Genomic DNA, 114,658 nt, shown 5'->3' with positions numbered 1-114,658 from the left:
AAGCCTGGCTTGATCGGGGGCGTACGCCGACCCGGCTGTACCGCGACCAGACCTTTCGTATCGCCGCCAGTTCACGGTTCAAGATGCAGTTGGAATGCTCGATTGTCATGGGCAACACCTGTGGCTTGCGCAACGGCAACGGTGATGAGGTGCCGGTGCAGGTTGCCGTGACGCTGCCAGGTGGCATCGACGGGCAAGGCGACCAGGCGGTGCGCAAACGCCCCCTGCGGCTGGATGGCACGGGCACCGAGCTGTTCCAGCCGCTGTTTTACGTGAATGACCGCCCCGGCATCCTGCACTTTGAAGTGCTCAGTGATGACATGCGCGAGATGCTCAGCCGGCCAGGCAGTACCTATTCGGGCGTGGTGACCGCGGTCTGGGACTCTGAGGTCTAAACATGAAGCCTGCAGTTTTTGCTTTTTTGTAGGAGCGAGCTTGCTCGCGAAAAACGTCAACGATTAGGCGTGCTGCCTGAATGTACACGCTGTCCTTGAGTGTTTCGCGAGCAAGCTCGCTCCTACAGGAGGTCTCGTCCGCTTAACTGATCGGCATTGGCTCTTTTGAGTGTTACATATGCCTCCGGGCGGGTGTTACAGGCCTGCGTTTTTCAGTGCCTGGCGTGTCAATTGCCGGCCCAGCTCATTGTAATCATGCTGAATATCGTCGTAGAGCTTACGCACGGTAGCGTCCGATAACGGCTGTTCGGTGAGCACCACGATGTGCGGGATAACCAGCTCATTGGCCAGTGTGATGAGTTGTTCGCGCAGTTCAGCTTTACGCTCAGGTGTCACTTGCGGGCTAGCCCATTCCTTTTGAGCGTCCAGCAAGTCCTCCAGTTGACTGCCTGCGTTGTTGCGTTTCTCACGTTGGGTGTTGAACTCTTCCAGGTGCGCGTCTTGCAGGTAGTCGCTCCAGAACGGTTGTTCAAGCAGGCCGTTCACCAGGCCATCGCCTTGCTCTTGCTCGGCGATACTGGCCGCCGCTTGGTCGAGATGCGCTTGCGTCACATTGGCTGTGTTGCGGTAGACCATGTGCTCGGATAGCCACGGCAGGTCGAGGCGCGTCTTGAGTCCGGTCTGGTAGGCGAGGTACACCTGCACGTCGTCGACGGTGTTTTCACCGAGGCCGAATGTCTGCCCCAGCCCACCCTCACTCTCTGGGGCTACACGATGCTGGATTTCTTGGTGGGCGAGTTGGTTGACCCGTTCCAGGCGCCAGGATTGCCTGGCTAGCGTTACCAGTTTCTTTTCGCGGGTCGATAGGCCTTGCGGGGAGTCATCTTTGCGGATGTTTTCCAGCAGGGTTTCGACGCCCATGCGGTTGAAAATATGAGCGCCGGCGTCTGCACAGTTGGCGGGGGCACCGGCCAGACTGAACATCCGGTCGCGAAATTGTGGGTTTTCATCTACAGCAAACAGTAGTTGCCAGACGCGAACAGAGAGGTTACCCCGGCCTCGTTGAAACAACAGCTCATCGATATCCGTCTGGAACGCCTCAGGCGGTTGCAACAGTTTGAGGACATCGAAGAAACCCTGGGAGCCGTGCTCCTTTTCGACATCATCCCAAACCGTTGCAAAGAAGAGGTTATCGGCTTCTGTCGGGCCAAGCAGCCAGTATTCTCTGTCGGCGCTGCCCCCTCGTGGTGCGGTGCGGTAAGGGTCGATACCGAAGGCGCGGCGATAGCTGACAAACAGGTCTTCATCCAGGCGCCCAAGCTTTGTGCGATCCACCCAACTGTTGGCCACTATTTGAGCGCCTATAGAGCCCTGGGCGAACGCGGGAACGGTCTTGACCTGGGTGTTGCTCAGGTCCAGCGTCGGGATGGAGCGTCTTGGGCTGTCCAGTCCGACCGGCCATTGGGTAATGTTGGTTCTGCGCAGTACCAGTAGCCGCAGATCCAGCATCTGGTTGATGTTCGGCGGGACTTCCAGGAGGCGGTTACCTTCCAGGTTCAATGAGCGCAGATATGAACATTGTTCAAGGGTCTGATAGTCGGAGGGTAACCATACGATTGAGTTTTCGCTCAGGTTCAGAGCGGTCAGGCTTTTCATGTTCTGCAGTCGTGACGGTACCTCCCCCAGGCCATTGTCTGACAGGTCCAGGGCGCGCAGGTTGGGGAAATTGTCGAGAAAGCCCGTATCCCCATCACTTAACCGCGTACCGCCCAGGTTCAGTCGTGTGACATGGCTGAAGTTTGCCCTCAGCGGCGCCAGGCGACGTATGTAGCGACCCAGGACCAGCTCGCTCAAGTCCAGCAACGTACCGCGTGGTCTGGGTTCAGGGGGGAGCATGCGCTGGTAGGCGCCTTCTGCCCAGCAGGTTTTCAGTTCATTGATGATCAGGTCTCGCATGAGTTTTTCATTCAGCGTTATCGTGGCGCTTGCCCTGATGAGTGCTGGTTTTTCTCTGCGAAATATGTCCATGTCTTCGTCCAGCGTCGCTCGGTCGGTTATCAGCGTTTTCAGCAACTGTTCCCCCTCCGGCGTGCTCAGGTAGGGCATCACTTTCTGTATCTGTTCCTCGCTCAAACGGGGGCACAGTTGGGTCAGTGTTTCTTTGAGCGTGGGTGGCTGCCTCGGTGGATTTCTCCGAAGTAAGCGGCGGAAGGCCCCGAGCATGGGTTTTTGCAGTAAGCGTTGTGTCGTGCGGTCATCGGCCTGGCGGCGAGTGGGTTCCTCCAGCACCTTGCGGCGTTCGGCCAAGGGTTCAAGTTGCTCGATGAGCCATGCCTTGAATATGCCTCCCTGGCCCGGCAGGTAGTCGAGTGTGTTCGCGGGGGTAGCACGCAACAGCGCCTCGTAGAAGCTGTATTGCGCCTGGGAGGCAGAGGGTTCGGCATCGTAGATCTGGTAGCGCCCGGGGCTCTTGTACACGAGTATTTTTTTCGTGCCGGCGTCTGCAGGTCCCACCTGGCAACGCAAGGCGCCGTTGGGGGATTGCTCATGAATGGCAATGTTCAAGTCACCCAGGGCATCGGTGTGCAAACGCACGATATTGAGCGCCATGCGCTCGGTATCCGCTGTCAGCAAATCGTCGTTGTAGAACCCTTCAGCCGCGTGGCTGGCGCGGACTTCGTTGGCCAGTTCCCGGGCCAGGTTTTTCAGGCGCAGAGGGATTCGTTGTTCGCTGCTCATTATTGTCAGTTCTTGCGGCGAAATGCGTAGCAGCAGTGTCGCCACCAGGTCTTTGGGCAATTGCGGGAACTGCTGTTGAATCAACCGGCCATGAGGCGTGTCGATAACCTCTCGGGTGCTGTAAAGGTGGCTGAATACGGCAGTTTTTTCCTGCATCAGGGCATCGGCCAGCAGATCGCGCAGGGCCTTGATTCGTCCGGCCGGGGTTTCAGGTACGGGGGTGGACAGCAGGGTAGCGAGCTCTGTTTCACTCAAAAAGGCGACGAGTTGCTCGGGCAATTTGCCCGCTTCCACGTCCCGGTGACTGATCTTGAGGGTGTTGGCCTCCGTGGCGTCCTGGGCCCCGTAAGGCATGGCGTTACCCACCAAGTCGTCACTTATAAACACCTTGATGGCTTTGTTCGACGGCCAACCCGCACGTTCACTGGTGGTTTGCGCCGACCAGTTGGTTGGCAGCTCAGTCGTGGCCCCGGTGCGGATTTTTTCTGGCATGCGTTCGAGTTCCCCGCGTAGCTTCATGCGCTTGAGACTATCGGCCAGCAGGGGCGGTGGGGTATCGCGGTTGGCGTACATCATGCGCAAGGCGCCGTCATGGGTGCCGCTGGTTTCACAGGCTTGTTCGAGTTGAGCGGGGGAGAGACCCTTGACCACGGGCCCGAGGCGGCGGCGTAAGGTTTCGCTGTCCCAGGTGTTCGGGTTCTCCCCCTCATGGGCCCAGGCGCCACTGCCGTTATGGTCGAGCGTGGGTGAATAGGCCTCGGGACGGGTGGGGTGTTTGATCCGGTAAGTATTAGAGATTTCTTCGTGTTCGACGACGTAGTGCTGGTCATCCAAGGGCAGGATTTTTTGCTCCTGGTGTGAATGCAGGCCCAGCTCATCGGGACGCGAGTCGCTCGGCAACTGCAGGTCTTTCTTGGCATAAGGTGCAAGGTCAGGGTTCCACAAGCGTTGTTGATCCCCCACCTTGACTGCCCGCAGGCCATCGACGAAGGAGGAGCGTTTGAAGACGCTCACAACTTCTCCACCCTCGGCGAAGATTGCCAGTTGGATCAAATCGGTCGCCACGCCGATGAAGTGCTCAGCGCCTTCTATGACCTGCCCCTCCGCCAGGTCGACAATCCCTTCGAGCACGTCGTTGGCCAGTTGGAGGGCGGTGTAGACCAGCATCAACTCGCCCAGGCCCGGCACGAACGGGGTGATGACCATCAGGGCCGCGTTAAAAATATCCGAGAGGATTTTTGTAAAGTTATCCCACCAGGCCCAACGTTGTGCGCTGTCGGTATCGGCCGTGGAGATGGCGATGCTTCGTCCATCGTTAAGGATCTTGTTGAAGGATTGCTGGTAGAGGTATTCCCACAGGTCACCCTCGATTCTGCGTGAGGAGGACCGCAGCTTGGGATCGTCCTGTGGGACTTTCTGGCCCCCCTGGAGCGTGCACAGCCGTTGATCCAGCCCGGCAAAGAAATGCCCGCGTTGGGCATGATCGACAAACTGACTGAAGAACTGCTGGTAAGTCTGTTGCTGACGAGAAGGGATGGGCGCGTTGGCTTGCAGTTTGCGGGTCAGGTCGCGCATGAACGCAGGGATCGAGTTGTACTCCTTGACGGGGCTCTCTGGGTCATGGGGTATGTAGGCGATCACTTTCGACTCGCTGGTGGCCTGATCCGGGTCTGCTGCAATCAGCAGAATACCGCTCAGCGCCGTCTCCAGAATGCTCAGTTGGTAGAACTGCATGACGCCTCGTTCACCGCGTAACGCGCGCATCAACACATGGTAGGTGGCCATCCCCAGGTCCGGCACCTGTTGCGCATCGGTTTTCAGGCAGGCCAGTTGCACTGCGGCCATGAGCGTGGCTTTCTGGCTGGCGGTGACCTGCTTCTTCAATTTCGCGCGGGCAGTGAGGTTCGTCGGCAGCAGATGGGTGTTCAAGTGTTGTTGGTACCGGGCGCCGAGGTCCAGTTCACGACACAGCGCTTTGAACTGGTCGATGGACATCGCGTCGGTTAACGGTTTGATGGTGAAGTGACCGCGATAGTCAGGCTGGCTGATGTAACAGGAGTTGTCTTCAAACGTTTCGCTATCGGCAAAGTTATGCAACGCGGCGTCCAGCAGGGACACTTTTCGCGAAGTCACCCCCTGGGCGATATTGAAGGCGTACCTGGGCAGCATTTTGGGGATGTACAGGTTCAGGAAGGTTGTCTTGACGTCCAGGTCGAGTTGGTACTTGTCCTGAATGGCCTTTTTCAACAGCGGTTCGGCAAAGGCATACGCATCCTGCACGTTGCTCAGTTGCTGGTCTACGGCGTTTTGCGCACGCCAGCCCTCGACATTGGCAGTCTTGAGGGCTTGATGCTGGTCGGGCGTGGCGCTGGTATGCCAGGCCGGTCGAGAAAGGACCGCATTGTTTAACTGACTGACTCTCGCCAGGGAAGTTGTGGATAGCCAGTCCGGGATTTTTTGTTTGATCAGATCATAATGCGGGCCTTTATAGGGCGTTGCAGGCGTACTGGATGGGATTGAAGGTTTTGGCATTAAGTTAAACTCGTAGAGGGTTTTAATTATTAGCGTATCCTTTGTGGTGGAGAATAAAAGTTCAAAATTCTGAGCAATTTTTAAGTGTTAAGTGTGTTGGGGTTTCGTTATTCAGATGTGAAATATATATAACTAATGCCTGAGGTCTGCGTTAACTAACGAGTCCCTGTCGGAGCCTCCTGATAAATGTGTAACTCCCAATAATGCCGTAGGAGCGAGCGGGCTCGCGAAAAACTCAAGAACGCCGCGTTTATCCAGCCAATACGCGTTATCGTTCACGACCTTCGCGAGCAAGCTCGCTCCTACACACCTGGTATTAAGACATGCCTCGGCGTCTTATTCGTCGATCCGTCCCAGCGACAGGCGGGTCTGTTCCCGCAACCATTCCTGGCGTCGTCGGCCCAGGTCATTGAGCAATTGGTTGTAGAGCTCATCGGACATCGGCTCGTCAGGCACTACTCGGTCTTCGATTTGTAATTGCTCGACCATGAGTTTCAGTTGTTCGCGTTTTTCAACTTTCTGCGCCTCGGTCAGGTCCGGGGATTGGGTCAACGCTTGCTGTTCGCTTTGCAGTTCATCGAGGAGGGCAAATTGTTCATCAATGCTGCTCTCGTTGGCCTCGTAGTCTGTCGCATAGTGCTCCTTGAGGAAGTTTTCCCAGTAAGGCTCAAGCAGTATTTGATCCACCAGCCCGTCACCTTCACTCAAGGCCAGTACTGCCGTGTGCGCTCGTGTGATGGATAGCTCACTGACCCTGGCGGTCTCCCGGTACAGCATGTGTTCGCTGACCCAGGGCAAACCGAGCCTGCGGGCCAGGCGCGTCTGGTAGGCCAGGTGAACTTCTACTTCATCAACGGTTCCGGGCTCGCCGTTGATCACGTCTGAGGTCAGTCGCAGGCCGAGCCCGCCTTGTTCGACAGGTTTGAGGCGCTGAGCGATGTCGGCGCGCGCCACGTGGTTCAACAGCTTGAGGTTGGCCGCCCCCTTGGCCAGTTTGATCAGTCGCTCTTCACGTTCAGCGGGTGTTTTGCTGAAGCGCCTGGCCTGGCTCACCTCAACTTCGATACCCATACCGTTGAATATTTGCATACCCGCATCGGGGCACAACCCGGGGAAACTGGACATCCGAAACAGTATTTGCCGCAAGTCGCGGTCGTCGTGCATGGACGACAGCATGCGCTGCACTTGTGATCTCATCATTGCGCTGTTCTGTTCATAGAGGGCCTCGTCGCTCGGGTCTTCGAAGAACTCTGGGGGCTCCAGGGATTTGATCACTTCGAAAAAACCTTGGGAGCCGTGTTCATGCTCCAGGTCTTTCCAGATTGCTCTATAAATAAAGCGGTTTTCATCGTCCAGATCGTCGAGCCAGTAACGGCTGTCGCCTTGGGGCTCATAGGTCCGATAAGGGTCAAGCCCAACGGCGGTTCTATAGGCCTCATAGCGCTCCTGGGCCTCAACGGTCAGTCTTGCACGGTCCAGGCGGGTCTGGGCGACAACGATGGCCGATTCGGAGTTGCTGGCAACCACGGGGACGGTGGTAATGGGGTTACCGCGCAGTTCCAGGATGAAAGCCTCGTTGCGTGGTTGTGCAAACAAGCCGGTAGGCCATTCACTGATACCGGTATCGCTTAACAGGAGTAGATCTAACTCGGGCATCTTGCTGACATCCGGCACGATGCCCAACGGGTTGTTGGCCAGGTTTAGAGCGCGTAGGCGCGACAGGTTACTCAACTGCTCGGAGGTCGAGGCGTCCAGGACAATGTTGTTTTCGGCCAGGTTCAGCTCTCTGAGATGGGGCATGCGCTGAATGGCGGGAGGCAGCGTTGTTAGAGCGTTGCCTGTCAGATCAAGGATCCTCAGGTTTGGAAAGTGCTGTAGGAAGTTGGCGCTGTCCGAAGAGAGCTCGCGGTCGATCATGTACAAGCGAGTGACCTGTCGCATTTCGGTGGGCAGCATGGGCAGTTTGTCCGGCCATGGCGTTTCAGATAAATCCAGCTTGACGCCACCGCGCTGAGTGTTGAACTCGTCATGCAGTCGCGTATAGCCCTCACGCCAAGCCTGCATCAGGCTGTCAGCAAACAGGGCTCTAGTACGACGAGTCACGGCCTCCAGGCGATGGCCCGCAGGAAACTTTGTTGCGGATCTGACGTAGTCGTTTAGCGTGTTTTCAAAGGCTTGGCCTTCGGTTTCCAGGCGCTCCAGTTTTTGTAGGCCTTCCGCTGTTTCCGCCACTTGAGAAAAGCGTCTTACACCTTGCTCTGACATTTCGGGGAGCCATTTTTTGATGCGTTGTTGCAAGGTGACGGTAGAGCTGTCTTCGGCCAGTGCCCCCCGCAAAGTGCTGGTATTGCCGCCCCCCAGCAAGGTGAGGGTTTCACGTTCGGCCTGTACGCGGATCGGTGGTTCAGCCATTATCAGGCGCCGCTCTACGGGGGCCGTATTTTTTGCGATAAGCCATGACCTGAGGCGCTCACCGTCGATGAAGCGTGCGTCGGTGGTCAGGGTATGGAAGACCGCGCTATAGAAGTCTGTCGTCCCATGCAGCAGTGTGCCTTGAGCATTAAAGACCCGGTATTGGGCCTTTTTGTTGCGCACCAGGATGCGCAGGTTTGCAGCGTCCTGTTCACCGACCTGAATCCGCAAGTCGCCAGTCGGGGTTCTTTCACGGATTTCGATACGCAAGTTCGCCAGCGCGTCGGTGTAGATTCTCAAGGTATTGAGCGCCAGGCGTTCGGCCTCTTCCGACAGGGGATGGTCTTGAAGGATCTGCTCGAAGACCCGTGTGCTGGTGACCTCGAACTCCAGTTCCCGGACCTGGTTCTTGACGTCCAGTGGCAGGCGTTGGTCCTCGGTCATCACCTTTAGGTGGCGGTTTCGGGTATGACGGACCAACCGTTGGGCGATGCTCAGGGGGAGGTCAGGGTACTGGGTGCGCAGTAATTGGACATGCGGGTCGTCAGTGGCTTCTTGTTCGAGGTAAAGGTGCCGGGTGAGCGATTGACTCTGTTGTTCGACATGCTCGGCCAACCGATCACGCAGTGCCTGTACCTGTTCCGGTGCGGGCAGGGTTTCGCCCAGTAAGCGGGTGAGCTGTTGTGGGTCGAGAAACGCCACGACTTTTTCCGGCAGTTGGCCGGACATGACGTCGGCGATGCTGAGCGTCAGCACGTCATCTCCCTGGGCAGTCGAACTGCCATAGAAACGGGAGTCGCCGGACAGGCCGGAGTGTTGATAGACCCGCAGCGCTTTGTCCTGCGGCCAGCCTTCAAGCTCGGTGACCATTTGCTCAAACCAACTGGACGCAGAGTCAAGCGGTTGTGCCATGCGAATTTTTTCGATACTGGCCTTGATCTGATGGTCATTTTTGAAGCGTTTCAACGTGTCGGCGAGCAACGGCGGAGTCGGTTCATTCTTGACGTACATCTGGCGCAACGCGCCGTATTCTACCCCGCTGATGACGCGTACTTGCTCAAGTTCTGTGTTGCTCAAGCCATCCGTCTGTGGCCCCAGCCGGCGCAGTAATCGGGCATTGCTCCATGTGCGCGGCTGTTCGCCTTCCAGTACGCAGGCGCCGCTGCCGTTGAGTGTTACGGGTGGGCGATAGGCGTCGGAGCGTTGGGGGTGGGCGAGTTGGAATGCCTGGGTTTCGGGATTCTGCCGGACTTCATAATGACGGTTATTCACACGCACGATCTGCTTGCCCTGGTGGGAGTGCAGGCCATTTTCTTGCGGTTCTGGCAGATCCTGCACCCTGTGTTGATAAGGCCGCAAGTCAGGGTTCCACAAACGGGTATCGCCGGAAGGCATCTGTACGGGTTTAAGCCTGTCGACAAAGGGAGACAACTTCAGGCGGGCGACTGCTGCGAGCTGCCCTCCGGCGTGGAATGTCCCCAGTTGAATAACGTTTTCGGCAACCGCCAAGATATGCAGCCACCCCTCAATTTGCCGGCCTGCGCTCCAATCGATGATGCCTTCGAGCATGTCGTCGAGCAGTTGGTAGGCGGTATAGGCCAACATCAGCAGACCCAGGAAGGGTACGAATGGGGTGATGACCATGAGGGCGACGTTGAAAATGTCCGTGAGCATCTTTTCCAGATTGTCCCACCATACCCAGCGGGCCATACGGTCGGCATAGCTTGTGGAAATGGCGACTTCCAGAGCATCGTTGATGATTTTGTTCAGTTTGTCCTGGTACAGATAACGCCACAGATCCTCGCTGGTATAGCTAGTAACGTCATCGCGTACAAAATGAGTGCGAAACTGCAGGTTGGGTGCCTGTACAGGGGTTTCTCGCCAGTTCGGGCTGCTGTCACCCGGCTCCCTCGGGTTCCAGCGCACGGGCGAGAGCAGGTTGTTGAGTTGGTTAAAGAGGCGCCCGCGCTGTTGATGGGGAACGAACTGACTGAAGAATTGCTGATAGCTGAGGTGAGGCGAACCCGGTGTTGGCGTCTTGTCACGTAACTGGCGGGTCAGTTCTATGACGAAGTCCAGTGACGAAGCGTATTCCTTGAGGGGGTGTTCCGGGTCATGGGGGACATAGACCAACATCCGCCCGCCCCTCCAGTCAGCCATTTGCGAGGTGATGATCAGGATGCTGGCCAGGCGGGTATCCAACAGTTCCAGGGTGTAGAACTCGATTGGCTTGGCGTCGAGCATCAGCAGCCCGGGGGTGCCTGTGACCATGAGCTGGATCAGCTCATAGGCGTCCTCGGCAATGTGCTTTTTTGCCAGGGCCATATGGGCCGCGCTGTCCAGGGCTGCCCGCAGGTTGTCGATGACTTCGTGTCGTAGCGCGTCGGCGACCGACGGATTATCGAACCCCAACGAGGCCCGAAGTTGCTGTTGATAGCGCGCGCCAATGTCGAGGTTGCGACAGAGCGTCTTGAACGTGTCGGCGGTCAGCACCTGGCCGCTCACGTTATGGGTGAACGTCAATAGCTGGCGCTGGCCTCGGGCATCTTCATCGGACAGGAAGGCGTAGTCGGCGAAGGTTTCCGAGGCCGAGAAATTGTGCAGTGCGGCATCGAGCAACGTGACGGTTCGGCTGCTAACGCCAGGGTACAGATCTATTATCGACCACCAGGGCCGGCTGACGGGGGAATAGAGGCGAATGAAGGTGTGCGACACATCAATGTCACCGTAGGCGCGCAGCGCCTCTTTGAGTAGCGGCTTGGCAAAGGCCTGGACGTCATTCAGATGGGCAAATTTTTTGTCGAGGGTGTTCTGGGTGGACCAATGCTTGTCCAGAGCCTGTTTCATGGCCGTGTGTAACGGTGGCGTGAGTGCGTTTGTGTGGGGCCCGGAGATGTCTGGCTTGAGTGTTTTTAGTGTTGTCAGTCGCTGGGGCCCGGTATCGAGTAGCCAGCGAGGCAGTTGTTGTTTGATGAAGTCGTAATGAACCGGTTTTTTTTCTGCGATCGAAAGTGGTTGTTCTATGACAGTGGTAGGCATGGTTGGATGACCTTTTGATAATGCTTGGGTCATCCGATTGTGTGCGGGAACACGCCATTCAAACCTCGAAAATGTTGCTCGGAACAGGGGGTGTTGAATGAACAATTCGGGACTGAAAAGTAGACAAGTAACGCCCAGCTGCGAATGCCTTGACGGGCAGGGTATTGGCTCGGGAGCATGCGGAAAAACTTAGTTGCGATTAACCGCCGGCTGTCGGTGGCCGGCACAAGCTCCGGGTGCCGGGTTGTAGGTAAGGCGTCAAAATCGGGGCCATGCCCTTGAGTACTTGTACTGGCAAGGCCGAGGTGAACGTGAAGCCTTGGGCCGAGGCGCCAGGTACGAAGGCGGTCAGGGTGCCGAAGTGATGTTCACCGATGTAGAAGACAAACGTGGCAGTGCGGTTGATCGACTTGGAGCTGAGAATGCGTCCGCCGGCACCGATGGTTTCAATGCGGTTATCCCCGGTACCGGTTTTACCGCCCATGGCCAGCGGCATGCCGTCTGTGAGTTTGAAACTGCCGGAAACCCTTTTCGCCGTTCCCGCATCCACCACTTGCGACAACGCCTCGCGCAAGGCATTGGCGACTTCGCTGGGCATCACGCGTTTGCCGCGATTCGGGTCATTGATCAAGCGGGTTTCATAAGGCGTGGCGGCAGCAAAGTGCAGGCTGTCAATGCGCAGTGTCGGTTGGCGCACGCCGTCATTGAGGATCGTTCCTACCAATTCCGCAAGGGCTGCGGGCTTGTCGCCCGAGCTGCCGATGGCGGTAGCCAGGGACGGCACCAGATGGTCGAAGGGGTAGCCGACGGCCTGCCAGCGTTGATGAATATCCAGGAACGCCTCGATCTCCAGCATGGTGCGGATACGGCTGTCGCGGGCGCTCTTGTGGCGGCTTTTGAAGAGCCAACCATAGACTTCCTGACGCTCGTGCTCGCTGGCGGCGACGGCTTGGGTGAAGGTGGCGTCGGGCTTGTTCAACAGGTAGCCGAGCAGCCACAAGTCCAGGGGGTGGACCTTGGCGATGTAGCCTTGGTCCGGCAGGTCATAGGCGCCGGGGCCGTAGTTTTGATAGAGCTTTTCCAGACGTTCATCGGTGAGCTTTTCCGGGGCCTTGGTGTGGATCAAGTGGGCCCGTACGAAGCTGTTGAAACTCTGTTGACTGGCCTGGGGCAACAGGTAGCGGTGCACGGCGGCCAGCCGGATGGCGGTGGGGTGCATGCTGTCGAGGAAGGTGTCGAGTCGGGCCTGGGTGTCCTTGTTGCGGTACTTTTTCCAGAAGCGCAGTAGAAAGGTAGTGCCCTCGCGGTCGGCGAATTGGGCCAGGTATTCCTGGCGGCGCGGGTCGTTGTCGTCCTTGAGCAACTCGGCACTGTTGTTGGCACCGTGGTAGGTGCTGTAGCGCACCAGGTCGCGCATCAGGCGAATGAACGGCAGGTTGATCGATTCGCGCAGGGCGTCGCGCAAGGTCGGGTTGCGGCCGTTGTCTTCGTTGCGAAAGTTGTGGAAGTGATGCAAACCGCCGCCGGTGAAAAAGCTTTCGCCGGGGCTGGCCGAGTACTGCCGGTTGAGGGCCGCATCGAGCATTTTCGGCAGGCTTTGGTCGCTGTTTTGCGTGAGGTAATCCACGGCCCAGCGGGACAGGCGATCCTGGTCATCGACGTTGACTTTCTTCAGTGCGGCGGGCGCTTGCCCGGCGTAGCGGTCATGCAGTTCGCTGATGATCTGCAGGTAGGTGGTCAGCACCCGCAGTTTGGCGGTGGAGCCCAGTTCCAGCTTGCTGCCTTCATTGATGTCGAAGGGTTGATCGGTGTTGTCGGTCTGTACCCGTACGCGGGCGCCATCGGGTGTCATCTCGTAGAGGTTGAAGCTGTAACGCACCTGGGCCGTGTTGGCTGGGGTCAGCAGGCGCGGCCCGAGCAGGCCGAGTTGTCCGGCGAAGGCGGGGTCGGCCAGGTGTTTGAGGTAGGCGGTGGCCTGGGTTTGCAGGTCGTTTTGCAAGGTGCTGGTGGCGGACAGGTCGAGGCGGTCCAGGTCATACAGCGGGCGTTTGAGCAGGGTCGCGAGGCGGCTGCGGGCGACACTGATGCCTTTGTTGGTTTCGATGGGTTGGATCGTGGGTTGTTGCTGCCAGTCTCGGTAGCTGACCTGGCTGTCGAGCGCGGCTCTGGACAGCGCTGGGTCGATCACACCGTTTTGCGTCAGCAGCCGGATATGACTGTCGGTCAGGTTCGCCAAGTCTGCGTGGCCTTTGGTGAGGTAGTAGGACGGTCGGCGCTGGGCAATCATCAGCGACAACACCTCACGCAGGGCCAGGCCTTTTTGCCCGAGACTGTGCGGATCGTTACCGGCGAGCAGGGCATTGGTCTGCTTGAAATCGGCGCCATACCAGACCCGCAAGCCCTCGGCCATGCCATGCACTTCACCGTGGCCGGGCACGGCAGACAGCGGCACGCTGTTGAGGTAGTCGCGCACAATGTCCTGGCGCGCCTGCAGGTTGTCTGGCCCGTCCTGATAGGCGCGTACGCTGGCAGAAATCATCTGGCGGATTTTCTCGCCACCGCTCAGGGTCAGCCCGTCGGGTGAGTGGCGATACTTCTCCAGTTGTGTGGCCAGGGTGCTGCCGCCGGCGGTCTGCCCCGGCAAATGCAGCAGGCGGGCAATTTGCGACCAGGCCGCCTTGGCAAAACGCGGCCAATCCACCGCCGGGTTGGCCTGGGGCTGGGCGGGGTCGAGCAGGTCGCGGTTCTCGATGAACAGCAGGCTGTTGACGATCACGGGCGGGATATCGGTGAAGTGCTGGTACGCCTGCTGTGGGTAAGTGAAGCGGTACAGCGGTGCGCCCCGGCAATCGGTGATCGACAGGCCGGCCTGGATCTTCTCGGGGTAGGGGATGAACAGGCCGTATTGGCTGTAATCGAGCAGTGCGCTGGAAAAGCGCGCCTGCTGCTGGATCAGGTAGTCACGCTTGATCAGGCGCGGCAGGAACTCACCCAGGGCGCTGTAGCCCAGGCGCTTGTCAAACGGGCCATCACCCGGATAAACGATGGCATCGCTGGCGCCCGGTTGTACCTGGTAGTTCAAGGTCTTGGCGAGTCGACTCAACTCCCGGGCTTGCCAGTAAGAGGTGCGCATTTCCCGATTGGCGGCAAAACCTGCAGCGATCAGCCCGATCACCAGCAGTAGCCAGATCATTCGCCACCCATACCGCCGCTTGCGGGGCCCTTGTGGCAATGGCTGTTCATCCAGGTTGTCGGCGGGGCCCGCAGCCTTGGTCGAATCGGTTTGCCATAAAGCGCCCATAGTCGATTGATCCATTCACGCAGATTGATCGGACTTGAGTGAAGCGTAGACGCTGTTTGAGGTGGACAGGGAATTTGTCGCAATCCCATGGCGGTCACTCTGCGCACAGTGGATGTGTGGTGGTTGAGCGCTACTGACCCACGGACTAGAGCGCTTCGGCTGGGTAAATACGACCAGGGTAGGGGCATGACGATGCACCAATGCTGTGCAATACTCGCCGCCGTTTACGTAAGACGATGCCTACATCGTTCAGGTGATGCCCCTCCGCAGAAGCGGCACTTGCCGAGAAAACTCGCTGAATATTGTTGTTTATAGAGTGAAAAGCCCTGCTTCTGGCTTTTTATACTGCATGCCCCCTGAGCTGGCCGATTTGCGCGGCCAGACGGGTTTACCCACAAGGTGAGCCCGGCAGGACGGTGTCATGGCGACCGGCCGTGCCACTGAACGCTCGGTGGTTCAATCCAATAACAAAATGAGGTTGTATCCCTATGCCAGCTGGCAACCACCTGCCCCATGGCGAGACCGCTTCCGGCGGCCCGCTCAAACGTGAACTGGGTGAACGGCATATTCGCTTGATGGCGCTCGGCGCCTGCATCGGTGTCGGTCTGTTCCTCGGCTCGGCCAAGGCCATTGAAATGGCCGGCCCGGCAATCATGCTTTCCTACATCATTGGCGGCCTGGCGATCCTGGTGATCATGCGTGCCCTCGGTGAAATGGCGGTGCATAACCCCGTCGCCGGCTCGTTCAGCCGTTACGCCCAGGATTACCTCGGCCCGTTGGCGGGCTTTCTCACCGGCTGGAACTACTGGTTCCTGTGGCTGGTGACCTGCGTCGCGGAAATCACCGCCGTGGCGGTGTACATGGGCGTCTGGTTTCCCGATACGCCACGCTGGATCTGGGCCCTGGCGGCGCTGGTCAGCATGGGCACCATCAACCTGATCGCGGTCAAGGCGTTCGGTGAGTTCGAGTTCTGGTTTGCCCTGATCAAGATCGTCACCATCATTGCGATGGTCATCGGCGGCGTCGGCATCATTGCCTTCGGCTTTGGCAATGACGGTGTAGCGCTGGGGATTTCCAACCTGTGGGCCCATGGCGGCTTCCTGCCCAACGGTGTGCAGGGTGTGTTGATGTCCCTGCAAATGGTGATGTTTGCCTACCTGGGCGTGGAAATGATCGGCCTGACCGCCGGTGAGGCGAAGAACCCACAGAAGACCATTCCCAACGCGATCGGCTCGGTGTTCTGGCGGATTCTGCTGTTCTATGTCGGTGCGTTGTTCGTGATTCTGTCGATCTACCCGTGGAATGAAATCGGTACCCAGGGCAGCCCCTTCGTGATGACCTTCGAGCGCCTCGGCATCAAGACCGCGGCTGGCATCATCAACTTCGTGGTGATCACCGCCGCGCTGTCATCGTGCAACGGCGGGATCTTCAGCACCGGGCGCATGCTCTACAGCCTGGCGCAGAACGGCCAGGCCCCGGCAACCTTCGGCACCACCTCCAGCAACGGCGTGCCGCGCAAGGCGCTGCTGCTGTCGATCTTCGCCTTGCTGTTGGGCGTATTGCTCAACTATCTGGTGCCGGACAAGGTGTTTGTCTGGGTCACGTCCATCGCTACCTTCGGTGCGATCTGGACCTGGGTGATGATCCTGCTGGCCCAGCTCAAGTTCCGCAAAAGCCTGAGCCCGGCCGAGCAGAAAGCCCTGAAGTACCGTATGTGGCTATACCCGGTCAGTTCCTACCTGGCCCTGGCCTTCCTGGTATTGGTGGTGGGCCTGATGGCGTACTTCCCGGACACTCGCATCGCGCTGTATGTCGGCCCGGTGTTCCTGCTGTTCCTGACGGTGCTGTTCTACGTGTTCAAGCTGCAGCCGACCCAGGCCAGCCAGGGTTCGCCGCATTCGGCATGATTTGACACACGGCCTGCCCCTTGCGGCAGGCTGGTCGTGTTTCGGCGTCCAGGCCATCCAGGGCCTGGAGGGACTCGATTGCAGATTGCCGGACAGGCCGCCGAGTCATTGTTGAGTGGCATGCGCTCTACCTTTCACGATAAGTGGAGGGTAGATGGACGCATCGCGCATGCAGGCCCGGGGGCTAACTATTTAATCGCGATGGATCGCTGTGCGGCCGACAGGTTCAAGTGCTTGTTGAACTCCAGCCACACCGCTAGCCCGGCCATCAATACCAGCCCCAGCAGGGCGCTGAATATCTGCATCGGCCAGGCATCATCGACCTGGGCGTTGAGCATGTCTGCCAGCGGCGCCAGCAATACCCCCAGGCAGAACACCTCCAGGGAGTAACGGCCCATACGACAGCTTTGTCGGGCCAGCCAGTTCTGGGTCCAGCCGCGACCGGGCAACAGTTTAGCGGTGACGTAGGCCAGGGCGAGGAAGTGCAGCAGGCGCACGGGCGACAGGTCTGTCTTGCTGATGGGGTACAACAGATTGCTCAGGGCTGCTGGCATCACAGCATCGTGGATTTCAGGCCAGCGCCAGGAGAGGGTGATGATACCGGCCAGCAGCACATACGCCGCTGCCGCAAGAAACAATGGCTGCTGGTGCAAGGGCCGGGTTTCAGGCGCCCGTGGCTGGCTGGCGTGAATGGCGGCGGCACCACCGAGTATGAACAGCAATTGCCAGGTCACCGGGTTGAAGTACCACACACCGTCGGCAATCGCCGCCAGGTTCCAGCCCAGCCTGGGGGCCAGTAGATACACAGTCAACGACACCGCGACCACTGCCAGGGGCTTGCGCACCAGCACCGGCAGGGCCAGGGGCAAGCCCAGCAGCAACACAATGTACAACGGCAGCGGGTCCATCAGGTTGGGCTTGAAGCGCAGCAGCAGCTCGTCGGTCAAGGCTTGTTGTGGGTTGGTAATGAAGTGGGTCAGGCCCATTTCCTGGACCAGATCGCGGGTTTCCACCTTGCTGTTGGCGAAGAACACGATGCCCATCAGCATCGCCAGCAAGAAGATATGCACCACATACAACACCCAAGCGCGGCGCATGATTTTCAGGCAGGCCATCCAGTAGCCTTCGCGTTGCAACACCTTGCTGTAGGCCAGCACGGACGCGTAACCGGCGAGAAATACGAAGACCTCGGCGGCATCGCTGAAACCGAAGTTGCGCAGAGTGATCTGGCCGAGAGGGTTGTGGGGCACGTGATCCCAGAAAATGAAGATCAACGCCAGGCCCCGAAAGAAATCGATGCGCGGGTCGCGTCCGTTAAGCATGGCTGCGGGCTCTTGAACAATGGTTTAAATAGCGACGCGCAGGGTCCTGCCGTGCGTCGGGCGGGCGCAGGTTGGCGGTATTTGTAAGCAATTGCAAAGGTTGGGTATTACTGAATGTCTCATGCCTGTCCGCTAGACATCGATGATCAGCAGCGTGCCATGGCTGCCGGCCAGTACCCCATGGGCAATGCCGGCTTCGACCAGATACATCTGCCCGGCGCTCACCTCGACAGTCTGTTTGCCGATGGACAAGCGCAGGCAGCCGCTGATGACCAGCAACCCTTCGTTGTAGTCGTGGGTTTCTTCTGCGTAGGCCTGCTCGTCCATGCGCAGGACCTTGAGCTGCGCAGGGCCGACGTGGCCGACCGGTGATGATTTCCAAGGGGTGGGCAGTTGCCCGGCAAGTGCGGCAAAGTCCAGAAACGGCATGGTGAATCTCCTGGGTTCAACGATGCCGTCGGTGGTCCGGTTCAGCACAGGGCGATAGTCAGAACGCATCCATCAACAACACCCGGCACGGCTTGGCCTGGTACGCGTTGATCTGTGGCACCAACCGGGTGAAGTGCTCGCTCTGGCAGTGAGCATCCAGTGCGGCCTGGTCGGGCCATTGCTCGACAAAGATAAAGTGCCCCGGGTCTTTCTGGTCGACAAACAGATCGTAGGCGATGCACAGCGGTTCCTGGCGGGTTTTTTCCACCAGTTCGGCATACCAGGGCCGCACCGTGTCCAGGTGTTCGGGTTTGATAAAGTCTTCAGCGATTACTTTCAACATCTGATCGGTCCTTCAAGCAGCTATTTCTTCATGGGGCTCGAAACTGTCGGCCCGTGCCATTTGCCACATGCGCGAATAGAACTCGCCGTTCACCTCGCCGGTCAACAGCTCCCCTGGCTTGAGGAACACATGCAACTGTGAGAACAGCTTGATCTCGGTGGCAGACATGCGGCGCACCAAATGCTTGGCCGACAATTGCGATGGATGATCCAGGCCCGCCGCCGCAAGCATTTCCGCCAGGGCCTTGAGGGTGTTGCGGTGGAAGTTGAACACGCGCTGGGCCTTGTCCGGCACCACCAGTGCGCGTTGGCGCAAGGGGTCCTGGGTGGCCACGCCGGTCGGGCATTTGTTGGTGTGACAGCTTTGTGACTGGATACAGCCGATGGCGAACATAAAGCCCCGGGCCGAGTTGGCCCAGTCGGCTCCGATGGCCAGGACACTGGCGATATCGAAGGCACTGACGATCTTGCCGCTGGCGCCGAGCTTGATCTTGTCGCGCAAGTTCAGGCCCACCAGGGTGTTGTGTACGAACAGCAGGCCTTCGCGCAGGGGCACGCCGATATGGTCGGTGAACTCCACGGGCGCGGCACCGGTGCCGCCTTCCTTGCCGTCGACCACGATAAAGTCCGGCAGAATCCCGGTTTCCAGCATGGCCTTGGCAATCCCCATGAACTCCCACGGGTGGCCCAGGCAGAACTTGAAGCCCACCGGCTTGCCGCCGGACAGTTCACGCAACTGGGCGATGAACTGCATCAGCTCGATTGGCGTGGAGAAGGCACTGTGGCGTGACGGCGAGATGCAGTCCTCGCCCATCAGGATGCCGCGGGTCTCGGCGATTTCCTTGGTCACCTTGTGCTTGGGCAGGATCCCGCCATGGCCGGGCTTGGCGCCCTGGCTCATCTTGATTTCGATCATCCGCACTTGCGGGTTTTGCGCCTGCACGGCAAAACGTTCCGGGTCAAAGCGGCCGTCGCTGGTGCGGCAGCCGAAGTAGCCGCTGCCCAGTTCCCAGGTCAGGTCGCCGCCGTTTTCGCGGTGATAGGCGCTGATGCTGCCTTCGCCGGTGTCGTGGGCGAAGTTGCCGAGTTTGGCGCCCTGGTTGAGCGCGCGGATGGCGTTGGCGCTCAGCGAGCCGAAACTCATCGCCGAGATATTGAACACCGACGCCGAGTACGGCTGCGTGCACTGCGGGCCGCCGACCATCACGCGGAACGCGCTGGGGTCGCTCAATGGGGCCGGGCGCATGGAGTGGCCGATGAACTCGAAGCCCGACTGGTACACGTCGATCAGGGTGCCGAAGGGTTTGTCGGCGCTTTCGTTCTTGGCCCGTGAGTACACCAGCGAGCGCTGGGCCCGGGAGAAGGGCAGGGCGTCACTGTCGGATTCCAGCAGGTATTGGCGGATTTCCGGACGGATGCCCTCTACCAGGTAACGGATATTGCCCAGGATCGGGTAATTGCGGCGCACCGCGTGGGGGCTTTGCAGCAGGTCGAACACGCCGATCAGGCTGAGCACGCCGGTCACCAGGGTAATCGGCCAGAGCCATTCGTGTTGGATAAAAGGGAGGCTGGCGAGGGTGAAAATGACACACACGGCAAAAAATGCATAACGGCTAAGCAAGGACAGGCTCATACGGTTTCCTTGGGTTCGGACTCTTTATGACCTGTAGAGGCCGGCTTGCTGGCGATGGCGTTTTTGGTGGCGCTATCGCTGGCAAGCCAGCTCCTACAAGGATCTCCAGGCTATGGATGCCTGTGCTCTCTCACGGAGTCCCAGCTTACGGGGGAGTTCCTTGCCGGGGCAACCGCAGAGAACCGCTGTCTATTTCGGTATTGCAATCCGTTCTCGTTTGGATGCACTATTGCGTTACTGTATAACGTATTAAATCTACCCAGACGCCCTCGGAGGCCCCATGAAAGCTGGTATCCATCCTGACTACCGCAAAGTGCTGTTCCACGATACTGCCGCCGATGTGTTCTTCCTGATCGGCTCCACGGTCGACACGGACCGTACCCACCAACACACCGACGGCAACACTTACCCCTACATGGCCCTCGACGTGTCCAGCGCTTCCCACCCGATCTACACCGGCCAGCAGCGCAAGACCCAGGTTGAAGGGCGGATTGCCGGGTTCAACAAGCGATTTGCTTCGTTTGGTTCGAGTCCGAAGAAAGCCCAGGCCTGACCGATGGCAGGCGCGGCGGGTGTCACGCCGCAGTCTGCCGGATCGGCAGCACCACCCGGAATGTGGTGCCCGTGCCGACTTCACTTCTCACTGAAATCTCCCCATGGTGTTTTTTGACGATGCCGTAGGACAGAGAAAGCCCCAGGCCCGTCCCTTCACCCACCGGCTTGGTGGTGAAAAACGGGTCGAAGATTTTCTGCAGGCTGTGAGGGGCAATCCCGCAGCCGTTATCTGCCACTTCCAGCCAGACCTGATCGCCCTCCACGCCATTGCTGAGGGTGATTGTGCCGCGCTCCGACCCCATGGCCTGGGCTGCGTTGATCACCAGGTTCATCACCACCTGGTTGATTTGTGAAGCCAGGCATTCGATGTCAGGCAGTGGCTGATAGTGTTTGATCACATCCGCCTTGTGTTTGAGTTCACTGGCCACGATATTCAGGGTCGAGTCGATCCCGTGCTGCAGGTTCGCCCATTGCCAATTCTCGTCATTATCGACCCGGGAGAAGTTCTTCAGGTCCTTGACGATCTGCGTCACACGAGCGATCCCGTCCTTGGACTCCCGGATCAGGATCGGAATGTCTTCCTTGAGAAAGTCCAAGTCCAGATCTTTGCGCAGGGCGTTCAATTGCTCAATACATGCTCCAGGCGGTAATGCTTCTTGGGCCTGTTGATAGGCATCAAGCATCCGTTGCAACTGCTTGAAGTAACCGTCCAGTGTGCCGAGGTTGGAGCTGACAAAACCCACGGGGTTATTGATTTCGTGGGCTACCCCGGCAGCCATCTGCCCCAGGGAGGCCAGTTTCTCCGACTGGATCAACTGGCTTTGCAGTTGCTTGCGCTCATCGATTTCCAGCTGCAATGCCTGGTTGCGCTGTTCCACCAACTGCTCCAGATGAATGGTTTTCAGGTTGGCGCGGCGGGCCATATCCCATTTGGTAGCCAGGGTATTGGCCATCTGTTGGACTTCGATGTTGTCGAAGGGTTTTTTCAGGATCAGTAGCCGGTCGTGGGCCTTGAGGCGTGACAGCAACTCCTCCCAGGAATAATCCGAGTAAGCCGTGCACACCACCACCTGCAGGTCCGGGTCGACTTTCCAAAGTTCCTCGATGGTCTGGGCGCCATCCCAACCTTGGGGCATGCGCATGTCGACAAACGCCAGGGCGTAGGGACGGTCGTGTTGCATAGCGCTACACAGCTGTTGCAGGCCTTCCTGGCCGCCATAGGCCGAGTCGAGTTCAAAGGGTTGGGCGAGGGGGGCGGCGGTTGCGCCGAACAGCGTGCTTTCCAGTTCGTCCAGCGCTGGGTTCTGTTTGACGGGCGGCATGAGGATCTTGCGAAAATCTTCGTGGATCGACGGCGTGTCATCAATCAGCAGAATGCGCCGGTTGTGGAGAGAGGGCATGGTCAGTTCTCGGCACGTTCAAGAGGAATATATAAGGTAAACAGGGCGCCCTGGCCGGGGCCGTCGCTGTGTGCGGTCAGGCGGCCATTCATTTCGATGGCGGCCAGGGCGCAGCTGTGCAGACCAAAACCGTGACCTTCCTTGCGGGTGGTGAAACCGTGGGTAAAGATCCGCGTCATGTTTTCTGCGGGGATGCCTTCACCTTCGTCCTTGACGCTGATCTGCAACGTGTCGTCATCCCGGGCGCGGACCGTGAGGGTTATCTGGCGTGGCCGGTCGCTGAGGTTGGACATGGCGTACTTGGCGTTGCTGATCAGGTTCACCAGAATCAACAGCAACCGATGTTTGTCGGCCATGACCTCGGGCACCGGGTGATAGTCCTTGACCACCGTGACATGGTGGCGACTCAAGGCGCCGGAATTCATGCGCAGCGCGTCTTCGACCATGGCGCTGATATGCACGGGCTCCAGCAGTTTGGAGGCGCCAGCATAGGACTGTTGGGTGGAGACGATATCCTTGATGTGGTCGACACTCTTGGTCAATTGCGCCAATTCTTCAGCCATGCCCTGCTGCTCGACAGCGATGGCGTCCACCAATTGGTTCAAATACCCCGGCAGCAATTTGCCCTTTTCGTCCTCCATGAGGAAGGCGCCCAGGTCATGGGGGTGTTCGTTGATCATCTGCATGGCCTTGCCCAACCCAAGGGCCTTGCTGGCCCGTAGTTTACGGGTCACCAGGTCGGCAGACACATTCACGCTGTTGAGCACGTTCCCGACGTTGTGCAACACATTGGTGGCAATTTCTGCCATGCCGGCCTGGCGGGCGCTGTCGAGTAACTCGCTTTGAGCGTCCCTGAGTTCCCGGGTGCGTTCCTCGACCCGTTGTTCGAGGCCTTCGTTGGCAGTCTGCAAGGCCCGGTTGACCCGGTTGATCTCGGCAAAGCTGCGCAACAGGCGAATGGCCAGGTACACCAGCACCAGCATCAGTAACGTCGAAAACACCAGCAGGTAGCGGTGGTATTTCTGATCGCTCAGGTCGGCGACCCGTTGATCCTGATTGAGTTGGTTGGTCAGATCATCCAACTGCTCGGGCAGCGGTATCGCCGCGATGCGCTCCAGCACGCCGTTGACCAAGGGTTGCTCACGCAGGATCAGGGCGATGTGCTTGCTGAGGATCTCCACCGGAGCCTGGAAGTCCTCGGGCAGAAGTTCCTTGTTGATCGTCAGTTTGTTCAGCCCGACGAGTATCTCGGCGGCCTTGTCGTCACTGGTGACCAGAGCGAACTCAAGACTGCTGAGCAATAAGTCATAGGTGTCGGTGGCAATGTTTTGCAATTGCAGTCGTTTGTTGGCGTCCAGCAGGCCGAATTGCGCCTGGATATCGTCCTCGGCGGTCGGCAGGAAAGCCAGGGAGTTGCGCAACAACGCGTTATGGGATTTGAACTGGTCTACCAGTCGCGCTTTTTCCTGGACCGCCTCCCGATAGTTGTTTTGCACAGCTTGCCAGTTGCCTGGATCGGTATGTTGGTGCAAGGACTCGCGCGCTTCCAGCTCGGCCCAAAGGCTGTTCATCTCGTTGAGCGGCGCGACCAGGGGGTCGTAATTGTGGGTCAGGGCTATCCGGGCCTTGAGTACCTCGCTGTCCCATTGTGCGTTCAATTGTTTGATATGGCGGATCAAGTCGCGGGACTGTGTGTAGGTGGTGCTCTGCTCAGACGAGGATTTGACGTATAAAAATACCAGTATCGAGGCCAGCACCAGGGTGATGGCGCCGAGCAGGGACAGGCTGGAGCGGCGACTGAGCTTCATAGCGGTTTGCCTTCCCATTCACCCGTCAGTGTCTTGAGGAACAGGGTAATCCGAGTCTTGTCGTCTGCCGAAGGTGTACGCCCCAACTGGTACTCGAACATCACGTCGACCGCTTCTTCCAGGGTCTTGGCCGAGCTGTCGTGAAAGTAGGGGGCGGTGACGGCGACGTTACGCAGGCTCGGCACTTTGAACACATGGCGATCGTCCTCATCCAGGGTCACCAGGTAGCGCCCCAGGTCGGCTTCAATCGGATTGCCTCGGGCTTCGAAGTAGTCCTTTATCACACCGAACTTCTGGTACATGTTGCCCCCGATATTGACCCCTTGATGACAGGCAATACAACCGTACTCCTTGAATCGCAGGTAACCCTGTTTTTCGTCGTAGCTGAGGACATCGGTGTTGCCCAGCAGGTACTGATCGAAACGTGAATTGGGCGTGATCAGGGTGCGCTCGTAAGTGGCCAGGGCATTCTGCACGTTGGCGGCAGTGACGCCGTCGGGGTAGGCCAGGCTGAATGCGCGTTGATATTCAGGTGCTGCGGCTAGCGTAGCGACTACGGTTTTCCAGTCGTTGCCCATTTCTGCAGGGCTGGTCACCACTTGTTGGATCTGTGCCTCCAGAGTGTCCACCCGGGCGTTCCAGAACTGTTTGAAGTTCAGGCTGGCGTTGAACACGGTGGGGGTGTTGAGCGCCACTGGCTTGCCGTCGAAGCCAAGGGAGAAGGGTTTGTCATCGGCGCCGCCTTTGTCCAGGTGATGGCAACTGGCGCAAGACAGGGTGTTATTGATCGACAGGCGTGTTTCATTGAACAGCCGACGCCCCAGTTCAACGCGGGATGCATCCAGCACCGGTGTTGCAGGCAGGGGTTTGAGTGGCTCATCGAGCGGCGCGGCGAATACCGCGCAACTGCCCAGCCATACACCGGATACAAGGCTTATGACCGGTGCCGACGGGTAACGCAGTGGTGTATTGCTCAACTTCAATTCCTTGTGAGCTGAGGATCATTGACCGGGCATCAGATGATGTGGGCCTGTTTCCAGTAGCAGGGCAAAATCCTCGGCCGCCACGGCTTTGCTGAACAGATAACCCTGGCCTTCCTCACAGTTGCGGGCCTTGAGGAACTCCAGTTGTTCGACTGTCTCCACGCCCTCGGCAATGATATTGAGGTCCAGGCTTTTGCCCAGGCTGATAATGGCACTGATCAGTTGCATGTCCTGGGTGCTTTCGCCCATGCCGCGAATAAACGACTGGTCGATTTTTAGCACATCCACGGGAAAGCGCCGCAGGTAACTGAGGCTGGAGTAACCGGTGCCGAAGTCATCGATGGCCAGCCTTACCCCCATCTTCTTGATTTCGCGCAGGGTGGCAACGGTGTCCTCGACGTTTTGCATCAGCACGCTTTCGGTAATCTCCAACTCCAGCAGTGCGGGCGCCAGGCCCGTTTGCTCAAGTGTGGCGGCAAGGTTGGGGACAAAGTCGCGCTGACGGAAGTCGATGGCCGAGATGTTCACCGAGACGCAAATGGGCGCCAACCCCTGCGCCTGCCAACGCTGTGCCTGTGTGCAGGCCTGGTGTAATACCCATTGGCTCAAGGGCACGATCAGGCCACTGTCTTCGGCCACCGGGATGAAGGCGGACGGGTAAACCCAGCCATGCTCGGGACGATACCAGCGAATCAACGCTTCAGCGCCGACCACTCGCCCGCTTTTCAAGTCCAGTTTCGGTTGGTAGTGCAAGACAAACTCGTCGTGCTCCAGGGCCCATCGAATCGCGGTCTCCAGGGTTTGTTGCCGGCGCGCTATCAGGTTCATGTCTTCGATAAAGAAGCTGAAGTTGCCAGGCCCGTGCTCCTTGACGTTATGCATGGCGGTTTCCGCGTTCTTTATCAACTCAACGGCGTTGAAACTGTCATTGGGGTAAATACTGATGCCAAGGCTGGCGGTGACGCGCAGGTCATGGCCTGCGACATGGCGGGTACGCCCGAGGGCCTTGAGGATCTTCTCGGCAATGCTCATGGTTTGTTGAGGGTGATGAATGTCGTTGAGGATCATCACGAATTCATCGGAGCCATAGCGGAACACCGAGTCGGATTCACGCACCGTTGCCAGCAGATCCTCGCTGATCTGTTGCAACACCTGGTCACCCACCGGGTAGCCCAGTGCATTGTTGACGCGCTTGAAACGGTCCAGGCCAATAAACATCACCGCCAGTTGCGTATCGTGGCGCCGGCCCAGGGCAATGGCCTGGGTCAGCCGGTCGCCGAGCAGCGTGCTGTTGGGCAGGCCTGTGAGAGCATCGTAGTGCAACAAGTGCGAAACCTTGAGTAACTCCTGGACCCGCTCTTCGATCATGCGCTCAAGGCCCAACACTTTGAGTAACGCGTCCTGTGCCAACTGCCATTTCCAGGTCAGGGCACTGGCCATCTGGCGGATCTCCATGTGATCGAACGGCTTTTTCAGGATCAGCAACTGATCATTGAACTTCAAGCGGGCTTCAATCGCTTCGAAGGAGTAGTCGGAATAGGCCGTACACAGGGCGATTTGCAGGTTGGGGTCGATGTTCCATAGCTGTTCGATGGTTTCCAGGCCATCCCATCCCGGCGGCATGCGCATGTCGATAAATGCCAGGGCATACGGTGCGTCGTCAGCCAGTGCCCGAGTGACCAAATCGAGGGCTTCCTGGCCCTGGTACGCAGAGTCCAGGGTATAACGCTGGCGGGTGGTTGGCGCAGTGCCGAACAGGCTTTGCTCTATGCTCTCCAGCGTCTGGTCGGCAATGGCCTCGGCACAGAGGATCTTGCGAAAATCCTGATGGATCGACGCCGTGTCGTCGACGATCAGAATGCGTCGGTTCGTCCCTTCGGGCCGAAGCGTCATGACGTGTACCCATTGGCACGCAACAAAGTGGATGGGCGCATAAGGCTTCCTTTCCTCAATGGCTGGGTTGGGTGAGTCAATCACGGACCTCACCTTCAAGCGTAGTTGGCTCCCTTGAATTCGTCGGCCAGTTGGCGTCAAATCAGCGGCAGTTCACCCTTTGATAGCGTGCGCTGTCTGCCTGGGCCAGCACTGCGTACAGTCGACTGCGGGTGTCAGGGTTCAATTTAGTTCAAGTGTTAGCAGGTGTCGCCATGGATGAGCAGCTCGCTACAGTTTCCCCCTACAAGCCCACTGTTCTACTGGTCGATGATGAAGAATCGATCCTCAACAGCCTGCGCCGCCTACTGCGTGGCCAGCCTTATGAAGTATTGCTGGCTGCAAGTGCTGCCCAGGCCCTGGAGATCATGGCCACCCAGCCCGTGGACCTGATCATGAGCGACGCGCGGATGCCAGTCATGGATGGGGCGACGTTGCTGGCCGAGACCCACCGTCTGTATCCGGCGACGTCGCGCATCCTGCTGACGGGCTACGCTGACCTGACGATGATCATCAAGGCCATCAACGAAGGACAGATCCACCGCTACATCAGCAAGCCCTGGAACGATGAGGAGATGCTCCTGGTGTTGCGCCAGTCCCTGGAGCACCAGCATTCCGACCGCGAGCGGCTGCGCCTGGAGCAACTGACCCGGCAACAGAATGATCAGCTCAAGGCCCTCAACGCCACCCTGGAAAAACGCGTGCTCGCGCGCACCAGCGAGCTGCAGCAGACCGCCGACATGCTTGACCTGGCCTACGATGAACTCAAGCGCAGCTACGTGACCGGCACCGAAGTGTTTTCCCTGCTGGCCAACCTGCGGCTGCCCAAGGAAAAGCAGACCAACCGCCCGTTGATCGAATTGATCCGGGTCTACTGCAGATCCCAGGCGATGGATGAGTCCAGTGTGCGCGACCTGACCATGGCTGCGGCGCTCTACAACGTCGGTAAGTTGAGCTGGACCGACAGAATGATGATCGCCCCCGCTGACCTGCTGCACAGCACCGACCGCGAGCTTTATCGGTCTTACCCGACCCAGAGCGAATCGCTGCTGATGACCCTGGAACCGATGAAGGATGCAGCGCGCATCATCCGCCATCACCAGGAACGCTGGGATGGCAGCGGCTTCCCCGATCACCTCAAGGGCGAGGCGATCCCTGTTGGTTCGCGTCTGTTGAAGCTGGCAGTGGACTTTATCGAGTTGCAACGCGGCTTGATTCTTGAACGGCAGATGAACAGCGACGAGGCGCTGCTGTATATCCGCAAATACGCAGGCCGCCTGTATGACCCGGACATGGTGGAAGACTTCGTCCAGGCCTGTGCGGCGTTTCTCAGTGACGTGACCCTGGGGGACCCGACGGTCAAAGTGCTGGGCACTCGTGAGTTGACCGAGGGCATGGTCCTGGCGCGCAACCTCAATGCCGACAACGGCATGTTGTTGCTCAACGCGGGCAAGGTCTTGAACCTGCCGCTGGTGGACAAGTTGATCGCTTTCGAAGCCATGGAAGGCGCCAAATACAGCGTATTCATCAAGGAACCCGAGGAGCCACAGACCTTGTAGGAGCGAGCTTGCTCGCGAAAAACGTCAACGATAACGCGTGCTTACTGAACGAATGCGGCGCCTGTAAGTTTTTCGTCGGAACGCCGCCCGGAGACAAGCTCGCTCCTACATCGATTGCGAGGAGCAGGGGAGTCATGTGATCCTTTGCGGCCTCTACTCCAAGGCGTTTATTTCATGTCCAAGACCATCCGCATCGCCGCCGCCCTGTTGATCGGCAGCAACGGCCAGACCCTGCTGGTGCGCAAGCGCGGCACCCAGGCCTTTATGCAGCCGGGCGGCAAGATCGATGCGGGCGAGCAACCGGCGCAGGCCCTGGCGCGTGAGCTGCACGAAGAACTGGGGCTGCGTATCGATCCGGCACAAGCGCACTACCTTGGCCACTTCTCGGCTCCGGCGGCCAATGAGCCGGGGTTTACCGTGGAGGCCGAGCTGTTTGAGGTGCGTATCGACGTACCGGTAACCCCCGCTGCCGAGATCGAGGAAGTGCGCTGGATCGACCCGGCGGGCGACGGCGGCCTGCAGTTGGCACCCTTGACACGTGACCTGATCCTGCCGTTCTATCGTGCATCGCTGACCACCACTGCCTGAGCTGTCGGGCGCAAAGGACTGACCCGTGATCCCTCTCAATGACTTGCTGATTTTTGCCGCCGCCTCGCTGCTGTTGGTCCTGACGCCGGGGCCGAACATGATCTACCTGATTTCCCGTTCGATCTGCCAGGGCCGCAAGGCCGGGGTGACGTCGTTGCTGGGGGTGGTCGCAGGGTTCTTTGTGCATTTGTTCGCCGCGGCCGCAGGTTTGACCGCCGTCTTTCTCACGGTGCCAATGGCCTATGAAGTCCTGAAATGGGCCGGTGCGCTGTACCTGTTGTGGCTGGCCTGGCAAGCCGTGAAGCCGGGCGCCCGCTCGCCATTCGAAGCCCAGCAACTGCCTGCTGACTCGCCACGCAAGTTGGTGACCATGGGCTTTTTGACCAGTGCGTTGAACCCGAAAATCGCGGTGTTCTATCTGTCGGTATTCCCGCAGTTCATCACCCCGGAGCACGGTTCGGTCTTTACCCAAAGCCTGATGCTGGGCTTTACCCAGATCAGCGTCAGCTTTGTGGTCAACCTGCTGATCTCTCTGTGCGCCGCCAGCATCGCCGCCTGGTTTATCCACAACCCCACGTGGCTGGCGGTGCAACGCTACTTCATGGGGTTTGTGCTGGCGGCCCTGGCGGTGCGCCTGATGCTGGAGCAACGGCGCAGCGCATAAACAATCAACGCACCGCGCTGACCCCATCCAGGGTCGAAAACGAGGTGTCCTTGGCGGTCAGCAAAAAGTCGCGCATGTACGGCGCATCCAGCATATCGGCACGGATCCCGGCGTACAGCGTGGCGAACAGCCCTTTCTCCCCCAGCCGCTTGGCCTTCACATAGCCTCGCGAGCTGTACTCATGCAGCGCCCAGTGGGGCATGCCACATACGCCGCGGCCGCTGGCCACCAACTGCATCATCATCACCGTCAGCTCTGAAGTGCGGACCTGGGCCGGCTCGACATCGGCCGGTTCCAGGAAACGGGTGAAGATATCCAGGCGGTCGCGCTCCACGGGGTAGGTGATCAAGGTTTCGCTGAGCAGATCCTCGGGCACGATATACGGCTTGTTCGCCAGCGCGTGCTGGTTGGCCACGGCGAGCATCGCTTCGTAGGTGAACAGCGGCACATAGGTGATGCCCGCCAGTTCCAGTGGGTCGGAGGTCACCACCAGGTCCAGGTCACCACGGGCCAGGGCCGGCAGCGGGGCGAAGGCAAAACCGGAGGCCAGGTCCAGTTCTACTTCCGGCCAGGCATCGCGGAACTGATCGATGGTCGGCATCAGCCACTGGAAGCAGCTGTGGCATTCAATCGCCATGTGCAGGCGTCCGGCAGTGCCTCCGGCCAGGCGGGCGATATCCCGTTCGGCACCGCGCAGCAGCGGTAGCGTGGCATCCGCCAGTTGCAGCAGGCGCAAGCCGGCGCTGGTGAAGCGCACGGGCTTGGTCTTGCGCACAAACAGCGGCATGCCCATGCGCTCTTCCAGCTCTTTGAACTGGTGCGAAAGTGCCGACTGGGTCAGGTGCAGTCGCTCGGCGGCTTCCACCAGGCTGTCGGCTTCGCGCAAGGCGTGCAGGGTCTTGAGATGACGGATTTCGAGCACGGGCTCTCCATGAAGACAATTTGTGACAAGTTCGGATAGCGTGAGTTTGTCTCATGTTGCCAACGCTGTCGACCATGACCGCTGGGCGCTCTTCATCAAACTGTCACGTAACTGTGGCAGCGCGCTTGAACAAACTTCATCAGACTCGCGCTCTACTGGGGTTCTGCGTTTCGGTGTTTTTCATGCGCGTGTTGCTTTTACTGGCCGCCTTATTGTTCGGCCTGCCGTCGTTTGCGGCTTCTCGATGTGATGTCAATGTCCCGACTGAACGGGTCGACCTGGACCAGGTGAGCCTGGCGTACCAGAGCATTGGTCGTGCTTCCGATCCGGCCTTGTTGCTGGTGATGGGCCTGGGCGGGCAGTTGATCCACTGGCCCGACGAGGTGGTGGTCGCCCTGTGTCAGCAAGGTTTTCGGGTGATCCGCTATGACAACCGTGACGTCGGCCTGTCCACCTGGCGCCAGGCGCCTGCCAGCGCCAACCTGACCTTTGAAGTGCTGCGCTACAAACTGGGCCTGCCGGTGGCCGCGCCCTACACCTTGACCGACATGGCCGACGACGCCCTGGGGTTGATGGATGCGTTGCAGGTCCGCCAGTTCCATGTGCTGGGGGCCAGCATGGGCGGGATGATCGCCCAGCACCTGGCGGCCATGGCGCCGCAGCGCGTGGAAAGCCTGACCCTGATCATGACCAGTTCCGGCGCCGAAGGCCTGCCGGCACCCAATGCTGCACTGGTGCAATTGCTGTCACGGCGCAGCGCGCCCAACCGCGAAGTGGCCCTGGAGCAACAGGCCGACTTGCTGGCGGCCCTGGGCAGCCCCGAGGTCAAGGATGATCGCCAGGCACTACTGCATCAGGCGGCGCAGTCCTACGACCGGGCGTTCAACCCAGAGGGTGTGAAACGTCAGATCATGGCGATTCTTGCCGAGCCGAGCCGGGTACCCTTGCTCAACCAGTTGCGGGTGCCGACCCTGGTGGTCCACGGCACGGCCGACCCGCTGCTGCCGGTGATGCACGGCGTGCATCTGGCGGCGCATATCCAGGGCAGCCAGTTGCGCTTGATTCCGGGCCTGGCCCATCGTTTCCAGGAGGCGTTCAAGGCACCCTTGCTGGCGGCGGTGTTGCCGTACCTGCAAGCCCACCGCGAGGATGCGACGCATTGGGCGCAGGTTGAGCCCAGGCTACCTTCCAAGGTTTTATGAGAGCGGCCTAGGGGTGTATGGTGCGAACTTTGTGGCGTGTAATGCCTGCGAGGTTGCGTAAATGAGTACTTCCCTGAAAATCGATTTCGTCAGCGACGTGTCCTGCCCCTGGTGCATCATCGGCCTGCGCGGCCTGACCGAAGCCCTGGACCAGTTGGGCACCGAAGTGCAGGCCGAGATCCACTTCCAGCCCTTCGAACTGAACCCGAACATGCCCGCCGAAGGGCAGAACATCGTTGAGCACATCACCGAGAAATACGGCTCCACTGCCGAAGAATCCCAGGCCAACCGCGCCCGCATCCGCGACATGGGCGCCGCGCTGGGCTTTGCCTTTCGTACCGATGGCCAGAGCCGCATCTACAACACCTTCGACGCCCATCGCCTGCTGCATTGGGCCGGGCTTGAGGGCTTGCAGTACAACCTCAAGGAAGCGTTGTTCAAGGCTTACTTCAGCGATGGCCAGGACCCTTCCGATCACCCCACTTTGGCGATCATTGCCGAAAGCGTCGGGCTGGATCTCAAGCGTGCAGCCGAGATCTTGGCTTCGGACGAGTACACCGCCGAAGTCCGCGAGCAGGAACAACTGTGGGTCTCCCGTGGCGTGACCTCGGTGCCGACCATTGTGTTCAACGACCAGTACGCAGTCAGCGGCGGCCAGCCGGCTGAAGCGTTCGTCGGCGCAATCCGCCAGATCATCAACGAAGCCAAAAGCTAACAAACACCACCGACCAAATGTGGGAGCGGGCTTGCTCGCGAAGGCGGTATATCAGCTAAGTATTTTTTAACTGACCCACCGCCTTCGCGAGCAAGCCCGCTCCCACACAAGCCCGCTCCCACATTGGATCATTGTTGCCCCCCCCCCTGGCCCATCCCTTGCATTACCCCCTTAAAGCCCGGCCGGCGTGCGGTTGGGCGCTGCCAAGGGGTTAAACATTACCTTGAATATCCTCGATCTCGACCACAGCCTCACAGCCCAGGCGCCGATTGCCCTGCGCCTGGCCAACGGTCAGGCCACGCGTCTGGACCTGCTCGACCTGGGCCCGAAACTGCGCCTGTGGTCCACCGAAAAAACCTGGAAACACTTCGCCCAGCGCCTGGCCCAGCGGCCCCGGCCAAGTACGCTGCGCCCGGAAATCTTCTTCGTCGGCTCCGGCGACTATCACCACCTGACCCCGGCTTTTCTCGCCGAAGTGCAGGAACCGATCAGCCTGATCCACTTCGACAACCACCCCGACTGGGTGCGCCTGGCACCGCGCCGGCATTGCGGCTCGTGGGTCAACCAGGCGCTGAAGATGCCGGCGATCAAACGTATCGTCACCCTCGGCCCGTGCAGTGACGACCTGCACAACCCGCAACTGCGCGGTGGCAACCTGGGCGCCCTCAAGCGCGGGCATTTGCAGTTGTTTCCCTGGCAGCACCCACCGTCGAAAGTCTGGGGTCGGGTAGGGGATGGTGCCGGCCATGCGCAACAGGAAAACCACCTGCACTGGCGCAACCTGGCTGAGCTCGACTGGGCTGCATTCCTTGAGCAAATGATTGCCAGCCTGCCCACCGAGGCGGTGTGGATCACCATTGACAAGGACGTGCTGGCCAGCGAAGACGCCGCCACCAACTGGGACCAGGGCGGCATGCGCCTGACGCATCTGTTGCAAGCCCTGCGTGCGTTGGCGGCGAGCAAGCGGATCATCGGTATCGATGTGTGTGGCGAGTTTGCCCAGCCTGCGTTCAGCAACGCGTTCAAACGCTGGGAAGCCAAGTCCGACCAACCGCCGGCCGAGCGCTGGAGCGCGGACGATTTGCTGCGCAACGCGGCGACCAATGAGGCGTTGATCAACCTGTTCGAGGAGCTGTATCCGTGACCCTGACCGTAGTGGTGTTATTGGTCTTTTCCATCGTGCTCGATGTAATTGGCCAGTTGTGTTTCAAGCTGGGCGTGGACCGCTTGCCCGAGATCAATGGTGGTTTTCGCCTGAGTGCATTTTGGGGCCAGGTGCTCAATGCGCCGTTGCTCTGGGCGGGCATCGGCGCCTATGTGATTGAATTTTTCGTGTGGCTGGAGGCCTTGTCCCGTGCGCCGCTGAGCCTGTTGTTTCCGCTGGCGGCGCTGGCGTATTGCCTGGTGGTACTGGTGGGCAAAGTCGTACTGGGGGAAACCGTCAGCCGCCGTCGCTGGCTGGGCACCCTGGTGATTACGGCCGGCGTGATGCTGGTCGCTGTTGCGGGGACTCAAGCATGAACTCGGAAAATATCGCTATCCGTCCGGTGGGCTGGCTGCATGGTCGCCTGGGGACGCTGGTGTTGTGGGCGTTGTTGATCTTGACCGAAAGCGGCGGCCAGTTGTTTACCAAGGTGGCCGGCGATCAGTTGGGGCAGATGGATTTCAACTGGCAATGGCTGGCGGCGGTGGCGGTCAACCCGGGGATCCTCGCGGCCATCGCCTGTTATATCGGCGCGTTTTTTGTGTGGATGCTGATCCTGCGGCGCAGCAGCCTGTCCCTGGCCTTCCCCCTGAGTTCGCTGGTGTTTGTGGTGGTGCTGCTCGGCTCATGGCTGGGCCTGGGCGAGCACATCAGCTTTCTGCACTGGGTGGGCGTGGTGGTGATCATTGGCGGGATCGCGCTGCTGGCAGAGGGCGAAGAAAACTGAGCGCAGACTGGAATGCTGGACAAATGTGGGAGCTGGCTTGTGTGGGAGCTGGCTTGCCTGCGATAGCATCACCGCGGTTTAACTGATGCACCGAGGCGCCTGCATCGCAGGCAAGCCAGCTCCCACACAAGCCAGCTTGCACATTTTGATGGGTATTGGGCTTTGGACAATCAATCGAAGGTATAGCTGATCGCCGTCTGCACCTGTCCCTGGTTCACCTCGCCGGTCTGGCGCACGATGCTGCTATCGGCCGCCGAGCCTGTCAGGTGTACCCAACTGGCACTGGCCAGCAGCGACCACTTGGGCGCCAGCGGGATCTGCAGGCTCTGGGTCAATGTCAGGTTCTGGAACCCGCCGCTGGCGTTGTACGGACGAATCCCCGAGGCCTGCGCCTCATGCTCATCGACCCCGAAAAACGTCTGGGTCTGGCTCTCGTCGGCAAAGTGCGCCACCAGCCCCGTGCTGCCAATGACCCCGCCGCCCAGCGGATAACCCAGTTCGCCGCCGAGCTTGCCGAGTACGCCGCTCTGTTCGTGAGCGCCGCCAACACTGCGCCCCAGTTGCGCATAGACCCGCCAGAAGTCGGCCGGTGCGTACTGGATAAACCCGCCGATCTCGGCCATGTCCGACACGTCCCGCAAGCCCCGTAGCGGACCATTGGCCGTACGTCCCGCCAGGTAGTTGAGGTAGGGGCCAGCGCTGAAACCATTGTGGTTGAGCGCACTCCAGGTCAGACCGTCGTCGGTATCCAGGCTGACATTGCCCCAGTCCAGGTCGAAGTAGGGCACCGGTACCGTGTGATAGCGGCTGCCAGTGGGTTCCCGGGCTTGGTAGCTGGCGCCAAGGCCGACCTCACCGCTAATGCCTTCAGCCAGCGCCGAGCCCGCCCAGAGGCCAAGCACACCGGCGAACAGCGCCGAACTCATCCTGCACATCATGTTATTGCCCTCTCGAAAACATACGCGCATGAACGCGTAGGCGCGGGGCGTGTGCAAGCACTCATGTTGTTTGTAGCGACCTACAAAAATTGTAGCTTCGGTGCTGCGTTTATTTCCCATACATGCCCGCGAGCCCCAGCCCCGCTGGGTTTTGTCCACTTGGCACAGTCCCTGCTCTATCCCTGTCAACGGCGCATCAGCGCGCTAGCATCCAAGGTAAACGCAGATGAATGACTGGCATATCGTGTGTGACTTCGATGGGACCATCACACCCACCGATGTCATCGACAACGTTCTCCAACGCTTCGCAGGCCCCGAATGGGAAACCATCGAGCAGCAATGGCTGGACGGCCATATCGGTTCGCGTGAATGCCTGAGCCGCCAGTTGGCGCTGATCAAGGCGACGCCGGCCGAACTGCTGGCGTACTTCGACACGGTCGAGATCGACCCGGACTTCCCGGACTTCGTCGACCATGTGCTCGGCCTCGGTGCTTCCCTGGAAGTGGTCAGCGACGGCATCGAACAAGGCATCGCGCGGATCCTTTCGCGCAACTACGTGACCCTGCTACCGATCATCGCCAACCGCTTGCGCCAGGTTGATCAGAACAGCTGGCGCATCGACTTCCCGCACACCAGCGACGCCTGTCGCGCGGCCTCGGGCAACTGCAAATGCAAGTCCACCCCGCGCAACAAGCGGGTGCTGGTGATCGGCGACGGCAAGTCCGACATGTGTGTGTCGGCCACCGCCGACTTCGTCTTCGCCAAAGGCAGCCTGGCGCAGTACTGCCAGGCCCACGACATCCCTCATATGCGCTTCGACAGCTTTGCCGAACTGCCTGCATTACTGGCCCAACTGCCCCAGGGCATGGCCGCCAACGCCACTCACTTTACGTCTGACACTCAGGAACTCTTTCATCATGTCTGATATCCGCATCGCTACCGCCGAAGACCAGGTTCTGCTGGATAAAGAAGCCAAATACTGCTCCTACGGCGACACCGTCCACTACATCGACCCACCGCGCATCTTCAGCCGTTGCGAAGGCTCCTACGTCTGGGACACCGAAGACCAGGCCTACCTCGACCTGCAAATGTGGTACTCGGCGGTCAACTTTGGCTACGCCAACCCGCGCCTGAACAATGCGCTGAAACAGCAGATCGACACCCTGCCGCAAATCGCCAGCCAGTACCTGCACAAGGGCAAGATCGAGCTGTCGGAAATGATCGCGGTGGACGCCAAGAAGAAATTCGGCCTCGATGGCCGTGTGCACTTCAACGTCGGCGGTTCGCAGTCCATCGAGGACTCGCTGAAAGTGGTGCGTAACGCCTGCAACGGCAAGAGCCTGATGTTCGCCTTTGAAGGCGGCTACCACGGGCGCACCCTTGGCGCGTCGTCGATTACCTCCAGCTACCGCTACCGTCGTCGCTATGGCCACTTTGGCGAGCGTGCCAACTTCATCCCGTTCCCGTACCACTTCCGTGGGCCAAAGGGCATGACCAAGGAAGAATACGGCAGCCACTGCGTGCAGCAATTCGCGCGCTTGTTCGAGACCGAATACAACGGTGTGTGGGACCCGAAGGTCGGCCAGAGCGAATACGCAGCCTTCTACGTCGAGCCGATCCAGGGCACCGGCGGCTACGTGATCCCGCCGATGAACTTCTATAGCGAACTCAAGCAAGTACTCGACCAGCACGGCATCCTGATGGTGGTCGATGAAATCCAGATGGGCTTCTGGCGCACCGGCAAGTTGTGGTCGATCGAGCACTTCGATGTGCAACCGGACGTGATCGTGTTCGGTAAAGCCCTGACCAACGGCCTCAACCCATTGGGCGGCATCTGGGCCAAGGAAGAGCTGATCAACCCGAAACTGTTCCCGCCGGGTTCCACTCACTCCACCTTCGCCTCCAACCCGTTGGGCACCGCGGTGGGCCTGGAAATGTTCAAGATGACCAGCGAAGTCGACTACGGCGCGATGGTCATGGCCAAGGGCAAATACTTTCTCGAAGGCCTGCAGGACCTGCAAAAGCGCTTCCCGATCATCGGCGATGTGGATGGCCTGGGCCTGGCCCTGCGCTGCGAAATCTGCGGGCCGGACGGTTTCACCCCAGACAAGGCAGCCCTGGACTACATGGTTGAGGAAGGCATGAAAGGCGACATGCTGGTGGACGGTCAGAAACTGGGCCTGATCCTCGACGTGGGCGGCTACTACAAGAACGTGATCACCCTGGCGCCGTCCCTGGAAATCAGCTACCCGGAAATCGACCTGGGCTTGAAGCTGCTGGAGCAACTGCTGACCCGAGCGATGAAGCGGTGAACCTGGCCGATATCGATCTCGGCGAAGGCAACGCCGGCTTCGTTCTCGGCAACGGTCCGGTCGGGGTCCTGTTGATCCACGGCCTGACCGGCACCCCGACCGAGTTGCGTCGGGTGGCCCAGGGCCTGGTCAAGGCGGGCAATTGCACGGTGTACGTGCCGACCCTGGCCGGGCACTGCGGGGGCAACGACGACCTGCAGGCCACCGGCTGGCGCGATTGGTACGAGGGCGTGCGCAAGACTTTTGTCGGGGTGCAGCAGCGCCATGCGCAGGTGTTCGTCGGTGGCTTGTCCATGGGCGCGGTGATGTCGATGTACCTGGCTTCGGAATTTCCGGGCCAGATCGCCGGGTTGCTGATGTACTCCACGACCCTCAAGTACGACGGCTGGAGCATCAACAAAATGGCGTTCATCACGCCGTTGCTGATCCGCATCCCGTTCGGCGTGCGCCTGTTCCGCTTTACCGAGAAGCCGCCCTACGGCATCAAGAACGAACGCCTGCGGGCCATCGTCGAGCGGCAGATGAAAGAAGGCGAGAGCAGCGAGGCCGGGCTGTTGACCATGGAAGGCGTCACCGTGCGCGAGTTGCACTGGATGAACGCCGTGGTGAAAAAACGCATGCCGTCGATCAAGACCCCGGCGTTGGTGCTGCACTCCATCGAGGACGACATCACCAGCCGCTGGAATGCCGACTACGTGGAGCGCCACCTCGGCGGCCCGGTGACCAAGATCCTGTTGGACAACTGCTATCACATGATCACCGTCGACCTGCAATACCGCCGGGTGATCGAGTTGAGTGCCGACTTCATCGAGCAGCACACCACCCCTGTGGACGAATACCGCCGGGCTTGACCCCGCCCCCTGTAGGAGCGGGCTTGCCCGCGAAAAACCTGAGAGCGACGCTGGGTGTCAGGTTTTTCGCGTTATCGTTAACGTTTTTCGCGAGCAAGCTCGCTCCTACAGCGCACCCTCTGTAGGCGTCGGTTTGCCGGCGATGGACGCATGTGGCCCGGTTTACGCGGTGTTTTTAGATTAAGGAAACGCTGTGATCAGCACTAAAGCCTATTCAACCATCCAAGCCATCGACCGCAGTGCCTGGAACGACTGCTTTCCCCTGGCATTGGAAGATTGGGACTACTACGTCGCCGTGGAAAACGCCGCCATCGACGATTTCCAATGGCGCTATCTGGCCCTCTACGAAAACGGGCAACTGCTGGCCGTCGCGCCGGCGTTCATCACCCATTACCGCCTCGACACCACCGTCTCGGGCATTGGCAAACGCTTCACCCAACGCCTGGAACGCTGGTGGCCCGGTGCATTGCGCCTGGGCCTGTACGCCATCGGTTCGCCAGTGGCCGAGCAATGCCATGCCGGTGTCGCCAGCCATGTGCCGGCTGCACGACGTGCTGCCCTGCTGGCGCAACTGCTGGCCGCTGCGCGCCGGGATGCCGATGCATTCGGCATCGGCCTGCTGGCGGTCAAGGATGCTCCGACCCGGGATCAGGACTGGGCCGATAGTTGCAAGGCCGCCGGCCTGCACAGCATGCCGAGCTTGCCTACTGGGCTACTGCCGCTGCCCTACGGCTCGGTGGATGCCTACCTGGGTTCCCTGGGAAAATCCACGCGCAAGGATTTGCGGCGCAAGCTGCGCGCGTCGGGCCCGCGGGTGGAGTGGCGGCGCAATGTCGATGACGTATTGCCCCAGATCATGCGTCTCTACGAAGCGACCCTGGCCCGTGCCGACCTGCAGTTCGAACGTTTGCCCGCCGGTTATTTCAGCCAGGTGCTCGCCCAGCTTGATCAACGGGCGCTGTGTGTACTTTACTGGGTGGACGAGCAACTGGTGGCGTTCAACCTGGTCCTGCTCGACCAGCACCGGCTGATCGACAAGTTCTTTGCCCACGACCTGGCCCACAGCCGCGAACACAACCTGTACTTTCGCAGTTGGCTGACCAACGTCGACTACTGCATCGAGCACAAAATTGCGTTGTATGAGTGCGGGCAGGCCGGTTATGCCAGTAAGCTGCGCCTGGGTTGTGAGTTCGCCGGCAATACGCTGTTCTTCCAGCACCGCAACCGCCTGCTCGACACCCTGCTCAAAGTGGTAAAAGTGTTTATTCGCCCGGATCGATCCGACCCTGCCATGGCTGCTGCAATAAGCGAAACCCGATGATTGCCAAAACCCGCCAGAAAGCCCGCCCGTTTGCCATTTCCCGCTGGAGCCTGCAGCGCAAGCTGGTGTTGGCGTTCTGGCTGGTGACGGTGATCCCGACGATGATTGCCGCTGAACTGGCGGCCACCACCTTGTCGCAGATTTTCGACAGTAACGTGCGCATCTGGCTGCAAGAATCGACCCGTATCGTCAAGGACGAAGTCAGCGACATCCTGCACGACAACGCCCGCGTGGCGCAGATCTTCCTGCGTTATGTGCGTCCGCCTTCCACCCATGAAGCGATGCGTCATGACCGTTTGATCGCAGACATTGCCAGCGCCACAGATATTGACGTGGTCACGCTGATTCGCAGCAGTGACAGCAAAGTGATGTTCAGCACTGTGGGCGATGATGTGGTGAAACAAATCAGCCTCGCACCCAATGCTGTATTGCAAACCGTGCAGGTCGGCGGCGTGGCCACCGGGGCCGTGATTTCCTCGTTCGAGACCAGTCAGGATGGCGTCGATTATGAACTGCTGGTGGGCACGTACCTGGACAGCAGCTTCCTCACCAGTGTCGCCGAGGTGCACTCCCTGGACTTGCGCCTGTACCTGGCCAATACCGACGGTTTCTCGGAGATTTTCTCGACCCAGCGCTTTGAAGACCACCCGACCCGCGTGCCCAAATCCGTCGAAACCCTGCTGCGCAGCACCAAGCAGCCTAGCGAGCAATTCACCAGCAACTACAGTGGCCTGTACTGGCCGATCTTCAATGACACCGGCGAGTTGCAGGGTGTGATCTTCAGCGGCCTGCTGCGCCACACCAGCCTGGTGGGGCTGGTGAACCAGAGCAATCTGTTCGTGCTGATCTTCCTGCTCAGTTCCGCCTTGTCCCTGGGGGCCGGCGTGCTGGTCTCCCGGCACCTGACCCGGCCGCTGCGTGAGTTGTCCCAGGGCGTGAGTGCGGTGATCAGCGGCAACTACCAACACCGCGTGGCCGTCACCGGCGGCGACGAGCTGGCGCAACTGAGCAGCACCTTCAACCATATGACCGAGCGCCTGGGCGAGTTGCATCACCTCGAAGCCCAACTGCGTCGGCGCGACCGCCTGCATGCCCTGGGCGAAGTGGCGATGGGCCTGGCCCATGAAATCCGCAACCCACTGGGCATTATCAAGACCGCGACGCAACTGCTGCACCGCCGCACGGACCTGCCGGAGACTGACAAGCGCCACCTGGAATACGTGGTCAGCGAAGTCAGCCGGATCAATGACCTGATCACTGACTTTCTCGACTTCGCCAAACCCAGCGAGCCACTGCGCAGCCAGCAACTGGCGCGGCCGCTGGTGGAAGAGATCCTGGGGTTCTGCGCGCCGGAGCTGGCGAGCCACGCCATCGACGCGCACCTCGACGACCAGGCGCCTGGCGCGACTCTCTATGTGGACGCCAAGCAATTCAAGCAGGCGTGCCTGAATCTGATTCTCAACGCCATCGACGCCATGCCCCAGGGCGGGCGCCTGACGTTAAGCATCAGCCGCGTCGATCAATCCACGGTGATCAGTGTCAGCGACAGCGGGCAGGGCATTCCGGCAGAGATGATCGAGCGGATCTTTACCCCCTTCGTCACCACCAAGGCCTCGGGCACGGGCCTTGGCCTGGCGAAAGTCTATTCGATCATGGAAAGTCACGACGGCCGCATCGAATGCACCAGTGAGAAGGATGCCGGCGCGACCTTCAGCCTGTACATTCCGGCCAACGGTGAAGATGACGGCGACGACGAGGACAGTCATGACGCATAACATATTGGTGGTCGACGACGAGCCCAAACTCTGCGATTTGCTGGCGTCGGCCCTGAGCCAGAACGATATCCAGGTGTTTATCGCCGGCAATGGCCTGCATGCCCTCAAGGTGTTGGAGCAGGAAGATATCGACCTGGTGATCAGCGACTGGCGCATGCCCGGCATGGACGGCCCGCAGCTCCTGGCTGAGATCAAGGTGCGTTACCCGCAGTTGCCAGTGATCGTGATGACGGCCTACAGCACAGTGAAGAATGCCGTACAGTCGATGCGCAACGGTGCCTACGACTACATTGCCAAGCCCTTCGACATCGACGAGCTGGACATCACCGTGGCCAAGGCCTTGCAGTTTCGCGACATCATGCGCGACAACGCACGGTTGCGTGCCGAGCTCGACGAGCATGCGCAATTCGACAGTCTGGTGGGCGACAGTCCGGCGTTCCGGCGAGTGCTGCAGGCGGTGGATTCGGTACGCGAAAGCAACGCGACCATTCTACTGACCGGTGAAAGCGGCACCGGCAAGGAAATGGTCGCCCGCGCCATTCACAAACATGGCAACCGTGCCGACAAACCCTTTGTGGCGGTCAACTGCGCCGCGATCCCCGAAGGTTTGCTGGAAAGCGAGATGTTTGGCCATCGCAAGGGCGCCTTTACCGGCGCCGTGGCCGACCGGGTAGGGCGTTTCATGCAGGCCGACAAGGGCACGCTGTTTCTCGATGAAGTGGGCGATATGCCCCTGGCGTTGCAGGCCAAGATCCTGCGCGCCTTGCAGGAGCGGGTGATCGAGCCGGTGGGCGATCCCCGCGAGCGTAAAGTCGATGTGCGAGTGATCGCCGCGACCAATAAGAACCTGCTGGACGCGGTGGCGAACAAGGAGTTTCGCGAAGACCTTTACTATCGCCTCAACGTCTTCCCGATCCCGTTGCCGGCGTTGCGCGAGCGCGTCGAAGACATCGCCCCGCTGGCCCGGCACTTTGCCCGCAGCCTGAGCGCCAATGCCGGTAAACGCATCACGGGCTTCAGCGCCGACGCCTTGCAGGCCATGGCCGCCTACAACTGGCCGGGCAATATCCGCGAGCTGCAAAACTGTGTGGAGCGCGCGACCATCGTGGCAGCCAGCCCGGTGATTGAAGATATCGACTTGCCAGCCTATCTGTTCGCGTCCCAACCGACGGCGGGCGATGTGACGACGATCCTCAGTGAAGGCCCGGGCGTGCCCCAGGACCTGGATGCGGCGTTGGCAGAGGTGGAGAAGGCGTACATTCTGGCGGCGTTGCAAGAGAGCAATGGCGTGCAGGCGGCAGCGGCGACGAGGATCGGGATCTCCGAGCGCAGCTTCTGGTATCGCCTGAAAAAGCTCGGGATCCAGATCGACAAGATCGTGCGCTGAAACACTGATCAAAATGTGGGAGCGGGCTTGCCCGCTCCCACATTTGATTGAGGTGAATCAGGCGTGGATGCGTACCCAGACGCTGACCAGCACCGTCGCCGCCATCAGCCAGGCTACTGCGGCGACTGCCAGCGAGGCCTCCAGGCGCATGCGGTCGACCATCACATACAACGTCGCCAGGTACACAAAGTACGGAATGATCGACCACATGCCGAACACAATGGTGGTCTTCAGGTCGTCCACCGAGCGGCCCTTGCCGACGATGTAGTGGGCAATCAGCGCGAAGGTTGGAAACAGTGGCACCAGCCCGGCAATGTAGTAATTCTTGGTCTTGGCCAGCATCGCCAGGATCAACACCACGGCTGCACCCAGGGCAGCCTTGAAGACTAAGTCCATGTGCGACTCCTTAGTGGCTCAGGCCGTATTTCTTGACCTTGTCGAACAAGGTGGTCTTGGCCATGCCCAGTTCCAGGCTGGCCTGGGTCAGGTTGCCGCCGCTGCGTTGCAGGGCGTCGCTGAGCAGGTTACGTTCAAAGGCTTCCACTGCCTCGGTAAAGGCCAGGCCATGGTTGCCGGCACTGGTGCCGCTTTTCTTGAAGGCCGGCAGGCCCAGGGCAAACCGTTCGGCGACGTTGCGTAGTTCACGCACGTTGCCGGGCCAGTCGTGGCTCATCAGGCTGGACAGGGTCTGGTTGTCCAGCTCTGGCGCGATGCGGTCGAAACGCAGGGACGATTGCTGCAGGAAGTGTTCGAACAGTTGCAGGATGTCTTCACGGCGCTCGCGCAGCGGCGGCAGCTCCAGGGTCACCACGTTCAGGCGGTAGTACAAGTCGCTGCGGAACTGGCTGGCACGGCTCAACTCGTCGAGGTCGGACTTGGTGGCGGCGATCACCCGGCAATCCACCGCCACGCTCTGGTTCGAGCCCAGGCGCTCCAGGGTGCGCTCCTGCAGGACCCGCAGCAGTTTGATCTGCAGGTTCATCGGCATGCTTTCCACTTCGTCGAGGAACAGCGTGCCTTCATGGGCATGTTCGATCTTGCCGATACGCCGTTTGCCGGCACCGGTGAAGGCGTTGGCTTCGTGACCGAAAATCTCGCTTTCAAACAGGTTTTCCGGCAGGCCGCCGCAGTTCAGGGCGACGAACTGGTGGGCATGGCGGCGGCTGAAGTCGTGCAGGCAGCGGGCGACCAGTTCCTTGCCGGTGCCGGTCTCGCCTTCGATCAGCACGTTGGCCGAGGTGTCGGCGACGTTGGCGATCAATTCGCGCAGGTTCTGCATCGCCGGCGAGCGGCCGATGATCCGGCCTTCCAACGAGTCACGCTCGGCCAGTTGCCGGCGCAGCGCCCAGACTTCGCGGGCCAGGCCGCGCTGTTCGAGGGCGCGGCGCACCACGTCCACCAGGCGCTCCGGAGAAAAAGGTTTCTCCATGAAGTCATAGGCGCCATTGCGCATCGCACCCACGGCCATGGATATATCGCCATGGCCGGTGATCAGCACCACCGGCAGGCTTTTATCCAGGGCCTTGAGGCGGGTCAACAGCTCCAGGCCGTCGATGCCGGGCAGGCGGATATCACTGATCACAATGCCGGCGAAATTTTCGCCGACGCGCTTGAGGGCCTCTTCGGCACTGGCCACGCCGACGCTGGGGATGTCTTCCAGGGCGAGGGCTTGCTGGCAGCCGAGCAACACATGGGGATCGTCTTCGACGATCAGCACGGTGAGTTCGGTGTTGGGTTGGCTGTTCATGTCGATTCGCCGGGTTGATGGCCTGCCAGGGGCAGGCTCAGGACAAAGGCTGTACCACCAACGGCCGGATGTTCGACGGCCAGGTTGCCGCCGGTGGCCGCCGCAAGGCTGGCCGACAGGGTCAGGCCCAGGCCCAACCCTTGCTCGCCGGGTTTGGTGGTGAAAAAAGGTTCGAACAGATGCTTGCGGGTTTCGGGGGCGATGCCATGCCCGTTATCGCGCACCCGCAGGCGGTATTTGCCGTCGCTGATCTCACTTTCCAGCCACAGCTCGGGAGCGGGCTGGGCATGCATCGCATCCAGGGCGTTGCCGATCAGGTTGACCAGGATTTGTTCCAGGCGGGTCTGGTCGATCTGCAACATGGCCTGGCTGAAGCCGCGGTGTACGGTCAGTGGCAGGCTGTCGAGGCGGCTGCCCAGGACCTGGAACGCCGCGTCCACGGCCTTGCCCAGGCTGGCCTCGCCCTGATCGTCACCGCGCCGGGCAAACGAGCGCAGGCTGGCGGTGATGCGGCCCATGCGGTCGATCAGTTCGTTGATGGTCTTGAGGTTGGTGCTGGCGGTCTCCAGTGCCCCGCGCTCCAGGAAGCGCACGGTATTGCCGGACAAGGTGCGCAGGGCGGCCAGGGGCTGGTTCAGTTCATGGGCGATGCTGGTGGACATCTGGCCAATGGCCGCTAACTTGCCGGCCTGGACCAACTCGTCCTGGGCACGGCGCAGGGTCTCTTCGGCCTGGCGTCGTTCGCGGATCTGCGCCTTGAGCCGTTCGTTGCTGGCACGCAGGTCAGTGGTGCGTTCGGCGATCCGCCGTTCCAACTGGTTATTGGCTTCCTGCAAGGCTTCGCGGGCGGCCAGGCGCGTGGCGATGACCTTGCGCCGCTCATTCCAGGCAATCAGCAGGAACGCCACCAGGGCAAAGGCCACCGCGACGAGGATGCCCTGGTTGATCGCGGCCTGGCGCAGGTCGTTGAGCGGGGTGAGCAGGGTGAAGTTCCACGGTGTGTCGTTCAGCGGCCGGGTCTGGGCCAGGTAGGTGACTTCCTGCTCGTCGGCCACCACTTCACTGTTGGCCGGGAAAGTCAGTTTTTCGCTGCCTGCAGTAAGGTGTTCACGGGCCAGGGGTTGCAGTTCGTTGAGGGTCGCCCAGTAATATTGCAGGCTGCGGGCCAGGCGCTCCTTGGTGTCGTCGCTCAGTGGGCGCACGGCCTTGAGCCGGCGTGCCGGGTCGCTGGAGAGGATGATGATGCCGTTCTCATCGCTGACAAAGGCTTCCAGGCGCGCGCGCTGCCAGCGTTCTTCCAGCGCTTCCAGGCGCACCTTGACCACTGCGACACCAATGATCTTGCCGCGCTCCTCAAGGCCATGGGCCAGGTAGTAGCCGGGTTCGCCATTGGTGCTGCCGATCCCATAGAATCGGCCCGGCTGGCCACGCACGGCATTCTGGAAATAGGCGCGGAACGACAGGTCTTCCCCCAGGTAACTGTCGACATCGCGCCAGTTACTGGTGGCCATTACCCGGCCGGTGGTGTCCATCACATAAATGGCCCGACTGCGGCTGCGCCGGTTCAGGCCTTCGAGGTATTCGTTGACCGTTTGCCGGTGTTCCGGGCTCGGGTCGGCCAGCAGTTTGGAGACGCTGGATTCCAGTTCCAGCAGGCTGGGCAGGTAGGTGTACTTGCTGATCTCACTCTCGACCGTGCGCGCATGCAACTCCAATTGGCGCTCGCCGTTCTCGCCCAGGGTGCGAATCCCGTAGTGTTCGCTGGTCCAGAAGCCGATAAAGCCCAGGCCGATCATCAACAGGATGATCAGGGGCGGCAGGAACAACTGGCGAATCAGACGAGGCTTCACGGCAAGGGATGGCGGCGCGGCGCGATAGAGGGTGGGGTCGCATTTCATCACAGATGCCTTGGGTCAGCTACAGCTTGCCTGCTCCTTGTAGGAGCGAGCTTGCTCGCGAAAAACGCCAACGATGACGCGTGCATCCTGAATGAACGCGGTGCCCTTGAGTTTTTCGCGAGCAAGCTCGCTCCTACAGCAGAGGAGCGAGTTGCGGCTTTTTTAGTGCTGCAGGATTTTTTCGAGGAAGTGCTGCGCACGTTCGGAACGGGCGCTGATATCACCGAAGAACTCCTCTTTGGGGCAGTCTTCGATGATCTTGCCGGCGTCCATGAAGATCACGCGGTCGGCCACTTTACGGGCGAAGCCCATTTCGTGGGTCACGCACATCATGGTCATGCCTTCCTGGGCCAGTTGCACCATCACGTCCAGTACTTCGTTGACCATTTCCGGGTCCAGGGCCGAGGTCGGTTCGTCGAACAGCATGACGATCGGGTCCATGGCCAGTGCACGGGCAATCGCCACGCGCTGCTGCTGGCCGCCGGACAGTTGGCCCGGGTGCTTGTCCTTGTGCGCCGACAGACCCACACGTTCCAGCAATTGCAGGCCTTTCTTCTTGGCCTCTTCTTCGCTGCGACCCAACACTTTCACCTGCGCGACGGTCAGGTTCTTGATGATGGTCATGTGCGGGAACAGTTCGAAGTGCTGGAACACCATACCGACGCGCGAGCGCAGTTTTGGCAGGTTGGTCTTCGGGTCGGCAATCGAGGTGCCGTCGACCACAACGTCACCTTTCTGGAACGGTTCCAGGGCGTTGACGCACTTGATCAGGGTGGATTTGCCCGAGCCGGACGGCCCGCACACCACGATCACTTCGCCTTTTTTGACATCAGTGCTGCAATCGGTCAGCACCTGGAAGTCGCCATACCACTTGTTGATATTCTTGATAGAGATCATACGGCAAACCTTTTTTGCAGACGCTTGACCAGCAGCGAGGCGGCAAAGCTGATGATGAAGTAGACGACACCGGCGAAGATCAGGAACTCATTGGAACGCCCGATGATGTCGCCATTGGCGCGCGAAGCATTGAGGAAGTCCACCAGGCCCACGGTGTAGACCAGCGAGGTGTCCTGGAACAGGATGATGCTCTGCTGCAACAGCAGCGGGGTCATCTTGCGGAACGCCTGGGGCAGGATGATCAGGCGCATGGTCTGGCCGTAGGTCATGCCCATCGCTTGTGCTGCAGCCATCTGGCCCTTGGGGATCGACTGTACGCCGGCCCGCACGATTTCGCAGAAGTACGCCGCCTCGAACATCATGAACGCTACGACGCAGGAGGTGAATGCACCGATTGGCGTGTCTTCGCCGGTGATCCAGCGCAATACGAACGGCACCGCCAGGTAGAACCAGGTGATCACCAGCAGCAGCGGGATCGAGCGGAAGTAGTTCACATAGGCGCCAGCCACGCGCGACAGCAGTTTGCTGGAGGACAGGCGCATCAACGCCAGGATGGTGCCGAGGATGATGCCGCCGACCACGCCCATGACCATCAGCTTCAAGGTCATGACCATGCCGTTCCACAGGCCGGGGATGGCCGGGATAATGCCGCTGAAATCGAATTCCATTATTTACCCCCCACGGAAATCAGGCCGGGCACTGCGACTTTCTTCTCGACCAGGCGCATCAGCAGCATCAGGCTCATGTTCAGGGTGAAGTAGATCAGCGTGGCCAGGGTGAAGGCTTCGAACAGGTTGGCCGAGAATTCGGCGGTCTGCTTGGTTTGCGCCAACAGTTCCATCAGGCCGATCAAGGACGCCACGGAGGAGTTCTTGAAGACGTTGAGGAACTCCGAGGTAAGCGGCGGAATGATGATCCGGTAGGCCTGGGGCAGCAGCACGTTCCAGTAGATCTGCGACAGGCTGAAGCCCATGGCGCGCGCGGCGGCTTCCTGGCCACGGGGCAGCGCCTGGATGCCGGTACGCACTTGTTCACATACGCGGGCGGCGGTGAACAGGCCCAGGCACACGACAACGCTCAGGTAGGCCGAGGTGGTCGGGTTCAAGTCTTGTTTGTACCAGTCCTGCAGGTTCTGCGGCAGCAGGTCGGGTACCAGGAAGTACCAGATGAACAGCTGAACCAGCAGTGGCACGTTACGAAAAAGTTCTACATAGCAGGTCGCGATGCCGGCCACGAGGCGGTTAGGCATCGTACGCATCACGCCTAGCATCGAGCCCAGCAGCAAGGCGACGATCCAGGCCACGATGGCGATGGCGATGGTCCAGCCCAAACCGGAGATGAACCAGTCGAGATAGGTCTCGCTGCCCACGCCGGTGGACTTGAAGAATACGCCCCAGTCCCAGTTGTAATTCATTAGGGTCTCCCCCGAAATCGATCGATGTACAAGCACCCGCTTGGGGAAAATCCATTCCCGCCTGACGGTGAACGTCAGGCACACGCGATCGGCTCGGAAACCGCCAGGTCGAGTGTTCCAAATAATGCCAGCAGGTAGTAACAGGCACCTGAGGGAGGGTTGGCTCCCTCAGGGGATAAGGTTAGTTCGGAATCAGGACTTTTTTTCAGCCGTTTTGTCGTCAGCCGCTTTGTCAGTCGGGTTGGCGATCAGGGCCTTGAGTTCGTCGCTCATCGGGAACATCAGGTTCAGGCCTTTTGGTGGGATCGGCGAGCTGAACCACTTGGTGTAGATGTTGTTGATTTCGCCGGACTTGTAGGTAGCGACGATGGCGTCATCCACAGCCTTCTTGAACGGGGCATCGCCTTTGCGAACCATGCAGCCGTAGATTTCGAAGGATTGTGGGGTGCCGGTCACGGCCCAGTCGGTTGGCTTCTTGGCCTTGGCCATTTCACCGGCCAGCAGTGCGTCGTCCATCATGAAGGCAACGGCACGGCCGCTTTCCAGCATCTGGAAGGATTCACCGTGGTCCTTGGCGGAGATGACGTTCATGCCCATTTGCTTGTCAGCGTTCATGGACTTGAGGATGCGCTCGGAGGTGGTACCGGCGGTGGTTACGACGTTCTTGCCCTTGAGGTCAGCGAAATCCTTGTAGGTCGAGTCCTTTTTGGACAGCAGACGGGTACCGATTTCGAAGATGCCGACGGAGAAGTCGACTTGCTGCTGACGCTCGACGTTGTTGGTGGTGGAACCACATTCAACGTCCACGGTGCCGTTCTGCACCAGCGGGATACGGGTTTGCGAGGTGACCAGGTTGTATTTGACCTTCAGCTCGCCTTCTTTCATGCCGAGGTCTTTCTCGACAGCCTTGACGATGGCCAGTTGAATGTCGTGGGAGTAGCCCACTGGCTTGCCCGAGCCGTCTGCGATGTAGGAGAACGGGATGGAGGCGTCGCGGTGGCCCAGGGTGATGGTGCCCGACTCTTTGATTTTCTTCAGGGTGCCGGTGAGCTCAGCGGCAAAAACTGGAGTGCTAATCAGAGCGGCAGCGATAGCTGCGCCCAAAATATGGGGAACGATACGCATCAATACTTCCTCGACATTTGTTTTTTTTATGAAGCCTGGACGGCTCTTTCGATACAGCGAATGCCTGTGACGGCTCCTGAAGCATCTCAGGCAAACACGTACCAAGTGTAGAGCATGAGTCGTGCCAGACCGTTAATAAAAGTCTAACTATATGATTTATATGGTTATTAACTTTATGTGACGCTGTTTAATCGATGTTTAAGTCCGGCAAACCGAATCGGCGACAGCAGCGTGTTCGGAAAACCGAATCCATAGGTGTTGGCTTACCGTCGATTGTCATCAGTCAGTCCGCCATCGCAGGCAAGCCAGCTCCCACATTGATCGCATTTCACATTAAGACGGCCATAAAAAACCCCTGGACCTTCCGGTGCAGGGGCTTCGTTAATCAGGCCGCTTCGATCTTGCTGCGGTTCTGCTCGACCTTGATCAGGTAGCGCTGCAGGTTCTCCTGCTCTTCGGGGGTGGTGAACAGCCCGAGTTTGGTGCGGCGCCACAGGATGTCGTAGGCCTGGGTCGCCCATTCCTCGGCGCACAGGTAGTCGACTTCCCGGGTGTAGAGGCCACCGCCCAGGTGCTCACCCATGTCTTCCAGCGATTGCACGCCTTCAAGCAGGCGCCAGGTGCGGCTGCCATAGGTCGTCGACCAGCGCCGGGCGATTTCGCTGGGGATCCACTCGAACTTGCTGCGAATATCCGTGGCCAGGGCTTCTGGTGTGGTCATGTCTTCGCCGCCGGGCAGGCTGGCCTTGGCGGTCCAGCTTGGCTTGATATGTGGGAAGTACGGGGCCAGTTGCGCCAGTGCCGATTCGGCCAATTTGCGGTAGGTGGTCAGCTTGCCGCCGAACACCGACAGGATCGGCGCTTCTTCGCCCGTGCCCGACAGCGCCAGGGTGTAGTCGCGGGTAATGGCCGACGGGTTGTCGGATTCGTCGTTGCACAGCGGGCGCACGCCGGAATAGGTGTGCACGATGTCGTCGCGGCTCAACTGCTGCTTGAAGTGGGCATTGACCACATTGAGCATGTAGTCCGTTTCACCTTCGGTAATCGCCACTTTTGCCGGATCGCCGGTGTACTCACGGTCGGTGGTACCGATGATGGTCAGGTGATTGAGGTACGGAATGGTGAAGACGATGCGCCCGTCTTCGTTCTGCAGGATGTGCGCGTGGGCACCTTCGTACAGTTTCGGCACGATCAGGTGGCTGCCCTGGATCAGGCGGATGCCGTAGGGCGAATCCAGCTTCAGGTCATCCTTGATGAACTTGGCTACCCACGGGCCGGCAGCGTTCACCAGCGCCTTGGCGCGGATCGAGAACAGGCTGCCATCGGCACGTTCCAGGTGCAGATGCCACAGGCCCTTGCTGCGACGGGCGCTGACGCAACGGGTCTGGGTGTGGATATGTGCACCTTTTTCCCGGGCTGCCATGGCATTGAGCACTACCAGGCGCGCGTCATCCACCCAGCAGTCGGAGTATTCGAAGCCTTTGGTGATTGTGCTTTTCAGCGGGCTGTCGGCGCCGAACTTCAGGCTTTTGGAGCCGGCGAGTTTTTCGCGTTTGCCGAGGTGGTCATACAGGAACAGGCCGGCGCGAATCATCCAGGCCGGGCGCAGGTGCGGGCGATGGGGCAGCACAAAGCGCATCTGCTTGACGATGTGCGGGGCCTTGGCCAGCAGCACTTCGCGCTCTGCCAGGGCTTCGCGCACCAGGCGGAATTCGTAATGTTCAAGATAGCGCAGGCCGCCGTGGATCAGCTTGCTGCTGGCGGACGAAGTGTGGCTGGCCAGGTCGTCCTTTTCGCAAAGGAAAACCGACAGGTCGCGACCGGCCGCGTCTGCCGCGATGCCCACGCCATTGATCCCACCGCCAATAACGGCGACGTCATAGACTTCGGCTAGGGGTGGAGCAGGCAAGGTAGAAAGGGGCATCGGCGGGCCTCACGATGTATTTTTAATATTGGAATTCGAACATTAATGTTCATTTGCGAAAATGGTAGCTCATAAACGCAGGCGCAGCCAGTCGACTTCGATTGAAAAAACTCATCGAAGGGCCGAAAAAGGAAAATTTGTGAACATTGAGCCGGGTGCTGGCTCAAGAGAGTTGTTGCCCTACAGGCAGCCATCGCGGGCAAGCCCGCTCCCACAGTTGGAATGCGATCAACCTGTGGGAGCGGGCTTGCCCGCGATGACGGTGGTCCAGGCGCCAGAGATCTCAGGGATAGATCAGACGACTTCCAGGCGAATCTTATGCTGATTGAGCAACTGCACCAGCGCCGGCACCGGCGGCTGATCGGTGACCAGGCAATCAATCAAACTGATCGGCCCCAGGCGAATCATGGCATTGCGCCCGAATTTGCTGGAGTCCGCCGCCAGGATCACCTTGCGCGCATTGGCAATGATCGCCTGGGAAACCCGCACTTCCTGGTAGTCGAAGTCCAGCAGGCTGCCGTCCTCATCAATGCCGCTGATACCTACCAGGGCAAAGTCGACCTTGAACTGGTTGATGAAGTCCACGCTGGCCTGGCCTACCACACCGCCGTCACGGCGCACATTGCCGCCGGTCAGCAGCACATCGAAGTCGTCCTTGGCGCTGAGCATCATGGCGACGTTGAGGTTGTTGGTGATGATTTTCAGGTGGCTGTGGTTGAGCAGCGCCCGGGCGATGGATTCGGTGGTGGTGCCGATATTGATGAACAGCGAGGCGTGATCGGGGATCTGTGCGGCAATGGCTTCGCCGATACGCTGTTTTTCATCGCGCATCTGGTCGGCACGCATGGCGTACTCGGTGTTTTCGACACTGGAGTCATAGGCCGCGCCGCCGTGGTAGCGCCGTAGCAGGTTGGCATCTGCCAGTTGATTGATATCGCGGCGGATGGTTTGCGGGGTGACAACGAACAGCTGCGCCATTTCCTCGATGCTGACGTAGCCGCGTTCGCGGACCAGTTCGAGGATTTGCTGCTGACGGGGAGGCAGATTCATGGGGCGTCCTTTGGGCTGCCGTACAAAAAAGTGGCCCATGATGACGCAGGAATCTGCTCCCTGCCAGTTACAACCCTAAGTGGGTCCGGCGCTTGGCTTATTCGGCGCCTTCGTGGGGTTCCCAGTCGCGGGTGCGGCTGACCGCTTTTTTCCAGCCGGCGTAGAGTTTTTCTTTGGCTGGCTCGTCCAGTTGCGGTTCGAATTCACGCTCGATCACCGCCTTGCCACGCAGTTCTTCCAGGCTGCCCCAGAAACCACAGGCCAGGCCGGCCAGGTAAGCGGCGCCCAATGCAGTGGTTTCGCGCATTTGCGGTCGTTCGACCTGGGTGCCAAGGATGTCGGCCTGGAACTGCATCAGGAAGTTGTTGGCCACTGCGCCGCCGTCTACCCGTAGGGATTTGAGGCGTTCACCGGAATCCTGCTGCATGGCGTCGAGCACGTCGCGAGTCTGGTAGGCAATCGACTCCAGGGCTGCACGAATGATGTGATCCACGCGTACGCCACGGGTCAGGCCGAACAGCGCGCCACGGGCATACGGGTCCCAGTACGGCGCGCCCAGGCCAGTGAAGGCCGGTACCAGGTACACGCCGTTGCTGTCCTTGACCTTGTTGGCGAAGTATTCGGTGTCGTGGGCATCGTTGATGATCTTCAGCTCGTCACGCAGCCATTGCACGGTGGAGCCGCCGTTGAAGACAGCGCCTTCGAGGGCATAGGCCACTTCGCCACGGGGGCCGCAAGCGATGGTGGTGAGCATGCCGTGCTTGGATTTGACTGCCTTGTCGCCGGTGTTCATCAGCAGGAAGCAGCCGGTGCCGTAGGTGTTTTTCGCCTGGCCCGGCTCGACGCACATCTGGCCGAACAGGGCGGCTTGCTGGTCACCAGCGATACCGCCGATGGCAATCCCGCTTTTGGTACGGCCATAGATTTCCGAGGAGGATTTAACTTCTGGCAGCATTTCCCGTGGGATATCCAGCACCTCCAGCATCTTCGCGTCCCACTCCAGGGTGTGGATGTTGAAGAGCATGGTGCGCGAGGCGTTGGTGTAGTCGGTGACGTGGGTCTTGCCACCGGTAAATTTCCAGATCAGCCAGCTGTCGATGGTGCCGAACAGCAGCTCGCCATTGCGCGCGCGTTCACGGCTGCCTTCGACGTTATCGAGGATCCACTTCAACTTGGTGCCGGAGAAGTACGGGTCGGTGACCAGGCCGGTGGTGTCGCTGATGTATTGCTCGTGGCCGTCGCGCTTGAGCTGCTGGCAGATCTCGGTGCTGCGGCGGCATTGCCAGACGATGGCGTTATAGATCGGGCGGCCGGTGATCTTGTCCCAGACCACCGTGGTTTCACGCTGGTTGGTGATGCCGATGGCGGCGACCTGATCGTGGTGCAGGCCGGCTTGCGCCAGGGCCTCGACCATCACGGCGCTCTGGGTGGCGAAGATTTCCATCGGGTCATGCTCGACCCAGCCGGCTTGCGGGTAGTGCTGGACGAATTCACGTTGGGCGGTGCACACCACGTTGGCGTCACGATCAAAGATGATCGCCCGTGAACTGGTGGTGCCCTGATCAAGGGCAATGATGTAGTTCTTATTCTCTGTGTCGGTCATGTCGATTGCCTTGGACGGAAAAAGGGAGTGGGTGAGTAGCCTGGGCCGCAAAGGGCAGGAGGGCTCAGGCTACCGCTATCAGGATGTTCGGGTATTACCGCTGGCGGCGGTGTCGGCTGCATCAGTTGTAGCAGGTGCGGCGTTGGGCAAGTGGCGGGCAATCAGCCCGCGATAGGCCGCAGCGCCGAGGCAGGCACCGACAATCGGTGCAAAGATCGGAATCAGGAAGTACGGAATGTCGCGCCCGCCAGTGAAGGCCATTTCACCCCAACCGGCGAAAAAGGTCATCAGTTTGGGGCCGAAATCACGGGCCGGGTTCATCGCAAACCCAGTCAAAGGGCCCATGGCGCTGCCGATGACGGCGATCAACAGACCGATCAGCAGCGGGGCCAGGGGGCCGCGGGGCAGGCCATTATTGTCATCGGTCAGGGCCATGATCACGCCCATGAGGATGGCGGTGATGACCATTTCCACCAGAAACGCCTGGGCTGTATTCAGCAAGGCGTGAGGGTAGGTGGAGAACACCGAGGCCAACTCCAGGCTGGCTGCGGAGCCACGGACCATCTGGTGGGTTTGTTCGTAATCGAAAAGCAGGTTGCTGTAGAGCGTGTAAACCAACGCGGCGGAACAAAAGGCGCCGGCGACCTGGGCGATGATATAGAAGGGCAGTTTGCGTTTGTCGAAGTCGGCAAAAATGCACAGCGCGATACTGACGGCTGGATTGAGATGAGCCCCGGAAATGCCGGCGCTCAGGTAGATCGCCATGCTCACGCCGATCCCCCAGATGATGCTGATTTCCCACAAGCCAAAGCTGGCACCCGCGACCTTGAGCGCAGCGACGCAGCCGGTGCCGAAGAAGATCAGCAGCGCGGTGCCGAGGAACTCGGCCATGCATTGGCTTGAAAGTGAAGGCTGTTGAAGAGCAGTTGTCATTGAAAACCTCGGTTTTTTTTCTTGTCTGGCGCGTTGTCACAACGGACAAGGCGCGATTTTCACCATGGACAGGATCCCCATCCTGTTTGTGGCTTACTGCTCGATTACTGCAGGAAGATTCGTACGGTATTCGGAAACGAAAAAATATAGACAAGAAACACTGCTGTCAAAGGTCGAAAGTGAACGGTCGGTCATTTTCTAACTATTAGTGTGATGAATGATCGCGACAGCACGACAAATGAATGGGCGGCAAGCGGGGTCAGGCTCTGCGCGGATTCGCCGCACGGCGCCCTGCACTAGAGCGTTTTGCCTGGGTTTGTCCTAGAATCGGCGGTCTGCTTTGCCACGTTTTCCCCAAGCCTGGAGCCTCCATGACACCCGCATTGGACTTGTTGAAGAAAGTTCGCGCCGAACATCGTATCCACAGTTATGAACATGACCCCAAGGCCGCCTCTTATGGCCTGGAGGCCGCGGAAAAGTTGAGCCTTGACCCGGCGCAGGTGTTCAAGACCTTGCTCGCCAGTAGCGAAAAAGGTGAGTTATTGGTGGCGGTGGTGCCAGTCGTCGGAAGTCTGGATTTGAAGGCCCTGGCTCACGCAGCAGGCGTCAAGAAAGTCGAGATGGCCGACCCGGCTGCGGCGCAGCGTTCTACCGGTTATTTGTTGGGCGGGATCAGCCCGTTGGGGCAGAAGAAACGCTTGCGCACGTTCATCGATGTGAGTGCCCAGCCTTTTGCGACAATTTTTGTCAGCGCCGGCAGGAGAGGGCTGGAGGTAGAGTTGGGAGCAGCAGTGCTGGCAGAGCACACCCAGGGTAAATTTGCGCCGATTGGCCGGGCCTGACGTCAACTTCGAAGGTATCGGCAATCTAAATGTGGGAGCGGGCTTGCTCGCGAAAGCGGTGGGTCAGTCAACCTCTATATTGGCTGATCTACCGCTATCGCGAGCAAGCCCGCTCCCACACAAGCCTGCTCTCACATTTTGGATTTGGTTGCTTCAGCTGGCAGTGCTATAGCGCCGCACACCGGACTCCACCTGCGGAATCTGCGCCGCCGTGCTCCCCGAGGCCTGGAACAGCACCAGGTGTTCGGCCGCCACGCGAATCCCGACCTGTACACCCACCTGATGATCGGCATGGCTGGGGAAGATCGACTCTAGCTGGGCCCCGGTCGGCAACTGCAGGCGGTACAAGGTCGAGGCACCCAGGAAGGTCTTGCCGACGATCTGTGCTTTCAGCGCGCTGTCCGGTGCGTAAACGATGTCATCCGGGCGCAGCAACACGTCCACTGCACAGCCGGCCGGCCAGGTGTAGGCACGATTACCGCGCAACTCACCCAGTTCAGTGGTGACCGACTCCGGCGTAATCAACTGCCCACGGATGAAATAGCCCTGGCCAATAAAGCTCGCGACATAAGGTGTCAGCGGTTCGTGATAGAGGTTGTAGGGCGTATCCCACTGCTCCAGGCGGCCCTCCTTGAACACGCCTACATGGTCACTCACGGCAAAGGCTTCTTCCTGGTCATGGGTCACCAGGATCGCACTGGTGCCACGGGCCTTCAGGATGTCCCGCACTTCATGGCTGAGCTTGCGCCGCAGTTCGCCGTCGAGGTTGGAGAAGGGCTCGTCGAGCAACAGTAATTGCGGTTCCGGCGCCAATGCACGGGCCAGGGCCACGCGTTGCTGCTGCCCGCCAGACAGTTCGTGGGGGAAGCGTTTGCCCAGGTTCTTCAGGTTGACCAGCTCCAGCAGCTCACTAACCACGCGCTCTTTGTGCGGGTGTTTGCGGATACCGAAGCCGATGTTGTCGGCCACGCTGAGATGGGGAAACAGTGCGTAGTCCTGGAACACCATGCCAATGCGACGTTTCTCCGGAGCCAGGGTAAACCCTGCACTGGAGATGACTTCGCCGGCCAGGTTGATTTCGCCTTCGTGCACCGGCTCGAACCCGGCAATTGCCCGCAGGGTGGTGGTCTTGCCACAGCCCGAGGAGCCCAGCAGGCAGCCGATATCACCTGCGTTGAGGTGCAGATTGAGGTTCTGCACCACCCGTTGGTCCTGATAGCCGCATGCCAGATTGCGCAGGTTCAGCAGAAGTGGCTGGCTCATGCGTGGTGGTACGCCGGTGGGACCAGGAACTCCAGCAAGGCCTTCTGGGCGTGCAGGCGGTTTTCTGCCTGGTCCCAGGCGACGGAGCGCGGGTCGTCCAACAGGTCGAGGCTGATTTCTTCACCGCGATGCGCCGGCAGGCAGTGCATGAACAGCACATCTGGCGCGGCGAGGTCGAGCAATTCACGGGTGACCTGATAAGGCGCAAACAGGGCCAGGCGCTTGGCGGTTTCGTCTTCCTGGCCCATGGAGGTCCAGACGTCGGTGCTCACCAGGTGCGCGCCGATCACGGCGTCTTTCGGGTCACGCACAATTTGCACGCGGGCGTCGGCCTTGGCCAGGAATTCGGCGCTGGGCTCATAGCCCACAGGGCAGGCAATGCGCAGATGGAAGTCGAACTGGATCGCCGCTTCTATATAGCTGTTGCACATGTTGTTGCCATCGCCGATCCAGGCCACGGTCTTGCCCTGGATCGAGCCGCGATGTTCGAGGAACGTCTGCATATCGGCCAGCAACTGGCACGGGTGCAGGTCATCGGACAGCCCGTTGATCACCGGTACCCGCGAGTTGGCGGCAAATTCGGTGAGCGTGCTGTGGGCGAAGGTACGGATCATCACCGCGTCGAGCATGCGCGACATGACGATGGCGCAATCGCTGATCGGCTCGCCACGGCCCAGTTGGGTGTCCCGTGGCGACAGAAAGATGGCCTGGCCGCCGAGCTGGATCATGCCGGCTTCGAAGGACAGGCGGGTACGGGTGGACGACTTCTCGAAAATCATCCCGAGTACGCGGTTTTTCAAAGGCTCGAACAGTACGCCGCGATTACGCAGGTCTTTAAGCTCAATGCCTCGACGGATCACGCTGACCAGCTCTTCGGGCGTGCAATCCATCAGGGAGAGAAAGTGCCTTGCGCTCATCATTAACTACCTTTTTGCAACAGACCGCAGATACTCAAAGCCTTGTTTATTGTGACAACGGGCGAGACCTGCGGCGAAAGCCGCACGGGGCGACGAAATAGGGGAAGGCGCGATATTGACACTAAATGTCGCGTCTTACCAATAGGCTACGGTTTTTTAGAGGGGTTCAAAGGGGCGGGAATTGCACTTTTGAGGCCTGTTTACGCACTGCAGCGGGTCATTTGTACACTGGCGTCGCGACCTTTTGCAATGTGTGATGGCGGCCTGAGGCCAGGTTGCGTCGGTTTCCTGGGCAACGCGGGCGCTCTCTGAAACATTTACTCATGCTTGGCCATGGCCTGGCCTGATGCCCGTTGATTCACGGGGCGAACGTTGCTGGCGCCACTAGTGGCCGCGGCCCATAGTTGGGCCAAAGCCCTAATAAAGAGACTGGCCATGACCAAGACTCTCCATCACCGTGCCTGCCACCTGTGCGAAGCCATCTGCGGCCTGACCCTGGAAACCACCACCTCTGAGGAGGGCGGCATCGCCATCACCTCGATCAAGGGTGACGCCCAGGACACCTTCAGCCGTGGCCATATCTGCCCCAAGGCCGTGGCCCTGCAGGATATCCAGAATGATCCCGATCGCCTGCACCAGCCGATGCTGCGGGTGGGCAGCGAATGGCAACCGATCCCGTGGGGCGAGGCCTTTACCCTGGTGGCCGAGCGGCTGGCGGGCATCCAGGCGCGGCATGGGCAGAATGCGGTGGCGGTATACCAGGGCAATCCCAGCGTGCATAACTATGGCTTGATGACTCACAGCAACTACTTTCTCGGGCAGTTGAAGACGCGCAATCGTTTCTCTGCAACGTCGGTGGACCAACTGCCTCACCACCTTTCCAGCCACCTGATGTATGGCCATGGCCTGTTGCTGCCCATCCCGGATATCGACCAGACCGACTTCATGTTGATCCTGGGCGGCAATCCACTGGCCTCCAATGGCAGCATCATGACCGTGCCAGATGTGGAAAAGCGCCTGAAGGCGATTCAGGCGCGGGGCGGCAAAGTGGTGGTGGTCGACCCCCGGCGCAGTGAGACGGCGGCCATGGCCGACCAGCATCTGTTTGTGCGTCCCGGTGGGGATGCGGCGCTACTGTTCGGGCTGCTCAACACCTTGTTTGCCGAGAACCTGACCCGCGACAGTCACCTGCCGGTGGACGGCCTGGATGAAGTGCGCCGCGCGGTTGAGGGTTTTACCGCCGAGGCCATGAGTACCCGGTGCGCGATCCCGGCGGCACAGATTCGCCAGTTGGCGCGGGATTTTGCAGCGGCAGACAAGGCGGTCTGCTACGGCCGGATGGGGGTGTCGACCCAGGCATTCGGCACCTTGTGCCATTGGTTGGTGCAGTTGATCAACCTGGTCACCGGCAATCTGGATCGGGTAGGCGGCGCCTTGTGCACCGAGCCCGCAGTGGACCTGGTGGCGGCGACCTCCGGCGGGCATTTCAATCGCTGGCAGAGTCGGGTTTCCGGGCGTCCCGAATACAGCGGTGAACTGCCGGTGTCGGCCCTGGCCGAAGAAATGCTCACCGAAGGCGAAGGGCAAATCCGCGCACTGGTAACGGTCGCCGGCAATCCGGTGTTGTCCACGCCCAATGGGCGGCAACTGGAGCAGGCGTTGGACGGCCTGGAGTTCATGGTCAGCGTGGACTTGTATATCAATGAAACCACGCGCTATGCCGACCTGATCCTGCCGTCGACCTCGGCCCTGGAAAACGATCACTACGACACCACCTTCAATATGTTTGCGGTGCGTAACGTCACGCGCTTCAACCGGGCGATCCTGCCCAAGCCTGAGGGCGCGTTGCACGACTGGGAAATTTTCGTCGGCCTGGCCCAGGCGTTTGCGGCCAGGACCGGCAACCCGCTCAAGCCCACGATGGCGCCAGCGCAGATGATTGATTTTGGCCTGCGGGCGGGCGCCTATGGCGATGCCTCCAGCCATAAACTGTCGGTGGCCATGCTGGCCGAGCATCCCCATGGCCTGGACCTGGGGCCGTTGAAGGCCAACCTGGCAGGGCGCTTGAAAACCGCCAATGGTCGGGTGCAGGCGGCGCCAGCAGTGATCCTGGCGGACCTGGCGCGGTTTGCAGCCTTGCCGTTGCCCAAGGCCGATGAGTTGCTGCTGATCGGTCGCCGGCATGTGCGCAGCAATAATTCATGGATGCATAACTATCACCGGTTGGTGAAGGGCAAGCCGCGGCATCAATTGCTGATGCATCCGGATGACCTCGCCAGTCGCCAACTCAGTGATGGGCAGCAGGTGCGGGTCAGCTCGCGGATCGGCATGATCGAAGTGCAAGTGCTGTCCAGCCTGGAGATGATGCCTGGCGTAGTCAGCCTGCCTCACGGTTGGGGGCATGACCGGCCGGGCGTACACATGAACATTGCCAGCGCACAGCCTGGAGCCAGTGCCAACGACCTCACGGATGAGCGGCAGTTGGACGAGCTGTCGGGCAACGCAGCATTGAACGGCGTGCCAGTGCAGGTCGCGGCGGCGTGACGCAGTGAGTCTGTCGGGGAGCCTGAGCACCACGCTGGGATTTTGCGTTACAATGCGCCACCGTGCCGACCTGTGAGTCGCAAAGTTCCAGCCGAGGTGTTCCATGGATATCATCGAAACGATTAAAGAGCAGATTGCCAACAACACCATTCTGCTTTACATGAAGGGCGCCCCGAATGCCCCTCAGTGTGGCTTCTCCGCGAAGGCTTCCCAGGCTGTCATGCAGTGTGGTGAAAAGTTCGCTTACGTGGATATCCTGCAAAACCCGGAAATCCGCGCCAACCTGCCGAAGTACGCCAACTGGCCAACTTTCCCACAACTGTGGGTAGCCGGTGAACTGGTCGGCGGTAGCGATATCATCACCGAAATGGCGGCTGATGGTTCGTTGCAGGCGCTGATCAAGGACGCTGCTGAAAAAGCCGCTGCCAAGACCGAAGCGTAATTCGCGCGCAATAAAAAGCCCCGCTTCTCATTCGAGAGCGGGGCTTTTTTGTACCTGTAGGAGCGAGCTTGCTCGCGAAAAGCGTAAAGGCGCCGCGTTCATTCAGAATGCTCGCGTTATCGTTAACGTCCTTCGCGAGCGAGCTCGCTCCTACAATAGTTAGAGATTATTCACCCATCTGCGATTGCAGGTAATTCTCCAGGGTCACTTTGTCGATCAGGCCGACTTGGGTTTCCAGCCAGTCGATGTGCTCTTCCTGGTCTTCCAGGATATCTTCCAGCAGCTCACGGCTACCGAAGTCGCCCTTGGTCTCGCAGTGGGCAATGGCGGCCTTGAGGTCGGCGTGGCTCTTGCGCTCCAAGTTCAGGTCGCTGTTGAGCATTTCCAGGGTGTGCTCGCCGATGTTCAGCTTGCCCAGGTCCTGGACGTTCGGCAGGCCTTCGAGGAACAGGATGCGCTTGATCAGCGCGTCTGCATCCTTCATGGCCTTGATCGATTCCTTGTACTCACGCTTGCCGAGCTTTTCCAGGCCCCAGTCGTCATACATGCGTGCATGCAGGAAGTACTGATTGATCGCGACCAGTTCATTGGCAAGGATTTTGTTGAGTTGCTGGATGACTGAGATGTCGCCTTTCATGATTGGGGTCCTGCCCTGTATTCGTTGTATATAGGGCAGAGTTTGAGCTGCACAATTACGAGTGTCAAACCTAAGTTATTGAATAATAAATGAAAATTAATCGGAATAAGAATGTTTGTGTTCCGCGTCTTGGTGCTAACTATTTGAATTACAGACATAAAAAAACCGGACATTAAGTCCGGTTCTTTAAAATAGGCTGATTCAGGCGTGTGTAAATTCTACTGAATAGGGGATTGCGGCCTGGGCTACCTGCAGTTTTGTCAGGGTTTCCCGTACCACTTGCTTGGCGAGGCAGGCACATTTGCCACATTGGCTGGCTACGCCGGTGGTTTCACGCACTTCCTTGTAGCTGCAGCAACCTTCATAGATCGCTTCGCGGATTTGTCCGTCGGTGACGCCAGTGCAGAGGCAGACATACATAAGGGAGAACCATCGCGGGTTTAAGGCTTAAGTGCGATGGATCTTAATGTTAACGAGAATGATTGTCAAAGTGCTTTCTCAAAGCATTGCCCCCCATATGGCCCTCGCTGACGAACGGCTTTTTTCAGGTATGATGGTTGGTCTTTACGAAGCGTGATCGCGTCACGGGCCTGTCGTCAAATCACGGCAGACTCAAAGGCGGTCCATTTACTTCAATTACCATCAGGAGATAACCAATGAGCGTACTCGTCGGCAAACAAGCCCCGGATTTCGACGTACCAGCCGTCCTCGGCAATGGCGAAATCGTTGACAGCTTCAAGCTGTCTGAAGCCATCAAAGGCAAATACGGCCTGGTGTTCTTCTACCCGCTGGACTTCACCTTCGTCTGCCCGTCCGAGCTGATCGCCCTGGATCACCGCATGGACGACTTCAAGGCGCGTAACGTTGAAGTGGTTGCCGTTTCCATCGACTCCCATTTCACCCACAACGCCTGGCGCAACACTGCCATCAATGATGGCGGCATCGGCAAAGTCAAATACACCATGGCTGCCGACATGAAGCACGACATTGCCAAGGCCTACGACGTTGAGTCCGAAGGCGGCGTGGCATTCCGTGGCGCGTTCCTGATCGACGACAAGGGCGTTGTGCGCTCGCAGATCATCAACGACCTGCCGCTGGGCCGTAACATGGAAGAGCTGATCCGTCTGGTCGACGCTCTGCAATTCCACGAAGAGCACGGTGAAGTCTGCCCGGCCAACTGGAAAAAAGGCGACAAGGGCATGAACGCTTCGCCAGCAGGCGTTGCGGCTTACCTGACCGAGAACGCTGGCAAGCTGTAAGCCAGGTTCGCGGTAAAAAAAACCGGCCTGAGAGGGCCGGTTTTTTTATGCATGGGATTCAGGGACGCAATCAGTCGCTGAAGTCTTCCCAGCCGCCCATCTGTTTCCAGCGGTTGACGATGCCGCAGAACAGGTCGGCGGTCTTCTCGGTGTCGTAGCGAGCCGAGTGGGCTTCACGTCCGTCGAAGTCGATGCCGGCTGCCTGGCATGCCTTGGCCAATACGGTCTGGCCATAAGCCAGGCCAGCCAGGGTGGCGGTGTCAAAGCTGGAGAACGGGTGAAACGGGTTGCGCTTCATGTCCAGGCGCGCCACGGCGGCGTTGAGGAAGCCCAGGTCGAAACTGCTGTTGTGGCCGACCAGGATCGCGCGTTTGCAGCCATTGGCCTTCAACGCCTTGCGCACACCACGGAAGATGTCGGTCAGCGCAGCTTCTTCGCTGACGGCCATGCGCAACGGATGATCGAGCTTGATACCGGTGAACTCCAGGGCAGCGGCTTCGATGTTGGCGCCTTCAAACGGCTCGACGCGGAAGAAGTGGGTGTGTTCTGGATACACAAAGCCCTGTTCATCCATGCCGATGGTCGTCGCGGCAATTTCCAGCAGCGCATCGGTGGCGCAATTGAAACCGCCGGTCTCTACGTCGATAACGACAGGCAGATAGCCGCGGAAACGCTCGGCCATCGGGTGACGCGAACCGCCGCCACCGTGTTCCTGTTCGTCGTCGTAATGGTCTTCACTCACTTGTGTTCCTCCAGCAGGCGCCAGCGCAGTGTTTCACCGGCGCGCAGCGGGATAACGGTCAACTCGCCAAATGGCAGGCTGGTGGGGGCGGTCCAGTCTTCACGGACCAGGGTAATGCGGTCGGTATTCGCCGGCAGGCCGTAGAAGCGCGGGCCATTGAGGCTGGCGAAGGCCTCTAGTTTGTCCAGGGCGTTGCGCGCCTCGAAGGCCTCGGCGTACAACTCGATCGCCGCATAGGCGGTGTAGCAGCCGGCACAGCCGCAGGCCGCTTCCTTGGCGTGCTGGGCGTGGGGCGCCGAGTCGGTGCCGAGGAAAAACTTCGCGCTGCCACTGGTGGCGGCATCGAGCAACGCTACCTGGTGAGTGTTGCGCTTGAGGATCGGCAGGCAATAGAAGTGCGGCCGGATCCCGCCCACCAGCATGTGGTTGCGGTTGTACAGCAGGTGGTGCGCGGTGATGGTCGCGCCAACGTTGGCCGAGGCCTCGCTGACGAACTGCACGGCATCTGCGGTGGTGATGTGCTCGAACACCACCTTGAGGGTCGGGAACAGCTCGACCACACGGCGCATGTGTTCGTCGATGAAGATCTTCTCGCGATCGAATACATCGACATCGCCACGGGTGACTTCACCGTGGATCAGCAGCGGCATGCCCACTTCGGCCATGGCTTCGATGGCGGGCAGGATCTTGTCGATACTGGTCACGCCGGAGTCGGAGTTGGTCGTGGCACCGGCCGGGTACAGCTTGGCGGCGTGTACGAAACCGCTGGCCTTGGCCTCGCGGATTTCGGCAGGCTGGGTGCGGTCGGTCAGGTAGAGCACCATCAACGGTTCGAAGCGGCTACCGGCCGGCCGCGCAGCGAGGATGCGCTGGCGATAGGCGTCGGCTTCAGCGGCATTACGCACCGGAGGTACCAGGTTAGGCATGATGATGGCGCGGCCAAACGTGCGCGCAACATCGGCCACGGTTTGGGGCAACGCAGCACCATCGCGAAGATGAATATGCCAGTCGTCGGGACGCAGCAGGGTCAGGCGGTCGGACATTGGGGATTCCAGGCGGGTCAATCTGGTGGGAATGCTACCGGAAAAGACTCTTGCAGGCACTCGCTATCAAGTTTTGCAGGGCCCGACCGATATCCCTGGGTATGCCTTAACGATGTATGACGCCTTGATGTGTTGTAGAAACCAGTGGAGCCGCCCGTGCGCCAGCAATATCTAGCCCTGCTCAGCGTGTTCGCCAGCCTGCCCGCGATGGCCCTGACATTCCAGACGCGCCTGGAGAATATCGAGTGGAAGGTGGAAGGCGACAAGTTCGAGTGCCGCTTGAGCCAGCCGATCACCGATTTTGGTTCGGGTGAGTTTGTGCGCCGGGCCGGCGAGCAGGCAACATTCCGTCTGAAAGCCTATAACAGTGCGTTGGGTGTTGGTTCCGCAACGCTATTGGCGGCGGCGGCACCGTGGCAGCCGGGGCGCGGTGATATCAACCTTGGTGCCGTACGTGTCGGCAGCGGCGATGTGCTGTTCAACAGCTCCCAAGCCCAGGCCGGGCGCCTGTTCAATGGTTTGCTGGAGGGTCGCAGCCCCACCGTGCGCCACTATTCCCGGGACGGCGGCTATTCGGAAATCCGCCTGCTGCCGGTGCGATTCAATAAGGCCTATAGCGACTACCAGTTGTGTACCGCGAAATTGCTGCCGATGAATTTCGAGCAGGTCAAGCAGGCTGAAGTGGGCTTTCCGGGTGGTGGTATCGACCTGGATCCGGCGGCCAAGGCCAAGTTGATGGTGATGCTCGAATTCATCAAGGCCGATCCTACGGTCAACCATATCGAACTGGACGGCCATTCGGACAACAGCGGCAACCGCCTGACCAATCGCGACCTGTCCCGGCGCCGGGGCCTGGCGGTGATGGACTTCCTCAAGGCCAACGGTATTCCTGAGTCGCAGATCGTTCTGCGCTTCCACGGTGAACGTTATCCGCTGGTGCCCAATACCAATCCGGCCAACCGGGCGAAGAACCGGCGAGTGAATATTCACCTTGATCGCGTGCCTGCCCCCGAGAAACCAGCGCCCCAGGCCACGGCTCCGGCGAATGCGGCGGCGACGTCCTGAGTGCGGCCATTCGTCGCGCGCCCGACATAATCTGTCGCTTTATCTTCATTTGCTGTCGCGCCCCTGTAATTTCACGGTTTTGATCGGTAGAATCGACGCCTTTCCGTAAAACCCCGTGGAGTGATGGCATGGCCGACGTAAACAAGGTCGTTCTCGCGTATTCCGGCGGCCTGGACACTTCGGTGATCCTCAAGTGGCTGCAGGATACTTATAACTGTGAAGTGGTGACCTTCACCGCTGACCTGGGTCAGGGCGAAGAGGTCGAACCTGCACGAGCCAAGGCGCAAGCCATGGGCGTCAAAGAGATCTACATTGACGACCTGCGCGAAGAATTCGTCCGCGATTTCGTTTTCCCGATGTTTCGCGCCAACACCGTCTACGAAGGCGAGTACCTGCTGGGTACTTCCATCGCACGTCCGCTGATCGCCAAGCGCCTGATCGAAATCGCCAATGAAACCGGCGCTGACGCCATTTCCCATGGCGCCACTGGCAAGGGCAACGACCAGGTGCGTTTCGAACTGGGCGCCTATGCCTTGAAGCCTGGCGTAAAAGTGATTGCCCCTTGGCGTGAATGGGACCTGTTGTCCCGTGAAAAGCTGATGGATTACGCTGAAAAGCACGCAATCCCGATCGAACGCCACGGCAAGAAGAAGTCCCCGTACTCGATGGACGCCAACCTCCTGCACATCTCCTATGAAGGCGGCGTGCTGGAAGACACCTGGACCGAGCACGAAGAAGACATGTGGAAATGGACCGTCTCCCCGGAGAACGCTCCTGACAAGGCCCAGTACCTGGAACTGACCTACCGCAACGGCGACATCGTCGCGCTGGACGGCGTCGAAATGACCCCGGCCACCGTACTGGCGACCCTGAACCGTATCGGTGGCGAGCACGGCATTGGCCGTCTGGACATCGTGGAAAACCGTTACGTGGGCATGAAGTCCCGTGGCTGCTACGAAACCCCAGGCGGCACCATCATGCTGCGCGCTCACCGCGCCATCGAGTCCATCACCCTGGACCGCGAAGTGGCTCACCTCAAAGATGAGCTGATGCCCAAGTACGCCAGCCTGATCTACACCGGCTACTGGTGGAGCCCTGAGCGCCTGATGCTGCAACAGATGATCGATGCGTCCCAGGTCCATGTGAACGGTGTTGTGCGCCTGAAGCTGTACAAGGGCAACGTGATCGTGACCGGCCGCAAGTCCGATGAGTCGCTGTTCGATGCCAACATCGCGACCTTTGAAGAGGACGGCGGTGCCTACAATCAGGCCGATGCCGCTGGTTTCATCAAGCTCAACGCCCTGCGCATGCGCATTGCGGCCAACAAGGGCCGCAAGTTGTTCTGAAAAGCCTGAAGCCTCATAAAGAATGGTTCCTTGAAAGAGGGGCCATTTTTTTTACCTGCGATTCAGGAGGCGATTGTGTTTATCAATGTTTAATGTTCTTTTGGTCGTCGGAATTTTTGGTGTTTATTATTTTTTACATTTGATTTTTTGTGTCAGAAAGTTGGTGTTTCAGGCGAATAGTCTTATTTGTGTTTGAATTCATCCAGTTGTTTAGTAGTAAAAAGGAAGCGTTAGGTTTCGTTTGTAGAAATATCTGTCAGATAATTCCAGTTGTTGTCAGGGGGTGTTGCACGAGGGAACTTTTTGGAAACGGCTTTGGTGGCTCCGACGCCCGCCGATGCAAACCGTGCAAGGGGTATTTCCTGAAAGTGGCGTGCGTCACGTTTACTTTTCCTCGGCGATGGGGGCTTTTTTGAGTCAAGATATGTTTGCCAGCGGAAAGTTCTGAAAGGCCGAACAAAAACCGACACATCCATATAGTCGTTTTTTTGTAGGCTTATTCTCATAACTTTGTGGGCTGGGTCTCTGCTTGTCGTTACTTGGGGGGGAGTGCTATGCCAAGGAGGAAACGACTAGGCTATTGTGCTGGTTCTGAATAATTCGAACAGCGAAATTGGACTTGCCCATGAATAAAGTGCTGATCGTGGATGATCATCCCGTCATTCGTCTTGCTGTACGCATGCTAATGGAACGTCATGGTTATGAGGTCGTTGCAGAGACCGATAACGGAGTCGACGCGTTGCAACTAGCGCGGGAGCATATGCCGGATATTGTCATCCTGGATATTGGAATTCCCAAACTTGACGGTTTGGAAGTTATTTGTCGCCTGTCTTCCACAAAGCAGGCGCAACCCTTCAAGGTGCTGGTCTTGACGTCACAGGCGCCAGGCCACTTTTCCATGCGTTGCATGCAGGCTGGTGCCGCGGGCTACGTGTGCAAGCAACAGGATCTCACCGAGTTGCTGAGTGCGATCAAGGCGGTGCTGTCTGGCTACAGCTACTTCCCCAACCAGGCCCTCAACTCGGTGCGCTCCACGCAAGGCAATACCAGTGAGGCGGATATGGTCGAGCGGCTCTCAGGCCGGGAGATGATGGTGTTGCAGCAACTGGCCCAGGGCAAAACCAACAAGGAGATCGCCGACGGCATGTTCCTCAGCAACAAGACGGTGAGCACGTACAAGACACGCTTGCTGCTCAAGCTCAATGCCCGGTCCCTGGTGGACCTGATCGAGCTTGCCCAGCGTAACGGCCTGGTTTAATAAGCAGGGAGCAACAGGCAGGAAAAGCCTCCATGGCGGAGGCTTCTGTGTGATCGTTTGGCTAGAGATCGAAATCGTAATCGGCCAACTGTTTTTGCAAGCGTCGCTCTTCCAGAAGATTGTCGATGGTGCGGCGTTTGCTCAAATTGGTCTTGGCAACTTCTACAGGTGCCTCGGCTGCTTCGTCAGCGTCTGCGGCCACAAAGTCATCTTCTACATCCAGTTGCTCTTTGCCAGTGCTCATAAGGTTAACTCCAGGCTAAGACTGCCGTTGGCGCTCCTTATATCGACAATCGTGCACCGGGTAAAAAAGATTTTTTCAATCGACTGATCAATAAAATCAATGATTACTCAATCGTCCGACGTCTTTTCCTTGTATTCACACAGATCCTCGATGCGACAGCTGCCACAACGCGGCTTGCGGGCCTGGCACACATAACGTCCGTGCAGGATCAGCCAGTGGTGGGAGTCGAGCAGGTAAGGCTTGGGTACAAACTTCATCAGTTGCTTCTCCACCTCCACCACATTTTTGCCAGGCGCCAGCCCTGTACGGTTGCTGACTCGGAAAATATGGGTGTCCACTGCCATCGTCAGTTGGCGAAACGCTGTATTGAGCACCACATTGGCCGTCTTGCGCCCCACGCCGGGCAATGCTTCAAGTGCTTCGCGGGTCTGTGGCACTTCACCGCCATGCAACTCGACCAGCAACCGGCAGGTTTCAATGACGTTCTTCGCCTTGCTGTTGTACAGGCCAATGGTCTTGATGTACTGCGACAGCCCTTCCACCCCCAGGGCATGGATCGCCGCCGGGGTGTTGGCCACGGGAAACAGCTTGGCCGTGGCCTTGTTCACGCCCACATCCGTCGATTGTGCAGACAGGATCACGGCGATCAGCAACTCGAACGGTGACGAGTAGGCCAGTTCGGTCTTGGGTTCCGGATTGTCTTCGTGAAACCTTCGAAAGATCTCCAGGCGTTTTGCGGCGTTCATTGGGCGAGCGGTTCCTTCAGTGTGGTTTGCGGCGTTGAGTCCAGGCCTGCCATCCGGCAAGCAGCAACCCGAGCAGAATAAACCCTGTTGGGGCGAGCATGGCGATGCTGCTGGCGAGTAAAAAGCGCGCAACAGTGATTGCAACCAACAGCCCGGCTGACACAGCGATCAGTTGAAGCCGTGCCCTGCGCTGGTTGGCAGCGAACAGGCCGTCATGTTCAAGCAGTACGCATTGCATGGCGATCAGCGCCAGGTATGCCCCAAGGCCCATAGACGGCGCAAAGGCCAGGGCCTGCGCCACCAGGTACGCGCAACTGACCCAGGTGGTGGCCAGCAACACATTGGCCATCAGCCGCCAATGGCCACTGAGGCGATTGCGCACCCAGCCGCAGCTCCAGCCATGGAGCGTTACGATTAGCACCCACGAAACCCAGAACATTGCGGCGCCCGACGGCGTAGCACTGACACCCAGCAGCGCAGGTAGCAACAACAGGCTGGCGAGGGCGAACGGTTTAGTCATGGTCGGTGGGCTCCAGCAGTGCCTGGCGATGCCCGTCAAAGTAGCGCAAGGCATCATGGATCGCATTGATCACCGCGCGAGACGTGATGGTGGCGCCGACCATCTGGTCGAATTGGCCGCTGTCTCTCTTCAGCGCCCAGGCCTGTGGATTTTCCAGTGACAGCCCCTTGAATGCAGCAATCCACGCATTGCCGGACTCGCCAATGTGTCCGCCCAGACTGGGTGTTTCCGTGTGTGCCAGGGTTTTTACCCCGAGCAGCTTGGCGTTGCGGTCGATGGCAATCAGCAACTCAATGCGCCCACCATATCCATCGATCTGTGAGCGCAGCACAACCGCACTGGGTTTACCGGCCAGGGTCGCTAGGTAACCACCCAGCAGTTGACTGTTGTCCAGCATTGGCGAGGTGATGCCCAGTGGGTGCTCCAGCGGTTGATTGTCATAGCCGCCAGTGGGCAGCACATCCAGCAGCGCCCGGTTTTGCAGCGCGCGCTGCTGCTCGGCAATCGGCTTGGCGGTCAGCTGTTGCAGGCCGATGGTCAGGCCCACTGCGCCAACCGCGATCAGCAGCACGATCAAGGCTTGAGAGGTGCGCTTCATGCATTCACCGCCTGCGGTCGCGCCCAACGCTCCAGCGCGGGCACCGCCAGGTTCATCATCAGTACCGCGAACGCTACGCCATCCGGGTAGCTGCCCCAGGTGCGGATCAGATAGGTCAATACACCCACACCCACGCCAAACAGCAAGCGCGCCCGCGCACTTTTCGCACCCGACACCGGTTCGGTGATGATGAAGAAGGCCCCCAGCATGGTGGCCCCAGTCAACAGATGAAACAGCGGCGAGCCATGGGAGTCGGAGCCCGAGCCGTTCCAGCACAGCAGGCTGATGACGAACAGGCTGGCGAGCATGCCCACTGGCGCGTGCCAACTGAAAACCCGTTGCTGCAGTAAAAAAAGCCCGCCGGCGAGAAACGCCAGGTTTACCCACTCGCTTCCTTTGCCTGCGATCTGGCCGAAAGCCGGGTGGCGGGCGAACAGCTCATCGATGGTCAGGCTATTGTTGATGCGCAAAGCGTCCAGCGCCGTGGCTCGGGCCCAGGCATCGGCGGCCTCGCCGTGCAGGCCGAACACCTGTTGCAGGCCGGCCAGCAGGTCGAGGCCGTGGGACGCCGGCCAATGGGTCATTGGCTGGGGAAAGGCCAGTAACATCAGGGCATAACCGACCATGGCCGGGTTGAATGGGTTCTGCTTGCCGCCATACAGGTGTTTGCCCAGCAGCAATGCACTGCTGACGGCGCCCAGGCATAACCACCACGGGCAATAAGGTGGCAATGCCAGGGCCAGCAGCACCGCGCTGACCAGACCGCTCAGGTCGCGGGAGTCATGGCCGCGCAACCGACGCACACAGGCTTCGACGGCCCATGCACAGGTGCCGGCCAGCAACAGATTGATCAGCACGCCCCAGCCATACAGCCAGAACAGCACCAGCAAGCCAGGCGTTACTGCCATTAACAGGCGCTGCATGGCCTGTTGCTGGCGCTCGACTGCTTCAGGCGCCAACATGTTCATCCACCCAACGTTGGGCGTCAGCCAGGCGCTGCCTGGCGTCCATCAGCTCGATTGCACTGCTGGCGGGGTGGCGTTCGAGCTTGCTCAGGTCGGCGCGGGCATAGGCCAGGGCGGTCTTCAACTGGCGCAGTTGGTTGTCGATCGGCCGTTTCTCGACACGTTGCAGGTCTGGCCTGGGCTGGGCTGAGTTTTCCTCGGCAGCGTGCAACGCCTGTTCAGCAGCGGCCAGGGCTGTGCCCAGTGTGGCCAACTGTTCGGCGCCGGCCAGCGCGTCCTGGGCTTTTTTCAGCTCGGCGCGACGCATGGCCAGCTGGATTTTTGCGCGCTTGAGCTCAGGATCTTTATTGGTTTGCGGGATCGCCACGGCGGGGGCGTTCGCTTCGAGTGCGTTTAATGCCTGTTCGGCGGACTCAAACTGTTGTTGCAGGATGATCAACTGCGACTGCTGCTCAAAGGTTGGCGGGTGGCCAAAGGCTTTGAGGGATTTGTGCAGTTGCGCTCGGCTCATTGCCAGGTTGATTTTGGCCTTTTTTACCGCCGCATCGATGTCGGCAGCTTTTTGCGCGCGGACCCGCTCGATGGCGGCCTGCATAGGGTCGCTCTCAACCTGCGGGCTGGGGGCCGGGCGTTTGCTGCGGGCCAGGCGTTCCGCCAGTTTGTGTTCTTCCTCGCGTTGCAGCCGTGCATTGCGCTGTTCGAAGCGACGCCGGGCGCGGTCGCGCTTGGTCGCTCGCGCCTGGAGCTCCTCGGCGGTACTGGCAAAGCCTGCGACTATCGGCAGCACCGTGGCCTGGGGCAGCGCCAGCATATCAATGCAGTCCACCGGGCACGGGGCCACGCACAAGTCGCAGCCGGTGCATTCATCGACGATGACCGTATGCATCAACTTTGCTGCGCCGACAATCGCATCCACCGGGCAGGCCTGGATGCACTTGGTGCAGCCGATGCACTCGGCCTCGCGGATAAAGGCAATCTGCGCGGGAGCTTCGCCACGGGAACGGTCCAGCTCCAGCGGCGCCAGGTTCAACAGCTGCGCCAGCTCGGCGATGGTTTCGGTGCCGCCAGGCGGGCACTTGTTGATGGCCTCGCCCTGGGCGATACCCTCGGCGTAGGGCCTGCAACCCGGGTGTCCGCATTTGCCGCATTGGGTCTGGGGCAGCAGGGCGTCGATACGTTGAATCAGGCTCATGGTGTGATCATTGCGTTTAAGCCCAGCAACGCCACGGCCATCAGCCCGGCGCTGAGCAGGTTCACGGGCAGGCCTTTGAAGGGCTGGGGGATATCGTTTTGGTCTATTCGCTGGCGCAGGTCATTGAACAGGCTGAGGATCAGCCAGAACGCCGGGCCGATGCCCAGGCAATAAATCAGTTGGCTGGTATTGCCAGGGCTCAGGAGCACCACACTGAGCACGCCGGCGTTGGCCAGCAGCGGCCCCCACAACCCAGTAAAGGGCAGTGCGGGCACGCGGCGGGAAAGCACATTCAGCAACGGCTGGCTCAACAGGATCACCGCGGGCACGTAGGCAAACAGCCATAACGCGCCCAGCGCCAACGGCTGCAACAAAAAAAGGTCCAGCAGATAGCTCGAAATACCGGCCAGCGCCACCAGCAGCGTGGTCGCGAGCCCAAGGGCATGCACCCGCAGTCGTTCCAACTGTGGATCACCAGGCAGCAACCGGCGCAGCATGTACTGGCTGATCAGGGTGGCGCTGAGAAGGGCGACTAGCATTTCGGTCATGGTCGAGCCGGTTAAGCAAACAGGGCCTGATTATCCGGCAAGCAGGGAGAGGGTACTAGCGCAAACCGCCCTGTCGCGGCTAATCACCACGGCAGGGCAGGCTTGAGGTGTTACTTGATGCGCTGGCCAGGCTTGGCGCCGCTGTCCGGGCTGAGCAGGTAGATCTCTTCACCGCCAGGGCCGGCAGCCATCACCATGCCTTCGGAGATACCGAACTTCATTTTCCGTGGCTTGAGGTTGGCGATCATCATGGTCAGGCGACCATCGAGCTTGGACGGGTCCGGATACGCGCTCTTGATCCCGGAGAACACGTTGCGTTGTTCATCACCGATATCCAGGGTCAGGCGCAACAGCTTGTCGGCGCCTTCCACCGCTTCGGCCTTGATGATCAGCGCGACACGCAGGTCCACTGCGGCAAACGCGTCGAAGTCGATTTCCGGCGACAGCGGATCCTTGGCCAACTCGCCATTGCCCGCTGGGGCTGCCTGGCCGGTATCGGTCTGGCTGGCGGTCAGGTCTTCCTTGGAGGCGTCAGTCATGGCCTGCACCTTGACCGGATCGATACGGGTCATCAACGGCTTGAATTCGTTGAGCTGATGGCTGTTGAGCAGGCGGGTATGGTCATTCCAGGTCAGCGGTGCAACGTTGAGGAATGCCTCGGCGTCGGCGGCCAGCAACGGCAGCACCGGCTTGAGGAAGATCACCAGTTGGCGGAACAGGTTGATGCCGGTGGCGCAGATGGCCTGGACTTCATCCTGCTTGCCTTCCTGCTTGTTCAGCGACCACGGCGCCTTGTCGGCGATCCAGGCGTTGGCACGGTCGGCCAGGCCCATGATCTCGCGCATGGCACGGGCAAAGTCGCGGGCTTCATAGGCATCGGCGATGCTTGGCGCGGCGGCCAGGAAGGCGTCGGTCAGTTCTGGCGCGGCGTTGACCGGAACCATCACGCCAGCATTGCCCTTGTGGATAAACCCGGCGCAACGGCTGGCGATGTTGACTACCTTGCCCACCAGGTCCGAGTTGACCTTCTGCACGAAGTCTTCCAGGTTCAGGTCCAGGTCGTCTACGCCACGGCCCAGCTTGGACGCGTAGTAGTAGCGCAGGTACTCCGGCGACAGGTGGTCCAGGTAGGTGCGCGCCTTGATAAAGGTGCCACGGGACTTGGACATCTTCTGGCCGTTGACCGTCAGGTAGCCGTGCACGGCGATGCCGGTTGGCTTGCGGTAGCCCGAGCCTTCGAGCATGGCCGGCCAGAACAGGGCGTGGAAGTTGACGATGTCCTTGCCGATGAAGTGGTACAGCTCGGCGGTGGAGTCCTTGCCCCAGAACGCATCGAAGTCCAACTCTGGCGTGCGGTCGCAGAGGTTCTTGAAGCTGGCCATGTAGCCGATTGGCGCGTCCAGCCACACATAGAAGTACTTGCCCGGTTCATCGGGGATCTCAAAACCGAAATACGGCGCATCACGGGAGATGTCCCACTGTTGCAGGCCGGCATCCAGCCATTCGGCGATCTTGTTCGCCACGGCGTCCTGCAGGGTGCCGCTGCGGGTCCAGGCTTGCAGCATTTCCTGGAAATCCGGGAGCTTGAAGAAGAAGTGCTGGGAATCCTTGAGCACCGGGGTGGCGCCAGAGATCGCCGACTTCGGATCCTTCAGGTCGGTGGGTGCATAGGTGGCACCGCATTTTTCGCAGTTGTCGCCGTACTGGTCTTCAGTGCCGCACTTGGGGCAGGTGCCCTTGATGAAGCGGTCGGCCAGGAACATTTTCTTTTCCGGGTCGAAATACTGGGTGATCGAGCGCGTAGCAATGTGCCCGGCGTCACGCAGCTTCAGGTAGATCTGGCTCGACAGCTCGCGGTTTTCTTCGGCGTGGGTCGAGTGGAAGTTGTCGAAATCCACCAGGAACTCGGCAAAGTCGGCGCTATGTTCAGCCTGGACGTTGGCGATCAGTTGTTCCGGAGTGATGCCTTCCTTTTCGGCGCGCAACATGATGGCCGAACCGTGGGCGTCGTCTGCGCAGACATAGATGCATTGATTGCCGCGATGCTTCTGGAAGCGCACCCACATATCGGTCTGGATGTACTCAAGCATATGGCCAAGATGGATGGAACCATTGGCATAGGGCAGGGCGCTGGTGACGAGGATCTTGCGTGGCTCGGACATGGGGCTCGGCTACTTGATGAAACGGAGGTCGGCCACTATAAAGCGCCGGCGAATTTATTTCACCCCGTGAGGCTGTTTCAGGGTTTTCCAATGTCGCGAAAGCATGCCCCTCGGGCGCGGGAACGGTTAGGATAGCCGCCTGTTTTAGTCTGTCTTTTCCGGGAGTAGCCCATGAGCGCCGTCAATCGCGCAGCGGTGGAAGCCGTTCTTCGCCAGTACATCGACCCCTATCTGAACCAGGACCCGGTCAGCGCCGGCTGTGTCCGGGCCATTGATGTGCAGGGCGATCAGGTCACGGTCCAGCTTGAACTGGGCTACGCCGCCGGCCTGTTCAAGAGCGGCTGGGCGCAGATGCTGCAAATGGCCATTGAAGGCCTGGACGGTGTGCGTTCGGCCAAGGTCGACATCCAGTGCGTGATCGCCGCGCACAAGGCCCAGGCACAGATCCCGGGCCTGGCCAACGTCAAGAACGTGGTGGCCGTGGCGTCGGGCAAGGGCGGCGTGGGCAAATCGACCACGGCGGCCAACCTGGCCCTGGCCCTGGCCCGTGAAGGCGCGCGGGTGGGGATTCTCGACGCGGATATCTATGGCCCCAGCCAGGGCGTGATGTTTGGCATTGCCGAAGGTTCGCGGCCCAAGATCAAGGACCAGAAGTGGTTCGTGCCAATCCAGGCCCATGGCGTGGAAGTCATGTCGATGGCGTTCCTCACCGATGACAACACGCCGATGGTCTGGCGTGGGCCGATGGTGTCCGGGGCCTTGATGCAACTGGTGATGCAGACCGACTGGGGCAACCTGGACTACCTGGTGATCGATATGCCGCCAGGCACCGGTGATATCCAGCTGACCCTGGCGCAAAAAGTGCCGGTGGCCGGTTCAGTGATCGTGACCACCCCCCAGGACCTGGCGCTGCTCGACGCGCGCAAAGGCGTGGAGATGTTCCGCAAGGTCAACATCCCGGTGCTGGGCGTGGTGGAAAACATGGCGGTGCACATCTGTTCCAACTGCGGTCACGCCGAGCATTTGTTCGGTGAAGGCGGCGGTGAAAAGCTCGCCACGCAATATGACGTTGAGTTACTGGCTTCATTGCCGCTGTCGATGGGCATTCGTGAGCAGGCTGATGGCGGCAAGCCGACGGTGGTCGCCGAGCCGGATGGGCAGATCGCCATGGTTTACCAGGAACTGGCCCGCCATGTGGGCGCGCGGATTGTCTTGCAGGAAGCCGGTGCCCAGGCAATGCCGACCATCACTGTCAGCGACGACTGATCAGCCTGAAGGCAGAAAAGCCTCGACCCTGTCGGGGCTTTTTCTTGTCTTGCGTAAACCTTTTGGACGGTCGAGTGCGCATTTCCCTAATGGACCGTGTAAGCATTCGCTTACTTTTTCGTAAGTGTTTGGTTTTTTAGCCGCGCCAGGACGCCTCGAATTACCTGGATATATTTCTATGCAATTGAAAAATAACATTTATTTATTGTGGTTCGAAGGCGGCGACAGGTTGTGCTTGCGAATGGATCCCGTTGAACTTGTTCGGGAAGTCTCTACTATCAGCCCTGTGTCCACGGATTGACACAGTCATCAAGGATCGATGACTCAGGGAACCTCGCAGGATGCGATTCATCAGGACGATGAAAGGGAACACAGGGACTAGGGAAAAAATGTGGGCGGGTCAAACCGCCCCTTTTTTTGCCTGCAGAAAAGTAAAAGACCGGCGTGCAGAAACGCAAAAAGGCCCGCAAGGGGCCTTTTGAAGGGGCGCGACGCTGTTAGCGTTCGAGGTCTTTGATCTTGCCTTTTACGCCATCCCACTCTTCCGCATCTGGAAGCGATTCTTTTTTCTCAGTGATGTTTGGCCAGATTTCCGCCAGCTCGACGTTCAACTGAATAAATTCCTGCATCTCTGCCGGGACTTCATCCTCGGAGAAAATCGCAACGGCCGGGCATTCTGGTTCACACAGGGCGCAGTCAATGCACTCATCCGGGTGGATCACCAGGAAATTCGGGCCTTCGTAAAAGCAGTCCACCGGACACACTTCTACGCAGTCGGTGTACTTGCACTTGATGCAGTTGTCGGTGACGACGAAGGTCATTTCTAATTTTCTCCTCAGGCGGCGGCAGCGAAACCCCTTGTGGCAGGGCTCGCGAGGTTCGGGAGCGATAGTCTGCGGGCCAGGCTAAAAGCCCGCAGCATCCCAAACCGCGCGAGAGTCTACCAGCTTGCAAGCGTCTGCGTTATATCCGAGTCTTCAGTGCATATAACATTTCGAGCGCTTTACGCGGTGTCAAGTCATCCAGGTCAAGCTTTGCCAACTCATCCAGCACCGGATGGGGCAGGCTGGCGAACATATCGCTCTGGTGCGGTGCCGCAGGTTTGCTGGTGGCCTTGGCGGGGCTGGCGACCACATTCTCATGGGGCAGGGCCGTGGTTTCCAGGCGGCTGAGGTGCTCGCGGGCGCGCAAAATCACGTCGTTCGGTACACCGGCCAGTTGCGCCACGGCCAGGCCGTAACTCTGGCTGGCCGGGCCTGGCAGCACATGGTGCAGGAACACGATGCGTTCGTTGTGCTCGGTGGCATTGAGATGCACGTTGGCCACCAGCGGCTCGCTTTCCGGCAATACGGTCAGCTCGAAGTAGTGGGTGGCAAACAGCGTATAGGCCCGCAGGTGCGCCAGGCGCTCGGCTGCCGCCCAGGCCAGGGACAAGCCGTCGAAGGTACTGGTGCCGCGCCCCACTTCGTCCATCAATACCAGGCTGCGGTCGCTGGCGTTGTGCAGGATATTGGCGGTTTCGCTCATTTCCACCATAAAGGTCGAACGGCCACCGGCCAGGTCATCGCTGGAGCCGATCCGGGTAAAAATGCGGTCCACCAGGGACAACTCGCAACTGGCCGCCGGCACGAAGCTGCCGATATGCGCCAGCAGCACGATCAATGCGGTCTGGCGCATGTAGGTGGATTTACCACCCATGTTCGGACCGGTGATCACCAGCATGCGCGTATCGTCGTCCAGCGACAGGTCGTTGGCCACGAACGGGGTGGTCAGCACTTGTTCCACTACCGGATGGCGACCCTGGACAATGCGCATGCACGGCTCGCTGACAAAACGCGGGCAGTTCAGGTCAAGGTTCAAGGCGCGCTCGGCCAGGTTGCTCAACACATCCAGCTCGGCCAGGGCCGCGGCGGTGTCCTGCAACGGTGCCAGCTTGCCGATCAGGTCTTCGAGCAAGGCCTCATAGAGCATTTTCTCCCGGGCCAGGGCGCGGCTCTTGGCCGACAGTGCCTTGTCTTCGAATGCTTTGAGCTCGGGCGTGATGAAGCGCTCGGCACCTTTGAGGGTCTGGCGGCGCTGGTAATCGATAGGTGCCTGCTCGGCTTGCTTGCTCGGCAATTCAATAAAGTAGCCGTGCACACGGTTGTAGCCGACCTTGAGATTGGCCAGGCCGGTGCGGGCTTTTTCGCGGGCCTCCAGGTCAATCAGGAACTGCCCGGCGTTTTCGCTCAGGGCTTGCAGCTCGTCCAGCTCGCTGTCGTAGCCGGTCTTGAGCACGCCTCCGTCGCGGATGATCGCAGGCGGGTTGTCAATGATGGCTTTTGCCAGCAGCGCCGCCAGTTCCGGGTAGGTGCCGGCCGTGACGGCAAGTTGTTGCAGGTGCGGCGCTTCCAGTTCGGTCATCGCCTGTTGCAACTCGGGCAATACGCCCAGCGCGTCTCGCAAGCGTGCCAGGTCGCGAGGGCGAGCGTTACGCAAGCCGATTCGCGCGAGGATTCGCTCGATATCACCGATCTCCTTGAGCTGCGGCTGCAGCTTTTCAAAACGGTAGACGTCCAGCAGGCAGGTAATAGATGACTGACGCGCTTGCAGCACCGTCAAGTCGCGCAGCGGGCGGTTCAGCCAGCGGGTCAGCAAACGGCTGCCCATGGCGGTCTGGCAACGGTCGACCACCGACTGCAGGGTATTGTCGCGCCCGCCCGCCAGGTTGGTGTCCAACTCCAGATTGCGCCGACTGGCGCCATCGAGCACCACGGTGTCGTCCAGGCGCTCATGGCGCAGGCTGCGCAAATGCGGCAGGGCGGTGCGCTGGGTTTCCTTTGCATAGTTGAGCAGGCAACCGGCGGCGCCGATGGCCAGGGTCAGGGTCTCGCAGCCAAAGCCCTTGAGATCCTGCACGGAGAATTGCTGGCACAGACTTTTTAGCGCCGAATCACGCTCAAAATCCCACGGCGCACGGCGCTTGGTCCCACGACGTTTTTCCGCCGGCAGGTCCTTGGGCCAGTCATCCGGGATCATCAACTCCACCGGATTGATCCGCTCCAACTCTGCCAGCAGGTTTTCCCAGCCCTTGATCTCCAGGACTGTGAAGTTGCCACTGGTGATATCCAGCACCGCCAGGCCGAACAGCCGCTCATCCCCCAGCACCGCCGCGATCAGGTTGTCGCGGCGCTCATCCAGCAGCGCCTCATCACTCACCGTCCCCGGCGTAATGATGCGCACCACCTGACGTTCCACCGGCCCCTTGCTGGTGGCCGGGTCGCCGATCTGCTCACAGATCACCACCGACTCGCCGAGCTTGACCAGCTTGACCAGGTAACCTTCCAACGAATGATAAGGAATCCCACACATCGGAATCGCCTGCCCAGCCGACTGCCCGCGCGCGGTCAGGGTGATGTCCAGCAACTTGGCGGCCTTCTTCGCATCTTCATAGAAGATCTCGTAGAAATCGCCCATGCGATAGAACATCAACTGATCAGGGTGCTGGTTTTTCAGGCGCCAGTACTGCTGCATCATTGGCGTGTGGGAGGACAGATCGGAAGTGTTTTTACTCATTGGATAGTAGGCAAATTCGTTGAAAGTGATGGGGCAAAGGGGGCGCTTGGCCCAGCATTTTTTGCGATGGCGGCAAGGTTAACATGTGAGGTCAGTGCTTCGCAGTTCACAAACGGTCAGGTAAAACGCAGAAGGAGTACACCTAACGCCGATCTTGGCTGTAGGAGCGAGCTTGCTCGCGAAGAACGTTAACGATAATGCGTGCTTGCTGGGTAAGCGCGGTGCTCTGAGGTTTTTCGTCGGAACGCCGCCCGGAGACAAGCTCGCGCCTACAGAAAATCGGCATTAGGTGTGGATGTGCATACGTCATGCACAAAATATGCAAATTAGCATTTGCCAACCCCAAAAACTCCCGTCACTATCCCCGTTATGCAAAAACGCAACGTTTCAATCGTCTTAAGAGAGCTGCTCGATCACGACGGGATCTCCCCCACGGAGCTTCACCGGCGTACCGGCGTGCCTCAATCCACTCTGTCCCGGATCCTCAGCGGCAAGATCGTTGATCCGTCGGACAAGCACATCTCGCGTATCGCTGATTATTTCCGTATCAGCACTGACCAGTTGCGCGGGCGTGCGGCGCCGGTGCGGTTGGATGAGCGTGACCCGATGCATTCGGAGCTCAAGGATATAAGCCTGTGGGACGACGATACCCCCGTCAATGACGACGAGGTGTCGATCCCCTTTTTGCGTGAGGTTGAATTGGCTGCTGGATCAGGAAGATTCGTCATCGAGGAAAGCGAGAAGGCCAGCCTGCGGTTCGGCAAGCGCAGCCTGCGGCATAACGGTGTGCAATTCGATCAGGCCAAGTGTGTGACGGTGCGCGGTAACAGCATGCTGCCGGTATTGCGCGATGGGGCGACGGTGGGGGTCAATGCTGGCAAGAGCGGGATTGGCGATATCGTCGATGGCGATTTGTATGCCATCAACCACAACGGCCAATTGCGGGTCAAACAACTCTATCGCCTGCCTTCGGGGATTCGCCTGCGCAGTTTCAATCGTGATGAGCATCCGGATGAGGACTACAGCTTCCAGGATATCCAGGAAGAACAGATCAGCATCCTCGGTCACGTTTTCTGGTGGGGCATGTACGCCCGCTAAACCTCCTTTGTAAGAAACAGCCCGCTCATCAGCGGGCTTTTTTTCGCCTGCGGAAAACCGCCAAGTGGCTGTCTTTCAAGATGTTTATGCTGATATGCATTATCTGGGTGGAAATAAATGCATTTATGCATTGACTGTATATCCATACATGCATATTCTTCATCTCAAGCCAGCCAACAAGGTCTGGTGGAGGCGGCAAGGATGCTGCCAGGGAAGACAAGGAAGGCACGCAACACTGGCAAGGACGCCACCAAGTGATGGCAAGGACGCCAGGCAACACCGGCAAGGATGCCGACGCTCTTTAGTTTCACGGTTTCACCACAGGCAGCGATGAACCGGCCTTGACGGTTCAGAGGGTTGGCAACTGACCCGGGTGTGCAGCGTAAAGCACCAGAAGCAGTTATCCGGCAGACAGGGATCGTGGTCGGAAAAACATCGAGGAAAGATCCGTACCGCGCCAGTAGCGCCGAAAGATCGCAAGGACCGCATTACTGAAAAGCCTGGGCAACCGGGCTTTTTGGAATGCCTACCGACACATCAAACCACTTATTTATCAAAGCACCGGCCACCTGCCGGTTTTACGCATTCCAGGAGGCGTGACATGACAAACGAGCAGCAAGCGTTGGCAGAAATGCCTATCTGGCTGGTGATTATTCTGGCCCTGATCGGCGGGGTATCCGGGGAAATGTGGCGCGCCGACAAGGAGGGCGCCCGCGGTTGGTCGCTGGTCCGTCGCCTGGCCCTGCGTTCCGGGGCGTGCATGGTGTGCGGGGTATCGGCACTGATGCTGCTGTATGCCGCTGGCATGTCGATCTGGACGGCGGGCGCCCTCGGATGCCTGACCGCCATGGCCGGTGCCGACGTGGCCATCGGCCTGTATGAGCGCTGGGCCGCCAAGCGCATCGGGGTCAACCAACCCCCGGATTCAAAGTGATTGTTGCAAGGAAGCCACACCATGACCCTCATTGAAAAACCTTCACAGCTGCCGATTGCTGTCGGCGAGGCGCTGCGTGCAGCGTTCCCCGATCTGCGGGTGGGCAGCCCGCCGGGCTTTCTGGCGACGGATGAAACCGGCGTGGCGATCACGGTCGAACGCAATGGCCCCGGCGTGCGCTCCCTTGAAGGGCGCAAGGCCCATGTGCTGTCGATCTCGCTCAAAGTCATGGCCGCCCAGGGCGCGCAACCCTTTGACGCTTGTGACCTGGCGAGCCGGCTGATGGACCTGGTACTGGATAACCGTTGGCAGTTGCCGCCGGCCCAGTGCGATGTGCCGGTGAATATCGTCGCGCTGCCGTCGAGCCTGGTGGGGGCCGAAACCAACTATGACAGTTGGACCGTGTCCTTCAGCCAGACCCTTTACCTCGGCCCGCCACTGCTCAACGACCCCATCGGCAAGCCGCTGTTTGCCCGTACCTGGGAAGTGTCGAACATCGACGACCCCGATCAATACCGGCCATTGCAGGAGTAGCCCATGTTCGATGCACTGTTACGCCTGCAATTGGCGCCCCTGATCGAGCGTCTGGCCCACATGGAAACCCAGCTTGAAGACCTCTATCGGCGTGCCGAGAGCTTTTGCCGGATCGGCGTGTGCCAGGAGGTCGATGCGGCCAGCAATACCTGCAAGGTCAGCCATGGCGAGTTGCTGACCCCGGCGATTCGTTTTTTCAACCCCAGCGCCGGTGCGCAGACGGAAACGCGGATCCCCACGGTGGGTGAGCAATGCCTGCTGCTCAACTACGGCGGTGGCGAGGGTGGGGGGCAGTCGGTGGCGTTGTTTGGCCTCAACAGTGACCGCTTTCCGCCGCTGTCCAGTGCGGCCAGCCTGACGAGTCGACGTTATGAGGACGGCACGCAAAGCGCCTACGACGCCGCAGCACATGTATTGGGTTGGAACAATGGACCAGCGGCATTCAGCGGCTCTCGCGAGCAAGTGGAAATGAATTTGGGCGCTGCCCGTTTAGTCATGACCGCCGCAACCATCAGTCTGCAAGTCGGAGCCGTCGGCATGCTGCTGGATGCATCCGGCGTGCACTTGAGTGGCCCGGTGGTCGATCACCAGGGCCGAGTTATCAGCACGGCATAAGGATTTGCCATGATCGGAATTGAGAGAAACACCGGGGCCGTGGTGGACGACTGGCTGCAATTCGTCCAGCGCGCCACCCGGGCCCTGACCACACCTTTGGGCACGCGGCAGAAACGCCCGCTTTACGGTTCGATGATCCCGCAGCTGCTGGGGCAGAACCTGGGCGATGATCTGCTGATCCTCGCCCAAAGCCACGCCGCCCAGGCCTTTTACAACCCGCAGAACGGCATCGCCGATTTTGTCCCGCAAGTCATCGTCGCCAATCGCCAGGGCGCAGGCCTGCTGTTGCGGTTTGCCGGCACCTGGAAAAACCGCAAGCAATCCTTCGAGGTGGTGACATGAGCATGTTGATCCCCGGGCAGAACCAACTGGCGCCGCCCGACCTCATCGCCGTCGACGAATTCGAACCGCTGCTGGCGCAGTTCAAGGCATTTGTCGTCGACTACGTGGCCACCCGCGCCCCGCAAAGCGCGGCCAAACTCAAGGTCAGCCTGGACAATGAAAGCGAGTTGCTGACCCTGGCCCTGGAAGCCTTTTGTGTGCGCCTGCAAACCCATGAGCGCAAATACAATGCGCGGATCCAGCAGATGCTGGCGTGGTGGGCCACCGGCAGCAACCTGGATGCGCGCCTGGCCGACATGGGCCTGGAGCGCCAGGTGCTCGACCCAGGCGACCCGGCGGCGTTCCCGCCCGTGCCGCCAACCCTGGAAAGTGACGACGATGCGCGGCTGCGCTACTACCTGGCGCCCCACGCGCCGGCTGCGGGTTCACGCATGCAGTATCGTCGCGAGGTGTTCACCCTTGGCGAGCGGCCGGTGGTGAAAGTGCAGAGTGCCGCTGCTGGCGTGGTGACAGTCAGTTATACCTTCGACCCGGATGGCTATGCCGCCCAGGTCAAGGATGGCAACGCCCGGCGCACGGCACCTGGCGAGGTCATGGTCACAGTGCTCTCGCGCTCGGGTAATGGCACGCCATCGACGGACTTGCTTGACGGTGTGCGCCGCCATTTCGCCCGGCCCGATGTGCGCCCGGAAACCGATTGGGTGACGGTGCAGGGCGCGCAGATCGTGCCCTATAAGATTCGCGTGGTCGCCCGGATCAACGCCGGCCCGGACTCGGGGCTGACGCAAGTGGCGGCCCAGCAATTGCTGCAACGTTATGCCGAATCTTGCCACCGCCTTGAAGGGCGCGTGGACCCGAGTTGGATCGACTACACCATCCACACCGCCGGGGCTACGCAACTGGAGATTCTCGAACCGCTGGCGCCGATCATCACCACGGCCTTCCAGGCTCCGTATTGCACGGGTGTCGAGGTGCAGGTGCTGACGCTATGAGTGAGCACACATCCAGTTTATTGCCGGCCAACAGTTCGCCGCTGGAGAGGGCGTTGGACCTGGGTTTCGGTAAGTTGCTCGAACGGGTTGAGCCGCCGTTCCCGGCGCTGATGAATCCGCTGCACACGCCGCAGGCGTTCCTGCCTTACCTGGCCGCCGACCGTGGCGTCAGTGAATGGAACGCCGCTGCCGATGAAACCGAAAAGCGCCTCACGGTCGCCCTGTCCTGGCAGATCCAGCGCCAGGCCGGTACGCCCAAGGCGTTGAGCCACGCAGTCGAATCCCTGGGGTTTACCCCCAATATTCTGGCCTGGTACCAACAGCGCCCGCTGGCCCAGCCCTACACCTTCGACGTGCAGGCGATCATCGGCCGCAGTTGGTCCAGTGGCGACCACAACCGCTTGATCCGCCGCATCAACGCGGCCAAGAGCGAGCGCGACCTGGCCACCATCACCCTGGTGCATGAGGTGGTGGGCAGGCTGCCCATCACCAGCGTCGCCCATGCGGCGCTGAGTGACAGCGAGCTGTCGCTGCGGGGCGCCTTGCCGCAACTCATGTTGAGTTCAGGGCTTAACAGTGCGGGCGTGGCCCAGCACTACACCATTAACGACTACGACCTCAGGGCGCAGCCATGACCGATGACATTACGCGCCTGGTGCGCTTCACCTCCAAGGGTTTGGATGAAGTGTTGCAGGCAAAGAACCAAGGCTTGAAAGGCGAAATCACCCACATCGCCGCCGGCACCGGCCGCTACAACCCCACCGGCAACGAAACCGCCCTGCGCGATGAGCGCCAGCGCGTGGCGATTGTGGATTACGAAGACCTGGGCCAGCGCCAACTGCGCATGGCCGCGCTGTTTGATGGCGATGGTGAATATGAGATTGGCGAGTTCGGGTTTTACCTCGCCAGTGGCACGCTGTTGGCGGTGTACTCGGTGGCGGGGAAGTTGCTGACGTATAAGGCAGCGGCGGCGCGGGTGTTGCAGAAGTTTACGTTGGATATTTCGCCGTTGCCGGCGGATAGCGTCACCGTGATCGTGGGGTCGGAAAACCTCAACATCCTGGTGGTGGATGAGTTGGCGTCACTCTCGACGGCCAGTATCGACAACATGGCGCGAGGCATCGGAGCTTTATTTCGATTGATGGCGCTTGAAGCGAAGGCTTAACACAAGATCAATGCACTACAAGGAGTTTAAACATTGAGTACTGAACAGCAATTGGCCGCGGTTGTCAGCGCGGCAAATAATCTGACGGGTGTTGTGACGGGTAAGATCGGCGAGATTGATCGGGCCCTTGAAGTGGCGCAACGAACTTACCGCGAACAGATTGCAAGTTTGGATCAGCGTCTGCCTAGGCTGGCACTTACGCAAAATTTTAGTATGGCGCCGGATGCCACGGGCAATCTGATTGAGGGATGGGATATTCATCAACAGGTAACGACAACGAAATTGCGGACGGTTACCAGTGCTTCTCAAAAAGCTGGGCGACCCTCGGCTGATGTTGATTTTATGCAACAAGTCCAAGCTGATGTTCGGGAGCAATTTCCTGACTTTGATATTAGGGCCGCTGAGTATTGGAGAAATGGTATTCACGTATGGCAAATGAAATGGACGGATAATACTGTAAGTGCCTGGCTCGCTTATCCAAGGTCTGTCGATGACGGAAAGTTAAGCGGTGGTCGCCCGTTGCTTATGAACTCGACTGTGACAATAGGTGCTTTTGTTCGGTTAATTGACGGGGAGATCAGTGGCGCGTGGAGTACAGGGGCTGAGAAAGGTAAATGGCGCTGGTGTTCAGTGGTCATGCAACCGACTCGTATGTTTGGCCATTATTGGGTTATCCATCCAATGTGTTTTACAGCAAATGGGGTAGTTGAAGTGATGCTTGCTGGGGCCTGCACGGGTGTAGTCACTCATCCCGCTGACTGGTCATGCATGTTGGCTTTGGGTTAAGGAGAGCGTTAATGAAACCTGTATTTGCACTTGCTGAACTGCATCCTTTGATTAAGTGGACGGAAATCCGTGCCTCCCGCGACGCCGATCTTGCCGCCAGCGATTACGCCGCGATGCCCGATTACCCCATGACGGAAAAGGACCGCCCGGTCTTCGTCGCCTACCGCAAGGCCCTGCGCGATATCCCCGATCAAGGCGCCGATCCGGACGCCGTGATCTGGCCCGAAAAACCGGCCTTCCTGAAGTAATACACACCACCGCGAAAGCGGTTTTTTTTCGCCCGCCCAAAGCCCCTCCCGAAGGGGCTTTGCGCTTTTTGCACCCGGAGAATTCCCACCATGGCCAACCGCCAAACCTACACCGTCCTCATCCCATTCCCCACCCAAGGTGGCCACTGGTCCACCGTCGGTCAGGAGCTGGACTTGCTGGACGTCGAAGCAACCGCCCTGCGCACCGCCGGCCGCCTGGAACTGACCAGCGTGCTGGCTGCCGCCCAAGACACCCCACCGGCCAAGAAGGCCGTCACCAAGAAGGCTGAATAATCATGGCTGAGGTTTTGAACTTCGAGCATAACGGCATCACCGTCAATGCCAGCGAATCCCCCGAGGCCATGGGTGGCCTGGGTGACAACGTGATCGGTCTGGTCGGCACTGCGCCTAATGCGCACCTGTCGATCCCGAAAAACGCCCCGTTCCGCATCAACAGTTTCACCGCGCAGGCTCTGCTAGACCCCACCGGCGCCGAGTCGGGCACGCTGTTTCATGCGGTGTACCAGATCCTCAAAGTGGTCAAGGTGCCGGTCTATGTGGTGATCGTCGAAGAGGGCGCGACCCCCGCCGATACCCTCAACAACGTGATCGGCGGCAACGAGCCGGTGACCGGTCGCAAGCTGGGCCTCGCGGCGCTTGGCAGCGTCCCGGAAGACCTGACCATCATTGGCGCTCCAGGCTTCACCGGCACCAAGGCCGTGGCCGGTGAGTTTGCCGCGTTCGGCAAGCGCATCAAGGCCCGTGTGGTGCTGGACGGCAAAGACGCCAGCGTCGCCGATCAAGTGACCTACAGCGGCGAGCTGGGTGGCGCCGACCTGGGTTTCGACCGTTGCCTGCTGGTACACAACATGCCGTCGGTGTACTCCAAGGCCGCGAAGAAAAACGTGTTCCTCGCGCCGTCGTCCCTGGCCATTGCCGCGCTGGCCAAGGTCAAGCAGTGGGAGAGCCCGGGCAACCAGGTGACCTTCGCCGAAGACGTGTCGCGGGTGGTCGAGTACAACATCCTCGACACCTCCACCGAAGGCGACCTGCTCAACCGCTACGGCGTGAGCTACTACGCCCGCACCATCCTCGGCGGCTTCTCGCTGCTGGGTAACCGTTCCATCACCGGCAAGTTCATCAGCTATGTCGGCCTGGAAGACGCCATCAGTCGCAAGCTGGTCAAGGCCGGGCAGAAAGCCATGGCGCACAACCTGACCAAGTCGTTCATGGACCAGGAGGTCAAGCGCATCAACGACTGGCTGCAAACCCTGGTGGCCGACGAAACCATCCCGGGCGGTAGCGTGTACCTGCACCCGGAACTCAACAGTGTCGAGAAGTACAAGAACGGTACCTGGTTCATCGTGATCGACTACGGCCGCTACGCGCCGAACGAACACATGGTTTATCAACTCAATGCCCGCGATGAAATCATCGAGCAATTCCTGGAGGACGTTCTCTAATGTTTACCAACCGAGTCAGACAGGCCATTGCGGCCACTCTCCAGGGCCTGCCGCTGTCGGCGACCGTCGAGGAATTCACCCCGCCGAAGATCGAGTTCGAGATGGAAGCCATGACCGGCGGGCGCTTTATCGCCGAGGAAATGGCCAAGAGCGCCAAGGTGCTGAGCGCCAAGCTGGTGCTGCAAGGCGCCGGTCCCGAAATCATGCTGGCCCTGGGCGTGCGCTTGGGCGAAGACATCCTGCTCAACGTGCGTGAAGCGGGCCAGGACCAGGACGGCAAGGCCTACTTCACCTACCACACCGTCGGCGGCAAGCTTAAATCCCTGGAAGAAGCCAAGCTGAAGATGGGCGACAAGGCTACCACCACCCTGGATCTGTCCTGCCGCACCTACCATCGCCTGGACAACGGCGTGCCGGTGATCGACATCGACGTGCGCACCCAGAAGTTCGTGCTCAACGGCGTCGACATCCTCGGTGATGCCCGGCGTGCGGTGTTGATGCCGTAAGCCTGCCCACGGCGCGGCCACTGTAGGAGCTGGCTTGCCGGCGATTGCATCACCTCAGTTCAACTGAAAGACCGCGCTGCCTGTATCGCAGGCAAGCCGGCTCCCACACTGACCGTGCCCACGCTTTCTAAATTGTCATCAAGGAATTTTGCCCATGGCCTGGAAGCCACCCCTGCATAGCCTGCTGGCGCCGATCACCGCCGACAACGGTGCGACGATCGAGCAGATTCAACTCAACGCGCTGTTCTACGCCGCGCAAAAACAAGCGCTGGCCCGCGCTGGCGAGGACGAGGATGACCAGTTCTTCGAGCTGGCCAAACTGGCCACCGGCCTCTCGGAAAAGGAACTCGACCAACTCAAGCGCCCGGACTACGTGAGCATTGCCCAGCACGTACACGACATGTCGACACGCCCGGCCTCGTTCTTTCTGGGCGACTCCACCGAGCCTGGCGAGCAGGTGCAACTGCTGCTGCCGCTGGAAGTGGCCGGCCGTGTGTTGACCAGCGTCACCCTGGAAATGCCCGCGCTGCGCGCCACCAAGGTGATGAAAAAACTCGCCACCAACAAAGAGCGCGCCGAGTTCATCACCTCGCACTGCACCGGCCTTATGATCCCTGACCTGGACGGCCTGACCGTGCCCGACTGGACGCAACTGCAGGAGCGCATCGACGATTTTTTAAACAAACCGGCGGACTTCTTTCGCAGCGCGACATCGAAGTAATCCTCGACGTCGTTCCGCTGGTTTATTCGGTAAACGAAGCGGAAATTCTTGAATGGAATGCCGCCAAAGCATTGCGCCGCTACGACATCGCGATCACTCGCCTTGGCGTCAAATAGGAGGAGAGCGAGATGCAAGACGCTCGATATACGCTCAAGCTCGCGGACGAAGACAAACGCTGGATGACCTTTCCCGGGCTCGCCGAAAGTGGCGCCTCGCAACTGTCGGGCCTGCTTGCCGAGCCGAATGAAAGTCTGATTGGCGCTCCCACTATGGGCGTGGCGACAGAGCCACCGTCTGAGCTGAGCCTGGCCCTGGCCAACGCCAGCCTGCACATCCATGCGTTGACCGAGGAACAGGTGCGGCTGCGTGAGAGTCTGGAAACCCTCAATAGCACCCTGTTTATCACAGGCAACTCCCTGCTCGGCAGCGTCGCTGCAAGCCCCGCCCCTGTGGCTCAAGAGGAGGCTGCCAAAGACAAGGAGCCGGCAGCGGATTCCTGGTACGCCAAGGGGGCCAAGTGGTTGGGGGAGGGCTATCTCGATACGGCCAGGAGCCGGTTAACGGGCAAGGCTGTCGATGTGACGCTTGGCAAGTTGCCCGGTGTGGGGAAACTGTTTCGCGACGACAGCAAGGATTGCTGCTGCCCAGGGGCAACCGAAACCTTGAAGGGGCGTGCGCGTTTCCTGCCGAAAAAAACGGTGCGCCAGAGACTCACCGAGCGGCTGAGGCCGTCGTCGTCGAAAAAAACCACCCGCTTGGGCAGCCGCATGGCCGGGTCAATGGCAACGCTGCAGCGTGTTTTTGGACAGGCCGGCAAGGTGTTTGACGGGCCAAAAGTGGGTTTTCATGGTGCGTCGCTTCAAGCTTATCGGCCCGCTCCGCGCCTGGGCGAGGGTTCATCCAAGGCGCCTGTTTCATCCGCTCAAGGGCCGGCATTGCTCAGCACTCCAGCGCTCGCTTTGCCCAAGACTATCCCCTCCAGCCTGGTTTCAACGATGAGCAAACTGGAGTCTGTCGGCACTCGATCCCTTGCGCCGCTGCGCTACGCCGACACCGCCATCAACCTCGTCCAGGGTGTGCGCAACGGCGACCTGCAAGCGGTCGGCAGCAGCCTCGGCACTGCCGGTGGTGCGTGGGTCGGCGCCTCTGCCGGCGCGGCCCTTGGTACCCTGGTTTTGCCAGGCGTTGGCACTGCCGTCGGTGGCCTGATCGGCGGCCTGTTGGGCGGCGAGGCGGGCACCTGGCTGGGTGAAAAACTCTTCCCTTCCAGCGACCGCCTGCCATCGCCCGATTCGGTGAGCAAGGAACTCAACAGCGCGCGCTCGGACAACGTCCAGGTCACGCTGGCGCCGAGCATCCAGATCACCGGCGTCAACCCTGCCGACGCCCAGCAGGTGGTCGACCGAGTGATCCAGGCCCTGCAAAACCAATGCATGCCGATGCTGACCGATTCACTGGCGGTTCGGCGCAACGCAGCACTGACCGATGGAGGTGATTAATGCGACAGCAGATGGTACTGGGCGACTTTATATTTGGCCTGTCCCGAGGGTTCGCCTACTCCACGCTCCAACGCGGCAGTGATGGTGGCTGGGGCGACCTGGAGATTATCGCCAGCAAGCCCCAGTCGCGGCAGAACGGCCAGAAGCTGGAAAAACTGACCTTTGCCGGCACCGCCATGGCGGCTGTTGGCATGCAGCGTCTCGACCAATTACGCGTCCTGCTGGATGCACGGACGCCGTTGCCGCTGGTCGATGGTATTGGCCGCAACTGGGGCCTGTGGCGCATCACCGCACTGACGGAAAGCCAGGCCAATGTTATCGATGACGGCACCGCCATGGTGATCAAGTGGTCGCTGGTGCTGGAGGAGTTCGTCAATGCGTAGAGTCCGAAGTATTGCCGGTGATTCGGTCAACCTGCTGCTCTACCGCGAGTTGGGCCGTTGTGATGACGCGGCGGAAGAAACCCTATGGCGCTTGAATCCAGGGCTTGCCGAGCATGGCCCGGTGTTGCCGGCGGGCATCTGGGTGATCGTGCCCGAAATGGACGCGCAACCCGGTCTTGTACGACCCGTATCGGCCTGGGATTAAGGAGGCAGCATGGCAATGGGATTTACCCCGGTCGTGGAGATCTATGGCGCCAATGCGGCGTTGATCAACCCACGGCTGATGCAATGGAAACACACCGACGCGGCGGGCATCGAGTCCGACCGCCTGGAACTGACCATCAACATCGAGGGTCTGGAGGGCCTGCCGAGCCTGGGTGCAAAGATCGGCTTGCGCGTGGGTTACCGCGAGTCGGGGCTGGTGGAAAAAGGCGAGTTTGTGATTACCCAGCGCACGCCTTACCTGTTTCCCATGCGCCTGGCGATCGTGGCCACGGCGGCGCCGTTCAGCGTGATGGACCAAAGCGGTTACCGCCAGCGCCGTTCCGCCAGCCATGGCCCCACGACCCTCGGTGCGCTGTTTCGCCAACTGGCCACGCGGCACGGGTTTTCACCCCGGGTGGCGCCGGCATTGGACGGGATTGTGATCGACCATATCGATCAGTCGAATGAGACCGACATGGGCTTCATCACCCGCCTGGCCGGGCGCTACAACGCAGTGACCAAGCCGATCAACGAGTTGTATGTACTGGCCGAAAGTGGTCAGGTCAAGTCGCTGTCGGGCCAGCAACTGCCGGATGTGCGGTTGTCGGTGACCCATGACAACCGTCCTGGCGAGCAGGCGTTTATCAGCGCGCGGATTGATGAAAGCGCGCGGGCCAAATATCAGGGCTGCCGTGTCAATTGGTGGGATGGAGCGGCCTCTCGCCAGCGTGTGGTCGAGGTGGGGATCGCACCATTCAAGACTTTGCGCCAACGCTGCCAGAGCGAAACCGAAGCGCGCTCAGTGGCGCAGGGCGAGTTGCGCCGGGTGGGGCGCGAAGGGCTGACGATCGCCATTGATTGCCCTGGCAACCCGTTGCTGTCCGCCGAAGGGCTGTTGCTGCTGGATGAGACTTGGCCTGGGTATATGCAGGGGCGCTGGTCGATTGACAAGGTGACCCATGTAGGCGACACGACGACGGGCTATCGCAGTTCGATCATGGCCAGTGGGTTGGCCTCTTAGGCCGTGGAGATCAAGGATGATGACACTTTCGCAACTGCAACAGATCCTGCCTAACGCCCGTGCCCAAGCGGGCGTTTTCATTTCGGCGCTCAACGCCGCCATGCTTCACCGACACATCACCGCACCCAAACGCATGGCCGCCTTTATTGCCCAGGTCGGTCACGAGTCCGGTGAGTTGCGCTACGTCCGGGAACTGGGCGGCGAGCAATACCTGAGCAAATACGACACCGGCACCCTGGCGGTACGCCTGGGCAACAGTCCCGAAGCCGACGGTGACGGTCAGAAATACCGCGGCCGTGGGCTGATCCAGATTACCGGGCGGCGCAATTACCTGGCCTGCAGTCGCGCGCTGTTTGGCGATGAACGCCTGCTGCATTTCCCCGAACTGCTGGAACAACCGCAATGGGCGGCCGAGTCCGCCGCCTGGTTCTGGCACAGCAATGGTTTGAATGAACTGGCGGATCAGGACCAATTCACCACCATCACTCGCCGTATCAATGGTGGCCTCAATGGGCTGGAGCATCGTCAGCAATTGTGGGCGCAGGCGAGGGCGGTGTTATGCAGTTGAGCTGGCGCATGCTGGCTGTTGCCTTGCTGATGGCCGTCCCGGCGGTGGCCAGTTGGCAGGTCCAGGCCTGGCGCCTTGGCCTTGAGTTCGAACGCCAGGCGGCGCGGCACTCAGAGCTGCTGAACCAGCAAAGCCAGGCAGCGCAGCGCCACTACCTGGCCGAACAAACCAGGCGCCAGGCATTGGAGCAACAGCTCGCCGCCAGCGATCAACAGCACACGCGGGAGTTGAGCGATGCACAACGTAACCAGGTTTATCTGCGCGACCGGCTGGCCACTACTGATGTGCGCCTGTCAGTCCTTCTCGACGCCGCCGATCCCGCCGCCGGCCACTCAATGCCAGCCACCGCCACCCGCAGCGTGGTTCATGGCGCCCCGCGAGGTCGACTTGACCCGGCGCATGCTCAGCGAATTATCGGCATCACCGATGCCGGCGATAACGGATTGATCGCGCTGCGGGCCTGCCAGGCGTATGTGCGGGCCATCACCCGGTAACCTGTTGCAGCTGTCTGCCGTTTGCGTGGCCGATGGGCTCCTGTAGGGTAGGCAAACCCCCGCACTTTCCTGGAGACGACCGTGAAGGAAATTACCCAACTCGCCGCCGAACTTGGCCGACGTTTGCAGGTGCTCAATGCCCACGTCACCACCGCCGAATCTTGCACCGGTGGCGGTATTGCCGAAGCCATCACACGGATTCCCGGGAGTTCGGCCTGGTTCGAGGCCGGTTATGTGACCTATTCCAATCGGCAGAAGACCCGCCAGCTCAATGTACCGGAAGGGCTGTTCCCCAAGGTCGGCGCCGTAAGCCGTGAAGTGGTCGAGGCCATGGCCAGGGGCGCCCAGGAAAAAAGCCTGGCGCGGTTTGCCGTGGCGGTCAGCGGTGTGGCAGGCCCCGATGGCGGCTCGCCGGACAAACCGGTGGGCACCGTATGGCTGGCCTGGGGGGTCGGTGACGAGGTTACGGCCGAGTGCCAGCACTTCCCTGGCAACCGTGACGAGGTCCGCCGACAAACGGTAAAAGCCGCATTAGAGGGGCTGTTGCGACGAGCTGCAGCAGAAATAGAAAATCAGGGGTAGGCGATCCCCGATCTTTATGGAACAATACTGTCTACTTATACAGGTGTTGGCCGTCAGGCCTTATTGATTACGTGAGGACTTTAATGGACGACAACAAGAAGAAAGCCTTGGCTGCGGCCCTGGGTCAGATCGAACGTCAATTCGGCAAGGGTGCCGTAATGCGTATGGGCGATCACGACCGTCAGGCGATCCCGGCTATTTCCACTGGCTCTCTGGGGCTGGACATCGCGCTCGGCATTGGCGGCCTGCCAAAAGGCCGTATCGTTGAGATCTACGGTCCGGAGTCTTCTGGTAAAACCACCCTGACCCTGTCGGTGATTGCCCAGGCACAGAAAATGGGCGCCACCTGCGCGTTCGTCGATGCCGAGCACGCCCTGGATCCTGAATACGCGGGCAAGCTGGGCGTCAATGTCGACGACCTGCTGGTTTCGCAGCCGGACACCGGCGAGCAAGCGTTGGAAATCACCGACATGCTGGTGCGTTCGAACGCCATCGACGTGATCGTGGTCGACTCCGTGGCGGCCCTGGTGCCGAAGGCCGAGATCGAAGGCGAAATGGGCGACATGCACGTCGGCCTGCAAGCCCGTCTGATGTCCCAGGCCCTGCGTAAGATCACCGGTAACATCAAGAACGCCAACTGCCTGGTGATCTTCATCAACCAGATCCGGATGAAAATCGGCGTGATGTTCGGCAGCCCGGAAACCACCACCGGTGGTAACGCGCTGAAGTTCTACGCTTCGGTTCGCCTGGACATCCGTCGTACTGGCGCGGTGAAGGAAGGTGACGAGGTTGTCGGTAGCGAAACCCGCGTCAAGGTTGTGAAGAACAAGGTAGCTCCGCCATTCCGTCAGGCCGAGTTCCAGATTCTCTACGGCAAGGGTATCTACCTGAACGGCGAGATGATCGACCTGGGCGTGCTGCACGGTTTTGTCGAGAAGTCCGGTGCCTGGTATGCCTACAACGGCAGCAAGATCGGTCAGGGCAAGGCCAACTCGGCCAAGTTCCTGCAGGACAACCCTGATATCGCGGCGACGCTTGAGAAGCAGATCCGCGACAAGCTGCTGACCCCGGCGCCAGACGTCAAGGCTGCAGCCAACCGCGAACCTGTTGATGACATGGCAGAAGCCGACGCTGATATCTGAGACCAGCGATGACCGTTGTACTCGATACGCTGGTTGCCGTACGGCGTACGGCAATGGACCTGCTCGCACGACGCGAGCATGGTCGGGTCGAGCTGACGCGTAAACTGCGTCAGCGTGGCGCCCCTCCCGAAATGATCGAAACAGCCCTCGACCGCTTGACGGAAGAGGGGCTGCTTTCGGAAGCCCGTTATCTCGAAAGTTTTGTTTCCTACCGCGCACGCTCGGGCTACGGGCCTGCGCGGATTCGCGAAGAGCTGAGCCAGCGAGGCTTGCAGCGTGCCGATATCGATCTGGCGCTGCGTGAGTGTGGCATCAGTTGGCAAACGCAACTGGAAGACACCTGGCGCCGTAAGTTTGCTGGCCATCTACCAATTGATGCCCGTGAACGCGCCAAGCAAGGGCGCTTTTTGAGCTATCGCGGATTTTCGATGGAGATGATCAGCCGCTTGTTGAGCGGTCGGGATCTGGATGACTGAAATGTGAGCGCTCCCTTGTAGGAGGCGGCTTGCCGGCGATAGCGGTGGGTCAGGTATCAATACCGTGGCAGATAGACCGCTATCGCTGGCAAGCCAGCTCCTACATGGATTTTGCGTTTATACAAAAAGGCCCGCTATGAAAATAGCGGGCCTTTTTTGCGTTTTACGGCATCACGCTGGCTCCGGCGTCACCCGTTGCTGTGCTTTACCCTGGGCTTGAGCCCAGTTTTCCGGCAAGTTGATGTAGTCCACCAACTCCCGCAGCCGGCCCTGATTACGACCGGTGAAGTTGAATACCAGTCGCGTCAGGTGGTTGAAGCGAGGCTCATCGTATTCCTCACCGGCATAGGCCAGTTGCTGGAAACCGTCGCTGAGCAACAGGTCTGCGAAGGCTGTTTGTATATGCGTCAACGCATGCTCGCTGAGAGGATGGTTCATGCGGACCACGAATTGACGTTTCAGCCAGCGGGTAGAGTGGAAGTTGGCATAGAACTGGTTGATTTCATGGACCGCCTCCTCGGCGCTATGCACCAGGCGCACCAATTTCAGGTCGGTGGGCAGGATGTAGCGGTTGGCCTCCAGTTGGTTGCGAATAAACTCCAGGGCGCCTTTCCAGAAACCGCCCCCCGGTTCATCCAGCAGTACCACGGGAACCAGCGGGCTCTTGCCGGTCTGGATCAGGGTCAAGACTTCCAGCGCTTCATCCAGGGTGCCGAAGCCGCCAGGGCACAGCACCAGCCCATCGGCTTCCTTGACGAAAAACAGTTTGCGGGTAAAGAAGAAGTGGAACGACAGCAGGTTTTCCGTGCCATCGATGGTCGGGTTGGCATGCTGTTCGAAGGGCAGGGTGATGTTGAACCCCAGGCTGTGTTCCAGGCCCGCGCCTTCGTGGGCGGCGGCCATGATGCCACCGCCACCACCGGTGATGACCATCAGGTCAGAACGGGCCAGGGCTGCGCCCACTTCCCGGGCCAGGGCATACAGGGGGCTTTCGACCGGGGTGCGGGCCGAACCGAATACCGTGACCTTGCGCCGGCCCTTGAACTGTTCGAGTACGCGGAAGGCATGGTCCAGCTCGCGTATGGCCTTCAAGGTGATCTTGGCATTCCAGCGGTCACGGTCGTCCTGGGCCATGCGCAGCACGGTGAGGATCATGTCGCGATACAGGGGAATGTTCGGGCTGCTGGGGGCAATCAGGTTGAGTTGCGCTTCGACCTGCTGGGCGAGGTCGGTCCCGTTGTCTGGAAAATGACGGGTGAGGAGGTCATTCGGTTGATCAGGCATTCAGCTTCTCCTTCGTTACAGAGCCCCGGCGTCTTGTTGCAGGCTGCTGACGGCGACGAAACAGGCTCTGTATGTTCCTTGTGATTAAAAACCTTTGCACTGCAAGTCACGCGAGGGCAACCCTTTTTTGCCCTGGAAATGTTACCGGATCACTCGATCATGACCCCCTAAAGTCTTGTCTGGCAATAACTTATTGGAGATGAAGGAGAGTGGTGGTGCAACTGTAGGAGCGAGCTTGCTCGCGAAGATCGTCATCGGTGACACGGGCAATCTGAATGAATGGGTTGCCCTGACGTTTTTCGCGAGCAGGCACGCGCCTGGAGGATGAAGGCTTACTTTTTCTTCTTGGCCGGGGCAGGGCAATCAGCCTCGACGAACTTGACCGACGCCACCGGGCGGTTGCTCTTGTTTTCGGTGATTTCGTAGCGCATCACGGCACCCTTGGCCATCAACTCGCGGTAGCCTTTGTTCAGGCAAACGCTTTGCCCCAACTGGAAATACACCGCCTTGGGGTTGGCGCGCATTTGCTCGGCACGTTCTGGTAATACGCTCAGGTGGTCAATCAACTGCATGCCTTCGACGGTGTAGGCCACTTCCAGGGTTTGTTCATCGATTTCCCTGGGCAGGTCTTTGTTGCTTTCCGCCGCGACGCTTTGCAGTTTCTTGTTCATTTGCAGCTCCACCAGGGAGGCTGCCTGGGCGCCCAGGGGCAATACCAGCGCCAGGGCGACGGTCGGGGCGGCAAGACGCAACATAAGACGCAGCATGAAACTCTCCTGATTCGGTTACTGGTCCATAGACCCGCCACTGCGCTGTGCGTTCAGTGGCGCGCGATTATAGGTGACCTGGAGCCGCGACGGCCAGGCGTATTGGCTGGGCAGCTCTGGTAAACTGCCGGCACTTTTGCCTGTCCCGAGTTTATCCGTGTCGATTTTCATCGCTCCACCCTGGCGCCCGCTATGAGTCACGCAGTCTTTCGCTTGCGTACCCAGCGCCTGGCCCGTGCCGTCAGCCCTTTTGTTGCTCGGGGCTCGCGTGCCGAACGTTGCCCCAGATGCCGGGTCATCCCCCAATACTGCCTGTGTGCATGGCGGCCAAAGGTTCAGGCCAGGTCGGCCATGTGCCTGTTGATGCACGACGTGGAGCCGATGAAACCCAGCAACACTGGCTGGCTGATAGCCGATGTCATCGAAGACACCAGCGCTTTCCCCTGGTCGCGCACGGCCGTCGAGCCAGAGCTGCTGACCCTGTTGGCCGACCCGCAATGGCAGCCTTATATCGTCTTTCCCGGCGAGTTCGTTGCACCGCAGCGAGTGGTCAACGAGGTCAGGGTGACGGACGGCAAACGCCCGTTGTTTATCCTGCTCGATGGTACCTGGAGCGAAGCGCGCAAGATGTTCCGCAAGAGCCCGTACCTGGAGCACCTGCCGGTACTGAGCCTGGAACCGGAGCAGTTATCGCGCTACAAGTTGCGTCGCTCCAAGCGCGATGACCACTTCTGCACCGCCGAAGTGGCCGCCTTGTGCCTGGAACTGGCCGAGGACCAGCAGGCCAGCGAAGTGCTGGATGCCTACCTGGATGTTTTCAGTACCCACTACCTGGCGGCCAAGTTCCAGTTGGCGCTGGACCCGACAGACAACGTGCATACGCGTCTTGCACCTTATCTGTAGGCATTCGGGGCCAGAGGACCTTTGCATGATGGCACTGCAGCGCCTGAGCCGGCTAAAATGCCATCAGGCGTAACTGTTCGTGACAGCCGCTGGCTGGCACCTCGTACGTTGGCGAGCACCGAACCCATCGGTGCTCCCATAAAAAACAGGATCATTTAATAAATGGCCACATACGAAATCCTGATTGCCGATGACCACCCTCTTTTCCGCAGCGCGCTGCACCAGGCCGTCACGCTGGGCCTGGGCCCGGATGTGCGCCTGGTTGAAGTGGGCAGCATCGCTGAGCTGGAAACCTGCCTGACCGACAAGACCGATTGGGACCTGGTGCTACTGGACCTGAATATGCCTGGCGCCTATGGGTTTTCCGGCCTGGTGCTGTTACGCGGGCAATACCCGCAGATTCCAGTGGTGATGGTGTCGGCCCAGGAAGAGGCAGACGTCGTCGTGCGCTCCCGCGAATTCGGGGCCAGTGGCTTTATCCCCAAGTCCAGCTCCATGGAGCAGATTCAAGCGGCAGTGCGTACGGTGTTGGACGGTGACGTCTCGTGGCCGCCCCAGGCATTTGAAGAAATCAATGTGTCCGCCGAAGCCAAGGCCGCCCAGGAAGGGCTCGCCAGCCTTACCCCGCAGCAGTTCCGTGTATTGACCATGGTCTGCGAAGGCTTGCTGAACAAGCAGATCGCCTATGAGCTGAGTGTGTCCGAGGCGACCATCAAGGCCCACGTTACCGCGATTTTCCGTAAGTTGGGCGTGCGCACCCGCACCCAGGCGGCGTTGCTGCTGCAACAACTTGAGTCAATTTCCCACTGATAGGGCGGCTCGATTCACGCTTTTTTGACCTGGCTTACTCTAGCTTCCCACCATCTTTTTGCGCAGTTGCCTACTCTATGTCGCCTTTCAAGGGTCAAACCGGTATCAAACGTATCTTCAACGCAGGGGGCTATTCCCTCGATGGCCTGCGTGCGGCTTTCACCGGCGAGGCGGCCTTTCGCCAGTTGGTGTTGCTCAACGTCATCCTGATTCCATTGAGCTTCTTCCTCAATGTCAGCCGCGTAGAGCGCGCACTGCTGATTGCGGTGTGCCTGCTGGCGTTGATTGTCGAGTTGCTCAACTCGGCCGTGGAAGCGGCGATCGACCGGATCTCCCTGGATCGCCACCCTTTGTCGAAAAACGCCAAGGACATGGGCAGCGCCGCGCAGTTCGTGGCATTGACCATGATTACCGTGGTGTGGGCCGTGATCCTGGTCTAAGCGATATTCGGCAGCACGATTTCGTCGCTGCGCTGCACCCCGGCGGTGAAGGCGCGGCACAGTTCGAGGAACTCGCGCATGGCCGAGGTCTGGTACTTCTGTTTATGCCAGATAAAGTAGAACTGCCGGGCCAGGTCCAGGTCCGGGGTTTCCACCGGCACCAGGCTGCCACGCCGGAACGCGTCCCGTAGCGCCAGGCGGGAAATGCAGCCAATCCCCAAACCAGACTCCACGGCCCGCTTGATGGCCTCGGTGTGCTCCAGTTCCAGCCGGATGTTCAGCGCACTGCGATGGTGGCGCATGGCTTGATCAAAGGTCAGGCGTGTCCCGGAGCCCTGTTCCCGCAGGATCCAGGCTTCATGGGTCAATTGCTCCATGGTCGCCTGGCCGCGCAGGGCCAGGGGATGCTGCGGTGCGCAGAACACTACCAGTTCATCCTCGACCCAGGTTTGCACCTCGATATCCGGGTGGCTGCAGTCGCCTTCGATTAGACCCAGATCAATTTCGTAATGCGCGACCTGATGCACGATATGCGCAGTGTTTTGTACATGCAGTTTCACCTGGCTCTCGGGATGCTGCTGCATGAAACTGCCGATCAGCAGCGTGGCCAGGTAATTGCCGATGGTCAGCGTGGCACCGACCGCCAGGGAACCGAAGCCGGACTTGCCGTTGAGCAGGTCCTCGATCTCCTTGGCCTGGTCCAGTAGCGCCACCGCCTGGGGCAGCAACTGATGGCCGAGGGCGTTGAGGCTCAAGCGTTTGCCGGCACGGTCGAATAATTGGCAGCTGGATTGGCGCTCCAGCTCGGTGATCGAGGTGCTGGCGGCGGATTGAGATAAGGCCAGAAGGCCAGCAGCGCGTGACACACTTTCCTGCTGGGCGACGGCGACGAAGACTTGCAGTTGACGGAGAGTAAATCGCATATCGATATAACCGATAACCCTTATCTTAATAATCCAGTTAACAGATATTGTCGCCGCCATTAGAATACTGTGCAATTGCGCACCTATCATTTTGGCGCAGACCTATTTCCAGGAGTTCCCCGTACATGAGCAACATGAACCACGAGCGTGTCCTCAGTGTTCATCACTGGAACGACACTCTGTTCAGCTTCAAGTGCACCCGCGATCCGGGCCTGCGCTTCGAGAACGGTCAGTTCGTGATGATCGGCCTGCAACAGCCCAATGGCCGCCCGCTCATGCGTGCTTACTCCATTGCCAGCCCGAACTGGGAAGAGCATCTGGAGTTCTTCAGCATCAAGGTCCCGGATGGCCCGCTGACTTCCCAGTTGCAGCACTTGAAGGAAGGCGACGAGATCATCATCAGCAAAAAACCGACTGGCACCCTGGTGCTGGACGATTTGAAACCGGGCAAGCACCTGTACCTGCTCAGCACCGGTACTGGCCTCGCTCCATTCATGAGCGTGATCCAGGACCCGGAAACCTACGAGCGCTTTGAGAAAGTGATCCTGTGCCACGGCGTGCGTTACGTCAACGAAGTCGCCTATCGCGAGTTCATCACCGAGCACCTGCCGCAGAACGAGTTCTTCGGCGAGGCGCTGCGTGAAAAACTGATCTACTACCCGACCGTGACCCGCGAGCCGTTCGAAAACGAAGGCCGCCTGACCGACCTGATGCGCAGCGGCAAGCTGTTCAGCGATATCGGCCTGCCGCCGATCAATCCTGAAGACGACCGCGCCATGCTGTGCGGTAGCCCAAGCATGTTGGATGAGACCAGTGAAGTGTTGAACAGCTTCGGCCTGAAGGTTTCGCCACGCATGCGTGAGCCGGGTGACTACCTGATCGAGCGTGCGTTCGTCGAGAAATAACCTCTGGTCACCTGTAGGAGCGAGCTTGCTCGCGAAAATCGTCAACGATAACGCGGTCATCCAGAGTTGACGCGTTGTCCTTGCGCTCTTCGCGAGCAAGCTCGCTCCTACAGGTAAATGCGTTTGCAAAGAAAAGCCCGCATTGCCTGTGAAGGCAGTGCGGGCTTTTTCATTTTTGCGATTTACTTCACCGCAACCACTTCAAGCACACAAATCATCCCCGCCTCGGGATAGTGCCAACGCACATCCACATCCCAGAACCGCACGCCATATTCGCGCTCCGGCCCAGGCGTCTGATACGCCGGCCGTGGATCCTGTGCCAGGCACTGTTCAATCAGCTCCACCAACGGTTCGCCAAGGCGCTGAGCGTGAGTGTGAGCCTGTTGCAGTGCGGTCTTCAGCCATTGCACGGGGATCAGCGCCGGTGCGGCACTGGCAATACTGTTGGTCGCGGTATCAATGATGTCGGCATACGGCACATACGGCTTGATGTCCAACACCGGCGTACCATCGAGCAGATCAATCCCGGAAATCCACAGCCGGCCCGGCTCCACCTTGTCCAGTTTCACCACCGACTGGCCAATCCCATTCGGGCGATGGGTCGCGCGGGTGGCAAATACGCCCATGGACGTGTTGCCCCCCAGGCGCGGCGGACGCACCTTCAACCGCGGTTTATCCTCCAGGGCCTGATGAAACAGAAACAGCAACCACACATGGCTGACCTGCTCCAGGCCTTGCACCGCCTCACCCTGGTCGAACGGCGCCACCAACTCCAGCACGCCCCGGGCGGCGGGTGCCAGTTGTGGCTGGCGCGGGATGGCGAACTTCTCCTTGAAGCAGGAGTGCACGAAGCCCACGGGCGAGACGTTGTAACTCATGGCTTAAGCACGAACTCGCAGCGTCAGCCCCTTGAGGAAATTACGCAGCAACTGGTCGCCACACGGGCGATAGTTGGTGTGGCCGAACTTGCGGAACAACGCGCTCAGCTCCGGCTTGGACACCGGGAACTCGGCCGCCTTGAGGATGGCGTGCATGTCGTCTTCCTTCAGTTCGAAGGCCACGCGCAGCTTCTTGAGGATGATGTTGTTGGTCACCGGGGTTTCGATCGGCTGCGGTGGACGGCTTTCGTCCTTGCCACGCTTGAAGATCACCAGGCCATCGAGGAAATGTGCCATGACCTCGTCCGGGCAGAACACAAAGCCTTCTTCCTCATCTTTCTTGAGGTAGGTCAGCAGGTCGTCCTTGGACACTTCCATGCCGCCGAGCTTGATGATCTCGACCATCTTGTTGTCGCTGATGTCGAGCATGTAGCGCACGCTGCGCAGTACGTCGTTGTGAATCATGGTGGGCAATCCTGGTATTCGACTGTAGACATCGCCCGGGCGGGCGATGTCGAGAGAGAGGGCGGCTTAGAACTTTTCTTTGCCGGACATGTAGCGCCATTGGCCGACCGGCACTTTGCCAATGGACACGCCGCCAATACGGATGCGGCGAATGGCCACAACCTTCAAGCCAATGGCTTCGCAGAACAGGGCAATGATGCCGGGCTGCGGGTTTTTCAGGGCAAAGCGCAGGCGGTTCTCGTTCTGCCAGCTGGCTTTGACCGCAGGCAATTCCTTGCCTTTGTACATCAGGCCGTGGGCGAGGCGGTTCAGGCCGTGCTCTGCCACGTCGCCTGCGACTTCAACCACATATTCCTGCTCGATCTTGGCGGCATCGGCCGTCAGCTTGCGCAGGATCTTCCAATCCTGGGTAAACACCAGTAGGCCGCTGGCCTTGGCTTGCAGGTCGGCGCTGGCGGTCAGGCGCAGGAAGTGGCCTTTGAGCGGGCGCTTGCTGAAGCGGTGTTCTTCTGACAGCGTCTCGGCGCTCAGGGACTGCATCGCGCTGTCGACATCCACACCTGCCGGCGCATGAAATAGGATAGTCACCGGCTCTGGAGCCGTGGCCTTGGCCTCGGGATCAAGTTCGACTTTTTGTGTCGTGACCTTGAACTGCGGCTCATCGATCACTTCGCCATCCACCGAGACCCAGCCGCCTTCGATAAACAGCTCGGCCTCCCGACGGGAGCAACCGACCAGTTCGATAAGGCGTTTGGAGAGGCGTATGGGGTCAGTCATGACAAGGGCCGTAACAAAAGGGGGCAGCTATTGTACCTGCCTGGCGCCGGTTAATCCCGGCCCCATTTCGCTGCTGTTGCTTTTTGTGGGAGCTGGCTTGGGTTGTATCAGCCGCTGCGTGTTTGCTGGGCCTGGCGCAAACGCATATGCAGCAAGGGATAGGGTTGGCCCATGCCGTCATGCTCGGTGCGCCCGATCACTTCAAAGCCCTGTTTAAGGTAGAAGCCCAGGGCCTGCGGGTTCTGTTCGTTGACGTCCAGTTCCTCGGCATTCATCGACTCAATGGCATAGCGCAATAATTGCCGCCCCAGGCCCTGGCCTCGGTACTGCGGATCGATGAACAGCATCTCGACCTTGCCTGCCGCGACGCCGGCAAAGCCGGTGATACGCTGGCGCGTGTCCTTGGTGCAGATCAGCATCACGGCATCCAGGTAGCGCGTGAGCACCAGGTTTCTCAGGCGCTCGATGTAACTTTGCGGCAAGAAGTCATGGGTGGCCCGCACCGATGCCTCCCAGATCCGGGTCAGCTCCTGATAGTCGCTGGGTTTGGGGGTGTGGATAACCGAGTGCTGGCCCATGCCCGCTGCTCCTTGCTGCTTGTTGGCGGTAATGGGGCAAACGATAGACCTAAAAAAGCCCCGCATCTTGTCCAGAAGCAGGGCTTTTTCAATTTTTTACAGCTTAGTCGCGTTTTTGCGCCCAGAGATCGTACTCGTCGGCGTCCGTGACCGTGCACCAGACTTTGTCGCCCGGCTTGAGGCCGCTGGCATCGTCGATGAATACGTTACCGTCGATTTCCGGAGCGTCGAAGAAGCAGCGGCCGACCGCGCCTTGCTCGTCCACTTCGTCGATCAGCACTTCGATTTCCTTGCCGATGCGCAGTTGCAGGCGTGCGGAGCTGATGGCCTGTTGATGGGCCATGAAGCGCTCCCAACGGTCCTGCTTGACGTCATCCGGCACCACGGCCAGGTCCAGCAGGTTGGCCGGCGCACCTTCCACTGGCGAGTACTGGAAGCAGCCAACGCGGTCCAGTTGGGCTTCGGTCAGCCAATCCAGCAGGTACTGGAAGTCTTCCTCGGTTTCGCCAGGGAAGCCGACGATGAATGTCGAGCGGATGATCAGCTCAGGGCAGATCTGGCGCCAGTTCTTGATCCGCGCCAGGGTCTTGTCTTCAAACGCCGGGCGTTTCATGGCCTTGAGCACTTTCGGGCTGGCGTGCTGGAACGGGATGTCCAGGTACGGCAGGATCTTGCCGGCGGCCATCAGCGGGATCAACTCGTCCACGTGCGGGTACGGGTAGACGTAGTGCAGGCGCACCCACACACCCAGGCTGCTCAAGGCTTCGCAGAGTTCGGTCATGCGGGTTTTCACTGGCGCGCCGTTCCAGAAACCGGTGCGGTACTTCACGTCGACGCCGTAGGCGCTGGTGTCCTGGGAGATCACCAGCAGCTCCTTGACGCCAGACTTGACCAGGCGCTGGGCCTCGTCCAGCACATCGCCCACCGGGCGGCTGACCAGCTTGCCACGCATCGACGGAATGATGCAGAAGCTGCAGCTGTGGTTGCAGCCTTCGGAAATTTTCAGGTAAGCGTAATGACGCGGGGTCAGCTTGATGCCTTGCGGCGGCACCAGGTCGATCAGCGGGTTGTGGTCCTGGCGCGGTGGCACCACTTGGTGTACGGCATTGACCACCTGCTCGTACTGCTGCGGGCCGGTTACGGCCAGCACGCTTGGGTGCACGTTGCGGATATTGCCTTCTTCCACGCCCATGCAGCCGGTGACGATGACCTTGCCGTTTTCCTTGATGGCTTCGCCGATCACTTCCAAAGACTCGGCCTTGGCCGAGTCAATGAAGCCACAGGTGTTGACCACCACCACGTCGGCGTCCTGGTAGGTGGACACGACATCGTACCCTTCCATGCGCAGTTGGGTGAGGATGCGCTCGGAGTCGACCAGAGCTTTCGGGCAACCCAGGGAAACAAAGCCAACCTTTGGGTTGGCTTTTGCGATGGTGGTGGACATGTCTAACCTCGGTATTGAATGACGCCGCCAGTCGGGCACGACAGGGCTGCGGACGGGCACTTGATGTGCCTCTGATCAAAAAGTGCGCAATTCTATCGACGGGAAACGCGCTTGACCAGCTTTATGCAGGGAAATACGACGAGTGCTGCGCTATGCTTCGCGCCGTTGCACCAAGAGTAAGTCCGTAGTCAACAAATAGTCTGTTACTAGAAGTACGGTGGCACATACTGTGTATAGCTTGGCTTTGGGCTTAAGTGTATAGCTGTGCGGTTTATAAAAGACCTCAGGTCAAAAGGTCAGGAGCGGTTGATGGGTCAGGCAAGTGGTCAGGCAACAGGCGTCGAACATTCCACGGCAAAGCCGATTGGTATGCTGGTGGCGGCGGTCGGGGTCGTCTATGGCGATATCGGTACCAGCCCGCTCTACACCCTTAAAGAGGTGTTTTCTGGCAATTATGGGGTGCAGGTCAATCATGACGGCGTGCTGGGAATCCTGGCGCTGATCTTTTGGTCGTTGATCTGGGTGGTTTCAATCAAATACGTGCTGTTTGTGTTGCGCGCCGACAACCAGGGTGAAGGTGGCATCATGGCACTCACCGCCTTGGCCCGACGAGCGGCAGGCAATCACCCGCGATTGCGCAGTTTCCTGGTGGTGTGCGGTCTGTGCGGCGCGGCGCTGTTCTATGGTGACAGCATGATCACCCCGGCGATTTCGGTGCTATCGGCCATCGAAGGTCTGGAGCTGGCGTTCGACGGCCTGGAGCATTGGGTCGTGCCCTTGGCGCTGGTGGTGCTGGTGGCACTGTTCCTGATCCAGAAACACGGCACCGACCGTATCGGCAAGCTATTCGGGCCGGTGATGGTCACCTGGTTCCTGGTATTGGGCGGCCTGGGTGTTTGCGGGATCATCCAGCGGCCCGAAGTGCTCAACGCGATGAACCCGATGTGGGGCGTGCGTTTCTTCATGGTCCATCCGGGCATTGGCGTGGCGATTCTCGGCGCCGTGGTGCTGGCGCTGACTGGTGCCGAGGCGTTGTATGCCGACATGGGCCATTTCGGCCGCAAACCCATTGCCCGTGCCTGGTTCATCCTGGTGCTGCCAGCCCTGGTGCTCAACTATTTCGGCCAGGGTGCGATGTTGCTGGGCGACCCCGAAGCCGCCCGCAACCCGTTCTACCTGTTGGCGCCAAGCTGGGCACTGTTGCCGCTGGTGGGCTTGTCCACGCTGGCGACGGTGATCGCTTCCCAGGCGGTGATTTCCGGTGCGTTCTCGTTGACGCGCCAGGCGATCCAGCTCGGCTACATCCCGCGCATGCATATCCAGCACACCTCCAGCGCCGAACAGGGCCAGATCTACATTGGCGCGGTGAACTGGTCGCTGATGGTCGGAGTGATCCTGCTGGTGCTGGGCTTCGAGTCTTCGGGCGCCCTGGCCTCGGCTTACGGGGTGGCGGTGACTGGGACCATGCTGATGACCACCATCCTGGTCTCCGCCGTGATGCTGCTGTTGTGGAAGTGGCCGCCGGTATTGGCAGTGCCTGTGTTGCTGGGCTTTTTGCTGGTGGATGGCCTGTTCTTTGCGGCCAACGTACCGAAGGTGGTCCAGGGTGGTGCGTTCCCGGTGTTGGCGGGGATCGTGCTGTTTGTGCTGATGACCACCTGGAAGCGCGGCAAGCAATTGCTGGTGGAGCGCCTGGACGAGGGCGGCCTGCCGCTGCCGATCTTTATCAGCAGCATTCGCGTGCAGCCGCCCCATCGCGTCCAGGGTACGGCGGTGTTCCTTACCGCCCGCCCGGACGCGGTGCCCCACGCCTTGCTGCATAACCTGCTGCACAATCAGGTGCTGCACGAACAGGTGGTGCTGCTGACGGTGATCTATGAGGACATCCCGCGCGTCCCGGCCCAGCGGCGCTTTGAGGTGGACGCTTATGGTGACGGCTTCTTCCGGGTGATCTTGCACTTTGGCTTTACCGACGAGCCGGACGTGCCCGAAGCCCTGAAGCTGTGCCACTTGGATGACCTGGACTTCAGCCCGATGCGCACCACCTACTTCCTCAGCCGCGAGACGGTCATTGCCTCCAAGCTCGAAGGCATGGCGCGCTGGCGCGAAGGGTTGTTCGCCTTCATGCTGAAGAACGCCAACGGCAACCTGCGCTTCTTCAAGTTGCCGGTAAACCGGGTGATTGAGTTGGGGACCCAAGTAGAAATGTAGACCCGGTTGAAAATAAAACCGCGATGGGCTGTATGCCATCGCGGTTTTTTTTGGCCTGTCGATTTGTACGGTGAAGTCACTGCCTTTCACATCCGGCCTGTTGAAACCGGGGGGTGTGCTAACGTCTTTTTACCCAAGTTTGCCGTCTGGCCCATAAGGATCAACTCACTACAGGGAAAGCCAAAGATGAAACGCGCACTCTCAGGATTGGTGTCAGGCATCACTCTTTTAGTCGTAGGTTGTTCGTCCAGCACCATTGATATACCTCCTGTCGCTCCCCAGGCACTGCAGTTTGCCGACTCACACTTCCATCCTTCCAATTACGCCTATCAGGGTGTTTCACTCAAGTCATTGTTGTCGGATTACTTATCGGCCAGCGTGGTCCGTTCGGTGGTGATGCCGCTGCCGTTGCAGCAGCGCTGGGACAGTTTTGAAAACTATCAGGTGACGGATACGTCCGGCCGTTTGTATGGCGCCAACTACTACATCGGCCCCAAGGCTGACTTGTACTATTACGCCTTCGCAGACGCGATGTATGCCCGGGAGTACCTGCAGTTGTCAGCGGCGGATCAGGGGCGATTGGACCTCATGATTACCGGCTTCAACCCCATGGATCGTTATGGGGCCCAGCACATCAAGCGGGTACTGCTGACCTTCCCGGGGGCTTTTGCCGGTATCGGTGAGTTCACGGTGCATAAGGAACTGGTGTCACGCAAGATCGCCGGCGAGACCATCCGCAGCACAGCCACCGTGCCGCTGCCCCCCGACCTCGATAAGAAAGGCACGATGTCGCTGTATGCGCAGTCCCTGGCAGACGTGTTGAAGGTGGCCGAGGAGACCGGCCTGGTGGTGACGCTGCACAACGACCTGTATCAGACGGAGGTCAATTATGACGGCACGGTGGAAGATGTTTTCCCTGGCAGGACCTACGAAGCTGCACTGAAGCATTTGTGCAGTACCGCGCCCAAGGCCTCGGTGATCTGGGCCCACACTGGGCTGGGACGCTACGTAAAGCCGACTTCCAGCCACTTGAAAACCGTTGCCCGGATCCTGGATAGCTGTCCTGCATGGGTGGTGGACATTTCTTGGGATCTGGTCCAGGAAAACATTATTCACCCAGGACCAGGCATGCCGCCCGTCAACGAGTGGATCGGCTTTTTCAATCAGTACAGCAGCCGGGTGTTATGGGGCTCCGACACCGTGATGTTCAGCAAGAACACACTTGAATTGCCGGATAAGGTCGTGCCTGGCCAGCGTCTCACGGTCGAGCAATACCTGGCACTTCCCGAGTTGCTGCGACCGCTGTTCAGTCGGCTGCGGCCTGATGTCGCGGAAAAAATCAGCTACGGCAACTATGTGCGATTGTTTGATGACGCGCGGCGTAAGGTGCGAGCCTGGGAGGCCAGCCATGCGCAGGATGATGTGTGGGATCTTTCCGGACCATCCGCAGCGGTGCGCTGAAACCTGCAAAAAGCCCCCGTTGCCTTTGCGCCAGCGGGGGCTTTTTGTCGCACGCACTATTTGATCTGCAATGCAATCAACTGCAGGGACTGGTCCACCGCTATCGCAGGCAAGCCAGCTCCCACATTGACCGAGTTCAGCAGGAGTTATTCGGCCTTGGCCTGGCGCTTCTCGATGATATCCACCAGGCGCTTGGCCAGTGCCGGGTAGTTTTCGTCGAAGTGATGGCCACCCGGTAGCTTCATGGCTTCACCCACGGCGGTCTTGTCGGTGCAGCCACTCTCGTCGACTTCTTCCTCGCCGTAGATGCACACCACTTTAGCGGCTGGCAGCTTGGCCATTTCCGGGCCAGTGGCTGCTTCCTTGCCAGCATTGCCCAGCCAGCCTTCCACTTCGATCTCAAAGCTGCCAGTGCGGGCAAAGGCCAGCAGGATAATTGCGTCGACCCGCTGCTGCTCGGCTTCCGGCAGGCGGTTGTAGATGGCCGGCAACACATCGGCACCGAACGAATAGCCGGTCAGCACAAAGCGCTTGGTGCCCCATTTCTGCCGATAGTGCTGCATCAGCTCGGTCAGGTCCTTGGCGCTCTGCTCCGGGCTTTTGTGCTGCCAGTAGTAGCGCAGGGTGTCGATGCCGACCACCGGATAACCGATCTTGGCCATCTCGCCGGCCACGTCGCGGTCCAGGTCACGCCAGCCGCCGTCGCCAGAGAGGAACAGGGTCACGGTGTCCTTGGCCTGGCCGGCGGGTACTTCAACCACCGGGATCGCCAGGCCGCCATTGTCCGAACCTACCAGTTGCTTGCGCAGTTCGTTGTTCAGCACCTGCGGGTAGTTGATGTCGTAGTCGCTGATGCTGGTGGTGGCACGCGGGGTGTCGCGTACGAAACTGGCGCTTTCGTCGTCAGGGTTATCGTTCCAGGCCACCAGCCAGTTGCCGTGGGCAGCGGTCTTGGGCAGCGGGTCTTTGCAACCTTCCTGGACCAGGGCGAAGCCCACGGAGATGGCATTAGCCTTGTCGTCGTTCTGCGTCGCCAGCCAGCGCCAGGCGAGTGCCGCGCCAGGGCCGATGCCGCTGACCAGGGTGGCCGGGCCTTTGAGCTGGCTTAGTGCTGCTTGCAGGGCTTGTTCCTGCAGTTTGCAGTCGTCCTTGGGCAGGATCACTTGCACGATCTGCGCAGCGCCGCCCTTGCTCAGGGCAATCAGTTGGCTGTCGCTCAGGCTGGCATCGGCCATTACGGCCACCGCTACGCGGGCCTTGGTGGTGGTGCCAGGCGTCACACGGGTCATGGTCGAGCCGTCGGCCTGGGGCAGTTGTTCCAGGGTCGGTTGAGGGGCGGGGCGATTCCAGTACCAGTAGCCGCCACCGAGGATCAGGGCCAGCACCACCAGACTTGCCAATACATACCGCCAGGAGCGTCGAATCATCAGCGTTTCACCAATCCAGTCAAGCCGCCCGCGATCAGGGCGGCGGTATCGGCCAGTGCCACCAGCGGATCAAGTCCTGCGGGCACGGCCATGTAACGAGGTTCCCAGTCAGGCTGGAACTTGTCTTTGAAGCGGCGCAAACCTTGGAAGTTATACAGTTGCTCGCCACGTCGGAACACCATCGAGCCCAGGCGCTGGGTCAGCGGTGCACCACGGCGTGGTTGCAGGCCCGACAGCGGCACCATGCCGAGGCTGAAGCGTGCATAGTTGTGGCTTTTATAGTGCTGGATCAAGCCAACCATCATGAACTCCATGGTCAGCTTTGGCGCATCAGGGTGCGCGCGCATCAGGTCGAGACTGGCCAGGTCATGGCTGTAGGTCTCCAGCAGATTGGCGAAGGCCACCGGCTGCCCTTCGAAGCGAATCACCGCAATGCGAAAATGCTTGAGGTATTCGTCGCTGAAACGTCCCAGGGAGAAGCCTTTTTCGCGCACGTTCTTACCGGTCAGCCAGGCATCGGAGATGATTTTCAGCGCGTCCATCGGTGCCTGGCCCGGTTCGAAAATCTCCAGGGATAGGCCGTCTCGGGTCCCGCGGTTCCAGGTGTAGCGTAAATCCTTCATCTCCTTGCCCTTGGCTTCCAGGTCGAAGCGCTTGAGATCGACCCGGGCTTCTTCACCCAGCTTGATCGCGGTCAGGCCGATGTCCATATAGAAGGGCAGGTTCTCTGCGCGCACCTGGTAGAACACCGGGCGGGCGTGATGAATGTCGCAGAGGTCGCGGAACTGCCAGATCATCTCGGCCCGTGGCTGGGTCGGACCGATCGGGTCGTACAGGGCCACCAGGCTGCGGCCACGCCGGGCATACATCAGGAACGCTTCATCGTTGGGGTGAAACAGCAGGGCCTTGTCGCCGGTCAGTGCCAGGCCACCATCGGGTTGCGACGAGGCCATCAGGATCCTGGTGGCGCGCTCCAGTTCATCGGCGGTCGGCAGGTGGATCACCGGGCGTGCGGTGCGCAGCAGCCAGGTCAGCGACACGATCACCAGCAGCACGGCAGCCCCCAGCAGTGAGCGCAGGCCACGCGGGGCGTTGGCGTCGAGGGTGAATTGCCACCACAGTTGATGGCTGTAAGGCACATCCTGATAGGCAAACAACAGCAGCCAGATCGAGGCCCCCAGCACACAGACGCTGGCCACCAGGTACAGCGGCGAGAAGGGCAGCTCGGTCAGGCGGCTGGCGCGGTAGAACGAGCGCCGGAAGATTGCCAGCAGCACCGCGGTTGTGGTCATCAGGCTGGCTTCTTCCCAATCGAAGCCTTTGAGCAGTGAGAGCAGGGCGCCGACCAGCAACAGCACCATGGTCAGCATCCAGGCTGCCGACAGGCGCCGGCGCAGGCCCTGGGCCAGCAACAGGCACAGCACGCCGATCAGGCTGGCACCAAAGTGCGAGGCGTCAATCAGGCGGTGGGGGATCAGGAAGCCGATGTTTTCCAGGCGCGAGTCGATTTCCGGGGTGGCGCCGGAGAACAGCAGCACCACCCCGGACAAAAAAACCAGCACGGCCAATACCGGTGCTGCGAGGCCCGAGGCCACCCGCAGGCTCTGCTGGGTCTGGAACAGGCGCTGGGCTTCGTTGATCAGCAGGAAGATGCACGCGATCAACAACGGCAGTACCACGTAGATCATGCGGTACAGCAGCAGGGCGGCGGCCAGTGGTGCGGCGCCGAGCTTATCGGCAAAGGCGGCCAGCAGAATCGCTTCGAACACGCCGACACCGCCCGGCACATGGCTGAGTACACCCGCTGCAAGTGCCAGCAGGTACACCAGCAGGAACGGGCCAAACGGTGGGGCTTCCGGCAGCAGTATATAGAGAACGGTAGCGGCGGCAGCTACGTCCAGGGCGGTGATGATCAGTTGCAGAAAGGTCAGGCGGCGTCCAGGCAGGCGCAAGGTACGACGGCCGACCTTGACCAGCAGGTTGTCGGGGTAAGGCTGCTCTGGCAGGCGGCGGCGGTAAATCCCGATGCATAGCGCGGCTGAGAGCAGCAGCACTGCGCCCGCGATCCCGCCGAGCAGCGTGGCCGGCAGGTGCAGCGCGTTGGAGGCGGCTGGCAGGTTGCTCAAGGTTGCCAGTGCGGCGAGCGGCGGCAGTGCGCAGCCCAGGGCCAGGCTGGCAAACACGGTCATATGGGCCACTTCCGAGGCCCCGATACCGTGCCGTGCATAGAGGCGATAACGCACTGATCCACCGGACAGCATCGACAGACCGATCGCATTGCCAATGGCGAACGCGGTAAAGCCGCCGTAGGCCAAAGTCTTGGCCGGCAGTTTTACCCCGGCGTAGCGCGCGCCGGAAAATTCGTAGCCCAATAGAATAATGAACCCGGCGATCGCGGCGGCGAAGGCGCCCAGCAAGGAGGGTTTTGGTACTTCCAGGATCGAGTCGTGGAGGGCGTACAGATCCAGCTCAAGCAGCAGGTGGCGGCAGGCGATCAGGGCAATTGCAAACAGCAGCAACGTGACTGCCAGCCCAATGGGTTGACGATACTTGCTCAACAGATCCAGCCAGCGCAGGCGGGCGGGGGCGATCGGTTGTGTGGCTGTGACAGTGTCTTGTGGTTCAGACGAATTGGCGCGCATCAATCACCTCGTGGATTGTGCGCGACAGGATGGGGGTATCCAGCCAAGTTACCAATCCCTATGTACAAAATAATTACAAATAGTAACGCGGATTGCCGGGGCCGGCGACAGCGTCCATTAGTCGCGCAAGGGCGTGCTCGACACTTGAGCATAGCCTGCAAATGGATGGACTCCGAAACCCATGCGCGGTTTCATGAAAGATGCCATGCCATTGTTTCAAAAGAACTTTTTTAGCGGGCACAAAAAAGGCCACTCTTTCGAGTAGCCTTTTTTGATGTTTGGTTGCGGGAGCCGGATTTGAACCGACGACCTTCGGGTTATGAGCCCGACG

Annotated in this window: 104 protein-coding genes and 1 pseudogene; 54 read left to right on the top strand and 51 right to left on the bottom strand. The window is 59.8% G+C overall.

Annotated features, from left to right (window positions below):
• Positions 1–395, top strand: a pseudogene (locus tag BFQ03_RS30855) (hypothetical protein); the annotation flags it as partial.
• Positions 396–590: 195 nt separating this feature from the next.
• Here the strand turns inward: BFQ03_RS30855 and BFQ03_RS23775 are convergent.
• The 3 genes from BFQ03_RS23775 to BFQ03_RS23765 form a co-directional block, all read right to left on the bottom strand.
• Complete coding sequence (locus BFQ03_RS23775) at positions 591–5,666, bottom strand: NEL-type E3 ubiquitin ligase domain-containing protein (RefSeq protein WP_065944159.1); 5,076 nt, start codon at positions 5,664–5,666, stop codon at positions 591–593.
• A 336-nt stretch (positions 5,667–6,002) separates the two neighbouring features.
• Complete coding sequence (locus tag BFQ03_RS23770) at positions 6,003–10,925, bottom strand: NEL-type E3 ubiquitin ligase domain-containing protein (protein ID WP_239695278.1); 4,923 nt, start codon at positions 10,923–10,925, stop codon at positions 6,003–6,005.
• Between the two features lie 391 nt (positions 10,926–11,316).
• Positions 11,317–14,418: a transglycosylase domain-containing protein gene (locus BFQ03_RS23765; protein WP_065944157.1), complete on the bottom strand. Its 3,102-nt coding sequence runs from the start codon at positions 14,416–14,418 to the stop codon at positions 11,317–11,319.
• A gap of 488 nt (positions 14,419–14,906) precedes the next feature.
• Between BFQ03_RS23765 and BFQ03_RS23760 the strand changes: the two genes are divergently transcribed.
• Positions 14,907–16,325: an amino acid permease gene (locus tag BFQ03_RS23760; protein ID WP_032859936.1), complete on the top strand. Its 1,419-nt coding sequence runs from the start codon at positions 14,907–14,909 to the stop codon at positions 16,323–16,325.
• Positions 16,326–16,513: 188 nt separating this feature from the next.
• On the opposite strand, the gene BFQ03_RS23755 is transcribed toward BFQ03_RS23760, so the two are convergent.
• The 4 genes from BFQ03_RS23755 to BFQ03_RS23740 all read right to left on the bottom strand — a co-directional run bounded on the left by BFQ03_RS23755 (position 16,514) and on the right by BFQ03_RS23740 (position 20,051).
• Complete coding sequence (locus tag BFQ03_RS23755) at positions 16,514–17,647, bottom strand: OpgC family protein (protein ID WP_065944156.1); 1,134 nt, start codon at positions 17,645–17,647, stop codon at positions 16,514–16,516.
• Between the two features lie 132 nt (positions 17,648–17,779).
• Complete coding sequence (locus BFQ03_RS23750; protein WP_065944155.1) at positions 17,780–18,076, bottom strand: cupin domain-containing protein; 297 nt, start codon at positions 18,074–18,076, stop codon at positions 17,780–17,782.
• Positions 18,077–18,134: 58 nt separating this feature from the next.
• The gene (locus BFQ03_RS23745; RefSeq protein ID WP_032859933.1) at positions 18,135–18,419 is read right to left on the bottom strand and encodes a putative quinol monooxygenase; all 285 of its coding nucleotides are present in this window, start codon (positions 18,417–18,419) and stop codon (positions 18,135–18,137) included.
• Between the two features lie 12 nt (positions 18,420–18,431).
• Positions 18,432–20,051, bottom strand: a complete 1,620-nt coding sequence (locus BFQ03_RS23740) for an FMN-binding glutamate synthase family protein (RefSeq protein WP_065944154.1) — start codon at positions 20,049–20,051, stop codon at positions 18,432–18,434.
• A 280-nt stretch (positions 20,052–20,331) separates the two neighbouring features.
• On the opposite strand from BFQ03_RS23740, the gene BFQ03_RS23735 reads away from it, so the two are divergent.
• Entirely contained in the window at positions 20,332–20,604 is a 273-nt protein-coding gene (locus BFQ03_RS23735; protein WP_032859931.1) for a type B 50S ribosomal protein L31, read from the top strand.
• A gap of 22 nt (positions 20,605–20,626) precedes the next feature.
• Here BFQ03_RS23735 and BFQ03_RS23730 read toward each other — a convergent pair whose 3' ends face one another.
• The 4 genes from BFQ03_RS23730 to BFQ03_RS23715 form a co-directional block, all read right to left on the bottom strand.
• Positions 20,627–22,006 carry an ATP-binding protein gene (locus BFQ03_RS23730; protein ID WP_065944153.1) on the bottom strand — a complete coding sequence of 460 codons (1,380 nt, stop codon included), beginning with the start codon at positions 22,004–22,006 and terminating at the stop codon, positions 20,627–20,629.
• Positions 22,007–22,008: 2 nt separating this feature from the next.
• Entirely contained in the window at positions 22,009–23,814 is a 1,806-nt protein-coding gene (locus BFQ03_RS23725; protein ID WP_065944152.1) for a DAHL domain-containing protein, read from the bottom strand.
• Entirely contained in the window at positions 23,811–24,752 is a 942-nt protein-coding gene (locus BFQ03_RS23720) for a cytochrome-c peroxidase (protein ID WP_239695283.1), read from the bottom strand. The genes BFQ03_RS23725 and BFQ03_RS23720 overlap by 4 nt, the downstream gene beginning before the upstream one ends.
• A 63-nt stretch (positions 24,753–24,815) precedes the next feature.
• Positions 24,816–26,690 (bottom strand): putative bifunctional diguanylate cyclase/phosphodiesterase, encoded by a 1,875-nt coding sequence (locus tag BFQ03_RS23715; RefSeq protein ID WP_032859928.1) that lies wholly within the window; start codon positions 26,688–26,690, stop codon positions 24,816–24,818.
• A 254-nt stretch (positions 26,691–26,944) separates the two neighbouring features.
• Between BFQ03_RS23715 and BFQ03_RS23710 the strand changes: the two genes are divergently transcribed.
• The 3 genes from BFQ03_RS23710 to BFQ03_RS23700 all read left to right on the top strand — a co-directional run bounded on the left by BFQ03_RS23710 (position 26,945) and on the right by BFQ03_RS23700 (position 29,540).
• Positions 26,945–28,288, top strand: a complete 1,344-nt coding sequence (locus BFQ03_RS23710) for a response regulator c-di-GMP phosphodiesterase, NosR family (RefSeq protein WP_032859927.1) — start codon at positions 26,945–26,947, stop codon at positions 28,286–28,288.
• A gap of 174 nt (positions 28,289–28,462) precedes the next feature.
• Positions 28,463–28,876 (top strand): NUDIX hydrolase, encoded by a 414-nt coding sequence (locus tag BFQ03_RS23705; RefSeq protein ID WP_032859926.1) that lies wholly within the window; start codon positions 28,463–28,465, stop codon positions 28,874–28,876.
• A gap of 25 nt (positions 28,877–28,901) precedes the next feature.
• Entirely contained in the window at positions 28,902–29,540 is a 639-nt protein-coding gene (locus BFQ03_RS23700; protein ID WP_032859925.1) for a LysE family translocator, read from the top strand.
• Positions 29,541–29,544: 4 nt separating this feature from the next.
• On the opposite strand, the gene metR is transcribed toward BFQ03_RS23700, so the two are convergent.
• On the bottom strand, positions 29,545–30,462 hold the full coding sequence (gene metR / locus BFQ03_RS23695) for a transcriptional regulator MetR (RefSeq protein WP_032859924.1): 918 nt from the start codon (positions 30,460–30,462) through the stop codon (positions 29,545–29,547).
• 182 nt (positions 30,463–30,644) lie between these two features.
• Here metR and BFQ03_RS23690 point away from each other — a divergent pair, with 182 nt between their 5' ends.
• From BFQ03_RS23690 to BFQ03_RS23670, 5 genes are all read left to right on the top strand, one after another.
• Positions 30,645–31,664, top strand: a complete 1,020-nt coding sequence (locus tag BFQ03_RS23690) for an alpha/beta fold hydrolase (RefSeq protein WP_032859923.1) — start codon at positions 30,645–30,647, stop codon at positions 31,662–31,664.
• Positions 31,665–31,725: 61 nt separating this feature from the next.
• Complete coding sequence (locus BFQ03_RS23685; protein WP_065944151.1) at positions 31,726–32,379, top strand: DsbA family oxidoreductase; 654 nt, start codon at positions 31,726–31,728, stop codon at positions 32,377–32,379.
• A 223-nt stretch (positions 32,380–32,602) separates the two neighbouring features.
• Positions 32,603–33,523: an arginase family protein gene (locus tag BFQ03_RS23680; protein WP_032859921.1), complete on the top strand. Its 921-nt coding sequence runs from the start codon at positions 32,603–32,605 to the stop codon at positions 33,521–33,523.
• Positions 33,520–33,900, top strand: coding sequence for a DMT family transporter (locus BFQ03_RS23675; RefSeq protein WP_065944150.1), 381 nt, complete (start codon positions 33,520–33,522; stop codon positions 33,898–33,900). The genes BFQ03_RS23680 and BFQ03_RS23675 overlap by 4 nt, the downstream gene beginning before the upstream one ends.
• Positions 33,897–34,310: an EamA family transporter gene (locus tag BFQ03_RS23670; RefSeq protein WP_029297410.1), complete on the top strand. Its 414-nt coding sequence runs from the start codon at positions 33,897–33,899 to the stop codon at positions 34,308–34,310. The genes BFQ03_RS23675 and BFQ03_RS23670 overlap by 4 nt, the downstream gene beginning before the upstream one ends.
• Before the next feature lie 170 nt (positions 34,311–34,480).
• Here the strand turns inward: BFQ03_RS23670 and BFQ03_RS23665 are convergent, their stop codons facing one another.
• Positions 34,481–35,245, bottom strand: coding sequence for a MipA/OmpV family protein (locus BFQ03_RS23665; protein ID WP_065944251.1), 765 nt, complete (start codon positions 35,243–35,245; stop codon positions 34,481–34,483).
• A 229-nt stretch (positions 35,246–35,474) separates the two neighbouring features.
• On the opposite strand from BFQ03_RS23665, the gene BFQ03_RS23660 reads away from it, so the two are divergent.
• From BFQ03_RS23660 to BFQ03_RS23635, 6 genes are all read left to right on the top strand, one after another.
• The gene (locus tag BFQ03_RS23660; protein WP_032859919.1) at positions 35,475–36,173 is read left to right on the top strand and encodes an MtnX-like HAD-IB family phosphatase; all 699 of its coding nucleotides are present in this window, start codon (positions 35,475–35,477) and stop codon (positions 36,171–36,173) included.
• Entirely contained in the window at positions 36,166–37,560 is a 1,395-nt protein-coding gene (locus tag BFQ03_RS23655) for an aspartate aminotransferase family protein (RefSeq protein WP_032859918.1), read from the top strand. Before BFQ03_RS23660 ends, BFQ03_RS23655 begins: the two co-directional genes overlap by 8 nt.
• Positions 37,557–38,411 (top strand): alpha/beta hydrolase, encoded by an 855-nt coding sequence (locus tag BFQ03_RS23650; RefSeq protein WP_032859917.1) that lies wholly within the window; start codon positions 37,557–37,559, stop codon positions 38,409–38,411. The genes BFQ03_RS23655 and BFQ03_RS23650 overlap by 4 nt, the downstream gene beginning before the upstream one ends.
• A 193-nt stretch (positions 38,412–38,604) precedes the next feature.
• Complete coding sequence (locus BFQ03_RS23645) at positions 38,605–39,732, top strand: GNAT family N-acetyltransferase (RefSeq protein WP_065944149.1); 1,128 nt, start codon at positions 38,605–38,607, stop codon at positions 39,730–39,732.
• Positions 39,729–41,507: a sensor histidine kinase gene (locus BFQ03_RS23640; protein ID WP_032859915.1), complete on the top strand. Its 1,779-nt coding sequence runs from the start codon at positions 39,729–39,731 to the stop codon at positions 41,505–41,507. Before BFQ03_RS23645 ends, BFQ03_RS23640 begins: the two co-directional genes overlap by 4 nt.
• Positions 41,497–42,894: a sigma-54-dependent transcriptional regulator gene (locus tag BFQ03_RS23635; RefSeq protein WP_032859914.1), complete on the top strand. Its 1,398-nt coding sequence runs from the start codon at positions 41,497–41,499 to the stop codon at positions 42,892–42,894. The genes BFQ03_RS23640 and BFQ03_RS23635 overlap by 11 nt, the downstream gene beginning before the upstream one ends.
• Positions 42,895–42,951: 57 nt before the next feature.
• On the opposite strand, the gene BFQ03_RS23630 is transcribed toward BFQ03_RS23635, so the two are convergent.
• The 11 genes from BFQ03_RS23630 to BFQ03_RS23580 all read right to left on the bottom strand — a co-directional run bounded on the left by BFQ03_RS23630 (position 42,952) and on the right by BFQ03_RS23580 (position 55,485).
• Positions 42,952–43,290, bottom strand: a complete 339-nt coding sequence (locus BFQ03_RS23630) for a GlpM family protein (protein WP_032859913.1) — start codon at positions 43,288–43,290, stop codon at positions 42,952–42,954.
• A 10-nt stretch (positions 43,291–43,300) separates the two neighbouring features.
• Complete coding sequence (locus tag BFQ03_RS23625; RefSeq protein WP_032859912.1) at positions 43,301–44,641, bottom strand: two-component response regulator AauR; 1,341 nt, start codon at positions 44,639–44,641, stop codon at positions 43,301–43,303.
• A complete protein-coding gene (locus BFQ03_RS23620) occupies positions 44,638–46,539 on the bottom strand; it encodes a two-component sensor histidine kinase AauS (protein ID WP_032859911.1) in 1,902 nt (633 codons plus the stop codon). The genes BFQ03_RS23625 and BFQ03_RS23620 overlap by 4 nt, the downstream gene beginning before the upstream one ends.
• A 162-nt stretch (positions 46,540–46,701) precedes the next feature.
• Positions 46,702–47,436: an amino acid ABC transporter ATP-binding protein gene (locus BFQ03_RS23615; protein ID WP_032859910.1), complete on the bottom strand. Its 735-nt coding sequence runs from the start codon at positions 47,434–47,436 to the stop codon at positions 46,702–46,704.
• Positions 47,433–48,104 (bottom strand): amino acid ABC transporter permease, encoded by a 672-nt coding sequence (locus BFQ03_RS23610; RefSeq protein ID WP_032859909.1) that lies wholly within the window; start codon positions 48,102–48,104, stop codon positions 47,433–47,435. The genes BFQ03_RS23615 and BFQ03_RS23610 overlap by 4 nt, the downstream gene beginning before the upstream one ends.
• The gene (locus BFQ03_RS23605) at positions 48,104–48,850 is read right to left on the bottom strand and encodes an amino acid ABC transporter permease (RefSeq protein WP_032859908.1); all 747 of its coding nucleotides are present in this window, start codon (positions 48,848–48,850) and stop codon (positions 48,104–48,106) included. The genes BFQ03_RS23610 and BFQ03_RS23605 overlap by 1 nt, the downstream gene beginning before the upstream one ends.
• A gap of 192 nt (positions 48,851–49,042) precedes the next feature.
• The gene (locus tag BFQ03_RS23600; RefSeq protein ID WP_029295166.1) at positions 49,043–49,975 is read right to left on the bottom strand and encodes a glutamate/aspartate ABC transporter substrate-binding protein; all 933 of its coding nucleotides are present in this window, start codon (positions 49,973–49,975) and stop codon (positions 49,043–49,045) included.
• Between the two features lie 385 nt (positions 49,976–50,360).
• Positions 50,361–51,899, bottom strand: a complete 1,539-nt coding sequence (gene glpD, locus BFQ03_RS23595; protein WP_065942642.1) for a glycerol-3-phosphate dehydrogenase — start codon at positions 51,897–51,899, stop codon at positions 50,361–50,363.
• 294 nt (positions 51,900–52,193) lie between these two features.
• Entirely contained in the window at positions 52,194–52,949 is a 756-nt protein-coding gene (locus BFQ03_RS23590; protein WP_032859906.1) for a DeoR/GlpR family transcriptional regulator, read from the bottom strand.
• 97 nt (positions 52,950–53,046) lie between these two features.
• Positions 53,047–54,552, bottom strand: coding sequence for a glycerol kinase GlpK (glpK, locus tag BFQ03_RS23585; RefSeq protein WP_065942643.1), 1,506 nt, complete (start codon positions 54,550–54,552; stop codon positions 53,047–53,049).
• 78 nt (positions 54,553–54,630) lie between these two features.
• The gene (locus BFQ03_RS23580; RefSeq protein WP_065942644.1) at positions 54,631–55,485 is read right to left on the bottom strand and encodes an MIP/aquaporin family protein; all 855 of its coding nucleotides are present in this window, start codon (positions 55,483–55,485) and stop codon (positions 54,631–54,633) included.
• Between the two features lie 371 nt (positions 55,486–55,856).
• Here BFQ03_RS23580 and ybaK point away from each other — a divergent pair, with 371 nt between their 5' ends.
• Entirely contained in the window at positions 55,857–56,327 is a 471-nt protein-coding gene (gene ybaK, locus BFQ03_RS23575; protein ID WP_032859903.1) for a Cys-tRNA(Pro) deacylase, read from the top strand.
• Positions 56,328–56,480: 153 nt separating this feature from the next.
• Here ybaK and BFQ03_RS23570 read toward each other — a convergent pair whose 3' ends face one another.
• Both BFQ03_RS23570 and argF read right to left on the bottom strand, forming a co-directional pair.
• Positions 56,481–57,590 carry an ABC transporter ATP-binding protein gene (locus BFQ03_RS23570; protein ID WP_032858450.1) on the bottom strand — a complete coding sequence of 370 codons (1,110 nt, stop codon included), beginning with the start codon at positions 57,588–57,590 and terminating at the stop codon, positions 56,481–56,483.
• On the bottom strand, positions 57,587–58,507 hold the full coding sequence (gene argF, locus BFQ03_RS23565; RefSeq protein ID WP_065942645.1) for an ornithine carbamoyltransferase: 921 nt from the start codon (positions 58,505–58,507) through the stop codon (positions 57,587–57,589). Before argF ends, BFQ03_RS23570 begins: the two co-directional genes overlap by 4 nt.
• 435 nt (positions 58,508–58,942) lie before the next feature.
• On the opposite strand from argF, the gene BFQ03_RS23560 reads away from it, so the two are divergent.
• A complete protein-coding gene (locus BFQ03_RS23560) occupies positions 58,943–61,051 on the top strand; it encodes a molybdopterin oxidoreductase family protein (protein ID WP_032858448.1) in 2,109 nt (702 codons plus the stop codon).
• 103 nt (positions 61,052–61,154) lie between these two features.
• A complete protein-coding gene (gene grxD / locus BFQ03_RS23555; protein WP_032858447.1) occupies positions 61,155–61,493 on the top strand; it encodes a Grx4 family monothiol glutaredoxin in 339 nt (112 codons plus the stop codon).
• 166 nt (positions 61,494–61,659) lie between these two features.
• Here grxD and bfr read toward each other — a convergent pair whose 3' ends face one another.
• Entirely contained in the window at positions 61,660–62,130 is a 471-nt protein-coding gene (gene bfr / locus BFQ03_RS23550) for a bacterioferritin (protein WP_032858446.1), read from the bottom strand.
• Positions 62,131–62,331: 201 nt separating this feature from the next.
• Positions 62,332–62,550: a bacterioferritin-associated ferredoxin gene (locus tag BFQ03_RS23545; RefSeq protein ID WP_032858445.1), complete on the bottom strand. Its 219-nt coding sequence runs from the start codon at positions 62,548–62,550 to the stop codon at positions 62,332–62,334.
• A 236-nt stretch (positions 62,551–62,786) separates the two neighbouring features.
• Here BFQ03_RS23545 and BFQ03_RS23540 point away from each other — a divergent pair, with 236 nt between their 5' ends.
• Positions 62,787–63,389 (top strand): peroxiredoxin, encoded by a 603-nt coding sequence (locus tag BFQ03_RS23540; protein ID WP_032858443.1) that lies wholly within the window; start codon positions 62,787–62,789, stop codon positions 63,387–63,389.
• 70 nt (positions 63,390–63,459) lie between these two features.
• Here the strand turns inward: BFQ03_RS23540 and rnt are convergent, their stop codons facing one another.
• A complete protein-coding gene (rnt, locus tag BFQ03_RS23535; protein ID WP_029295237.1) occupies positions 63,460–64,131 on the bottom strand; it encodes a ribonuclease T in 672 nt (223 codons plus the stop codon).
• A complete protein-coding gene (gene pyrC / locus BFQ03_RS23530) occupies positions 64,128–65,174 on the bottom strand; it encodes a dihydroorotase (protein ID WP_065942646.1) in 1,047 nt (348 codons plus the stop codon). Before pyrC ends, rnt begins: the two co-directional genes overlap by 4 nt.
• A gap of 156 nt (positions 65,175–65,330) precedes the next feature.
• Between pyrC and BFQ03_RS23525 the strand changes: the two genes are divergently transcribed.
• From BFQ03_RS23525 to BFQ03_RS23515, 3 genes are all read left to right on the top strand, one after another.
• Positions 65,331–66,239, top strand: a complete 909-nt coding sequence (locus tag BFQ03_RS23525; RefSeq protein ID WP_032858438.1) for a flagellar protein MotY — start codon at positions 65,331–65,333, stop codon at positions 66,237–66,239.
• 128 nt (positions 66,240–66,367) lie between these two features.
• The gene (locus tag BFQ03_RS23520) at positions 66,368–67,585 is read left to right on the top strand and encodes an argininosuccinate synthase (protein WP_003208700.1); all 1,218 of its coding nucleotides are present in this window, start codon (positions 66,368–66,370) and stop codon (positions 67,583–67,585) included.
• Between the two features lie 625 nt (positions 67,586–68,210).
• On the top strand, positions 68,211–68,843 hold the full coding sequence (locus BFQ03_RS23515) for a response regulator transcription factor (protein WP_032858436.1): 633 nt from the start codon (positions 68,211–68,213) through the stop codon (positions 68,841–68,843).
• 61 nt (positions 68,844–68,904) lie between these two features.
• Here BFQ03_RS23515 and BFQ03_RS23510 read toward each other — a convergent pair whose 3' ends face one another.
• The 8 genes from BFQ03_RS23510 to metG form a co-directional block, all read right to left on the bottom strand.
• Positions 68,905–69,087 carry a PA3496 family putative envelope integrity protein gene (locus BFQ03_RS23510; RefSeq protein WP_065942647.1) on the bottom strand — a complete coding sequence of 61 codons (183 nt, stop codon included), beginning with the start codon at positions 69,085–69,087 and terminating at the stop codon, positions 68,905–68,907.
• A gap of 107 nt (positions 69,088–69,194) precedes the next feature.
• A complete protein-coding gene (gene nth / locus BFQ03_RS23505; protein WP_032858433.1) occupies positions 69,195–69,833 on the bottom strand; it encodes an endonuclease III in 639 nt (212 codons plus the stop codon).
• Positions 69,834–69,849: 16 nt separating this feature from the next.
• On the bottom strand, positions 69,850–70,353 hold the full coding sequence (locus BFQ03_RS23500; protein ID WP_032858431.1) for an Rnf-Nqr domain containing protein: 504 nt from the start codon (positions 70,351–70,353) through the stop codon (positions 69,850–69,852).
• Positions 70,346–70,951, bottom strand: a complete 606-nt coding sequence (locus BFQ03_RS23495) for an RnfABCDGE type electron transport complex subunit G (RefSeq protein WP_065942648.1) — start codon at positions 70,949–70,951, stop codon at positions 70,346–70,348. The genes BFQ03_RS23500 and BFQ03_RS23495 overlap by 8 nt, the downstream gene beginning before the upstream one ends.
• Positions 70,948–71,913 carry an RnfABCDGE type electron transport complex subunit D gene (locus tag BFQ03_RS23490; RefSeq protein WP_065942649.1) on the bottom strand — a complete coding sequence of 322 codons (966 nt, stop codon included), beginning with the start codon at positions 71,911–71,913 and terminating at the stop codon, positions 70,948–70,950. The genes BFQ03_RS23495 and BFQ03_RS23490 overlap by 4 nt, the downstream gene beginning before the upstream one ends.
• Entirely contained in the window at positions 71,900–73,108 is a 1,209-nt protein-coding gene (rsxB, locus tag BFQ03_RS23485) for an electron transport complex subunit RsxB (RefSeq protein ID WP_032858427.1), read from the bottom strand. The genes BFQ03_RS23490 and rsxB overlap by 14 nt, the downstream gene beginning before the upstream one ends.
• Complete coding sequence (locus BFQ03_RS23480) at positions 73,105–73,656, bottom strand: Rnf-Nqr domain containing protein (RefSeq protein ID WP_065942650.1); 552 nt, start codon at positions 73,654–73,656, stop codon at positions 73,105–73,107. Before BFQ03_RS23480 ends, rsxB begins: the two co-directional genes overlap by 4 nt.
• 110 nt (positions 73,657–73,766) lie before the next feature.
• Positions 73,767–75,818, bottom strand: a complete 2,052-nt coding sequence (gene metG, locus BFQ03_RS23475) for a methionine--tRNA ligase (RefSeq protein ID WP_032858424.1) — start codon at positions 75,816–75,818, stop codon at positions 73,767–73,769.
• Positions 75,819–75,989: 171 nt separating this feature from the next.
• Here metG and apbC point away from each other — a divergent pair, with 171 nt between their 5' ends.
• Positions 75,990–77,084 carry an iron-sulfur cluster carrier protein ApbC gene (gene apbC, locus BFQ03_RS23470; RefSeq protein WP_065942651.1) on the top strand — a complete coding sequence of 365 codons (1,095 nt, stop codon included), beginning with the start codon at positions 75,990–75,992 and terminating at the stop codon, positions 77,082–77,084.
• 497 nt (positions 77,085–77,581) lie between these two features.
• Here the strand turns inward: apbC and fdxA are convergent, their stop codons facing one another.
• Complete coding sequence (fdxA, locus tag BFQ03_RS23465; protein WP_032858421.1) at positions 77,582–77,905, bottom strand: ferredoxin FdxA; 324 nt, start codon at positions 77,903–77,905, stop codon at positions 77,582–77,584.
• A gap of 142 nt (positions 77,906–78,047) precedes the next feature.
• Positions 78,048–80,639: a DNA mismatch repair protein MutS gene (gene mutS, locus BFQ03_RS23460; RefSeq protein ID WP_032858420.1), complete on the bottom strand. Its 2,592-nt coding sequence runs from the start codon at positions 80,637–80,639 to the stop codon at positions 78,048–78,050.
• 369 nt (positions 80,640–81,008) lie between these two features.
• Between mutS and BFQ03_RS23455 the strand changes: the two genes are divergently transcribed.
• The 23 genes from BFQ03_RS23455 (at position 81,009) to recX (ending at position 96,412) form a co-directional block, all read left to right on the top strand.
• Entirely contained in the window at positions 81,009–81,737 is a 729-nt protein-coding gene (locus BFQ03_RS23455) for a LexA family transcriptional regulator (protein ID WP_082445537.1), read from the top strand.
• Positions 81,738–82,338: 601 nt separating this feature from the next.
• Positions 82,339–82,671, top strand: coding sequence for a phage holin family protein (locus BFQ03_RS23450; protein WP_032858418.1), 333 nt, complete (start codon positions 82,339–82,341; stop codon positions 82,669–82,671).
• Between the two features lie 21 nt (positions 82,672–82,692).
• Entirely contained in the window at positions 82,693–83,205 is a 513-nt protein-coding gene (locus BFQ03_RS23445; protein ID WP_065942652.1) for a hypothetical protein, read from the top strand.
• Positions 83,206–83,208: 3 nt separating this feature from the next.
• Positions 83,209–83,820: a phage baseplate assembly protein V gene (locus BFQ03_RS23440; RefSeq protein ID WP_032858415.1), complete on the top strand. Its 612-nt coding sequence runs from the start codon at positions 83,209–83,211 to the stop codon at positions 83,818–83,820.
• Between the two features lie 9 nt (positions 83,821–83,829).
• On the top strand, positions 83,830–84,162 hold the full coding sequence (locus BFQ03_RS23435; protein WP_065942653.1) for a phage baseplate protein: 333 nt from the start codon (positions 83,830–83,832) through the stop codon (positions 84,160–84,162).
• Entirely contained in the window at positions 84,159–85,154 is a 996-nt protein-coding gene (locus BFQ03_RS23430) for a baseplate J/gp47 family protein (protein ID WP_032858412.1), read from the top strand. Before BFQ03_RS23435 ends, BFQ03_RS23430 begins: the two co-directional genes overlap by 4 nt.
• A complete protein-coding gene (locus tag BFQ03_RS23425; RefSeq protein ID WP_032858410.1) occupies positions 85,151–85,789 on the top strand; it encodes a phage tail protein I in 639 nt (212 codons plus the stop codon). The genes BFQ03_RS23430 and BFQ03_RS23425 overlap by 4 nt, the downstream gene beginning before the upstream one ends.
• The gene (locus tag BFQ03_RS23420; protein WP_032858408.1) at positions 85,786–86,319 is read left to right on the top strand and encodes a phage tail-collar fiber domain-containing protein; all 534 of its coding nucleotides are present in this window, start codon (positions 85,786–85,788) and stop codon (positions 86,317–86,319) included. Before BFQ03_RS23425 ends, BFQ03_RS23420 begins: the two co-directional genes overlap by 4 nt.
• Before the next feature lie 33 nt (positions 86,320–86,352).
• The gene (locus tag BFQ03_RS23415) at positions 86,353–87,105 is read left to right on the top strand and encodes a hypothetical protein (RefSeq protein ID WP_032858407.1); all 753 of its coding nucleotides are present in this window, start codon (positions 86,353–86,355) and stop codon (positions 87,103–87,105) included.
• A gap of 11 nt (positions 87,106–87,116) precedes the next feature.
• Positions 87,117–87,353, top strand: a complete 237-nt coding sequence (locus tag BFQ03_RS23410; protein ID WP_032858406.1) for a tail fiber assembly protein — start codon at positions 87,117–87,119, stop codon at positions 87,351–87,353.
• Between the two features lie 90 nt (positions 87,354–87,443).
• Positions 87,444–87,647 carry a hypothetical protein gene (locus BFQ03_RS23405; RefSeq protein ID WP_032858404.1) on the top strand — a complete coding sequence of 68 codons (204 nt, stop codon included), beginning with the start codon at positions 87,444–87,446 and terminating at the stop codon, positions 87,645–87,647.
• A gap of 2 nt (positions 87,648–87,649) precedes the next feature.
• Positions 87,650–88,816, top strand: a complete 1,167-nt coding sequence (locus BFQ03_RS23400; RefSeq protein WP_032858403.1) for a phage tail sheath protein — start codon at positions 87,650–87,652, stop codon at positions 88,814–88,816.
• The gene (locus BFQ03_RS23395; RefSeq protein ID WP_032858402.1) at positions 88,816–89,322 is read left to right on the top strand and encodes a phage major tail tube protein; all 507 of its coding nucleotides are present in this window, start codon (positions 88,816–88,818) and stop codon (positions 89,320–89,322) included. The genes BFQ03_RS23400 and BFQ03_RS23395 overlap by 1 nt, the downstream gene beginning before the upstream one ends.
• A 154-nt stretch (positions 89,323–89,476) precedes the next feature.
• Positions 89,477–90,043, top strand: coding sequence for a phage tail assembly protein (locus tag BFQ03_RS23390; RefSeq protein ID WP_032858401.1), 567 nt, complete (start codon positions 89,477–89,479; stop codon positions 90,041–90,043).
• 128 nt (positions 90,044–90,171) lie between these two features.
• Positions 90,172–91,542 (top strand): glycine zipper domain-containing protein, encoded by a 1,371-nt coding sequence (locus tag BFQ03_RS30850; RefSeq protein WP_032858399.1) that lies wholly within the window; start codon positions 90,172–90,174, stop codon positions 91,540–91,542.
• A complete protein-coding gene (locus tag BFQ03_RS23380; RefSeq protein ID WP_032858398.1) occupies positions 91,542–91,925 on the top strand; it encodes a phage tail protein in 384 nt (127 codons plus the stop codon). Before BFQ03_RS30850 ends, BFQ03_RS23380 begins: the two co-directional genes overlap by 1 nt.
• Complete coding sequence (locus BFQ03_RS23375; RefSeq protein ID WP_032858397.1) at positions 91,918–92,130, top strand: tail protein X; 213 nt, start codon at positions 91,918–91,920, stop codon at positions 92,128–92,130. Before BFQ03_RS23380 ends, BFQ03_RS23375 begins: the two co-directional genes overlap by 8 nt.
• A gap of 9 nt (positions 92,131–92,139) precedes the next feature.
• Positions 92,140–93,150, top strand: a complete 1,011-nt coding sequence (locus tag BFQ03_RS23370) for a contractile injection system protein, VgrG/Pvc8 family (protein ID WP_032858396.1) — start codon at positions 92,140–92,142, stop codon at positions 93,148–93,150.
• A 19-nt stretch (positions 93,151–93,169) separates the two neighbouring features.
• A complete protein-coding gene (locus BFQ03_RS23365; RefSeq protein WP_032858458.1) occupies positions 93,170–93,718 on the top strand; it encodes a glycoside hydrolase family 19 protein in 549 nt (182 codons plus the stop codon).
• The gene (locus BFQ03_RS23360) at positions 93,709–94,212 is read left to right on the top strand and encodes a lysis system i-spanin subunit Rz (protein ID WP_032858395.1); all 504 of its coding nucleotides are present in this window, start codon (positions 93,709–93,711) and stop codon (positions 94,210–94,212) included. Before BFQ03_RS23365 ends, BFQ03_RS23360 begins: the two co-directional genes overlap by 10 nt.
• Positions 94,213–94,293: 81 nt before the next feature.
• Complete coding sequence (locus BFQ03_RS23355; RefSeq protein WP_032858393.1) at positions 94,294–94,794, top strand: CinA family protein; 501 nt, start codon at positions 94,294–94,296, stop codon at positions 94,792–94,794.
• Positions 94,795–94,877: 83 nt separating this feature from the next.
• Positions 94,878–95,936: a recombinase RecA gene (gene recA, locus BFQ03_RS23350; protein ID WP_029295312.1), complete on the top strand. Its 1,059-nt coding sequence runs from the start codon at positions 94,878–94,880 to the stop codon at positions 95,934–95,936.
• Positions 95,937–95,944: 8 nt separating this feature from the next.
• Entirely contained in the window at positions 95,945–96,412 is a 468-nt protein-coding gene (gene recX, locus BFQ03_RS23345; protein ID WP_032858392.1) for a recombination regulator RecX, read from the top strand.
• A 171-nt stretch (positions 96,413–96,583) separates the two neighbouring features.
• On the opposite strand, the gene BFQ03_RS23340 is transcribed toward recX, so the two are convergent.
• On the bottom strand, positions 96,584–97,696 hold the full coding sequence (locus BFQ03_RS23340; RefSeq protein ID WP_032858390.1) for an LOG family protein: 1,113 nt from the start codon (positions 97,694–97,696) through the stop codon (positions 96,584–96,586).
• A 332-nt stretch (positions 97,697–98,028) separates the two neighbouring features.
• Positions 98,029–98,463: a PA3611 family quorum-sensing-regulated virulence factor gene (locus tag BFQ03_RS23335; protein ID WP_032858389.1), complete on the bottom strand. Its 435-nt coding sequence runs from the start codon at positions 98,461–98,463 to the stop codon at positions 98,029–98,031.
• A 192-nt stretch (positions 98,464–98,655) separates the two neighbouring features.
• Between BFQ03_RS23335 and BFQ03_RS23330 the strand changes: the two genes are divergently transcribed.
• The 3 genes from BFQ03_RS23330 to BFQ03_RS23320 all read left to right on the top strand — a co-directional run bounded on the left by BFQ03_RS23330 (position 98,656) and on the right by BFQ03_RS23320 (position 100,616).
• Positions 98,656–99,366, top strand: a complete 711-nt coding sequence (locus BFQ03_RS23330; RefSeq protein WP_065942654.1) for a tRNA-uridine aminocarboxypropyltransferase — start codon at positions 98,656–98,658, stop codon at positions 99,364–99,366.
• A 162-nt stretch (positions 99,367–99,528) separates the two neighbouring features.
• Positions 99,529–100,176, top strand: a complete 648-nt coding sequence (erdR, locus tag BFQ03_RS23325; RefSeq protein ID WP_032858386.1) for a response regulator transcription factor ErdR — start codon at positions 99,529–99,531, stop codon at positions 100,174–100,176.
• 77 nt (positions 100,177–100,253) lie between these two features.
• Positions 100,254–100,616, top strand: coding sequence for a diacylglycerol kinase (locus BFQ03_RS23320; protein WP_032858385.1), 363 nt, complete (start codon positions 100,254–100,256; stop codon positions 100,614–100,616).
• Here the strand turns inward: BFQ03_RS23320 and BFQ03_RS23315 are convergent.
• Positions 100,613–101,539 carry a LysR family transcriptional regulator gene (locus BFQ03_RS23315; protein WP_032858383.1) on the bottom strand — a complete coding sequence of 309 codons (927 nt, stop codon included), beginning with the start codon at positions 101,537–101,539 and terminating at the stop codon, positions 100,613–100,615. The genes BFQ03_RS23320 and BFQ03_RS23315 overlap by 4 nt on opposite strands.
• Positions 101,540–101,664: 125 nt before the next feature.
• On the opposite strand from BFQ03_RS23315, the gene fpr reads away from it, so the two are divergent.
• A complete protein-coding gene (gene fpr / locus BFQ03_RS23310) occupies positions 101,665–102,444 on the top strand; it encodes a ferredoxin-NADP reductase (RefSeq protein WP_003172178.1) in 780 nt (259 codons plus the stop codon).
• A 182-nt stretch (positions 102,445–102,626) separates the two neighbouring features.
• On the opposite strand, the gene tsaA is transcribed toward fpr, so the two are convergent.
• From tsaA to rimO, 5 genes are all read right to left on the bottom strand, one after another.
• Complete coding sequence (gene tsaA, locus BFQ03_RS23305; protein ID WP_032858381.1) at positions 102,627–103,322, bottom strand: tRNA (N6-threonylcarbamoyladenosine(37)-N6)-methyltransferase TrmO; 696 nt, start codon at positions 103,320–103,322, stop codon at positions 102,627–102,629.
• A 3-nt stretch (positions 103,323–103,325) separates the two neighbouring features.
• A complete protein-coding gene (locus BFQ03_RS23300) occupies positions 103,326–103,787 on the bottom strand; it encodes a YehS family protein (RefSeq protein ID WP_032858379.1) in 462 nt (153 codons plus the stop codon).
• A 66-nt stretch (positions 103,788–103,853) separates the two neighbouring features.
• Positions 103,854–104,564: an rRNA pseudouridine synthase gene (locus tag BFQ03_RS23295; RefSeq protein WP_029295333.1), complete on the bottom strand. Its 711-nt coding sequence runs from the start codon at positions 104,562–104,564 to the stop codon at positions 103,854–103,856.
• Between the two features lie 107 nt (positions 104,565–104,671).
• Positions 104,672–105,142, bottom strand: coding sequence for a GNAT family N-acetyltransferase (locus BFQ03_RS23290; protein WP_032858377.1), 471 nt, complete (start codon positions 105,140–105,142; stop codon positions 104,672–104,674).
• Between the two features lie 103 nt (positions 105,143–105,245).
• Entirely contained in the window at positions 105,246–106,574 is a 1,329-nt protein-coding gene (gene rimO, locus BFQ03_RS23285; protein WP_174553310.1) for a 30S ribosomal protein S12 methylthiotransferase RimO, read from the bottom strand.
• A gap of 321 nt (positions 106,575–106,895) precedes the next feature.
• Here rimO and BFQ03_RS23280 point away from each other — a divergent pair, with 321 nt between their 5' ends.
• Together BFQ03_RS23280 and BFQ03_RS23275 are read left to right on the top strand one after the other, a co-directional pair.
• Positions 106,896–108,797 carry a potassium transporter Kup gene (locus BFQ03_RS23280; protein ID WP_032862406.1) on the top strand — a complete coding sequence of 634 codons (1,902 nt, stop codon included), beginning with the start codon at positions 106,896–106,898 and terminating at the stop codon, positions 108,795–108,797.
• Positions 108,798–108,983: 186 nt separating this feature from the next.
• The gene (locus BFQ03_RS23275) at positions 108,984–110,258 is read left to right on the top strand and encodes an amidohydrolase family protein (protein ID WP_139115649.1); all 1,275 of its coding nucleotides are present in this window, start codon (positions 108,984–108,986) and stop codon (positions 110,256–110,258) included.
• A 146-nt stretch (positions 110,259–110,404) separates the two neighbouring features.
• Here BFQ03_RS23275 and BFQ03_RS23270 read toward each other — a convergent pair whose 3' ends face one another.
• The 3 genes from BFQ03_RS23270 to BFQ03_RS30420 form a co-directional block, all read right to left on the bottom strand.
• Complete coding sequence (locus tag BFQ03_RS23270; protein WP_065942657.1) at positions 110,405–111,685, bottom strand: virulence factor family protein; 1,281 nt, start codon at positions 111,683–111,685, stop codon at positions 110,405–110,407.
• Entirely contained in the window at positions 111,685–114,327 is a 2,643-nt protein-coding gene (mprF, locus tag BFQ03_RS23265; protein ID WP_065942658.1) for a bifunctional lysylphosphatidylglycerol flippase/synthetase MprF, read from the bottom strand. Before mprF ends, BFQ03_RS23270 begins: the two co-directional genes overlap by 1 nt.
• Positions 114,328–114,400: 73 nt before the next feature.
• A partial coding sequence (locus tag BFQ03_RS30420; RefSeq protein WP_204839933.1) for a hypothetical protein occupies positions 114,401–114,658 on the bottom strand: 258 nt, incomplete at its 5' end.

The sequence above is a fragment of the Pseudomonas sp. 25 R 14 genome, assembly GCF_900004755.1.
GTDB classification, from domain to species: Bacteria; Pseudomonadota; Gammaproteobacteria; order Pseudomonadales; family Pseudomonadaceae; genus Aquipseudomonas; species Aquipseudomonas brenneri.
Note: the sequence above shows the minus strand (reverse complement) of the source record. Positions and strands in the feature narration are given on the sequence as shown.

Bases quoted from the DNA above. Each gene is read 5' to 3' on its own strand.
- BFQ03_RS23775 (WP_065944159.1), bottom strand. From the start codon at position 5,666: ATGCCAAAACCTTCAATCCCATCCAGTACGCCTGCAACGCCCTATAAA.
- BFQ03_RS23770 (WP_239695278.1), bottom strand. From the start codon at position 10,925: ATGAAACAGGCTCTGGACAAGCATTGGTCCACCCAGAACACCCTCGAC.
- BFQ03_RS23765 (WP_065944157.1), bottom strand. From the start codon at position 14,418: ATGGGCGCTTTATGGCAAACCGATTCGACCAAGGCTGCGGGCCCCGCC.
- BFQ03_RS23760 (WP_032859936.1), top strand. From the start codon at position 14,907: ATGCCAGCTGGCAACCACCTGCCCCATGGCGAGACCGCTTCCGGCGGC.
- BFQ03_RS23755 (WP_065944156.1), bottom strand. From the start codon at position 17,647: ATGCTTAACGGACGCGACCCGCGCATCGATTTCTTTCGGGGCCTGGCG.
- BFQ03_RS23750 (WP_065944155.1), bottom strand. From the start codon at position 18,076: ATGCCGTTTCTGGACTTTGCCGCACTTGCCGGGCAACTGCCCACCCCT.
- BFQ03_RS23745 (WP_032859933.1), bottom strand. From the start codon at position 18,419: ATGTTGAAAGTAATCGCTGAAGACTTTATCAAACCCGAACACCTGGAC.
- BFQ03_RS23740 (WP_065944154.1), bottom strand. From the start codon at position 20,051: ATGAGCCTGTCCTTGCTTAGCCGTTATGCATTTTTTGCCGTGTGTGTC.
- BFQ03_RS23735 (WP_032859931.1), top strand. From the start codon at position 20,332: ATGAAAGCTGGTATCCATCCTGACTACCGCAAAGTGCTGTTCCACGAT.
- BFQ03_RS23730 (WP_065944153.1), bottom strand. From the start codon at position 22,006: ATGCCCTCTCTCCACAACCGGCGCATTCTGCTGATTGATGACACGCCG.
- BFQ03_RS23725 (WP_065944152.1), bottom strand. From the start codon at position 23,814: ATGAAGCTCAGTCGCCGCTCCAGCCTGTCCCTGCTCGGCGCCATCACC.
- BFQ03_RS23715 (WP_032859928.1), bottom strand. From the start codon at position 26,690: ATGACGCTTCGGCCCGAAGGGACGAACCGACGCATTCTGATCGTCGAC.
- BFQ03_RS23710 (WP_032859927.1), top strand. From the start codon at position 26,945: ATGGATGAGCAGCTCGCTACAGTTTCCCCCTACAAGCCCACTGTTCTA.
- BFQ03_RS23705 (WP_032859926.1), top strand. From the start codon at position 28,463: ATGTCCAAGACCATCCGCATCGCCGCCGCCCTGTTGATCGGCAGCAAC.
- BFQ03_RS23690 (WP_032859923.1), top strand. From the start codon at position 30,645: ATGCGCGTGTTGCTTTTACTGGCCGCCTTATTGTTCGGCCTGCCGTCG.
- BFQ03_RS23685 (WP_065944151.1), top strand. From the start codon at position 31,726: ATGAGTACTTCCCTGAAAATCGATTTCGTCAGCGACGTGTCCTGCCCC.
- BFQ03_RS23670 (WP_029297410.1), top strand. From the start codon at position 33,897: ATGAACTCGGAAAATATCGCTATCCGTCCGGTGGGCTGGCTGCATGGT.
- BFQ03_RS23665 (WP_065944251.1), bottom strand. From the start codon at position 35,245: ATGTGCAGGATGAGTTCGGCGCTGTTCGCCGGTGTGCTTGGCCTCTGG.
- BFQ03_RS23660 (WP_032859919.1), top strand. From the start codon at position 35,475: ATGAATGACTGGCATATCGTGTGTGACTTCGATGGGACCATCACACCC.
- BFQ03_RS23655 (WP_032859918.1), top strand. From the start codon at position 36,166: ATGTCTGATATCCGCATCGCTACCGCCGAAGACCAGGTTCTGCTGGAT.
- BFQ03_RS23640 (WP_032859915.1), top strand. From the start codon at position 39,729: ATGATTGCCAAAACCCGCCAGAAAGCCCGCCCGTTTGCCATTTCCCGC.
- BFQ03_RS23635 (WP_032859914.1), top strand. From the start codon at position 41,497: ATGACGCATAACATATTGGTGGTCGACGACGAGCCCAAACTCTGCGAT.
- BFQ03_RS23630 (WP_032859913.1), bottom strand. From the start codon at position 43,290: ATGGACTTAGTCTTCAAGGCTGCCCTGGGTGCAGCCGTGGTGTTGATC.
- BFQ03_RS23625 (WP_032859912.1), bottom strand. From the start codon at position 44,641: ATGAACAGCCAACCCAACACCGAACTCACCGTGCTGATCGTCGAAGAC.
- BFQ03_RS23620 (WP_032859911.1), bottom strand. From the start codon at position 46,539: ATGAAATGCGACCCCACCCTCTATCGCGCCGCGCCGCCATCCCTTGCC.
- BFQ03_RS23615 (WP_032859910.1), bottom strand. From the start codon at position 47,436: ATGATCTCTATCAAGAATATCAACAAGTGGTATGGCGACTTCCAGGTG.
- BFQ03_RS23610 (WP_032859909.1), bottom strand. From the start codon at position 48,104: ATGGAATTCGATTTCAGCGGCATTATCCCGGCCATCCCCGGCCTGTGG.
- BFQ03_RS23605 (WP_032859908.1), bottom strand. From the start codon at position 48,850: ATGAATTACAACTGGGACTGGGGCGTATTCTTCAAGTCCACCGGCGTG.
- BFQ03_RS23600 (WP_029295166.1), bottom strand. From the start codon at position 49,975: ATGCGTATCGTTCCCCATATTTTGGGCGCAGCTATCGCTGCCGCTCTG.
- glpD (WP_065942642.1), bottom strand. From the start codon at position 51,899: ATGCCCCTTTCTACCTTGCCTGCTCCACCCCTAGCCGAAGTCTATGAC.
- BFQ03_RS23590 (WP_032859906.1), bottom strand. From the start codon at position 52,949: ATGAATCTGCCTCCCCGTCAGCAGCAAATCCTCGAACTGGTCCGCGAA.
- glpK (WP_065942643.1), bottom strand. From the start codon at position 54,552: ATGACCGACACAGAGAATAAGAACTACATCATTGCCCTTGATCAGGGC.
- BFQ03_RS23580 (WP_065942644.1), bottom strand. From the start codon at position 55,485: ATGACAACTGCTCTTCAACAGCCTTCACTTTCAAGCCAATGCATGGCC.
- ybaK (WP_032859903.1), top strand. From the start codon at position 55,857: ATGACACCCGCATTGGACTTGTTGAAGAAAGTTCGCGCCGAACATCGT.
- BFQ03_RS23570 (WP_032858450.1), bottom strand. From the start codon at position 57,590: ATGAGCCAGCCACTTCTGCTGAACCTGCGCAATCTGGCATGCGGCTAT.
- argF (WP_065942645.1), bottom strand. From the start codon at position 58,507: ATGAGCGCAAGGCACTTTCTCTCCCTGATGGATTGCACGCCCGAAGAG.
- BFQ03_RS23560 (WP_032858448.1), top strand. From the start codon at position 58,943: ATGACCAAGACTCTCCATCACCGTGCCTGCCACCTGTGCGAAGCCATC.
- grxD (WP_032858447.1), top strand. From the start codon at position 61,155: ATGGATATCATCGAAACGATTAAAGAGCAGATTGCCAACAACACCATT.
- bfr (WP_032858446.1), bottom strand. From the start codon at position 62,130: ATGAAAGGCGACATCTCAGTCATCCAGCAACTCAACAAAATCCTTGCC.
- BFQ03_RS23545 (WP_032858445.1), bottom strand. From the start codon at position 62,550: ATGTATGTCTGCCTCTGCACTGGCGTCACCGACGGACAAATCCGCGAA.
- BFQ03_RS23540 (WP_032858443.1), top strand. From the start codon at position 62,787: ATGAGCGTACTCGTCGGCAAACAAGCCCCGGATTTCGACGTACCAGCC.
- pyrC (WP_065942646.1), bottom strand. From the start codon at position 65,174: ATGTCCGACCGCCTGACCCTGCTGCGTCCCGACGACTGGCATATTCAT.
- BFQ03_RS23520 (WP_003208700.1), top strand. From the start codon at position 66,368: ATGGCCGACGTAAACAAGGTCGTTCTCGCGTATTCCGGCGGCCTGGAC.
- BFQ03_RS23515 (WP_032858436.1), top strand. From the start codon at position 68,211: ATGAATAAAGTGCTGATCGTGGATGATCATCCCGTCATTCGTCTTGCT.
- BFQ03_RS23510 (WP_065942647.1), bottom strand. From the start codon at position 69,087: ATGAGCACTGGCAAAGAGCAACTGGATGTAGAAGATGACTTTGTGGCC.
- nth (WP_032858433.1), bottom strand. From the start codon at position 69,833: ATGAACGCCGCAAAACGCCTGGAGATCTTTCGAAGGTTTCACGAAGAC.
- BFQ03_RS23500 (WP_032858431.1), bottom strand. From the start codon at position 70,353: ATGACTAAACCGTTCGCCCTCGCCAGCCTGTTGTTGCTACCTGCGCTG.
- BFQ03_RS23495 (WP_065942648.1), bottom strand. From the start codon at position 70,951: ATGAAGCGCACCTCTCAAGCCTTGATCGTGCTGCTGATCGCGGTTGGC.
- BFQ03_RS23490 (WP_065942649.1), bottom strand. From the start codon at position 71,913: ATGTTGGCGCCTGAAGCAGTCGAGCGCCAGCAACAGGCCATGCAGCGC.
- rsxB (WP_032858427.1), bottom strand. From the start codon at position 73,108: ATGAGCCTGATTCAACGTATCGACGCCCTGCTGCCCCAGACCCAATGC.
- BFQ03_RS23480 (WP_065942650.1), bottom strand. From the start codon at position 73,656: ATGACCGAAATGCTAGTCGCCCTTCTCAGCGCCACCCTGATCAGCCAG.
- metG (WP_032858424.1), bottom strand. From the start codon at position 75,818: ATGTCCGAGCCACGCAAGATCCTCGTCACCAGCGCCCTGCCCTATGCC.
- apbC (WP_065942651.1), top strand. From the start codon at position 75,990: ATGAGCGCCGTCAATCGCGCAGCGGTGGAAGCCGTTCTTCGCCAGTAC.
- fdxA (WP_032858421.1), bottom strand. From the start codon at position 77,905: ATGACCTTCGTCGTCACCGACAACTGCATCAAGTGCAAGTACACCGAC.
- mutS (WP_032858420.1), bottom strand. From the start codon at position 80,639: ATGAGTAAAAACACTTCCGATCTGTCCTCCCACACGCCAATGATGCAG.
- BFQ03_RS23455 (WP_082445537.1), top strand. From the start codon at position 81,009: ATGCAAAAACGCAACGTTTCAATCGTCTTAAGAGAGCTGCTCGATCAC.
- BFQ03_RS23450 (WP_032858418.1), top strand. From the start codon at position 82,339: ATGACAAACGAGCAGCAAGCGTTGGCAGAAATGCCTATCTGGCTGGTG.
- BFQ03_RS23445 (WP_065942652.1), top strand. From the start codon at position 82,693: ATGACCCTCATTGAAAAACCTTCACAGCTGCCGATTGCTGTCGGCGAG.
- BFQ03_RS23440 (WP_032858415.1), top strand. From the start codon at position 83,209: ATGTTCGATGCACTGTTACGCCTGCAATTGGCGCCCCTGATCGAGCGT.
- BFQ03_RS23435 (WP_065942653.1), top strand. From the start codon at position 83,830: ATGATCGGAATTGAGAGAAACACCGGGGCCGTGGTGGACGACTGGCTG.
- BFQ03_RS23430 (WP_032858412.1), top strand. From the start codon at position 84,159: ATGAGCATGTTGATCCCCGGGCAGAACCAACTGGCGCCGCCCGACCTC.
- BFQ03_RS23425 (WP_032858410.1), top strand. From the start codon at position 85,151: ATGAGTGAGCACACATCCAGTTTATTGCCGGCCAACAGTTCGCCGCTG.
- BFQ03_RS23420 (WP_032858408.1), top strand. From the start codon at position 85,786: ATGACCGATGACATTACGCGCCTGGTGCGCTTCACCTCCAAGGGTTTG.
- BFQ03_RS23410 (WP_032858406.1), top strand. From the start codon at position 87,117: ATGAAACCTGTATTTGCACTTGCTGAACTGCATCCTTTGATTAAGTGG.
- BFQ03_RS23405 (WP_032858404.1), top strand. From the start codon at position 87,444: ATGGCCAACCGCCAAACCTACACCGTCCTCATCCCATTCCCCACCCAA.
- BFQ03_RS23400 (WP_032858403.1), top strand. From the start codon at position 87,650: ATGGCTGAGGTTTTGAACTTCGAGCATAACGGCATCACCGTCAATGCC.
- BFQ03_RS23395 (WP_032858402.1), top strand. From the start codon at position 88,816: ATGTTTACCAACCGAGTCAGACAGGCCATTGCGGCCACTCTCCAGGGC.
- BFQ03_RS23390 (WP_032858401.1), top strand. From the start codon at position 89,477: ATGGCCTGGAAGCCACCCCTGCATAGCCTGCTGGCGCCGATCACCGCC.
- BFQ03_RS30850 (WP_032858399.1), top strand. From the start codon at position 90,172: ATGCAAGACGCTCGATATACGCTCAAGCTCGCGGACGAAGACAAACGC.
- BFQ03_RS23380 (WP_032858398.1), top strand. From the start codon at position 91,542: ATGCGACAGCAGATGGTACTGGGCGACTTTATATTTGGCCTGTCCCGA.
- BFQ03_RS23375 (WP_032858397.1), top strand. From the start codon at position 91,918: ATGCGTAGAGTCCGAAGTATTGCCGGTGATTCGGTCAACCTGCTGCTC.
- BFQ03_RS23370 (WP_032858396.1), top strand. From the start codon at position 92,140: ATGGCAATGGGATTTACCCCGGTCGTGGAGATCTATGGCGCCAATGCG.
- BFQ03_RS23365 (WP_032858458.1), top strand. From the start codon at position 93,170: ATGACACTTTCGCAACTGCAACAGATCCTGCCTAACGCCCGTGCCCAA.
- BFQ03_RS23360 (WP_032858395.1), top strand. From the start codon at position 93,709: ATGCAGTTGAGCTGGCGCATGCTGGCTGTTGCCTTGCTGATGGCCGTC.
- recA (WP_029295312.1), top strand. From the start codon at position 94,878: ATGGACGACAACAAGAAGAAAGCCTTGGCTGCGGCCCTGGGTCAGATC.
- recX (WP_032858392.1), top strand. From the start codon at position 95,945: ATGACCGTTGTACTCGATACGCTGGTTGCCGTACGGCGTACGGCAATG.
- BFQ03_RS23340 (WP_032858390.1), bottom strand. From the start codon at position 97,696: ATGCCTGATCAACCGAATGACCTCCTCACCCGTCATTTTCCAGACAAC.
- BFQ03_RS23335 (WP_032858389.1), bottom strand. From the start codon at position 98,463: ATGCTGCGTCTTATGTTGCGTCTTGCCGCCCCGACCGTCGCCCTGGCG.
- BFQ03_RS23330 (WP_065942654.1), top strand. From the start codon at position 98,656: ATGAGTCACGCAGTCTTTCGCTTGCGTACCCAGCGCCTGGCCCGTGCC.
- erdR (WP_032858386.1), top strand. From the start codon at position 99,529: ATGGCCACATACGAAATCCTGATTGCCGATGACCACCCTCTTTTCCGC.
- BFQ03_RS23320 (WP_032858385.1), top strand. From the start codon at position 100,254: ATGTCGCCTTTCAAGGGTCAAACCGGTATCAAACGTATCTTCAACGCA.
- BFQ03_RS23315 (WP_032858383.1), bottom strand. From the start codon at position 101,539: ATGCGATTTACTCTCCGTCAACTGCAAGTCTTCGTCGCCGTCGCCCAG.
- fpr (WP_003172178.1), top strand. From the start codon at position 101,665: ATGAGCAACATGAACCACGAGCGTGTCCTCAGTGTTCATCACTGGAAC.
- tsaA (WP_032858381.1), bottom strand. From the start codon at position 103,322: ATGAGTTACAACGTCTCGCCCGTGGGCTTCGTGCACTCCTGCTTCAAG.
- BFQ03_RS23300 (WP_032858379.1), bottom strand. From the start codon at position 103,787: ATGATTCACAACGACGTACTGCGCAGCGTGCGCTACATGCTCGACATC.
- BFQ03_RS23295 (WP_029295333.1), bottom strand. From the start codon at position 104,564: ATGACTGACCCCATACGCCTCTCCAAACGCCTTATCGAACTGGTCGGT.
- BFQ03_RS23290 (WP_032858377.1), bottom strand. From the start codon at position 105,142: ATGGGCCAGCACTCGGTTATCCACACCCCCAAACCCAGCGACTATCAG.
- BFQ03_RS23280 (WP_032862406.1), top strand. From the start codon at position 106,896: ATGGGTCAGGCAAGTGGTCAGGCAACAGGCGTCGAACATTCCACGGCA.
- BFQ03_RS23275 (WP_139115649.1), top strand. From the start codon at position 108,984: ATGAAACGCGCACTCTCAGGATTGGTGTCAGGCATCACTCTTTTAGTC.
- BFQ03_RS23270 (WP_065942657.1), bottom strand. From the start codon at position 111,685: ATGATTCGACGCTCCTGGCGGTATGTATTGGCAAGTCTGGTGGTGCTG.
- mprF (WP_065942658.1), bottom strand. From the start codon at position 114,327: ATGCGCGCCAATTCGTCTGAACCACAAGACACTGTCACAGCCACACAA.